This window comes from Pantoea phytobeneficialis (assembly GCF_009728735.1).
Taxonomy (GTDB): domain Bacteria; phylum Pseudomonadota; class Gammaproteobacteria; order Enterobacterales; family Enterobacteriaceae; genus Pantoea; species Pantoea phytobeneficialis.
This window is the reverse complement of the sequence record NZ_CP024636.1, coordinates 2,688,659-2,804,001: the sequence shown is the minus strand read 5'-3', so window position 1 is coordinate 2,804,001 and position 115,343 is coordinate 2,688,659. Positions and strand designations below refer to the sequence as shown.

The window sequence follows — 115,343 nt, the reverse complement described above, 5'->3', positions numbered from 1 at the left end:
ACCTACGGCCAGGTCAGCGATGGTTGCATCTTCGGTTTCACCTGAACGGTGAGAGATCACCGCGGTGTAGCCTGCGTCTTTTGCCATCTTGATAGCAGCCAGAGTTTCGGTCAGAGAACCGATCTGGTTGAATTTGATCAGGATGGAGTTAGCGATGCCTTTCTCGATACCTTCTTTCAGGATCTTGGTGTTGGTTACGAACAGGTCGTCACCAACCAGCTGGATTTTGTCGCCCAGTACTTTGGTCTGGTAAGCAAAGCCCGCCCAGTCAGACTCGTCCAGACCGTCTTCGATAGAGACGATCGGGTACTGTTTGGTCAGATCTTCCAGGAAGTGAGTGAACTCTTCAGAGGTAAATGCTTTACCACCTTCACCGGCCAGCACGTATTTACCGTCTTTGTAGAATTCAGATGCCGCGCAGTCCATCGCCAGGGTGATGTCTTTGCCCAGCTCATAGCCTGCTGCTTTTACCGCTTCCGCGATAACAGCCAGGGCTTCGGCGTTAGAACCCAGGTTCGGCGCGTAGCCACCTTCGTCACCCACTGCGGTGTTCATGCCTTTGCTTTTCAGCACTTTCGCCAGGTGATGGAAAACTTCAGAACCCATACGGATGGCTTCTTTTACAGTCTTCGCGCCAACCGGCTGAATCATGAATTCCTGGATGTCGACGTTGTTGTCAGCGTGCTCACCACCGTTGATGATGTTCATCATTGGCAGCGGCATAGAGTATTTGCCCGGGGTGCCGTTCAGTTCAGCGATGTGCTCATACAGCGGCTGACCTTTAGAAGCCGCAGCCGCTTTTGCCGCAGCCAGAGAAACGGCCAGAATGGCGTTTGCACCGAAGTTGGATTTGTTCTCAGTACCGTCCAGCTCGATCATGATCTTATCGATGTTCGCCTGGTCTTTGGCATCTTTGCCTTTTACCGCGTCAGCGATCGGACCGTTAACCGCCGCAACCGCTTTGGTCACGCCTTTGCCCAGGAAACGAGATTTGTCACCGTCACGCAGCTCCAGCGCTTCGCGAGAACCGGTTGATGCACCTGACGGGGCAGCAGCCAGACCAACGAAACCACCTTCCAGATGCACTTCTGCTTCTACAGTCGGGTTGCCACGGGAGTCGATAATTTCGCGACCGATGACTTTTACGATTTTGGACATTCGATTTTCCTCAGTACAAGTTAGTCAATCCTAAGACAAACAACGCGCGAAAACTTCGCGCGCTGCTCGTGAAACTTACTTCGCTAACCGCTTCTGGTATTCCTGCGCCGCTTTAACAAAGCCAGCAAACAGTGGATGACCATCGCGCGGGGTCGACGTGAATTCCGGGTGGAACTGACAGGCCACAAACCACGGGTGGTTTGGAATCTCAATGATTTCGACCAGTTGATCGTCACCGGAACGGCCCGCAATGCGCAGACCCGCCGCTTCAATCTGCTTCAACAGCATATTGTTTACTTCATAACGGTGGCGGTGACGTTCAGTGATCACGTCTGAGCCGTACAGCTGGCGTACTTTGCTTTCCGGCGTAAGCTGACACTGCTGGCTACCCAGACGCATGGTGCCGCCCAGATCGCTCTGCTCGCTACGCACTTCGACGTTGCCTTCTTCGTCACGCCATTCGGTGATCAGCGCAACCACCGGGTACTTACAGTCTGGCACAAATTCAGTTGAGTTGGCGCCAGCCATACCCGCCACATTGCGGGCAAATTCCATCAGTGCAACCTGCATTCCCAGGCAGATACCGAGGTAAGGCACGTTGTTTTCACGCGCGTATTGCGCGGTCATCAGTTTGCCTTCCACCCCACGGTAGCCAAAGCCACCCGGAATCAGGATAGCATCCAGATCTTTCAGTAATTCGACACCACGCGTTTCAACATCCTGCGAATCGATCAGCTTGATGTTAACGGTGACGCGGTTTTTCAGGCCGCCGTGTTTCAGCGCTTCAATCACGGATTTGTAGGCATCCGGCAGTTCGACATATTTGCCGACCATACCGATGGTCACTTCGCCGCCCGGATTAGCTTCTTCGTAAATCACCTGCTCCCACTCGGCCAGGTTGGCTTCCGGGGCATTCAGGTTGAAGCGTTTGCAGATGTAGTCATCCAGACCCTGTGATTTCAACAAACCCGGGATCTTGTAGATGGAGTCGACATCTTTCAGTGAAATAACCGCTTTTTCCGGAACGTTACAGAACAGCGCGATTTTGGCGCGTTCGTTAGCCGGTACGGCGCGGTCAGAACGGCAGATCAACACATCCGGCTGAATCCCGATGGAGAGCAGTTCTTTTACCGAGTGCTGCGTTGGCTTGGTTTTTACTTCGCCTGCGGCAGCCATGTACGGCACCAGCGTCAGGTGCATATACATGGTGTGTTCACGGCCCACATCGACCGCCATCTGGCGAATCGCTTCGAGGAACGGCAGTGACTCGATATCCCCCACGGTGCCGCCGATTTCCACCAGAACGACGTCGTGACCTTCGCCACCTTCAATGATGCGTTCTTTGATGGCGTTGGTGATGTGTGGGATAACCTGAATGGTCGCGCCCAGATAGTCGCCACGACGCTCTTTGCGCAGCACTTCTGAGTAGATACGACCGGTCGTAAAGTTGTTGCGACGCGTCATTTTGGTACGAATGAAGCGCTCATAGTGACCCAAATCCAGATCGGTTTCGGCCCCGTCATCGGTGACAAAAACTTCACCGTGCTGAGTTGGGCTCATGGTACCCGGATCGACGTTGATGTACGGATCGAGTTTCATGATGGTCACATTCAGACCACGCGCTTCAAGGATGGCTGCGAGGGAGGCTGCGGCAATGCCTTTCCCCAGAGAGGAAACGACCCCGCCGGTCACAAAAATATAGTTCGTTGTCATGCTGAACCTGAGAGTTTAGGTTTAAAGACGGTGGAATAACCAGGACGGGAAAACAGTATACCTGAAGTCGTCACCTGCCACAATTGATCAATCACCACCCTCTCCTCCTACGCAGTGCAGCGGGTAACATAGCGGATAGCCAGGGTTGAAATGTTGACGCACGTCACAAAGTCACCGCATGGCTGAATCGAGTAAGCTCAAGCGGCGATTTTATGCACAACGCTGGAATAATCAACAAATCGCAGCGGATCACGTTACTCCTTGTTCTCACTGAGTTTCACCTGTTGCCAGGCTTCTTCCATCTGCTCCAGCGTGGCGTCACTCATCGCCATCCCCTGCGCGCCAATCAACGTTTCCACCTGGCGAAAACGGCGTTCAAATTTGTCGTTGGCCTTCTGTAGCGCCACTTCCGCTTTGCTGCCAAGATGGCGAGAAAGATTTACCGTAGCGAATAATAAATCGCCGATTTCTTCCTCAAGTTTGTCACTGTCGACCACCGCCTGCTGCGCTTCATGCATCACTTCGTCAATCTCTTCATGCACTTTATCCAGCACCGGCCCCAGGCTATTCCAGTCGAAACCGACGTTGCTGCAACGTTTCTGGATTTTGTGCGCACGCATCAACGCGGGCAGCGCTTTAGGGATATCATCCAGCGCCGAATGCTGTGCTTTTTCCGCACGCTCGCTATGTTTGATGGCTTCCCAGTTTTTCAGCACCTCCTGCGCGTCCTCCGCTTTGACATCGCCAAAGATGTGCGGATGACGGCGTTCGAGTTTATCGCTGATAGCGTTGCAGATATCTTCAAAATCAAAGCGCTGCTGCTCGTTGGCCATTTGCGCGTAAAACACCACCTGGAACAGCAGGTCGCCTAATTCTCCACGCAGATCATCAAAATCTTCACGCTGGATGGCATCGAGTACTTCGTAGGTTTCTTCCAGCGTATAAGGCGCGATAGAGGCGAACGTTTGCTGACGATCCCACGGGCAGCCTTGCTGCGGATCGCGCAGGGTTTGCATGATGGTGAGCAGGCGTTGGAGGGCATTCATGGGCGGATCCTTTAAGAATAAGTTGGGTGCGGTCGGTTACCCTCACCCCGGCCCTCTCCCATAAGGGAGAGGGAGATATGCGGCTGATCGGTTCCCTCTTCCATAAGGGAAAGGGAGATATGCGGCTGATCGGTTCCCTCTCCCATAAGGGAGAGGGAGATGTGCGGCTCGATCAGTTCCCTCTCCCGCTTGCGGGAGAGGGTTAGGGTGAGGGTTAAGGTGAGGAGAAAAATTAGTGTAACCGCCGTGCGTCGATAATATCCGGCACCTGGTTCAGTCGAGCCAGTACGCGGCCCAGCACCTGCTGGTTATAGATCTCGATATCCATATCAATGGTTGCCAGTTGCTTGCGGGTATCGCTGCGGCTGGAGACGCCCAGCACGTTCACCTTCTCATTCGCCAGAATCGTGGTGATATCACGCAGCAGACCGCTACGGTCGTTCGCTGTGACGCGCACCACCAGCGAATAACCACTGGAATAACTTTCGCCCCACACCGCATCGACAATGCGCTCCGGCGCATGGGAGATCAGCTCAGCCAACTGGTCACAATCGGCACGGTGGATCGAGATGCCACGTCCCTGAGTAATAAAGCCGACGATATCGTCGCCCGGAATGGGCTGACAGCAACGAGCGATGTGGTGCAGCAGGTTGCCGACCCCTTCCACCACCACGCGGCCGCTCTCTTTACGCGCTGACGGCGTATACGATTTCTGCGTCAGTTGGCGCAGTGCTTCGCGATCTTCCTCTTCCGCGCTCGGCTTATTCAGCTTGCCTTGCAGGAAGTTAACCATCTGATTAAGGCGAATATCGCCACCGCCAATCGCCGCCAGCAACTCATCCAACGAGGTGACGTTATAGCGCGGCAGCAGCAGTTTCTCCGCCTCACGCAGGCTGATATCCAGCTGCGTCAACTCCGTATCCAGTATCTGGCGACCAGCAATAATATTCTTGTCGCGATCCTGCTTACGGAACCAGTTGTGAATCTTCGAACGACCACGGCTGGTCGTGATATAGCCGAGGTTCGGGTTAAGCCAGTCGCGACTCGGGTTTGGCTGCTTCTGGGTGATCACCTCAACCTGGTCGCCCATCTGCAACTGATAGGTGAACGGCACGATGCGCCCACCAATTTTCGCGCCGATGCAGCGGTGGCCGATATCGCTGTGGATGTGGTAGGCGAAATCGAGCGGGGTTGAACCGGCAGGCAAGTCCACCACATCCCCTTTCGGGGTAAAGACATAAACGCGATCGTCAAACACCTGACTGCGCACTTCTTCCAGCATCTCGCCAGAGTCCGCCATCTCTTCCTGCCAGGTGATTAACTTACGCAGCCAGGCGATACGTTCTTCATGGCCCGCCGCACCGCGTGTATTGCTGCTGGTCGGCCCTTCTTTGTATTTCCAGTGCGCCGCTACACCCAGCTCGGCATCTTCATGCATCTGACGGGTACGAATCTGGATTTCTACCGTTTTGCCCTGCGGCCCCAGCACCACGGTGTGGATGGACTGATAACCATTAGGCTTCGGGTTGGCGACGTAGTCGTCAAACTCGCTGGGCAGGTGACGATACAGGGTATGCACCGTACCCAGCGCACCGTAGCAGTCCTGCAAACGTTCCGCGACGATACGCACCGCGCGCACGTCGAACAACTCATCAAACGCCAGCGATTTTTTCTGCATCTTGCGCCAGATGCTATAGATGTGTTTCGGACGGCCATACACCTCAGCACGCACGCCCTCTTTCTGCATCTCTTTACGCAGGTTATCGACAAAGTTTTCGATGTACTGTTCACGATCGATACGCCGCTCATGCAGCAGCTTAGCAATACGTTTGTATTCATCGGGATGGAGATAGCGGAAGCAGTAATCTTCCAGCTCCCATTTGAGCTGGCCGATACCGAGGCGGTTAGCCAGCGGCGCATAGATATTGGTGCTTTCTTTCGCGGCGAGGACGCGCTCATCTTCCGGCGCGTCTTTCATTTCACGCAGGTGAGCGATACGTTCCGCCAGCTTGATGACGACGCAGCGGAAATCTTCCACCATCGCCAGCAGCATACGGCGCACGTTATCGACCTGTTCAGAGGCCATCGAGTCGTTATGGATCGCTTTCAGCTGACGGATTGCATCCATATCGCGCACGCCATGCACCAGCGAAACAATGCCTTTGCCGACGGTTTGCTCCAGCTCTTCTTCGCTGACCACGTCGGCATTCGCCAGCGGGAAAATCAGCGCGGCACGCAGGCTGTCGATATCCATACTCAGCATCGAGAGAATTTCCACCATCTCGATACCGCGCCACAACAGCAGAGCTTGATCAGGATGGTCGTGCGTTTCGGCTTCACAGTAGCGCCAGGTGTCAGCCAGACGCTGACAGGATTGCGGGTTAGCAATACCCAAACTGGCAATCCACTGGTCGAGGGCAAACTCCCCCGCCGTATTTAAATGCGCACTTCTAACCGCAACCATATCCTCTCCTGCCACAGCGACTTAGGTGTCGCTTATGTTTTGCTGAACAGCACCATGGATTCGAGATGGCTGGTATGAGGGAACATATCCAGCATCGCGACCCTTTCCAAATGGTAACCCGCTGACAGTAATGTCTGACTGTCGCGGGCAAGTGTTGTCGGGTTACAAGAAACATAGACCACGCGTTCCGGCGCAAGTTTAACAATGTGCGACATCACACCCGCCGCCCCGGCACGCGCCGGGTCCAGTAACACCTTATTAAATCCCTGCGCAGCCCATGCCTGGCGCGCAACGTCTTCCTCCAGGTTATGCTGGAAAAAACGGACATTTTTCAGATTATTCAGGTCTGCATTATACGCTGCCTGCCGTACTAATGCTGCAACGCCCTCCACACCAACGGCATTTTCTACGAACTTTCCTATAGGCAATGTGAAGTTGCCCATGCCGCAAAACAGATCCAGCACCCGGTCCTGTGGCTTCAGGTCGAGCCAGTCGATGGCTTTCGCTACCATTTGCTGATTCACCCCATCATTCACCTGAATAAAATCCTGTGGGCTGAAGGTCAGTTGCAGGTTGAATGAGCGATAAAACGGCGTATCAGGCTTCAGGGCTGTCAGATCATCGCTACCATCAGCGAGATACAGCATCAAATCATGTTCATGCGAAAAGCGTTCCAGTTTTGCACGATCGTCTGAGGACAATGCATCAAGATGGCGCAGCACCATCAGCGGGCCATTATCCGCCAGCACCAGTTCAACATGGCCCAGACGTTTCACCGCATTTAAGCCACTGAGGCAGTGGTGCAGAGGCCGCAATAACGCTTCAAGTTCGGGCGCCAGAATGGGGCATTGCGTCAACTCCACCAAATCATTGCTGGCCGCCTGGCGAAACCCCATCTGCAAACGCTGCTGTTTTGGGTGCCACTGCAACCCCAAGCGCGCGCGACGACGATAACCCCAGGCGTGGCCGCTGATAATTTCATCGACGCGCACCGGCAAAGGGGCGTCACGACTCAGCATCCTTGCCAGCGCCTTGGCTTTGCTTTGTTCCTGCAACGCCACCGAGACATGCTGTTGCTGGCAACCGCCACACACGCCAAAGTGCGGGCAGCGCGGTGCCACTCGCTCTGCACTGGGATTGGTGATACGCGTAGCTTTTGCGCGCGCGTACTGGCGTTTATCTTCCAACAGCGTCACTTCAGCCTGCTCGCCGGGTAGCGCACCGCTGACAAACATCGCTTTGCCATTATGGCGCGCAACACCTTGTCCAAAGGGATCAAGGTCTTCGATAGTGACGGTAATACGTTGCCTGGTCGTCACCCGCTGTTTTGCGGAGTAAAATTGCGCCATAGTGTTGTAAATTCTCTATTCTGATTGGGTTGTGCAGTTTGCACAGGGATAAACTTGCCAGGAGTCGCCAGGCCTTAATTATGACCAAATACAGCCTGCGGGCGCGAATGATGATCCTGATACTGGCGCCAACGCTGATGATTGGCCTGTTGCTCAGTACTTTTTTCGTGGTTCACCGCTATAACGAATTGCAGCATCAGGTCCAGGATGCGGGTGCGAACATTATCGAGCCGCTGGCGGTTTCCGCCGAATATGGCATGACATGGCACAACCGCGATGCGATACGCGAACTGGTCAGCCTGCTGCATCGCCGACATTCCGATATTGTCCGTGCGATTACCGTTTTCGACAACAACAATCACATCTACGTCACCTCAAATAACAACCAGAACCTCAGTCTGGTGCAGAAAGAGGATATCTCCACGCTGGAAGATGGCGTCTCGGTTGAACGTCGTGGCAACCTGATGGTGCTCCGCACGCCGATCGTGTCGGAGCGCTATTCCGTCGATGAACTGCCGCGCGAAGATGCAAAGCCCACCGGCAATCCGCTGGGTTATGTGGCGATCGAGCTGGATCTGCAATCAGTACGTCTTGAGCAATACAAAGAGGTGTTTGTCGCCACCCTGCTGCTGCTGTTTTGCCTGTGTATCGCCATGCTGTTCGCCTACCGCCTGATGCGCGACGTCACTGGTCCGATTCGTAATATGGTCACCACCGTGGACCGCATTCGCCGGGGACAGCTCGACAGCCGTGTCGAAGGCTACATGCTGGGCGAGCTGAGCATTCTGAAGAACGGTATCAACGCGATGGCGATGTCGCTGACCGCCTACCATGAAGAGATGCAGCAGAATATTGACCAGGCAACGTACGACCTGCGGGAGACGCTGGAGCAGTTGGAGATCCAAAACGTCGAGCTGGATCTGGCGAAAAAACGCGCCCAGGAAGCGGCGCGCATCAAATCCGAATTCCTGGCTAATATGTCGCATGAACTCCGCACGCCGTTGAACGGGGTGATTGGCTTCACCCGCCAGATGCTGAAAACCGGCCTTAGCACCAACCAGCGCGATTATATGAGCACCATTGAGCGCTCCGCCGCCAACCTGTTGAGCATCATCAATGACGTTCTTGATTTCTCCAAGCTGGAAGCGGGCAAACTGGTGCTGGAGTCGATCCCCTTCCCCCTGCGCGCCACGCTGGATGAAACCCTGGTGTTGCTGGCGCCTTCTGCTCACGAGAAAGGGCTGGAAATCACCGTTTGCCTGGAACAACAGGTGCCGGACAATGTCATTGGCGATCCCCTGCGCCTGCAACAGATTCTGATTAACCTGATCGGCAACGCCATCAAGTTTACCGAACAAGGGCATATCGACCTGCGCGTTGAACTGCGCAATACCAACACCACGCGTGTCGCACTGGAAATTCAGGTGCACGACACCGGCATTGGTATTTCCGATCAACAACAAACGCAGCTATTCCAGGCATTCCGTCAGGCGGATGCCAGTATCTCGCGCCGTCACGGCGGCACCGGACTGGGTCTGGTGATCACCCAGAAGTTGGTACATGAAATGGGTGGCGAAATCGCTTTCCACAGCCGCCAGGGCGAAGGGTCGACCTTTTGGGTTCATATCCAACTGGATCTCAATCCGAATGCGCCCCCGCATCCGCGAGCGCTGGAGGATTTGCGTCCCTCCCTGTTGGCCTACATCGAGCCGCATCCGGCGGTGGCAAAAGCGGTACTGGAGATGCTGAGCGGCACCCCGTTGCAGGTACATCATGCCGCCACGCTGGAAGAATTGGGCGATGCCCACTTCCCGCTCTTGTTGATGGGGCTTCCGGTTGACGGCAAAACCACATCGGCCTTACCGGATGACCTGATCACGCACCTGTTAAGCCGCGCCGATTCGGTGTTGCTGGCGCTCCCCAGTGAAATGATGTTGCATGCCGATGAACTGCGTGCCCGCGGCATTGCCGGTTGCCTGACCAAACCGGTATCGCTGACACGCCTGTTACCGATGCTGCTCGACTTCCACAGCCGACAACGCGAAGCCCTGCCGCGTGGGGCACGCCAACCGTTGACGGTGATGGCGGTAGATGACAATCCGGCCAACCTGAAGTTGATCGGTGCCCTGCTGGAGGAACAGGTCGAACACATCATTCTGTGCGACAACGCCGAACAGGCGATTCGCCAGGCACGTCTGCGCCCGCTGGATGTGATTCTCATGGACATTCAAATGCCGGAGATTGACGGTATCCGCGCCAGTGAGATTATCCGCAGCCTGCCGTTGCATGCAGCAACGCCGATTGTGGCGGTCACTGCCCATGCGCTGGATGGCGAACGCGAGCAGTTGATCAATGCCGGGATGAACGATTATCTGGCGAAGCCGATTGATGAGGATAAACTCAGCCAACTGCTGCAACGTTATGCGCCGCGTAACGTCGCTCTCAGCTCACCCGCCCCGGCGGTGGCCCCTTCACTGGATTGGGCGTTGGCATTACGCCAGGCAGCACATAAAGAGGATCTCGCACGCGATCTGTTGCAGATGCTGCTGGATTTCCTGCCAGAAGTGGCGCAGCGCGTGGAAGAGTGTATGGAAAATAACGATGTGACCGGGCTGCGCGAAATCATTCACAAGCTACATGGCAGCGCCAGCTACAGTGGCGTACCGCGTTTGAAGGAACTGTGTCGGCAACTGGAAAAGAGTCTGCATCAGGAAAGTGATATTGCTGCGCTGGAGCCGGAATTGCTGGAGTTGAGCGACGAGATGGAAAACGTGGCACGCGAAGCGCGCACGTTGTTGCAGGTATAATTCCCCCGTATCACGCAATTTCATGCGCGATACGGGAAAAACCGGCGCGATAAATCGCGCCGCTACAGGCTGTTGCCAACCTTAATCGTTGCCGCCACGTTACGAGCCGTCAGACGCACATTCTGCGCGGCATTCGTCAGCGCTTCTTCCAGCGAGCAGATACCAAACAACACGCTGAACACGGCATCCAGCCCATGTTCATGTACTACGCCCACATCGGCCGTCAAACTGCCCGCAATGCCGATGACCGGCTTATTAAATCGTTTTGCCACCTGCGCCACACCAATCGGCACTTTGCCGTTGATGGTCTGGCTGTCGATGCGACCTTCACCGGTAATCACCAGATCGGCATCATGCACCTGCTCGGCAAGGCCCAGCGCTTCGGTAACAATCTCGATACCGCGACGCAGGTCAGCCTGGCAAAACGCATGCAGCGCCGCACCCATGCCGCCTGCCGCACCGCCCCCCGCAATATGCAGTACATCAATATCCAGGTCGCGATGAATAATATCGGCGTAATGCGCCAACGCCCGATCCAATTGCTGTACCAGCTCAGGTGTCGCCCCCTTCTGCGGGCCAAACACCGCCGAAGCCCCTTGTTCTCCGGTGAGCGGATTGGTCACATCACATGCGACTTCGAAACGACACTGCCGAATGCGCGCATCGAGGCCAGCGATTTCAATGCGGGCTAACTGTGGCAAGGCCCCGCCGCCGTAGGCAATCTCGTTGCCCTGCTGATCCAGCAAACGCGCGCCAAGCGCCTGCATCATGCCCGAGCCGCCATCGTTGGTGGCGCTACCGCCAATACCAATGATGATATGTCCCACCCCACGATCCAGCGCGTTCTTGATCAGTTCGCCAGTACCAAAGGAGGTGGTAATCAGTGGGTCACGATGTGAGGTTGGCACCAGTTCCAGGCCGCTGGCCGCCGCCATTTCGATAAACGCGGTGCGGGCATCACCCGACAAACCGTAAAACGCATCAACAGGCTCACCCAGCGGTCCGGTGACCGTCAGCCTGACAATGCTTCCCTGCGTTGCCGCCACCATCGCTTCTACCGTGCCTTCACCACCGTCGGCGACCGGTATTTTTACGTAGTCAGCTTCAGGGAAGATGTCGCGGAATCCCGCTTCTATCGCTGAAGCCACTTCCAGGGCGGATAAACTCTCTTTATACGAATCCGGTGCGATAACGATTTTCATAGGCAATCCGAGCGCGGTTGATGACGGAAATCCGTCCTGCTAAGGCAACCTGGCTGTCCGGTATCAGCGATACCGGACGCGCGAGCTACCGGGTAATCTCAACTTTCGCTAATTTTTCATAATAGCAGGCCAGCGCACTGTGGTCGGCGGTACCCAGACCGTCGGCCTTCAGCGCCTGCATCATCTCCATCACCGCAGCGGTCAGCGGCAATTGCGCACCCACGCCATGCGAGGTGTCCAGCGCATTAGCCAGATCCTTGATGTGCAGATCGATGCGGAAGCCCGGCTTGAAGTTGCGGTCCAGCACCATCGGCGCTTTGGCATCCAGCACCGTGCTGCCTGCCAGACCACCACGAATCGCCTGATAGACCAGTTCCGGGTTTACACCCGCTTTGGTCGCCAGCGACAGCGCTTCAGACATTGCGGCAATATTCAGCGCCACAATCACCTGGTTTGCCAGCTTGGTAACGTTGCCCGCACCGATATCACCGGTGTGGACCACCGAACCCGCCATCGCTTTCATGATGTCGTAGCACTGATCAAACACCGCTTTATCGCCGCCAACCATCACCGACAGCGTGCCTTCAATTGCTTTCGGCTCACCGCCGCTGACCGGCGCATCCAGCATCTTGATGCCTTTCACTGCCAGTGCGTCGTGGACTTCACGGCTGGCCAGTGGCGCAATGGAGCTCATATCAATCACGATCAGGCCGGGTTTCGCACCATCAATGATGCCGTTCTCGCCCAGACACACTTCTTTCACCTGCGGTGAGTTTGGCACCATGGTGATCACCACATCTACCAGCTGCGCCACCTCTTTCGCGCTTTTCGCGACTGTAGCCCCCAGCTCAACCAGCTCGGCTTCACTTGCTGCGTTGTTGTCACGTACCACCAGCGAATAGCCCGCTTTCAGCAGGTTTTTACTCATCGGTTTGCCCATGATGCCCAGGCCGATAAATCCAATTTTCATTACGTTGCCCCTTGGTCAGTTACTTCTTAAATTTGTCGCACAGCGCCTGTGTGGCGTTGCGGAAAACACCCAGATCGCTGCCAACGGCAACAAAACTGGCTCCCCATTCCAGATAACGACGGGCGTCGGCTTCTACCGGAGCCAGAATGCCGCTCGGCTTACCCGCCGCTTTGGCGCGTTCAAAAATGTATTTAATGACTTTCAGTACTTCCGGATGAGCAGGCTGGCCGAGATAACCCAGCGCAGCAGAGAGATCGCCCGGTCCCACGAAAATGCCATCCACACCTTCCACCGCAGCAATGGCGTCAATGTTGTCCACCGCCAACTGGGATTCGATCTGCACCAGCACCGTGATGTTGTCGTTGATGGTGGCGTTGTAATCCGGCAGCGTGCCGTACATGTTGCTACGGTGCGATACCGACACACCGCGAATACCGGCTCCCGGATAGCGGGTGGAGGCGACGGCGCGCGTTGCTTCTTCCGCCGTCTCAACAAACGGAATCAGGAAGTTATAGAAACCGATATCCAACAGACGCTTGATGATGATCGGTTCGTTGCAGGGTGGACGAACCACCGGTGCGCTGTGGCTGCCTTTCAGCGCCATCAGTTGCGGAATAAAAGTGGTGATGTCATTCGGCGCGTGTTCGCCATCCAGCACCAGCCAGTCAAAACCCGCCAGCCCCAGGACTTCGGTGGTGATTGGGTTGGCCAGCGCACACCAGCTACCAATCAGGGTTTCTCCTGCCAGCAAACGGCGACGAAACGCATTCGGCCAGGCTGTATTGCTCATTATCTTGACTCCTGTAACGGAAAAAATTAGCGCACCAGGCACGGACGTTTGTTATCAAAAGTCCAGTTGGGCACAAGGAATTGCATCGCCTGAGCGTCATCGCGCGCGCCCAGCCCGTGTTTCTGATACAGCGCATTGGCCTGCATCACCTGATCCATATCCAGCTCAACACCCAGACCTGGTTTCTGCGGCACCTGAACCATGCCGCCTTTGATCTGGAACGGTTCTTTGGTCAGGCGTTGGTTACCTTCCTGCCAAATCCAATGGGTATCGATGGCGGTAATCGCGCCCGGCGCCGCCGCCGCGACATGCGTAAACATCGCCAGCGACACATCGAAATGGTTGTTGGAGTGCGAGCCCCAGGTCAGGCCAAAGTCGTGGCACATTTGCGCCACGCGCACCGAGCCTTGCATGGTCCAGAAGTGAGGATCGGCCAGCGGGATATCGACGGATTGCAGTGACAGGGTGTGGCCCATCTGACGCCAGTCGGTGGCGATCATATTGGTGGCGGTAGGCAGCCCGGTGGCACGACGGAATTCCGCCATCACCTCGCGTCCGGAATAGCCCTGTTCAGCCCCACACGGGTCTTCAGCATAGGCCAACACGCCCTTCAGCTGTTTCCCCAGCAGGATCGCTTCATTCAGCGACCAGGCACCGTTCGGATCGAGGGTGACGCGCGCCTGTGGGAAACGCTTCGCCAGTGCGGTGACCGCCTCGGCCTCTTCACCACCACGCAGCACACCCCCTTTCAGTTTGAAATCATTGAAGCCGTATTTTTCATACGCCGCTTCCGCGAGACGCACCACGGTATCCGGCGTCAGCGCTTCTTCATGGCGCAGGCGATACCAGTCGCATTTGTCATTTTCCTGGCTCTGGTACGGCAGCGAGGTTTTCTTGCGATCGCCGACGTAGAACAGATAACCCAGCATTTCTACCCGGTCGCGTTGCTGACCATCACCCAGCAACGACGCCACATTGACGCCCAGATGCTGGCCGAGCAGATCGAGCAGAGCCGCTTCAATCCCGGTCACCACATGGATGGTGGTGCGCAGGTCAAACGTCTGGGTGCCACGCCCGCCAGCATCACGGTCGGCAAAGGTACTGCGCACCAGGTTAAGAATGTTTTTGTACTCGCCAACGGTTTTATGTACTACCAGCGCTGCCGCATCTTCCAACGTCTGACGAATCTTCTCGCCGCCCGGAATCTCCCCAACTCCGGTATGGCCCGCATTGTCTTTAATGATGACGATGTTACGGGTGAAGAAAGGGGCATGTGCGCCGCTCAGGTTGAGCAACATGCTGTCATAACCGGCCACCGGGATGACCTGCATGGATGTAATTTTCGGTGTCTGACTCATTTCCTGCTCCTTAAACTTTGCTGCGACCGAAGGCCGGACGCTTACGGTCGAACGACCAACCGGGAACCAGATATTGCATCGCCGTGGCGTCGTTGCGCGCGCCTGCCGGCAGAGATTTGTACAGCGCATTGGCTTGTTGCAGACGATCCCAGTCCAGTTCAATGCCGAGGCCGGGTTTGTCCGGTACGGCGATTTTGCCGTTGCGGATTTGCAGCGGCTCTTTGGTCAGACGCTGGTCGCCTTCCTGCCAGATCCAGTGGGTATCAATGGCGGTGGGTTTACCGGGTACGGCCGCGCCAACATGGGTGAACATCGCCAGCGAAATGTCGAAATGGTTGTTGGAGTGGCAACCCCAGGTCAGGCCCCAATCGTCACACAACTGCGCCACGCGCACCGCGCCACTCAGCGTCCAGAAATGCGGGTCAGCCAACGGGATATCGACAGCATTCAACATCACCGCATGGTTCATTTCACGCCAGTTGGTGGCGATCATGTTGGTGGCCACCGGCAGGCCGGTGGCGCGACGGAACTCCGCCATCACTTCGCGACCAGAGTAGCCTTGCTCAGCCCCACAAGGGTCTTCCGCATAGGTCAGGACATCCCCCATGCCTTTACACAGGCTGATGGCCTCATCAAGCAACCAGGCCCCGTTGGGATCGACGGTGATACGCGCATCCGGGAAACGTTTTTTCAACGCCACCGCAGAAGCAATTTCCTGCTCACCCGGCAGCACGCCGCCTTTCAGTTTGAAATCTTTGAAACCGTATTTGTCCTGCGCTGCCTCCGCCAGACGCACTACCGCGTCCGGCGTTAATGCTTCCTGATGGCGCAGGTGATACCAGTCATGGCTGGCAGCTTCGCCGCCCAGATACGGCAGATCAGTTTTACGTCGATCACCAATGTAGAACAGATAACCGAGGACCACGACTTCATCACGCTGTTGACCCGGGCCAAGCAGCTCCGCCACCGGAACCCCCAGGCACTGACCAAGCAAATCCAGCAGCGCGGCTTCCAGCGCAGCCACCGCGTTGACGCGCAGTTCAAACGTCCACGCACCTTTACCGAAGGTATCGAAATCCGCCGACTGGTTGCCTTTGTGCACCTGCTGCACCAGGCGATTCATACGCGCCACCTGCTGGCCTTTCACCTGCGGAATCGCATCCACCAACGTCTGATAAATGGTTTCGCCACCCGGCGCCTCACCGACACCGGTATGCCCGGCGCTATCGGTCAGCACCACAATGTTGCGGGTAAAACAAGCGCTGTGTGCGCCGCCGATGTTGAGCAGCATGCTGTCGTAACCGGCAACCGGAATCACCTGCATATCGGTGATAACCGGGGTACTTTGCGTATTCATGCTCTGTCCTTATGCCCGATGTTTCAATTCGACACGTTTGATGTCCCCGGCAATCACCAGGAAGCTGAACGCTGCGACGAAGGCGTGGATACCGACATAAATCAGTGCACCTTCAAAAGAACCGCTGGTGGCAATGATGTAGCCAATGGCGATCGGGGTGACAATGCCGGAGAAGTTACCGAACATGTTGAACAGACCGCCGCTCAGGCCGCTGATCTCTTTCGGCGCGGTATCCGCCATCACTGCCCAGCCCAGTGCCCCGATGCCTTTACCAAAGAACGCCAGTGCCATAAAGAACACCACCACCCACTCAGTTTGGGTGTAGTTACACATCACCATACTGATGGACATCAGCATGCCGACCACAATCGGGGTTTTACGCGCAATGTTCAAAGAACCGGTTTTACGCATCAGGTAATCGGAGATCACCCCGCCCAATACGCCACCAAGGAAGCCGCATATCGCTGGAACGGAGGCGATAAACCCGGCTTTCAGAATCGACATACCACGCGCCTGCACCAGATATACCGGGAACCAGGTGATAAAGAAGTAGGTCAAGGCGTTGATACAGTACTGGCCGAGATAGATACCCAACATCATGCGAGAGGAGAGCAGCTGTTTGATTTGATAGAACTTCTCTCCCCAGCTGACTTTGTGCTCGGACTTCTTGCTGTCCATATTGATCAGCGCACCGCCCTGCTCCATATACTCCAGCTCAGCCTTGTTGACGCCAGGATGATCGTTAGGATCATGAATCACTTTCAGCCAGATAAAGCTGATGATGATGCCCAGTCCACCCATAAACCAGAACACATGCGCCCAGCCCACTTCCGAGGTCAGCCAACCCATAATCGGCGCGAAAATTACCGTGGCGAAGTATTGGGCGGAGTTAAAGATAGCCACGGCAGTGCCGCGCTCTTGCGCAGGGAACCAGGCAGCAACGATACGGCTGTTACCAGGGAACGACGGTGCTTCAGCCAGCCCCACGAGGAAGCGCAACATAAACAACGAAGCCACAATGCCGAAGCCGCTGAACAGGTCGACGAATCCTTGCAGGAAGGTAAACAGCGACCAGGTGAAGATGCTCCAGAAGTAAACGCGTTTGGAGCCGAAGCGGTCGAGCAGCCAACCGCCGGGTATTTGGCCGATAACATAAGCCCATGAGAATGCTGAGAAAATATATCCTAAACCGACCGAGTCAAGGCCGATATCCTTGGACATAGCAGAACCGGCAATCGAAATCGTTGCACGGTCCCCGTAGTTGAAAGAGGTGACGATAAACAACATCACCACAATCCAGTAACGGGCGTTGGTGCGCTTTTGCACCGCTTCCGCTGTCTGGCTAAAACTATTCATGATGCACTCCTGAAATATAGCGGTAGCTACATTCACTCTGACTGCATACACATCGCGTTGGGTATCAGAATGATGTTTGGTTAAACACGGCGATTTTTATATTGGCAATACGATGATGCGTCGTGACGAATAACCTAACGTTGGATAACGAGAGCCAGTATAGGAACAGGCGGAGAGCGAAACACTGGAAGAAAGCCCGATGATTTCATCACCTGGATACATATTTTATGGCGTTTGCACATAACGCTGCGGCATGGCTCACGGAACCATCAAAATCAACCCAACAATGGTTAATTAACGTACAGCCTTATGACGCTTTGTGAGTCCCTTCACTTGTGTTTGGTGAAACGTCTCAAACTGACGCAATAAAATCGCTAAAAGCCAGTCAGTTGCACAATGTATTGGGTAATACCCCTGCATATACTAAGGCTGGCAAAAAAAAGATGGCGTGACGGAAGCAATCAATGACACCGCGTTGCCATGTACAGCGCGGCAGAATGGAAGGTGAGCAATGAACCGACCTCTAAGCGAGAAACCGCTTTATATTAAAGTGCACGATAGCGATAACGTCGCCATCGTGGTGAATAACCAGGGGCTGCCTGCGGGCACCCGCTTTGACGATGGGCTGCAACTGACTGAGCATGTGCCGCAGGGCCACAAAGTCGCGCTGGCTGATATTCCTGAGCAGGGCGCGATTGTGCGCTACGGCGAAGTGATCGGCTATGCGCTACGTCCGATTGCTCAGGGCAGTTGGATTGAAGAGTCGCTGGTGGCGCTGCCCGAAGCGCCCCCTCTCGCCAGCCTGCCGCTGGCGAATAATGTCCCACCGGATTTACCGCCACTTGAGGGTTATACCTTCGAAGGCTACCGCAATGCCGATGGCAGCGTGGGAACCCGTAATCTTCTCGGCATCACCACCAGCGTGCATTGTGTCGCGGGCGTGGTGGATTACGTGGTGAAAATTATCGAGCGGGATCTGTTGCCGCGTTATCCCAATGTTGATGGCGTAGTGGCGCTGAATCACCTGTATGGTTGTGGTGTGGCGATCAACGCGCCGGCGGCAGTGGTACCGATTCGCACCATTCATAACCTGGCGCTGAACCCCAATTTTGGCGGCGAAGTGATGGTGGTTAGCCTCGGTTGCGAGAAATTACAGCCGGAACGCCTGCTCACCGGCACGCCCGATGTACAGGCCATTTCGCTGGACGATAACGACATTGTGCGTTTGCAGGATGAGCGTCTGGTCGGCTTCGGCGCGATGGTGGATGAGATTTTGCAGGTCGCTGAGCGCCACCTGAAGCGACTGAATCAACGCAAGCGCGAAACCTGCCCGGCTTCTGAGTTAGTCATCGGCATGCAATGTGGCGGCAGCGATGCGTTTTCCGGTGTCACCGCTAACCCGGCGGTGGGTTTTGCTTCTGATTTGCTGGTACGTTGCGGCGCGACAGTGATGTTTTCTGAAGTGACTGAAGTGCGCGATGCAATCCATCTGCTGACGCCGCGCGTGGTCGATGAGGCGACCGGCAAACGTCTGCTGGAAGAGATGGCATGGTATGACGACTACCTCAGCCTCGGTCAAACCGACCGGAGCGCCAACCCCTCGCCCGGCAACAAAAAAGGCGGCCTGGCAAATGTGGTAGAAAAAGCGCTGGGATCGATTGCCAAATCAGGCCGCAGCCCGATCGTTGAAGTGCTGTCTCCAGGACAGCGACCTACCAGGCGCGGTTTGATCTATGCGGCGACCCCCGCCAGCGATTTTGTCTGCGGTACACAGCAGATGGCATCCGGCATTACGTTGCAGGTATTTACCACCGGTCGCGGTACGCCGTATGGTCTGGCGGCAATTCCGGTGATCAAGATGGCTACGCGCAGCGCACTGGCTGAACGCTGGCATGATCTGATGGACATCAATGCGGGCACCATCGCCACCGGCGAGGAGAGTATCGAGCAGGTGGGTTGGCGGTTGTTTGAACTGATTCTGGATATTGCCAGCGCACGTAAGCAGACATGGTCAGATCGCTGGGGCATTCGCAATCAGTTGGCGGTGTTCAATCCGGCACCCGTGACCTGATAAAATCTGGTACGCATTAACACGTAGCGGCGCGATTTATCGCGCGGATTTTTGGCGATAAATCGCGCCGCTACGGAATTACAACAATTTACCCCAGTTTTCCACCCAGGGTGTCGTCACGGATTCCGGCTCCGGATCTTCTGTCGCATCTACCGTTAACAGGTCACCGACACGTTTGGCGCTCTGCTCCTGCAACAGCGCATCAAAGGTTTTACCCGCGCCGCAAAAGTTATCGTAGCTGCTGTCGCCCAGCGCAATTACGCCGTAACGCAAGTCAGGTTGATAGCCCAGTTGATCTTTCACCGCATGGTACAGCCCGGCGATACTATCGGGAAAATCGCCTTGTCCAGTGGTGGAGGTGATAATCAACACCACATCCTGCTGATAATCCTGCCACTGCGCCAGCGATGGGTCTTCAAAGACTTTCACTTCATGACCCTGCGCCTGCAACACCGGCTCCGCCTCTTCCGCAACCAACAACGCATTGCCGTAAACCGTACCTACAAAAATGCCAATCTTTGCCATCAAGCCGCTCCTTATTCTGTTGGCTTATCCTGGACTGCCTCATCGGCAAACTCAACCCTGGGAACATCAGGGATCTGATCCTGCCAGCCAAACTGATGCAGCATCTGCTGCCAGACGGCATCCAACCCGGCACGAATCACCAACGGCTCCCCTGTCACCGGATGATTCAGACTCAGCGCACTGGCATGCAACATCAGGCGATCAAGACCAAAATTTGCTGCCGCACCACGATTCTGGCGCAGATCGCCGTGCGTGGTATCACCAATAATGGGATGGCGCAGATGCGCCATATGGCGTCGCAGCTGATGCTTACGCCCGGTGCGCGGTTGCATCTCCACCAGACTGTAACGCGCGCTGGCATAGCGGCCAATCGCCACAGGCATCTCGGTGTGGGCCAGCATCTGAAAGTCGGTGACGGCCGGTTGCGGGCCACGCGGTTCGGTGGCGAATTTATCGGCGATTTTGTCGAGTTCCTCGACCAACGGATAATCCAGCGTGCCGCTTTCCGTCAGCCAGCCACGCAGCACGGCATGGTAGGTTTTGCGGATTTGATGTTGCTCAAATTGTTGAGCCAGCAGCCGGCCAACCTCGCTCGACAGTCCCATCAACAATACGCCGGAAGTGGGGCGATCGAGCCGGTGTGCGGTAAAGACGTGCTGACCGATCTGATCGCGCACAGTCTGCATCACCACCACTTTTTCTTTGCGGTCGAGCCAGCTTCGGTGCACCAGCCAACCCGCAGGTTTATTGACCGCGACCAGCCACTCGTCCTGATAAATAATTTCCAACATCAGGCTGTGGGTTCCGAAAATAAGGCATCAAGCTGGCGTAAGGTCAGCAACAGCATGGGATGGCCCGGCGTGCCGGGAGGAAGCGCCATTTCATAATAATGCGCTACGGCGAAGTTTTGCGGCAAGGGTGCACCGGCGTCAATCAGCGCCTGCATACGCGGGATCAACACCCACTGTAACCACTCAAGAGGTGCTAGCGTATCAAGGCAAAAGGGCTGGGTACTGGCAAACGCTGCCGCATCGGGGGATTGCGTCTGCCAGTGGTCGTGCTCGCGCATCACCGCTTCGACCTGCTGTAGCCGCTGCAAAATAAGTTGTTGCGACGACATGCGCCACCTCCAGAGAAAAATCGGGCGGCAAGCATATCACTTGTCGGGCGATGCTCAAAAAACGCATAAAAAAAGGGGAGCACTGTAATTACAGTGCTCCCGGTTCGTTTGCAGCAATCCCGCCACCGCTGTGCTCCCTGCTCATCCGTGACAACTTTTCCTGTGCTGTCCTTCGCTTGTCATCCTGACATTGGTCCTTAGCATCCTGGCCCGCCACATCCCGCGTGGCTCTCATTCTCCGTCCTGGAGGTGTCCCTGACTCACTCCTGAGTGTCCTGCTTCATCATGAAGCCTTCCGTGTGCCGTAAACTCCGTTACGCTCCAGCCCCCTGGCTGACATTCTCCTGAACATCGCTTAATCCGTGGCTTCCTGCCAGTGGTGACTATTCTGGCAGAAACTATCGCGTAAACAAGGTACTAAAAGCCGTTACATCAGTCAGTTATCGAATTATTTTCGGACTGCTGCCATAAACTCATGATTCACAATATTTTTACAAGCCTGGCTTCCTGAATTCTTCAGTACAATTTGCCGATCTCTCACACGCTATGTGAGAGATCTCTTACACAGATACAGGCCAATGTCTGCAATTTACTCGCTAACTGGTTGTAAGTTATTAAGAAACATCTTAATTTCTGGGGATAATACTTCGCGCTTTTTGCTACCAGGATGCTCAAGAATAACTTCACCGGTAAGATTGCACAGGGAGATGACATCCTGTTCGGAATCAGTGGTGGCGATAAATAAAGTGGGGCTTTGCTTCAGGCGACGCTTCATGACCAGATGACCAATCAAATTCTCCTGTAGCCGCGTGAAGTCGTCCTCACTCCATACCTGTAGCAAGGTCATATCCTGCTGCTGAAAACGGGCGGTCATATCACCGGCAAACTGAGTGGTGTAAAACGCGGTGATTTCGGGCCGAAGCTCAATCTCCAGTGCGCGCTCAACCGCAGCCAGCGTGGCAGGCAAGGTAAAAGGCTGTGGCTGCCACAACACACGACCATTCACCGTGCTCTGTATACAAGGGGAAGGTACGCCAAACAGTTCACTGCTTGCAGGTAAATGCCCGGTGCGCTGCTGCCATTCGTCACAATATCGGGCGGTAAAATCGCGCAGAGCATCCACGGTTTGCTGCATCATTCATCTTCTCGCTTCTGATAGGTTACACTTAGCCACTTTGATGGATTTTAGTGGTAACCGTTATGTCTACTGAACAACAGGATCAGGTATTAAGCGGCCTGACCTTGGGTAAACCCACGGCGTATGTCGATCATTACGACCGTTCGCTGTTACAGGCTGTGCCACGCAGTCTCAATCGCGAACCGCTGGGGCTGTTTCCCGACAACCTGCCTTTTCACGGCGCAGATATCTGGACGCTGTACGAACTCTCCTGGCTTAACAGCAAAGGCGTACCACAGGTGGCGGTAGGCGAAGTGGTACTCAACGCTGCGAGCCGCAATCTTATCGAGTCCAAGAGTTTCAAGCTCTATCTTAACAGTTTTAATCAGACGATTTTCGCCGACTGGGGGGAAGTTCGCCAAACGCTGGAGCGTGATCTCAGCGCCTGTGCTGAAGGTGAAGTTAGCGTGGCGCTGTTCCGCCTCGGTGAAATCGAAGGCCAACCGATCGGTCATTTTACCGGTGAACTGATCGATGAACAGGACATTGAGATTCACGACTATGCGTTTAGTGCCGATCACCTGGCGCAGGCCGCTGGCCACGACATTATTGAAGAAACGCTGGTCAGCCATGTTCTGAAATCTAACTGTCTCATCACCCACCAGCCTGACTGGGGTTCGGTGATGATTCGCTATAAAGGCCCACGGATCGATCGTGAAGCACTGCTACGTTATCTGGTGTCTTTCCGTCAGCACAATGAGTTTCATGAACAGTGCGTTGAGCGCATTTTCAATGACATTCAACGCTTTTGCCAACCGGAAGCGCTGACGGTCTATGCCCGTTACACCCGCCGTGGTGGGCTGGATATCAACCCGTGGCGTAGCAATGTGCCCTTCTCACCGGGATTTTCCCGCCTGGTTCGCCAGTAACAGATTGCGAGATACCTCGCAGGCCGCGGCACGGATGCGCGGTTCCACTTGAGCATTGACCGCAGACAAGGCTACTCTGTCCAAGGCGCGGGCGGCTAACCGTGCGCGACCAGGGATATTCGTCACTGTGCTCAGGAAGTTAAGCACAGCGTCATCAGTCACGCGCTTGCGTGTAAAGGAGTTCTCTTGATTACTCATATTAGCCCTCTTGGCTCGATGGATCTGCTCTCCCAGTTGGAAGTCGATATGCTGAAACGCACCGCCAGCAGCGACCTGTACCAACTGTTTCGCAACTGTTCACTCGCGGTGCTCAATTCTGGTAGTCAGACCGACAGTAGTCATGAACTGCTTTCCCGCTTTGAAAGCTTTGATATCAACGTATTACGCCGTGAGCGTGGCGTTAAACTTGAACTGATCAACCCACCGGAAGAAGCCTTTGTCGATGGCCGGATTATCCGCTCATTACAGGCGAACCTGTTTGCCGTACTGCGCGACATTCTGTTTGTGAATGGCCAGCTTTCCGCTGCCGAACGCTTTCAGAATCTGGATGCTGAAGACTCGGCACATATCACCAACCTGGTCTTTTCTATCCTGCGTAACGCCCGTGCGCTGCACGTCGGTGAGTATCCCAATACCGTGGTGTGCTGGGGTGGTCACTCGATTAACGCTGTGGAATATCAGTATTGTCGTAACGTCGGCACACAACTTGGCCTGCGCGAACTCAATATCTGTACCGGCTGTGGTCCGGGGGTGATGGAAGCGCCGATGAAAGGTGCCGCAGTGGGTCATGCACAGCAACGCTATCGCGACAGTCGTTTTATTGGCCTGACTGAGCCTTCAATCATTGCCGCTGAACCACCGAACCCGCTGGTCAATGAATTGATTATCATGCCGGATATCGAAAAACGTCTCGAAGCCTTCGTGCGTATTGCCCACGGCATCGTGATCTTCCCTGGTGGCGTTGGCACCGCGGAAGAATTGCTGTATCTGCTTGGCATTCTGATGAACCCGCAGAATAGCGATCAGGTACTGCCGTTGATTCTGACCGGCCCGCAGGAGAGCGCTGATTACTTCCGCGTTCTGGATGATTTTATTGTCAGCACGCTGGGCGAAAGTGCGCGCAAACATTACAAAATTATTATTGATGATGCTGCCGAAGTGGCCCGCCTGATGAAGCACGCAATGCCGCAGGTGAAAGAGTATCGTCGTGAAACCGGTGATGCATACAGCTTTAACTGGTCAATTCGTATCGTGCCGGACCTGCAACTGCCGTTCCTGCCTACCCACGAAAATATGGCTAACCTGAACCTGTATACCAATCAACCCGCAGAAAAACTGGCGGCAGACCTGCGTCGAGCCTTCTCTGGCATTGTCGCCGGTAACGTGAAAGAAGTGGGTATTCGCGAGATCCGCGAAAAAGGTCCGTACAAACTTCATGGCGATCAGGACATCATGCACCGCATGGATGAACTGCTACAGGGCTTCGTCGCCCAACACCGCATGAAACTGCCGGGCACCGCGTATATCCCCTGCTACGAAATCATCAAATAACTCAGGAAGGCAGCCTGCGGGCTGCCGCTATCATCATGTCTTTCCATCTTCTTATTGTTGATGCCCTGAACCTGATCCGTCGTTTACATGCCGTTCAGGGCTCACCATGCCGCGATGCCTGCGTGGCAGCATTACATCAGTTGTTGGGCCATACCCGCCCGACACATGTGGTTGCGGTGTTTGATAGTGCCACACGCCAGCCTGGCTGGCGTCATACGTTATTGCCGGATTACAAGGCGGGCCGTCCACCGATGCCGGATGATTTGCAGTCGGAAATGCCTGCCATCCAACAAGCGTTTCAGGCGGCAGGGGTCAGTTGCTGGATCGCCGATTTGGACGAAGCCGATGATCTGGCCGCCACACTGGCGGTCAAAATGGCTGATGCCGGACATCAGGCAACCATCGTTTCGACAGACAAAGGTTATTGCCAACTGCTGGCCCCGAATATCCGCATTCGCGATTACTTCCAGAAACGCTGGCTGGACGTCCCCTTTATCGAACAAGAGTTCGGCGTCACACCCGGTCAATTGGCGGATTACTGGGGATTGTGTGGCATCAGCAGCAGCAAGATTCCCGGTGTGGCGGGCATCGGCCCGAAAAGTGCGCGGGAACTGATTGCGCAATTTGGTTCGCTGGAAGCGATTTACCAGCAGTGGGATCAAGTGCCAACAAAGTGGCAGGGGAAATTGCAGGCACAGCGTGATATGGCGGAGATTTGCCGCCAGGTCTCGACATTGAAGCGGGACCTGGTATTGCAGGGCAATCTGAATACGCTGCGGTATAACCACCAATAATGTTGCTCATTAACACGAATTCGTAGCGCCGCGACTTTCAACATCAGCGCGATAATCGCGCCGCTACGTATATAGCAAAATTAGCGTTCGTCGCGGCGACCACCGACGGCGGCCCAGATACGGCGCACATGCACCGTCACTTCTTCGCGATCATGATAGAGCTGACGCGCCTGAATCTGCGCATTGATACCATGCTCTTTCAGGGTGGCATCGATCATTGCCAGATTTTGCGTCACCTCTTCGTAGCGCTTTTTCATCGGCAGCTTGAGGTTAAAGATCGCCTCGCGGCACCAACCATTGACCAGCCATTCGCTCATCAGGCTGGCAACGCGCACTGGTTTTTCCACCATGTCGCACACCAGCCAACTGATGTTGTTACGCGGTGGGCGGAAACGGAAACCATCTTCACGGCAATGCGTAACCTGCCCGGTATCCATCAGGCTCGGAGCCATCGGGCCATTATCAACCGCATACACCATCATGCTGCGTTTCACCAACTGATAAGTCCAGCCGCCGGGGCATGCCCCCAAGTCAACCGCCCACATCCCACTGCCCAAACGTTCATCCCATTCGTCAGCCGGGATAAAGACGTGAAACGCCTCTTCCAGTTTTAAAGTGGAACGGCTCGGCGCATCGGCCGGGAACTTCAGACGCGGAATGCCCATATAGAACGGCGAGTTATTCTGCGGCAATGAGTAGCCGACATAACAGGTGCCGGGCGCAATAAAGAACACATGCACCACTGGACGCTTCGGGCTTTCGTAGTTGAGCAGAATTTTATTTTCACGCAGGCTGGCACGCAGCGGCACGGTAAATTTGCGGCAGAATTTGGTCAGCTCTTTGGCTTCATTCGTGTCCGGCACTTCAACACGCAATTCACCGCCCTTCTCCACCACGCCCGTCAGCATACCGACAATCGGTGAAATACGATCTTCTGGCGGCAAATCACGCAGCAACTCACCCACCACCACCATCTGGCGGGCAAAAATCAGTTCAGCAAACGGCAACTGGCTGATCAGTTTTTCTGCATCTTCCTGTTGGTAGCACTCAAATAACACATAACCGGCATCATCTTTTACGCGCGGGAAACCATAGATCTCACGCACAGCCGCTTTCGCACTGATCTCTGCCGCACACTCTTTCTCAAAGCCGGGACGGCAATAGAGTAAAACTTTATTCATGGCGTTCTGCCTTTCGTTTCAGACGCAGTGCGCCAATCAACATCAAAAACCAGCCAATCAGGAAGCCAAAGCCACCGACTGGCGTTACAAATACCCAAAACTTCAGATGCGACAGCGCCAGGCAATAGAGGCTGCCGCTGAACAACACGGTGCCCAAGGCTAACGCCGCGCTGCTCCAGTAAAACCAGATATTGGCACGGCGCAACATCGCCGATGCAAGACCGATAATCGCCAGCGTATGATAGGCCTGATACTCAAGGCCGGTATGAATCCACGCCATCTCAGCTGGGCCAAGGGATTTACTCAACACATGGGCACCAAAAGCACCAAAAGCCACCAGCGTGAAACCGCTAATGGCTGCAAAAATAAACATCGCACGACTGGACATCAAACAATCCTCAGAGTGAATACGCACGTCACTGTGCAACAATCAACGCGTTAGTGATCGTAACGAAAACGAAATTTCTCTTGTTCGGTTGCGGCTTTGGCCAGGATCCACTGTCGAAAGGCGGCTATTTTACCCAGTTCTGCCTGACTGTCATGACAAACCAGATAAAAAGCATTTTTACTGACCAATACGTCATTAAAAGGACAGACCAGACGACCCGCTTCAATTTCGCTCTGCGCCATCACATTATTCGCCAGCGCCACGCCCTGACCGTGAATCGCCGCCTGCAACACCATCGCGCTGTGACTGAAAATCGGTCCCTGCTGCACGTTAATGTGCTGCAAGCCTAGCTGGCGGATATAGGATTGCCAGTCACGGCGTGAGGCATCGTGCAGCAGTGTGAAGTGCGCCAGATCAGCCGGTGACTTCAGAGGATGGTCCCCGGTCAGCAATAACGGTGAGCAAACCGGCAACAGATATTCCGCGTAGAGTTTCTCCACGCGTAACCCCGGCCAGTTGCCACGACCATAGAAAATCGCCACATCCACATCATCCGCCAGTTTCTCTTCATCGCGGTCAACGGCCTGGATGCGAACATCAATACCCGGATAAGCTGTATTAAAGCTGGAAAGACGTGGCACCAGCCACTGAATGGCAAAGCTCGGCAGCAGGCTAACCGTCAGCGCCCCTTTGGCGCTGCGTGCCTGTAGTTTACGCGTCGCATCGTTTAGCGCGGAGAAAATTTCCTTGATATCCAGATAGTAGCTTTGCCCTTCTTCCGTCAGCAAAAGCGAACGATTCCTCCGGCGAAATAGCTTAAGACCGAGAAAATCTTCCAGAGATTTAATCTGATGGCTGACAGCTGCCTGGGTAACAAACAGCTCCTCAGCAGCTTTGGTAAAGCTTAAATGGCGTGCCGCAGCATCAAAGACGCGTAAAGCATTCAGCGGGGGAAGGCGTTTTGACATGGTTTTCCGTATCCGGATCAACAGAGTAATACTGCAACTTATAACAAGTCATACGGTATTAGTTTTTTTAATCCGAGACATTATAAATTGTCCGTTGAGGAAGCTCCAGCAAATACCTATAGTTGCCGCACTTCCTAAGCCGGAACGAAAAGATTTCTGGAAATGTGCGTTAGTTCGCAGACTTTTGGAGAGCTTTTGGCTTGTGGTCGTGATGTTGTGTTTGCATTTTGATCTGACGATTGCAGATCAAGCTTTTAATTCCTGTAGATTTACCCTGTCTGTCCAAAGTGATTTACATAGCACCGCAAATTGCGGTGCTTTTTTTTATCTGTCGATTACTGCCCCATCTCAACCATCTCTTTGACATCTGAGCGGTTAATCTGCTGCTGGTTGCCATTGGCATCTTTATAGCTGATCATACCGGTATCATCGTCTACTTTAGGTTTGCCAGAAGCAACAATGGTGCGGCCATCATTGGTATGCATCACGTAGTTGCTGGAACAGGCAGCCAGGGTAAAGGCCATGGTACACACGGCCAGCACTGCGGCGAGTTTTTTCATTTTCTATCTCCTTGCAGATTGATTGCATCAAACCACCCGCGAGACGCTGACCAGAGGCAGCTGAAAAAGTGAAATCGACTGGTAAAGGTCGATTTCTAATGCGGGTTTTGGTTTAAACCTTGCAATAATTAGCATAACGCACTTTCCCAGCTTTGCCAGGTTACAGACCGACTTTCAGTCTGGTCCTAAAAACTCATCACAACAGGCCGGATATGACCATTTTTACGCCCACCGCTTTTCGCCAGCAATTCCCCGCGCTGGCTGATGCTGGTGTCTATCTCGACAGCGCCGCCACCGCCCTGAAACCGCTGGCGGTGATTGAGGCCACGCAACAATTCTATTCCCTGAGCGCCGGGACGGTACATCGCAGCCAGTTTGCCGCCGCGCGTGCCTTGACAGAACAATATGAACAGGCACGCGGCCTGGTCGCACGCTGGCTGAATGCTGCCGATGACCGACAAATTATCTGGACGCGTGGGACCACTGAAGCCATCAACCTGGTGGCAAACAGCTGGCTGGCTCCGCGTCTGCAACCTGGCGATGAAATTGTGGTGAGTGAGGCGGAGCACCACGCCAATCTGGTGCCCTGGTTGATGGTGGCGCAAGCAAAAGGCGCAAAAGTGGTGAAATGGCCGCTGGGGGCCAATCGCCTGCCCGATATTCAGCAGTTGCCTCACTTACTGAACTCACGTACCCGTCTGCTGGCTATCGGTCAGATGTCGAATGTCACCGGTGGTTGCCCGGACCTGGCGCAGGCGATTCAGCTGGCACATGCCGTGGGTGCCAAAGTGATGGTCGATGGCGCACAGGGTGTGGTGCATTGCGCACCGGATGTGCAGGCTGAAGATATCGATTTTTATGCGTTCTCCGGCCATAAGTTGTACGGGCCGATGGGTATTGGCGTGCTGTATGGCAAGGCGGAATTACTCGAAGCCATGTCCCCCTGGCAAGGTGGCGGCAAAATGTTGACGCAGGTGGATTTCAGCGGTTTCACCCCACAACCGGTGCCGTGGCGTTTTGAGGCGGGTACACCGAATGTGGCAGGGGTGATTGGCTTAAGCGCTGCGCTGCGGTGGCTCAGCCAGCACAACGCGGAAAAGATGGAGATGTGGAGCCAGCAACTGGCAAGCCTCGCCGAAGAACAGCTGAGCGCCCTGCCCGGTTTCCGCAGTTTCCGCTGCGGCAGCAGCAGCCTGCTGGCGTTCGATATCGCGGGTATCCATCATAGCGATATCGTCACACTGCTGGCAGAACATGGCATCGCGTTGCGCGCCGGTCAACATTGCGCCCAGCCCCTGATGGCGGCACTGGGTGTCAGCGGCACGCTGCGTGTCTCGTTCGCCCCCTATAATAACTTGCAGGACGTGGACGCGCTGGTGCGCGCCATGCATAGCGCCGTGGATTTACTGAGTGAATAATACAATGAGCACAGCCCTTCTCGCCCCGCACCCGTTTGGTGATCTGATTACCGAGGCCAGCCTGACGGAGAAATTCAGCCATTTTTATCAGTGGGAAGACCGTTATCGTCAGTTGATTCAGTTGAGTCGTCAGTTGCCTGCTTTACCGGAGGATTTAAAATCCGCTGAAATCGAACTGACTGGCTGTGAGAATCGCGTCTGGCTGAGTAGCCAGCTACAAAGCAATGGCACCTTACATTTCTATGGCGACAGTGAAGGTCGCATCGTGCGTGGCTTGCTGGCGGTGCTACTCACCGCGGTCGAAGGGAAAACGCCAGCCGCCCTGCTGCAACAGGACCCACTGGCGCTGTTTGATACGCTTGGCCTGCGCGCTCAGCTCAGCGCCTCTCGCAGCAGCGGATTGCAGGCACTGGCCGACGCAGTGCAACGTGCCGCACGCCAGCATATTTAATGTTGCCGCGCTGCTCGCGCGAGGAATTTCTTCAACGCGTGTGAAACCGCGATAAAACCAAAGGTCGCGGTCACCATCGTCGCAGCGCCAAATCCGGCGGCGCAATCCATCCGCTTCGGACCTTCTGCGGTGCTGCGGGATGCACAGACGCTGCCGTCTGGTTGCGGATAGACCAGTGCCTCCGTCGAAAACACGCAATCGATGCCCAGCTTACCTTTGCTGTTCTTCTTCACACCAAAATCGTTTTTCAAACGCTCACGGAGTTTCGCCGCCAGCGGATCCTGAATGGTCTTCGCCAGATCGCTTACCTGGATCTGCGTCGGATCAATCTGTCCACCGGCACCACCGGTGGTGATCAACGGAATCTTGTTGCGCCGACACCAGGCAATCAGCGCCGCTTTGGGCCGTACGCTATCGATCGCATCGATCACATAATCGAAGCCGACCGGCAGCAGTTCTGCGCTGTTTTCCGGCGTGATGAAATCATCGATACAGATGACCTCACATTCCGGGTTAATCGCGCGGATACGCTCCGCCATCACCTCAGTTTTTGCCTGGCCCACTTTGCCCTGCAACGCATGAATCTGCCGGTTAGTATTGGTGATACAGACATCGTCCATATCAATCAGGGTGATTTTACCGATCCCAGTACGCGCCAGTGCCTCTGCCGCCCAGGAACCCACACCGCCAATGCCAATCACGCAAAAATGGGCGTCGGCAAAACGCTGCAACGCATCCTGCCCATACAGACGCGCCGTGCCGCCAAAGCGTTGCCGCCAGGCGTCGCTAACCACTGTCATAACAAACCTTACTGATCGTGCGAGCGATAACGCCCGCAGAGGAAAATTTAATTGGAACCTAACAACAACGAACCATTATTGCCGCTTTGTGCGGTGCTGAACAGCGGTTGACCGGCTCCCGGTGCCGCTTTAAGCACCCAGACACGACCATAATGGTTGTAGAAACCAGCCAAATGAGCGGCATCCGGGCCGACGCCCTGATAGATGTCAAAATGCTGGCCTTTAATCGCACCACCGACATCCAGCGCCACCATCAGACGCATTTCATACTTACCGTTAAACTTGCCCTTCTCGTTTAACTGCGGCACTTCCGCCAGCAGCGCCGTCCCGGCAGGGATCAGCGAACGGTCAGAGGCCACCGAAGCCTTGGCTATCAGCGGCACGGCGCTGGCACCACGTACCGGTACATACTCTTCCGGTTTGAAGAACACGAAAGATTGGTTGGTTTCCAGCAGTGCACGCACCTCTTCTGGTGAATGTGTCTGCGCCCACTGACGAATCGCCTGCATCGACATATCTTCGCGTTTCACTTCACCACGATCGATCAGCTCCTTTCCAATGCTATGGTAAGCCCAGCCGTTTTTACCGCCGTAACCAAAGAAGCGCAGTGGCCGCCCATCGCCGAAGTCGACATAGCCGCTGCCCTGAACATCCATCATAAAGTTGTCGATCAGCGAGTTGCTGTAAGCAATAACATAACGGTCATCGAGGCCGCCGCTATAGATAGAAGCGCGGCTGGGTAATTTTTGCCCACTGCGGCGAGGCGGCATACGATAAATCGGGTACTGGAATTCGCCCTGACGGGTATAACGTGCTTCGACCACCGGGGTGTAGTAACCGGTGAACTGCACGTTGCCGTAGTTATCCGTCCCTTCCATCTGATAAGCGTTAAGGCCGAATTGACGCAACTGACGGGTATCACCGCCTGACATCAGCCAGTTTTCAATCGCGCTGTAGGTACCGGTGTTGCGGCCATACAACCCGGAGGACGCAGACTGAATCTGACGAACCTGATCGCCAAAGTCCCGGCCATTGACCGGACGCCCTTTCGCATTCGGCTGGTTCACCAGGCCCAGCGGCTGATCCAACTTGCCATCTATATATTGCTGGCCACGATCCGTAGGTTTGGAGCTACAACCCGCCAACAGCGCGAGAAATGCGCCAGTAAGTGCATACTTCACACGATTTGCTTTCATGACCTTCTCTTTTTATCGATAGTTTGCATGGCGACGATAGCAAAGGGGCCGACAGAATGAAATCCGCCACCCAGTGCGACCTTGATATACGTACAATAAATAACCTATTGGAGGTTTTATTCACCAACTGGCTGTAAATTTTGTGCTTTCTGTCAAAAAGGGGTTGCATCGCGGCGCGTGCGGAGTATAGTGCGCATCCACGGACGCGGGGTGGAGCAGCCTGGTAGCTCGTCGGGCTCATAACCCGAAGGTCGTCGGTTCAAATCCGGCCCCCGCAACCAACTCTTCTTAGATGAAGAGAGACAATGTGAAAAGTCGCACAGCGACAGACGGACGCGGGGTGGAGCAGCCTGGTAGCTCGTCGGGCTCATAACCCGAAGGTCGTCGGTTCAAATCCGGCCCCCGCAACCAATACAAATAAGCACCTTAACGGGTGTTTTTTTGTTTTTATCGTCTGGAGAATCGCGGCATCCTTGCCACAACCATCAGCGATGCGCCAGCACCGCCCCCTTCTCGAAATACGCTTTGATGCCATGCAGAATAGCTTCCGCTACCTGATGCTGGTAACGCGCTGTACGTAGCTTCCTTTCTTCTTCCACATTACTGATAAACGCCGTCTCTACCAGAATCGACGGGATATCAGGCGCTTTTAACACCGCAAAACCGGCCTGATCCACCGTACGTTTATGCAAATGGTTGATGTGCCCCATGCGCGACAACACCTCTTTACCAAACTTCAGGCTGTCATGGATGGTCTGCCGCTGCACCATGTCGAACATGGTGTGGTCGAGATAACGGTCGCCGCTCATGCTGACGCCACCAATCAAGTCTGATTCATTCTGGGTTTGTGCCAGAAAGCGTGCCGCGGCAGAGGTTGCGCCGCTGGTGGAAAGCGCAAACACCGACGAACCGCGCGCCGCGCGGCTGGTAAAGGCATCGGCGTGAATTGACACAAACAAATCCGCACGCTGCTTGCGCGCTTTTGCCACCCGGACACGCAACGGGATAAATACATCTTCGTTGCGCGTCATATAGGCTTTCATATTGGGTTGTTTGTCGATCAGCGCCTTCAGATAACGCCCCATCTTCAACACAATATCTTTTTCACGCGTTTTGTATTTGCCATGTGCGCCCGGATCTTCCCCGCCATGCCCTGGATCGATCATGATGATAATCGGGCGGTCCCGTCCGGCTTTACCCGGTAACGGGGCCTGCGCAGGTTGATCGCGATCCAGATCGCCCTGATTGTAATCCTGGAGTAACGCCAGTAAGGGATCCTCTTCCGGCTGACGCTGGCTGGGATAAAGATCGACCACCAACCGGTGCTTAATCCCCGCAACCGGATCGAGGGTGAAGCTGCGTGGTGCCACGCTGCGCTTCAGTTCCAGTACAATACGCACCGTATTGGGATCGAACTGCCCCACGCGGGCTGTTTTGATATAGGGATCATCAACGCGCACCAGTTTATCGACGCCTTTCAGCACCGGATTGATATGCAGATTGTTGATGTCGATAACCAGACGGTCGGGATGACTCAGCGTGAATTGTTTGTATTGCAGGGGAACATTGGATTCCAGCGTAACGCGCGAGTACGTCGACGAAGGCCAGATGCGCACGGCCACAATATGCTGGCTGGCCGCCAGCCCGCTGCGCGTCACGCTCAGCAACCATAGCGCGCCCGCTCCCTGCAATAATCGTCGGCGTGAAAAAAAAGGATTTACGTCAAACATGCCTCTCCAGCTACTGCGTAATGTCTAAAATATCGCCAGTTGAGTAAAAGAAGATGAAAACTTTAGCCAGTCCCTGGTGCCTTCCCACTCAGGAAAAGCCAGATAATGCAGGCTGTTAGCACAGGTTGCATCAGAAAATTCGTAAAGTAACGTCAGGCTGGCCGCTTGCATTACGGCGCAATAAAGCATAAAAATACAAAAATTTCGAATAACCATTCACAGAGGGTTTGCCGTGAAGGAACGTAGTACTGAACTGGTTCAGGGTTTTCGCCATACCGTTCCCTATATAAATGCCCACCGTGGCAAGACCTTTGTCATCATGCTGGGTGGCGAGGCCATCGAGCATGATAACTTCTCCAGCATCGTTAACGACATCGGTCTGTTGCATAGCCTTGGCATCCGCCTGGTGGTGGTTTACGGCGCCCGTCCGCAGATTGATGCCAGCATGGCACAGCATCAACTGGAGCCGACTTATCATAAACATACGCGTGTTACCGATGCGCAATCGCTGGAGCTGGTGAAACAGGCGGCAGGTCGTTTACAGCTGGATATCACCGCGCGTCTGTCGATGAGCCTGAACAACACCCCTTTGCAGGGCGCGCATATTAACGTGGTCAGCGGCAACTTCATCATCGCCCAACCTCTTGGCGTCGATGATGGCGTGGATTACTGCCACAGTGGACGCATTCGTCGTATCGACGAAGAGGCAATCCATCGTCAGCTGGATAACGGGGCGATTGTGCTGCTTGGTCCGGTTGCTGTTTCCGTTACCGGTGAGAGTTTTAACCTGACTTCAGAAGAAGTCGCTACCCAACTGGCGATCAAACTGAAAGCGGAAAAAATGATCGGCTTCTGTTCTGAACAGGGCGTGACCAACCGCGATGGCAATATCATTTCCGAACTGTTCCCGAACGACGCCCAGGCGCGTATTGATGAAATGGAAAAGGAAGGTGATTTTCTCTCTGGCACGGTGCGTTTTCTGCGTGGCGCAGTCAAAGCCTGCCGCAGCGGCGTGCGTCGCAGCCATTTAATCAGCTATCAGGAAGATGGCGCGCTGTTGCAGGAGTTGTTCTCGCGTGACGGTATCGGCACACAGATTGTCATGGAGTCTGCCGAACAGATTCGTCGTGCCACCATCAATGATATTGGTGGCATTCTGGAGCTGATTCGCCCGCTGGAACAACAAGGGATTCTGGTACGTCGGTCACGCGAGCAACTGGAAATGGAGATCGACAAGTTCACCATCATCGAACGCGATAACCTGACCATTGCCTGCGCGGCACTCTACCCGTTCCCGGACGAACAAATTGGCGAGATGGCCTGTGTGGCCGTTCATCCGGATTATCGTAGCTCGTCACGCGGCGAAGCACTGCTGCAACGTGTGGCATTGCAGGCACGGCAGATGGGTCTGAAAAAGCTGTTCGTGCTCACCACCCGCAGCATTCATTGGTTCCAGGAACGCGGTTTCACACCGGTGGACATTGAATCGCTGCCGGAGAGCAAGAAAAAGATGTACAACTATCAGCGCCGTTCTAAAGTGTTGATGGCAGATTTGCGCTAACTGTTCCGCCTGCCGTAGCGGCGCGATTCATCGCGCGATTTCGTGCGCGATGCCAATAAAAACCCGCGCGATAAATCCCGCCGCTACGAAACCAATCTCTCCAGCAATCCACTTCTGCGCTGCGTGCGCAGTTGTACCGCACGGCGGAATACCCCTTCATCGCTGAACAACGTCAATTGATGGCGTGCACGGGTAATGGCGGTATAAATCAGTTCACGGGTCAGCACCGGCAGAAACTGCGCCGGCATGACCAGCGCGGTATGATCAAACTCCGATCCCTGGGATTTATGCACCGTCATCACCCAAGCCGTATCATGCGTCGGTAAGCGGCTGGGCTGAACGGCTTTGATGGTGCCATCCGGTAACGGGAAGAAGACTTTCAGCAGTCCCTCTTCGTCCAGTAAGGTAATGCCAATGTCGCCATTGAACAGCCCCAATGCGCTGTCGTTGCGCGTCACCATCACCGGTCGCCCCTGATACCAGCGACTGCCCCCAGTCGGACGACGCAGCAATTGCAACTGAATCAGTTTCTGTTCAATACGCTGATTAAGCCCCTGAACACCAAAAGGCCCTTCACGTAACGCACACAACAGCTGATAACGGCCAAAAGCATGAATAATCGTGGCGGGGTCGGCTCGTTCGGCAACCAGGTTCAGGTAGGGTCGATATCCCTCTGCGACCTGTGTCAGCATCGTCTGATACGCCTCAGTATCGCTCAACGGCTGGCGAGAGATATCGCTGAAGCCCGCACCAAACACCCGTTCGACCGCAACCACATCACCCTGATTAACGGCGGCTGCTAACTGACCGATACCGGATTGTGCGTCGAAGCGGTAACTTTTGCGTAGCAGGCAAATGGCATCACGTACCTGTGGAGCCTGGGGATCTTCCCTGCCCGTCAGATGACATCCGGTCAGTTGACTCAGCAGTGCTGCACGTACCGGACTATAACCCGCCTCCGCACAGCGACAGATATCCCCCAACACCGCCCCGGCCTCTACCGATGCAAGCTGATCGCGATCGCCGAGGAAGATGACGCGAGCCTGTGGCGGCAACGCGGCAATCAGGTTCGCCATCATGCCAAGGTCAACCATTGAGGCCTCATCCACGACCAGCACGTCCAGATGCAGAGGATTACCGGCATGATAGCGCAGGCGTTGTGTCTCCGGCTGCGCCCCCAATAAACGATGTAACGTGGTGGCTTCTGCCGGGAAGCAGAAGCGTTCTTCCTCGCTGACGTCAAGTTGCCGTAACGCCTTACCGAGCGATTCCGTCAGGCGTGCCGCCGCTTTGCCGGTCGGTGCGGCCAGTTGAATGCGCAGTGGGTCCTTACTCAGCCGGATTAGCGCCGCCAACAATTTTGCCACCGTGGTGGTTTTCCCGGTGCCTGGCCCACCAGAAATCACCGCGGTTTTCTGCGTTAACGCCACCGCAGCGGCAATTTTCTGCCAGTCTTCTGCCTGGGTACCAAACAACACATCCAGCACCGAGCGCACCACTTCTGGCGCGAATTGCTGTGGTGCAGCATCCACACGGAAAAAGCGTGCGACCTGACCTTCGTTCTGCCATAAGCGATGCAGGTAGAGCCGCTGTTGCGTCAGTACCATCGGGGTAGCCTGTGAGCCATCACTCAGCGCGGGCCAATCGTGAAACGCCGCTTGCCAGTCTTGCGGGGCACCCGCAGCCTGCCACATCGCCTGGGCCAGCTCAGGATGTCGGCCATTAAATAATTGCTCCGCCGTCAATTGTGTCAAAGGCAGGCAAACGTGCCCCTCACCGGCCTCCGCGCTCAGACAGGCCGCCGCCAGCAAACGTGCCGGTTGAGTGTCATCTGCCAACAGGCAGGCAAACTGGATATCGAGCGGGCGCAACAAACGCAACGCCATCGCCTGAGTCAGCAGCGCAGTCATGCTACTCATGATGTCGCTCCTTCGCCGCGAAACAGGTTATCCAGTTGGGTAATGAATGCGTGGGAGGGGCGGGTATGGAACACCCCATTGGCAGGCGAGCTGCCATCCATGCCGCGCAAAAACAGATAGAATACGCCACCGAAATGCTGTTCATAGTCGTAATCCACCAGGCGATGCTCCAGATAACGGTGTAGTGCCAGGCTGTAGAGTTGGTACTGCAAATCGTAACGGTGGTCGATCATCGCCTGGGCCATCGCCTGCGGCGTGTAAGCGTCATGACTGTCACCCAACCAGTTAGATTTGTAATCCAGCAAATAATATTTCCCCTGCCAGCGAAACACTAAATCGATAAAGCCTTTCAGCATGCCCTGCACCTGACGAAAATCGAGAGCTGGCGCCTGGCGGGATAATTCGTCATGGCTTTTGACCAACTTATCCATTTTTTCGGCCAGCAACATGCCCTCAATCGGCAGATAAAACGCCATCTCTACCAGGCGATCTTTTGTCTGCACTCCTGCCAGCTGAATACCCTGCTCATCAAGCGGTGTACTGACGACCCTGGCAATCCATGCGCTCAACATCGGCTGCCAGTGCAGCGGATAACCATTCTGTTGCAGATGCTGCTCCAGCACCGCTTCCGTTGGCGGTTGAGTGAAATCCAGCGACTCAAACAATTCATGCAGAAAGGTGCCGGGGGCGGCACCACGCGGGAAATGGTGGGGCGTCAACGCTGATGGTTGAGGTTCACCCGACTCATCGCCAGATGCTTCCACATCAAACCCAGGCATGACCTCCAGCAAACGACTGCTGCCATGCTGCTGCAAGCCTGAATAGCTGGTAACGCGCCAAGGTTCGGCCAGCACACGCGTGACCTCCCGTGCGCTTAATGTCTCTTCACTGACGGTCTGCGCTTGCCAGCGCGTGGCATCGGACTCCCCGGCCAGCACCACTTCGGTACCGTCAGCGTTCATCTCCGCCAGCAACGCCGCCAACTGCTCCGCTGTTGCCGCCTCACCGCGTTGCAGCAGATAACCCAACGCGCTTTTATGCAGATCGCTGGCTCCCTCTTTCTTTCGCGTGCCACGGAACAGGGGGGCCACGCCAACGCTACAGTGATACACCGAACGCGTCAGCGCCACATATAACAGGCGCAAATCCTCCGCCAGACGCTCCTGTTCTGCCAGCTCAAGGCTGGCCTCATCATTTTGCAGATCAAGCACCGCCCCGAAGTTTTCCCGGTCGTGATACAACGCGCTATCGGCCTCGCGATAACCGGCGGCAAATGGCAGCCAAACAAGGGGATACTGCAACCCTTTCGATTTGTGGATGGTGACTATCTGCACCAGATGGCGATCGCTTTCCAGACGCAATTGCTGACTGGCCGCCTGACTGTCCGGGCGGGCAATCTGCTGCGCCAGATGACGCACCAGGGCATGAGGACTGTCAAGCTGGCTGGCCGCCTCCTGCAACAGCTCGCCAAGATGCAGCAAGTCAGTCAGACGACGCTCACCGTTTTCGGAAGCCAGCAGGTTTTCCGCCAGTTGACGCTCCAGCATCATCTCCCGCAGCATGGGCAATACACCACGTTGCTGCCACACCAACTGCCAGCGGGCAAAAGTATCCACCAGTTGATCCCATCCGCGCGCATCCTGGTCAAGCGCATCCAGTTGCGCCGCATCAAAGGCAAACAATGAGGTTGCCAGGGCGGTACGCAGCATACGCTCCTGTTCCGGTGCCAAAACCGCCTGTAGCAGCCACAGCAGTTCACGCGCTTCCGGCGTGGTATACACGCTATCGCGGTTCGACAGGTATACCGACGGGATCGCCAGCTGATTCAATGCCTCACGAATAAGATTGGCTTCGTTGCGGCTACGGACCAGCACGGTGATGTCGGATGCCTGCACCGGTCGCAAAGCCGGGGCTTTTCCTAACAACGCACGTTGCTGCTGACCAGCCTGCAACCAGCGGCTGATATCCGCCGCACACTGCTGCGCCATCAACTGTTGATAATCCCCCACGCTGGATCCTTCGCCGGGTTGTAACCAAAAACGCAATGCCGCCTGGGGTTGTTGGTCAAGACTCAGGGTCAACGTCTGGTTCGGTACGGCAAAGTTCACTGGCAGAAAAGGAATATCGGCAAACAGAAACGGGGCTTTGAGCCTGGAGAATAGCTGGTTGACGCTTGTCACCATTGATGGTGAGGAGCGCCAGTTGGTATCGAGCGTATAGTGAGCGCTCACATCATTACGGGCGCGGATATAGGTAAAAATATCAGCCCCACGGAAGGCATAAATTGCCTGCTTGGGATCGCCGATCAACAGCAAAGCATGCTCTGGTTGATTAACATACAGCGTGCTGAAAATACGGTATTGCAGCGGATCGGTATCCTGAAATTCATCAATCAGCGCCACCGGGAAACGCTGGCGGATGGCCTGTGCCAACTGTGCCCCGCCGGGTTGTTGCAGCGCTTCATCCAGACGACTCAACAGGTCATCAAAGCCAAGCAGCGCACGCAGACGTTTCTCTTTACGCACCGCCTCACGAACTTCGCTCAGCGCCCGGGCAATCACCAAATCACGCAGAGAAATCGGCTGCGCCAGGAACTGGTCAATCGCGACAAACAATGCGTGACGCGGGGCCTCCCCTTTTTTGGTTTTCTCGTCCAGCACCTGCTGACCAAAACGGGCCAGTTCCGGGGGCACCTGATAGTCCAGCGTCTCGCTGTGCACCCAGAGCGACACTTTGTTAACCCATACCGGCAGATTTTTACTGCTGTAGCTGCGCTTATCGACCCCGGAATCGCTAATCAGGCTAACAATGTCTTCGCCCACCGCAGCCCAGCGCGCTTTAATATCTGCAATACGTGCCAGATTCTGCGCATGTCGCGTAGCCAAAGTTTCATCAGCCGCCGGGGGAGATTGCAGGGTAGGCGTTTCTCCCTGTAACCAGGGACGCAGGGTTGCCAGCAACTGCTCCGGGCCACTCCACTCCGCCACGATGGCTCGCGCCACGTCCAGCGTCAGCGGATAACAGTGACGTCGCCAGAAATCGGCAGAGGCCTGCTTCAGCAGCTGTTGTTCATCTTCAATCAACTGCTGCTCAAACAACATGCCGGATTCAAAGGCATTAAGGTTGAGCATACGCTGACAGAAGCCGTGGATAGTAAAGATTGCCGCTTCGTCCATCTGCCGTTCCGCTGCCAGCAGCAGGGACGCTGCATCCGCTGGTTGCGGCATCTCCGTCAGCAGTTGAGCCAACATCGGGTTGTTGCTGTGACCACGAATACAAGCCAGCCGCAGTTCGTGGATATTTGCGCGAATGCGCCCACGCAATTCTGCGGTCGCGGCTTCCGTGAAAGTCACCACCAGAATCTCTTCCACCGAGAGTGGGCGGGTATAGGCTCGTTCGCCTCCCAACCCTAACAACAACCGCAGGTAAAGCAGACCGATAGTGAAGGTTTTCCCCGTTCCTGCGGATGCCTCAATTAACCGCTCGCCACGCAACGGCAGCGTTAACGGATTGAGCGATTCTGGCTGCAAACTCATTGGGCGTCACTCTTAACCGGCAGCGACTGTTGCAACTGCGAAAGCTCCTGCCAGGTGGTCCAGCCCGGCAACTGAGCATAATCGTCTTTCACCGTGCCATCGTGGCTGCCGCCGATTTGCGAAATCATTGCCATGCCTTGCTGAGCCAGCACCGCCTGATGGAAGAAATCCGCCAGTCCGACGGGGGTCAGTTGTTGAATCTGAGCAATCACTTTTTCACGCGTATCAAAGGCAAAATTCTGCCGGTTGAAATCACGATTGTAGCGATTTGCTTCCTCATCGAGCGTTTGCGGGCGTTGTTGCAGATCGTTGATCATCGCCTGTTGATACTGGGCAAACTCTTCCGGTTTCATGCTGCGCAAACGCTGCTCCGCCTGTGGATAGAAAGCCTGGAAACGTTGCAGCAGGAAAGCGGGTTGTTTGCTGTTGCTTTGCAACAGGAAGCCGATACCCCACTGGCGGCCTACCGGCATCTGGAAAGCAAACACCGCATAACCCAATTGCTCTACGGTGCGCAGTTGGTTGTAGAACCAGGGCTGCACGATTTGGCTCAGCATTGAGCTGTTTGCCATGCTTTGATATTCGCTGTAACCCAGCGGGACATAGAGCGCTGCCAGTGCCGAATCGGTGCTGCTGCCCGCTTTTTGCAGATTGGCTTTAATCGGTTTCTCAATCGACACATAGTCGCTATGCCAGTAACGATGGCCATCGCTTTGCAACTGCTGTTTCAGGTCCTCCCCCAACTGTTTAACCCGGTCAGCAGGGAGATTCCCGACCACGATCATTTCTGGCGTGGCGTGGTGGATCAGTGCATCACGGTAGTCCGTTACCTGCTTCAGGGTGATCTCTTTCACCAGCTTACGGCGCACCTCGCGTTGGGTATAAGGCAACTGCGACAGCATCTGCATTGGCTGAATCGCCAGCTCAAAGGCTTTGCCTTTGTCGGCGGATTCCAGCTGATCAAGGTACCAGGATTTCGCCTGTTCCAGTTGCTGCTCAGTCGGCGTGAAAGTGGCATAGCCTTCCACCAGCTTTTTCAGCAACTCAGGCAAACGCTGAGTGAAGCCACTGGCGTTGAACTCTAGCCCATCGTTTTCTCCGGTGGAGAAACTGATACCGCCAACCGAGGCCTGAGAGTTCAGCTGATCCAGCGCGAGGCTGGAGAGATAGTCATTGAGGCCAAACAACACTTGTTGCTGAGCATCACTGATCGCCGCTTTGTTACGCAGCGCCAGGGTGATGGCAGCTTTAGGTTCACTGGCGTAGAACTGGCTTGGCATCCAGAAAATACGCATGCTGTCGCCCGTAATCAGCGCCACCGGATGGGTATAGGTTTTGCCATCAGACGGCATAATCGAGAAATCTGACGGGATATAAGGGTTAAGCGTCGGCATTGACAGTTGGATGGCAGCCGCGCGCTGTTGCCAGTCACTGAACTGGGCATCGCTGATTTTATCCACCTGATAGGGCGCATTCACAAAGTAGGCTTCTTTGTTGTGCGGCTCCTGCGGGCTGATATACCAGATGCGCGCATTCTGCGGTGTCATCTCCGCCAGACGCGCTTTGATGGCGGCAGGATCATAATCATCCGCCAGGTATGGGGCATCCAACGCATGCTCAATTGGCACGCGCAGCATGGTATCAACCAGCCATTCGATGTAATCCATATCGCGGGTGATGGAGGGATAACGGAAATCCAACGCCAGCACATGGGAAACTTCATCGAAATAGGCTTTGTCGATGCCTTTATTCCGCAGCATATCGAGGTAACTGAAGATCGCCGCGACCACTTCATCACGCTGCGCCAGACCTTTATCAGTCAGGGACACGGTAATGGCAAACACGCCGCTGCTGCGTTCGGTCATCGGATCGGCTCCGGCGTTAACACCGTCCGCCAGCCCCTGGCGCTGTAGCCAGTCATTCAGGGTGTTTTTGCTGCGATTACCGAGTAAATAGCTGATCAATGTATCCGTTTTGCTACGGAAACGGTCACTATTGTTGGCAATGCGGAACTCAATTTTCAGCTGTTTGCGCGGCTGAGCAGGCACATAATGAATAATGATGCCTTTCTGTGCATCAGTCACCACCGGCACACTGATATCCGGCACTTTAGCCTGATGATTGATCACGCGGCCAAACGTTTTCGCGGCGATATCCGCCATTTCCGGCAACGGTTTGTTGCTGTAAATCACCGCTTTCATCAGGTTAGCCGAGTAGTGGCTGTGATAGAAATCGAGCAATGCCTGATGCAGTTTGCTATCAGGTTTATCCTTAAGCGTATCGAGGTTGCCGCCCGAAAAACGCGCACCGGGATGTGCCGGGTTGAGAGTTTCCGCGCCCACCTGCGCCATGCGCAAACCATCGCGCGATCGCGCCATCGTCAATTCCGCATTAACCGCATGACGCTCACGATCGGCATTGACCGGATCCAGCAACGGCTCAGCAATAGCATCGGCCAGACGATCCACCGCCGGTTGCAGTGCATCATTTTCCACTTCCAGATAGAACGCCGTGCGATAAGACGCGGTGCTGGCATTGTGGCTGCCGCCATGTTTTTTCAGGAATTCTGCGAGGTTATCCGGCTGCGGATACAGCTTCGACCCCATCAGCACCATATGTTCCAGATAGTGCGCCAGCCCCAGCTGTTGATTGGGATCATCGAGGGATCCTATCGGTAAGGTCAGTGCTGCCAGCGACTTCGGTGCGGCGGGATCGGAGACTAACAATACGGTCATACCGTTTGTCAGCGTAATGGCCTGGTAGGCGCGTGGATCATGATCGCTCTTACGAATGGTTTCATTGACTGGCTGCCAGCCACGTTGCTCATCAGCCACAGCAACCAATGCCGTGACGCTCAGCAGCAGCGCCGCTATCCAGCGTGCGTAAATCCGCATTTAAACCCCTTACGTTACCCTTTACCGCTGGCTGTGCACCCGGCGGTCAAAAAATGACTTTTTTATTGTGGTGGGGACGACATCCTGTCACACCGTCACCCGATTGCTATTCATCATCCTGATGCGCCAGACGTACTGGCAAATACCAGCGTCGTGCCGCCTCAGTGATTGCCTGTAATGCCGTGTCATCAAGCACACGGCTCAGACGCTGGAGGTAAGGATCACTGCCCTCACCTTCCAGTTGGAAACCACCCTGCCAGGCCTGTAACAGCCGACTGCGCGCTTTTTTCTGCGTCGCCTCGTCATCCAGTAACTGGCGGGTTTTGGCATCAAAACTCGCTTCCAGCCAGGCTCCGCCGGATTTATTCAACAGCATCAGTGGCTGTGCTAATCCTACCTGATACCCGGCCACATACTCCTGCAACAAACTCAGCGCCTGGTCACAAGGAAGTGCGTTAAAACGCCAGTGGCTCTGTTTACGCCCATACATCCGGCTTTCGCCACTGCCTCCCAGCGCGCAATACACCAGATGCTCCAGCCACAACAGTAAGCCATCATTCATATTGAGTACGCCGGGACGCCAGCGCAGCAGTCCATCAGCTTGCACCTGCGTAAGCCAGCCGGTCAACTGCACATCACCAAGCCGTAGATTCACTTCCCAGCTTTCCGATATCTGACGTTGTCCACTGACCTCAGCGGCCACTTCCTGCATCTCTTCGGTCTGGCTTTGCCAGAAAAGTTCCCCAAAAGCGCCATAAGGCAGGTTACCCGCCGCGCGATGACGGGCATATAACTGTGCAGGATCCTCTCCGGCAACCAGGGTATTCAGCAACTGCGCGTTGATCTGATAACGTTCGAGGCTGTCAGGGGCGAAAGGTTCGCTGTCAGGCAACTCACTCTCCTCCATCCAGAAAGCCACCCCCAGCCGTTGCTGAAACCAGGCACGTACCGGATGACGCCAGAAACGCAAAAGTTGCTCCAGCGACAATGTGGTGAGTGGCAGCGCATCCAATGGCTGGACAAAATCAGGCTGCGCCTCACCCTGCCCTGCAGCGGCAGGTAACCACTCAGCGGCAAAACTTTGCCCATTACGCCCCGGCAAATAGTTTTCAGGGGCAAATGGCATACGGCTGTGCAGCGTCTGCAAATGTTCGCGCACGCGCTGCTCGCTGACATCCGGTTCACAGGCTTCATCCCCCGGCAGACAGAAGCTCTGACCGAGATAGTCAACCAACTCCGTGACCAATACCGAGGGATAGCGCTCGGTATTATCCTGAATGGCACGGCCGATGTAGCTGATATACAGCTGCTGCTGCGCGGAAATTAACGCTTCAAGGAACAGATAGCGGTCATCATCACGGCGGCTACGATCGCCTTTGCGCATCTGCTGTTGCATCAGATCAAAGCCAAGCGGTGCCAGAGTGCGGGGGTAAACACCATCGTTCATCCCTAACAAACACACCACCTTAAACGGGATCGAACGCATCGGCATCAGCGTACAGAAATTAACCGGGCCTGCAAGGAAACGTTGACTGATGCGTTGCTGATCGAGCCGTGAACGTAACTCATCGCGCAGTAACGTCACAGGAATCGCCTGTTGATAAGAGGCCTGCATGCCCTGCTCAATGATCTGTTTCCACTGGGTTTCCACCAGCATTAGCGCCACTTCGCTTTCACTATCACCGCTGAAGAAACTCTCGATCATTTCACGGCATAGCGGCAACCAGTCATTAAGGGTACGCTCCTGCGCCAGTCGCGTACGCCAGTCATCGAGTTTTGCCAGCAACTCCGCCAGATGCCCCGCCAGTTCGGCAATTAATCCGGTGGATTCGTCATAAGGCAGGATGCCTTGCCAGTCGCCGTTGCGACTTTCCAGCGCATAGCCCAGTAGCATACGCTGCAAACCAAAACGCCAGGTGTGCTGCCCGGTGACCGGGAGTGCCAGTGCTTCCACGCTGGCATCATCCAGCCCCCAACGAATCCCGGATTCCATCACCCAACGGCGCAGCAGGCGTAATCCGCTTTCATCCACCGAGAAGCGCTGCGCCAGTGCCGGAACCTCCAACAGCGCCAGCACTTCTTCCGAAGCGAAGCGACTCTCCGGCAGTGCGAGTAAACTCAGCAACGCCAGGATCGCCGGATGTGCCTGGCTGGCACGGCGGTCAGAGATGGCGAACGGCAAATAACGCGATGATGGTGCGCTGGCGAACACCGCCTGGATAAAGGGAGCGTAGCTGTCGATATCTGCCACCATCACGATGATATCGCGCGGCTTCAGGTTTGGATCGGCTTCCATCAGCGCCAATAAATGGTCCTGCAAAATTTCCACTTCACGCTGGGCGCTATGGCACACCTGAATGGTCAGCGAATGATCCTGCGGATCCAGCAAACGCTTCCCCTGGCTGTTTGCCAGTTCCCCGGCGTTGACACCAATTACCGCATTATCTTCCAGGTCAAGTAAATCCGCCTGCAACGCATGCAGCAAAGTATCTGTGGGGATGTCGACAAAAGCATCAATATCGTTTGTAGCCGCGTCCATCTGACTGAGCAGGAAAAGATTATCGCGCCCTAACTTGCCCCACGATGCGAGCAGCGGATTCGTTAATTGTTGTTCACCCGCGTCATTAAACAGCGACGAGGCCAACGCAGGATCGCGAAACAGCGATTGCTGTTCATTGGAATGAAGTCGGCGGCGCTGACGGCTCTGGAGCTTAGCCAGAAATGCGTAATCCTGAATGTCCCCCCAGTAATGACGACAGGGATTGGTGAACAGCAGATGAATATCGATGTGGCGCCCCAACGCCTCCAGCGCCTGCAAATAAACCGGCGGCAGTGCCGAAATCCCGCAAATAAATACGCGCTGCGGCAAGCCTGGCGGCGGGCTGTCTGCCTGCTCCAGTGTCCGGATAAAGCGCGCATATAAATTGGCACGGTGCCAGAGCGGCTGACCAAGGCTTTCGGTGAAGCTGACCAGGTCGCGCCATAATGCTGCCTGCCACTGTTGCGAATCACCCAACCCTTCAATCAGCTCGCCGCGCTCCCAGCTATTGAGCCAGTCCGATCGGTAGACCAGATACTGGTCAAACAGGTCTGCAACGCGAGCACTGAGCTGATACAGCTTACGCTTATCATCGTCGTCGTTCAGGTAGTGACGCAGCGGCAGAAATGCTTCCTGCTCCAACAGGGCGGGCAGGCGATGCATCAGTTTCCAGCTCATGCTGGCTTTCGTGAAGGCGCTTTCCTGCGGAATATCTGGCAGCACCTGCACAAACATGTTCCAGATAAAGCTGGCGGGGAGCGGAAAATCAATGTTGGCCGCAATACCAAAGCTGCTCGCCAGTTCCATTTGTAGCCATTGCGCCATACCGGGGCTTTGTACCAGAACCTGTTCAGCCGCCAGCGGGTCTGTAAGGGGTTCTGATTTAATCAACGTGACCGCCAGATCTTTTAACAGGTCAAGCTGATTGGAGTGGTAAACCCGGAACATGAAGACTCCTGATAAATTAAAAACGACGCAGCCCGGTCACTCTACCCTGTATCATTGGGGATGCCTACCGCAAGGACATAATCAGGGAGATGTGCAATCCAACCTTGCCAGTGACGCAGTGCGCTGCTGTGGACCACGGACGGTTGCGCGTTCCAGTACACAGCCTCCCGGCTGAAGTTGCTGCTGACGCTGAATCTGCCAGCCGGGTACATCGTGTCCAAGCAACGCCTGCCCCGCCACCCGCCATGCCTGACGTTGTTGCCATTGTTGGCTAAAGCTCAACGTTAATGCCCGATGATAATGCAGCAACGCGCTGATGCTCATCGCCAGCAACAGCATCGCGACCAGCGTTTCCGCCAGACTAAATCCCTGTTGCTGCCTGGCATAATGCGGCGTCGGCCAGCGGGCAGTAGTCAATCCAGCCCTGCGCCCGTGGTTTGAGCTGATTCCCCTGAATTGACACCCAATGCCACAGTGCCAGCTCCCGTTCCGTTCCATGTCCCTGCAATAAACCATTGTCACCCTCCATCCGTAGCAGACAACTGCGCCACTTTTCGGCTGCCCAATCCTGACATTGCCAGCCCTGGCTGTGCGGCCAGTGTTGCACTGTCCCCCATTGCAATGCGCCCGCTGCCTGCCAGAAATCCTGATGATAGTGTTGTTCATCCGCAACCAGCACCATGTCCTGTGCCAGCCGGGTACGTGTAGCCTGTAAGGTCAGGCCCCCCATTAGCAACACCATCAGCACCATTCCCAGCGTACTGTTTCCAGCCTGATTCACAGGTTCTCCCCCGTTACCCAGCTCTCCTGCGTAAGTGATTGTTCAGCCACCTTGCCCGTCAGCTGCACCATCAGGCGCCTTGCCTCCCGCTCAACTCTGAACTGTTCCACCGCAAGAAACTCAGGGTCGGTCAAACGTTCCCAGCCATTGCCATTGCAGTCATCCACGCCACGCTGCATTTCAAGCTGACCACTGCGTAATCGGTAACCATAAAAATCACTGTCGCTATGGCCAACGCCTTCCCAGCGGCCATTGCTGTTTTCATCCCAGCGCAACAAGACACAACTGCCGTTTTCCCGGATGGTCAGTGGCGGGCCACTGCATTCCCCATTGCAATAACCCGCTCGCCGCAACGCTTTTTGTAGCGTTTGCGTGATTTGCTGTAGTTCCTGTTGCAGTTGTACACGCTGTAGTAAACGCAGGTTTTCTGCCAGCAACAGCGGTAAAAAACGCCCGGCACTTACCATCAACACCGCCCCTACCGCCATTGCCATCAACATTTCCAACAAGCTAAAACCGGCCTGGTTTATTCGCATCCCTTCTCTCCCGGCTGGCAGGCGCGAATACGTGCTCGCGCTGAAATGATCACCCGCCAGCGGCCGGCGCTGCTTTCAACATCAATACTGCCAGCCCGTGCTACATCGCGGCGGCCATAGAATCCTGGCTCACCGATGATGCTGACCAGCTTCACACCGGCATGTGGTGGGACAAATATCCAACGAGATGTTGACTGACAACCGTCCAACGGACGCGGACCGCTGCCGATACAGCCCGTATTCCCTGGTTGCAGCCACAGGCTGGCCTCGGCATTTTGCCAACTGGCCCAGGCACGCAGCCGTAATAAAAAGCCCTGGAGTTGCAGCACGCTTTCCCGAAGTTGTTGCTGTTGTTGCCAGCGTTGCCATCCCTGCATCGCGCCCAGACTCAGCACGCCCGCAATCACCATCACCACCAACAGTTCCGGCAAGGTAAAGCCGTTTTCATCGTTTCTGTTCATGGTCGTCAGAATGCGTGCCTGGCGTGTTTCGCTCAAGGCGAGAAAATGTACTCTGGAAAAGAGTACGCAGGAAATACCAGGTGAATACAGTGGGTTACAGAATTTTGCGAGGGCGATCTGAAAAGGTACGCGCGGCGCGATAAATAGCGCCGCGACGGGACACACTACGCGGTATTAGATCGCGACCGGCGCTTTGATGGCCGGATGGGGATCGTAACCTTCAATCTCGAAATCTTCGAACTGATAGTCAAAGATAGAGGCAGGTTTACGTTTGATGATCAGCTTCGGCAGAGGGCGCGGTTCACGGGTCAGTTGCAGGCGCGCCTGCTCCAGATGGTTGCTGTACAAATGGGTATCGCCACCGGTCCAGACAAAATCACCCACTTCCAGGTCACACTGCTGCGCCACCATATGCACCAGCAACGCGTAGCTGGCGATGTTGAATGGCAGACCAAGGAAGATATCGCACGAACGCTGATAAAGCTGGCAAGAGAGCTTGCCGTTCGCTACGTAGAACTGGAAAAATGCGTGGCAAGGTGCCAGCGCCATCTGGTCCAGTTCACCTACGTTCCATGCCGAAACAATGATTCGGCGCGAATCCGGGTCACGTTTCAACTGCTCAATCACCCGGCTAATCTGGTCGATTTGTTCGCCATTGGCGCTGCCCCAGCTGCGCCACTGCTTACCATACACCGGACCAAGATCGCCGTTCTCATCCGCCCACTCATCCCAGATGGTGACCTTGTTATCCTTCAGATAACCAATGTTGGTATCACCTTGCAGAAACCACAGCAGCTCATGAATGATCGAGCGCAGATGACACTTCTTGGTGGTGACCAGCGGGAAACCATCCTGCAAATTGAAACGCATCTGGTGGCCAAAAATGGAAAGCGTGCCGGTACCGGTACGGTCGGCCTTTTCTGCGCCTTCATTCAGCACATGTTGCATCAAATCCAGATACTGTTTCATTTTACCTCGCGGGGTTGTTGCTGCGGGCGACGACGATACGCCCAAACCATCATAATCACACCGGCCAGAATCATCGGAGTAGAGAGAATCTGCCCCATGCTGATACCACCGTCGAACAGACCCAACTGGGCATCCGGCTGGCGGAAGAATTCAACGATAATACGGAACGCACCGTAACCAATCAGGAACAGGCCGGAGACGCTACCCATCGGGCGCGGCTTGCGAATAAACAGATTGAGGATGATAAACAGCACCACACCTTCCAGCATCAATTCATACAGCTGCGACGGATGACGCGGCAACACGCCGTAGGTGTTCAGCAATGACTGATACTGCGGGTTAGTGGCAGCCAATGCCACATCCTCGCTGCGCGAACCGGGGAACAGCATGGCGAATTTAAAATCAGGTGCCACACGGCCCCACAGCTCACCGTTGATAAAGTTACCGAGACGGCCCGCACCCAGACCAAACGGGATCAGCGGCGCAATAAAATCAGAAACCTGGAAGAAGGTACGTTTGGTACGACGGGCAAACACCAGCATCACCACGATCACACCAATCAAGCCACCGTGGAATGACATGCCGCCATCCCAGACTTTAAACAGATAGAGCGGATTCTCAAGGAACAGCGGCAGGTTATAGAACAGCACATAACCAATTCGCCCGCCGAGGAAAACGCCAAGGAAACCGGCGTACAGCAGGTTCTCCACTTCCTCTTTCTTCCAGCCGCTACCAGGCTTGTTAGCGCGACGCACCGCCAGCCACATAGCGAACACAAAACCCACCAGATACATTAAACCGTACCAGTGGAGCGAAATCGGACCGACGGAGAAAATCACCGGGTCAAATTGGGGAAAAGCGATATAGCCGTTAGTCATCTTTCACCATGAAATTTTCTGCCCTGAAAACGGGTGTGGCCAAGGGCAATACAATCAAAGCTGCGCATCATAGCACAGCGGGTTTTCATACATATGCCGCAGAAATGTAAACCTTAACGACCACCACGGATCAATCCGCCCAGACCGCGCCGTTCCATAAACGCCGAAACCTGATGACGCACCTCCGACACCGTATTTGCCGCCACGCCCAGCTCGCTGAGCTTCTGTGCGTCCTCTTTATCGAGGTGGCGCAGCAGGTATTTGACGCGCGGAATGTTTTTTCCGTTCATGCTGAGGTGGTAATAACCCAGCCCCACCAGCAGCGCAACACACATCGGATCGCCGGCCATTTCACCACACAGACAGAGCTCAAGCTTGGCCTTGTGGGCTTCCTGAGCAATCAATTGCAACGCACGCAGCATCGCCGGATGCAGCGGATCGTAGAGGTTGGCGACACGGGTATTGTTACGATCCACCGCCAGCAGATACTGGGTAAGATCGTTAGTACCGACAGAGACAAAATCGATACGATCCGCCAGATGCGGGATCAGAAATAGCATCGACGGCACTTCGATCATCACACCAATGCGCGGCTTAGGAATCACGTAGCCCAGCATCTCTTCCACTTCCCGTCCGGCGCGGTCGATCAGGCGACGTGCTTCTTCGATCTCGTCGATATGGCTGATCATCGGCAACAGAATGCTGAGATTGCCAGACGCCGCATTGGCGCGCAGCATGGCGCGGACCTGCACCAGAAAAATTTCTGGCTGATCAAGTGTTAAACGGATACCACGCCAGCCCAGGCTGGGGTTCTCTTCGCTGATTGGCATATACGGCAGCTGCTTATCTGCGCCGATATCCAGGGTACGTAACGTCACCGGTTTGTTGTGGAACAGCTGCAACATGCCCTGATATTGCGCCACCTGCTCCTCTTCTGACGGGAAGCCGTTTTGCAACATAAAGGGAATTTCGGTGCGATACAGGCCAATCCCATCAACCCAACTGTCGAGCGCCTGTTCATGTTCCGGGCTAAGACCGGCGTTCAGCATGACCTGCACCCGTTCGCCGCTTTTCAGTTCGCCCGGCTGCTCCACCACATCTTCGGCCATTTTACTCAGCGCATTTTCTTCGCTGATTAGCCTTTGGTACTCCTGCACCAGCACCGGTTCAGGATCGATCAACAACTCGCCGCGATAACCGTCAACGATCAGTAAGCGTTTGTTGAGCTGGGCTGGCAGGATATCTGCCCCCATCACCGTCGGGATACCCATTGCTCGCGTCAGGATCGCCGCATGGGAGTTCGCAGCGCCGTCACGCACCACCACACCTGCCAGGCGTTCATGAGGCAACTCGGCCAGGGTGGTCGCGGTCAATTCATCGGCCACCAGAACAAAACGTTCTGGCCAGGCATTGGTGCCGACCAGGGTATCATCGAGGTGGAATAACAGGCGCTGACCCAATACCCGCAAATCCCCGGCGCGCTCGCGCAGATATTGATCCTGCAAGCTGGCAAATTGCGCGGCAAACTTCTCGATCACCGTTTTGACTGCCCATTCGGCCACCGATCCTCGTTCGATCTCGGCGAACAGATCTTTTTTCAGTCGGGCATCCGTCAGCAGGTGCGAATAGAGATCGAAGATCGCCGCACTCTCTTTCTGCACGCTGGCGGTAAAACGTTTACTGAAGCGACGAAATTCATTGGCGGCCTCGCTCATGGCGACCGCCAGACGATCGCGTTCGCGCTGCACATCCAGCGTAGAAGCGGCGGAAACCTGATCGAGCAACGGTTGGGTTTCATCCACCCAACCCGGCGCCACCGCCACACCGGGCGCTGCGGCAATGGCTTTTACCCGTGACTGGCGAAATTGGCCGAACAGCTGGCCAAGCTGCGACTGCGACAGCAAAGCCGCCATTTGCGTTGCCAGCGTAACCAGAAAGGATTCTTCGCTTTCGTCAAACTGACGATGTTCACGCTGCTGCACCACCAGCACACCCAGCAGCTGGCGGCGGCTGATAATAGGCACGCCGAGGAAGGAGCGGTAACGCTCCTCTTTCACTGAGGGGATGTATTTGAAGCTGGGATGGCTCTGCGCATCGGCGAGGTTAATCGGCTCGGCGAGACGACCAACCAACCCGACAATACCTTCGTCAAACGCCAGCGTGACCGTGCGGCCACGCGGTTTTTTCAGCCCGCGCGTCGCCATCAGGTAGTAGCAACGCCGATCGTGATCGGCAAGATAGACCGAGCAAACCTCGGTCTCCATCGCAAGGCAAATCTCGTTTACCAGCAGGTCGAGTGCTTCATTCAGACGCGGCGCACTCGCCACTTTTTCAACTATTTCGCGCAACTGAGTGAGCATAAAGGGCGTGGCCTATCCTCTTTTACGTCGATGGGCTGCGGCATTGCGCTGCTGCCCCGCACTCTCCTGCATAGACATCACCACGCCAGCGAATTCCTTCATTACGCGACGGTAGACATCACGTTTGAAGGAGACAACCTGACGCACCGGATACCAGAAGCTGACCCAGCGCCAGCCGTCGAACTCTGGCGTGCTGCTGTGTTGCACATTGATATCCGCGTCACTACACATCAACTGCAGAAGAAACCACTTTTGTTTCTGGCCGATACATACCGGCTTTGTGTCCCAACGCACCAAACGTTTTGGCAATTTGTAACGTAACCAGTTACGGGTTGAAGCAAGTATTCGAACATCTTTACGGTGCAAACCCACTTCTTCAAACAGTTCGCGATACATCGCCTGTTCTGCGGTTTCACCGGGATTGATGCCTCCCTGAGGAAATTGCCAGGAGTGCTGTCCAAAGCGCCTAGCCCATAACACTTGTCCCTGCCTGTTACAGATTACGATACCAACATTCGGGCGGTAGCCATCATCATCGATCACTGGACTACCTCAAAGCTAAATTTGAATAGTCTGATTGTTTCACACTCCTTACAGGCGGTAAACCACTGGATATCAGGGGAGATGACGGAACAATTACAGGATAACTCACAGAGTTTAGCCAAGTTATAAACAGCGATGGGGTTTTTCAGGCGATCTTATGCACCTTTTCTGTGGATAGCTTTGTGCAGAACACGGGAATTAAATGAATAACCGGTTAGGAAAAGTCTTATCAAGACAGGACCAGACAATATTAAAAATCATTATAATCATAATGATAAAATAAAAAACACGAAATTCACATCCAGAAACCGAGGCTTTGTAAAACCGCCCCTTAGCGAACTGGTCAAAGATCGACCTCCGTCGTTTTTATCCACAGAGAATGACCTAAACCTGGTCAGAAATGGGAAAAAAAGCCAACAAATCACTAAAGTCAAGGCTGGAAATCGAAACAGGGGTACAGGAAAGTGGGGGTTATCCCATCTTTCTGTGGATAACTGGGTTTAAGATCCTGTTTATTGTCGATAACAAACCGGGATAACCTGCCACCGCTGCGGTAAAGGCTGGGTGAGGGTGAATAAAAAAGTATGCCGAATCATGCTATTATCTTCAGGCCCGGCGGTTATGAAATGTGGACAACCTTTCTGGCAGCCTGCTGTTTATCATTTAACCAACACGAGCAAAACCATGAGTTCCCCAGCTTTTCCTCCCGCAACGCCGCAAAACGAAGCGGAGTTACTGCAACGTGCACAACAACTGGCAGGCCAGACTTTCGCCGCGCTGGCGGCCCAGCTTAACCTGCCGATGCCCGCCAATCTGAAACGGGATAAGGGCTGGGTGGGGATGCTGCTGGAATTGCATCTCGGTGCCAGCGCGGGCAGTAAAGCGGAGCAGGATTTCGCCCATCTCGGCATCGAGTTGAAAACCATTCCGATCGATGCCCTGGGAAAACCGCTGGAGACCACCTTCGTATGTGTTGCACCGCTCACCGGGAACAGCGGCGTTACCTGGGAAACCAGCCATGTGCGCCATAAGCTGGCACGGGTGTTGTGGATCCCGGTTGAAGGCGATCGCACCTTGCCGCTGGCGGAACGTCGCGTCGGCTCACCGCTGCTATGGCAGCCAAATGCCGAAGAAGAGCAACAACTGCGCGAAGATTGGGAAGAGTTGATGGATATGATCGTGTTGGGCCAGGTGGAACGCATCACCGCTCGTCACGGTGCCTGGCTACAAATCCGCCCCAAAGCGGCAAACAGTAAAGCACTGACCGAAGCCATCGGTGCTCACGGCGAGCCTATCATGACGCTCCCGCGCGGCTTTTATCTGAAGAAAAGTTTTACCGGACCACTGCTGGCGCGCCATTTTTTGCTGCCGTAACCGGGGCGTCAACGATATCGTGTATAATCGCCGTTTAACTTTCGTTTAGGATTAAATCTACACATGTTTGACTGGATTGCAGATCCGAATGCCTGGCTGGCGTTGGGAACGTTAACCATACTGGAAGTGGTGCTGGGCATTGATAACATCATCTTCCTTTCTCTGGTGGTCGCTAAACTCCCCAAACATCAACAAAATCGCGCTCGCCGTCTGGGGCTGATGGGTGCCATGCTGATGCGTATCGGGTTGCTGGCCTCGATTGCCTGGGTGGCCCGCCTGACCAATCCCCTGTTTTCACTGATGGACCACGCCTTCTCGGCGCGTGATTTGATTCTGCTGTTCGGTGGCCTATTTTTGCTGTGGAAATCGAGCATGGAGATTCATGAGACGATCGAAGGTGGAGAAGAGGAACATAAAACCAACGTCCATTCATTCTTCGGGGCCATCGTGCAGATTATGCTGCTGGACATTATTTTCAGCCTCGATTCTGTCATTACTGCTGTCGGTCTGTCGGACCATCTGATCATTATGATGATGGCGGTGGTGATTGCCGTGCTGATGATGATGTTTGCCGCGCGAACCATTGGCGAGTTTGTTGACCGACATCCATCGGTGAAAATGCTGGCGCTGGCGTTTCTGATTTTGGTGGGCTTTACCCTGATTCTGGAGAGTTTTGGCGTCCATGTACCAAAAGGTTACATTTATTTTGCCATGTTCTTCTCGATGGCGGTGGAGTGCCTCAACCTGATGCGCGGCAAGAAAGGCGCGGCCTGACAAAGTCAAGGGCGAGTTATTCTCGCCCACTGATTTTAAGAATCATGCGATTACCTCAAACGCCCAAAACATTTATTACTACACTTTTGCTGTTGAAGCTGTGTAGGGAGTGGCGAATGAAAGGGTTGGTAAGTGTAGTGGGGTTAGTGCTGGCGGCGTTGGTGTTAAGCGGTTGCAGCAGTGATTACGTGATGGCGACCAAAGATGGTCGCATGATTATGACGGAAGGTAAGCCGTCGATTGATAAAGACACCGGCCTGGTGCAGTACACCGACGAAAAAGGCCATGAGATGCAGATCAATGGTGACGAGGTCTCCACCATCATTGAGCGTTAAGTGCCAAATTTCATCGCCTGCGGTATTTTTCCAGTTGTGCAGGCGATTTCCCGAACTTTCCCCCCTTCCTTCCGCGCCGATCAACGCGCTATAGTCCCACAGGACACAACATTCCATTCCATAATGAAAAAAGGAAGCCGGCAATGCACTATCACCGTATCCCCCATAGCACGCTGGAAGTGAGTCAGCTGGGGTTGGGAACCATGACGTTTGGTGAGCAGAACAGCGAAGCCGATGCTCATGCGCAACTGGATTATGCTGTCAGCCAGGGGATCAACCTGATTGATACCGCAGAAATGTATCCGGTGCCGCCGCGCCCGGAAACTCAGGGATTAACTGAACAATATATTGGCAGCTGGCTGAAAAAGCGTGGCAGCCGTGACAAGATCATCCTCGCCAGCAAAGTGGCGGGTCCGGTACGTGGCGCGGATGCCTCCATTCGCCCTAACCAGGCGCTGGACCGTAAAAATATCCGTGAAGCGCTGGAAGCCAGCCTGAAGCGCCTGAATACCGACTATCTCGATCTCTATCAGCTCCACTGGCCGCAGCGCCAGACCAATTTCTTTGGCAAGCTGGGTTATCAATATACGGAATCGACCGTACCGGTGACGTTGCTGGAAACGCTGGAAGCGCTGACCGAGCAGGTCCGTGCCGGCAAGATTCGCTATATCGGCGTCTCGAACGAAACCGCCTGGGGCGTGATGCGTTATCTGCAACTGGCGGAAAAACATGAACTGCCGCGCATCGTCACCATTCAGAATCCCTACAGCCTGCTGAATCGCAGCTTCGAAGTGGGTCTGGCGGAGATCAGCCAGCATGAAGGCGTAGAGCTGCTGGCATACTCCAGCCTGGCATTTGGTACCCTGAGTGGTAAGTATCTGAACGGTGCCAAACCTGCTGGTGCGCGTAACACCCTGTTCAGTCGCTTTACCCGCTATAGCGGCGAGCAGTCGCAACAAGCGGTAGCGGCCTATGTTGCGCTGGCGAAGCAGCACAATCTCGATCCTGCGCAGATGGCACTGGCTTATGTCCGTCAACAACCCTTCGTTGCCAGCACCCTGTTAGGGGCGACCACGCTGGAACAGCTGAAGACCGATGTTGAGAGTTTTAATCTGACGTTAAATGCGGACGTGCTGGAAGGCATTGAAGCGATTCACCGCCAGTTTACTTACCCGGCGCCTTGATACGCACACTCAACATCCCAAGCGTACCATCATCCGTAGCGGCGCGATTTATCGCGCAGCTACGTTCGAACCCATCGCTGCTAGCGCCGCCCTTTCCACCATAAAACTGCGATAGCCACAGCGAATATCGCGCCGAAACCAACCCCGGTCGCCACTGCCGGTGCCCCCAGCTTAATCGCCAGCGTATACAGCCCCAGCATCAGCAACATCGCGGTGTTTTCACCGAGGTTCTGCACGGCAATTGCATTGCCCGCCCCGACAGTGGCTTTACCGCGCTCCTGCAACAGCGCGTTGAGCGGCACCACGAAGAACCCGCCCAGCGCACCAATCAGCATCAGAATCAGGTACGCATGCAACAAGCTGTGCTGCAAGGAAAACACCACCACCATCACGCCAATCAGCACCCCGGCAGGCATGCAGCGGCGTACGGTTTGCAGCGTCACCAGCTTTGCTGCCGCAGCCGCGCCAATCACGATACCTATCGCCACCATCGCATTCAGCGTGGTCGGGGTTTTGTTATCGCTGATACCCAGCGCCACGGGCACCCACAGCACCAGCAGAAAACGCAGTGTTACCCCTGCGCCCCAGAACAGGCTGGTACCCATCAATGAAAAACGGGTTTCGCCATTACGCCACAGCAACAACGTTGCCTGAGTAAAATTGCGCAGCATCATGCCAAAGTGCCAGCTCTGGCCGGGACGTGCTGCCAGCAAACGCGGGATAAACAGGTTTGCGACGACCGCCAGGCCGTAAGTAAGTGCACACACCGCCAGCGCTGCCAGCAGATGCCAGTCCGCCAGAATGCCACCCGCAACCGACCCCAGCAGGATCGCCGCAATGGTCGAGCCCTCCATCAGTCCGTTGGCTTTGACCAACTTATCACCCTGCGTGATTTCACCCAGAATGCCATATTTGGCCGGAGAATAGGCCGCCGCGCCCACCCCTACCAGGGTGTATCCAAGGAACGGATTGAAACCAAAACAGATAATCAACGCCCCTAACAGCTTCAGGCTGTTAGCAAACATCATCACACGACCTTTGGCGAAGCTGTCGGCCATCTGCCCAACAAAAGGCGCGAGCAGAATGTAAGTGGCTACAAACAACATTTGCAGAATCGGCTGACTCCAGTCGGGATAGAACTGGTTTTTCAGCACCGCGAGGGTGGCAAATAACAACGCATTATCGCCAAACGCCGAGAGAAACTGCGCCACAATCACCGCCATCATGCCACGCGACAACAGCGGCGTATCCGGATTTACCGCCTGGCTCATGCCTGCTCCTCTTCGGCCAGTTTTTTCAGGCTGACATAGTCAGGTTTACCGCTGCCGAGTATCGGCAAAGGTTTCAGCACACGGATATCACGCGGCAACGCCAGTTCTGGCGCCCCCAACTCACGGGCCGCATGTTTGAGCATCTCGCGATCCAGCTCGCTGTCAGTGGTGAACAGCACCAGCGCCTCTCCACGGTTGCCATCGGGTCGCAACGATGCGGCATGTTGTTTTTCTGGTGAGGCTTTCAACGCAATCTGCTCGACAATTTCCAGCGAAACCATCTCTCCGGCAATTTTCGCGAAGCGTTTGGCGCGGCCCTGAATCTGGCAGAACCCTCCCTCATCAAAGCTGACGATGTCGCCGGTATCATACCAACCCGGCTCCATCTCACCTTCACCGTTATCGGCTACTGGCGGCTCCAGCACACCGGGATTTTCCACGCGCAGATAACCGTTCATCACGTTTGGCCCACGCAGTTGCAGGCGACCGCCCTGCTCAATACCCGGCACCGAAATCAGACGCGAGTCCATCCCCGGCAGAATTCGGCCTACAGTGTGCGATTTTGCCGCCATCGGCACGTTAATCGCCACCACCGGTGCGCACTCGGTCACACCATAGCCTTCGAGAATACGGATGCCGTATTTCTCCATATAAATCTGACGTGTGCCTTCCTGCAATTTTTCCGCCCCCGCCACTACGTAGCGCAGACGGGCAAAATCGTACGGGCTGGCAAAGCGTGCATAGTTGCCGAGGAAGGTGGAGGTGCCGAACAGCACGGTACAGTTGCGGTCATATACCAGCTCCGGCACCACGCGATAATGCAGCGGGCTGGGGTAAAGGAACACCTGCGCACCGGTCAGCAGCGGCGTGAAAAGCCCCACGGTCAGACCAAAGGCGTGGAACAGTGGCAACGCTGACATAAAACGGTCACGCGGGGTGAAATCGGCAACGGTGCGAATCTGCTCAACATTCGCCAGCAGGCTTTTATGCGAATGCACCACTCCTTTGGGATTGCCTTCCGAGCCGGAGGTAAACAGCACCATCGCGGCCTCTTCAGGCTTTTGCGCCACCAGCGCACGACGTGGCATCAGCAGATGGCTGAGGATCCACAGTTTATCTTTGGTGGTGACGGTCGATCGCAGATCTTCGAGGAAGATCCACTGCACGTCCGTCAAACCTTCGGGCAGATGCCACAGGTTGCCTTTATCAAGGAACTGACGCGAGGTGAAGACCGTTTTCACCTGTGAGGCGGTCAACGCTGCGCGCATCCCGTTAACCCCGGCGGTGTAATTGAGCATGGCCGGGATGCGTCCACGCAGCGAAGCCCCCAGAATGGCCGCAGCGGTCACGGTGGCATTCGGCAGCAGCAGGCCGACATATTCGCCCTGACGACTGTAGCGCTCGAGGATACGGCCCACGCCGAGCGCTTTTTTCAGCAATCCGGTGTAGCTGTCGGTTTTGAAGTTGATGTCCTCGATGCACGGCTTAAACAGACCGTAGCGGGTACGCGCATTGAGGAATGCCTCAAACAGCGTTTCCCGTGGCCGCACCGCCATACGCGCTTCCATCATCACATGATGTAAATGCTCGCCAGCCAGGATACGCCGCTCACGCGCGCGTTTGGCTTCCGGCATCGGGATAACCGTCGCAGGTAACACACTCAGGGTAATACGCGGAAACAGACGGCGCTTAAATACGCCGGCAAGGCGACCAAACGGGGTATATTCTGCGCCTTCGATGCGCATTGGCACCACGGTGGCACCCGATTTCGCTGCCACAAAGCCAGCGCCACTGTAGATTTTCATCAGCGAAGCGGTGACGGTAATACGCCCTTCCGGAAATATCACCACCGGGCGGCCTTCGTTGATCAGACGCACCAGATGTTTAATCGACATCGGTTTGGTGGGGTCAAGCGGCACGAAGTCGATGAGCGGCTTGAGGATACGCATAAACCATTGATCGCTGATCGATGAATAGACGGCGAACACCGGTTTGATCGGCAGAAAAAGTGCCACCAGCACGCCATCGAGAAATGACATGTGGTTAGGGGTGATTAACACCTTGGGTTTGTTCAGTACCGTCAGATCACCGCGCAGCTCGACGCGCCATAACAGGCGGCAGAGGAAACGCAGACAGGTGAATAACATGCCAGCTCCTTAGCAGTCGTTAAAAATGGCCCCTACGATGCAGGATTCAGGGATTTTCGACAAGTAGCGGCGCGATTTATCGCGCGGGGCTGCACGATAAATCGTGTTACGTGTCAGGCAGCGGTTTGGCACTGAGAGGGTTCCGCCCGCCAGGCATTAGGCAGTTTCAGCCGCAACGTGCAGGCGGACGGGCAAAGGTCCGAGGGCGCGGACCTTTGCAATCCGCGCCTTGCGCCGTCCTCGCGCAGCGCATAGCGCTGTGCCCTCGCTTATCACTCAGGCCATACGGCACGCGCGGATTCGCCATCCCTGGCTCATTCCGCTCTCTCGCCGCATCCATGCGGCTCGTCCTGGCCTTCCCTCTGCGCTCGGCGCTGCGGATGCCGCCCACCCCATCGCCTGAAAGCCAGGTGCTCTCTTAATTGCGCGATAAATCGCGCCGCTACAAATGGCAGCACGTTACCCGTAGCGGCGCGATTTATCGCGCAAAAAAAGAGGCTGGCGCAGGGCCGGGGAGTGCAAAGGGTGCGGCCAGTCACCCTTTGCTCGGTCGCCGCACCGGCGAGCTGCAACTACATCAGCCTATGGCGAACGAAACCCGCACCAGCCGTTATTGCGATTTATCCGCCTGCCAACCCCCACCCAGCGCGGCTATCAACTCTACGCTGGTCACCCATTGGGTGCTTTGCGTTGACAGCAGGGTCTGCTGCTCACTCAGGCTGCTGTTTTCAGTGGTGGCAACGTCGAGATAATCGATCATCCCCGCCTCATACTGATTCCGCGTCACGCGTGCCGATTCCTGCGCAGCAGCAGTAGACAGTTGCAGTGAAACCAGTTCGCCTTTCAGCGTGTTCAGCTCCACCAGGTAATCCTCCACTTCCTGCATCCCTTCCAGCACCGCCTGGCGATAGCTGGCGACACTGGCGTCGTAAGAAGCCCTCGCCTGTTCCACTTTCGCCGAGGTGGCACCAAAGTCCAGCAGCGTGCCGCTCAGTTCCGGGCCAAGCGACCAGACACGGTTCGGCAGCGAGAACAGATTACTGAAGGTTGATGAACTGACGCCGCCACTGGCGCTCAGGGTCAGATCCGGGTAGTAACCGGCAATCGCTACCCCCACCGCCGCATTGGCTGCCGCGACGTTACGTTCGGCATAGGCGATATCAGGGCGGCGTTGCAACAACTGCGACGGAATGCTGTTGGGGATCTCCGGTAAGGTCGCTTCCAGCTTCGCCACCGGCAGTGAGAAATCCGCCGGGGCACGGCCAATCAGCAACGCAATGGCGTGCTCCAGTTGGGCGCGCTGCCACTGGTAATCCTGCGCCGAGGCACGGGCGCTCTCCAGTTGCATCTGAGCCTGCGCCAGGGTGGCGCGTGATTCGCTGCCTGCCTGATATTTGTTCTGAATCACCGTCAGGTAACGCTGATAGGCATCAACACTGCGCTGATACAGGGCGATCTTTTCGTCCATGATGCGCAACTGGAAATAGTCCTGCGCCAGTTCGGACTGGGCGCTGAGGGTGATATTCGCCAGTTCCGCCGCACTCGCCTGAGCGCTGGCTTTGTTCTCTTCCAGCGTGCGGCGCAGTTTGCCCCACAGATCCAGTTCCCAACTGGCGCTCAGCTCAGCCTGATGGCTGTTGCTGACGCTGCGCTGCCCGGTGGTACTGGCACGGCTGCCACTGCGGGTGCTGCTGGCGTCATAGCTGACCGATGGGAACAACTCGGCGCGTGACTGCCCCGCCAGTGCCTGGGCTTCACGATATTGCGCCGCATAGTTGGCAACGTTCTGGTTGGAGATGCTGACCTGACGCAGCAAGCTGTCGAGCGTGGCATCGTGGTAGACCGACCACCATTCACCTTTGCTCTTATCATCCTGCGGCATGGCCTGAGTCCAGCCTTTGGCCTCTTTAAAATGGGTCGGCATCGCCATCGTCGGACGCTGATAATCAGGGCCAACGGTACAGCCTGCCAGCAACAGCGCCATAACGATCGGGGTAACAGATAACGACATTTTCATGGATCAGGATTCCGCATGACGCAACCGCCGCCACTGACGTTTCGTGGCGCGGCTCAGACTATCGAGCCAGAGATAAACAACCGGCGTGGTAAACAGGGTAAGAAGTTGGCTGAGCGCCAGACCACCGGCAATCGCCATACCAAGCGGGCTACGCAGATCGGCGTCACCACCGCTGCCCAGCGCCAGTGGCAAGGCACCAAAGAACGCCGCTAGCGTGGTCATCATGATTGGACGGAAGCGCATCAGACAGGCCTGCGTAATCGCCTGTTGTGGCGTCAGGCCAAGGCGGCGCTCCGCATCGATGGCGAAGTCGATCATCATAATGGCGTTCTTTTTCACGATACCGATCAACAAGATGATGCCAATGAGCGCAATCACCGTCAGTTGCGTATTGGTCAGCAACAGCAGCAACAGCGCCCCCACCCCTGCCGAGGGCAGCGTCGACAGGATGGTGATCGGGTGGATATAGCTTTCATACAACACGCCCAGCACGATATACACCGCCGCCAGCGCTGCCAGAATCAACCACGGCATGGTGGCCGTCAGTTGGGCAAAGGCCGCCGCCGTCCCGGCAAAGCCCGCCTGAATCGTCGAAGGCAGGCCCAGTTTCGCCATCGCCTGCTTAATCAGCGCCTGCGCCTGTTCCAGCGACACGCCGTCATTCAGGTTAAAGGCAATGGTGCTGGTCGCTGACTGGCCCTGATGCGCCACCGACAACGGCGCGTTGCCGCCCTTAAAGGTGGCGAATGCCGAAAGCGGCACGCGATCGCCGCTGTCATTCACCACAAACAACTGTTGCAAAATGTCCGGGTCACGGGTGTAGCTATCCTGCAACGACATCACCACATGGTATTGGTTGAGCGTGTGGTACAGCGTGGCAATTTGTCGCTGGCTGAAGGAGTTATTCAGCATGGTGTCGATCATCTGCACGTTAACGCCCAGCATCTTCGCCCGATCGCGATCGATGTTGATCACCACTTCCTGACCGCCGGTTTGCGAGTCGGAATCGACGCTGTTTAGCTGCGGGATCGCTGCCAGCGCCGCCTGCACTTTGGGTGTCCAGGTACGCAGCAGGTCAAGATCGTCGGCTTGTAAGCTGTATTGATAGGTGGCGTTGGCGCTACGGCCACCAATATGCAGATCCTGCGCCGCCATCAGGAACATCTGCCCACCGGCAATATGGCTGGTTTTCATGCTCAGGCGGTTAGCCACTTCGGTCGCGGTCGCGCTGCGCTGATCAAAATCCTTCAGACGCACAAAGAAGTTGGCGCTGTTACGCGAACCAAACATGCCGCTCCCCATTGATGACATCACGCTCTCCACCGCCGGGTCGGACTGGATGATTTTGGTGAACTCCAGCATCTTCGGCTTCATTGCCTGGAACGAGATGTTCTGGTCGGCGCGCAACGCGCCCATCAGCAGGCCGGTATCCTGGTTGGGGAAGAAGCCCTTCTGTACCACCGAATAGAGGAACAGGTTGAGCAACACGGTCAGCACCAGGCTAAACATGGTGATTTTCTGGTGTGTCATCACCCACGCCAGACCGCGCGAGTAGGCGGCCAGCAGCGCATTGAGCTGGTTTTCAATGAACTGATACACCGGGTGCGGGCGTTGGGTGACTTTCGGTTTGGCCTTCAGCAGGCGCGCGCACAACATCGGCGTCAGGCTGAGCGAGACAAACATCGAGATCAGCAGCGAGATGGTCAGTGTTACCGCAAACTCACGGAACAGACGCCCGACAATGCTGCCCATCAACAAGATAGGAATAAACACCGCAATCAACGACATGGTCATCGACAGCACGGTGAAACTCACCTCCTGCGCACCCCGTAAGGCGGCACGCAGCGGGCTAAGCCCTTCTTCGATATGGCGGGTGATATTTTCCAGCACCACAATCGCATCATCAACCACAAAACCGGTGGAGATGATCAGCGCCATCAGTGACAGGTTATCGAGGCTATAGCCAAGTAAATACATCACCGCACAGGTGCCAATCAGCGACACCGGCAGCGCCAGCGCCGGGATTACTACCGCCTGCACGTTACGCAGGAAGATAAACACCACCGCAATCACCAGCATCACGGCAATCAACAGCGTCTCTTCGGTGTCGTACAGAGATTCGCGCACCGTCGGCGAACGGTCTACCACCACCTTCAACTGGGTATCGGCGGGCAGATCTTTTTCCAGCTCCGGCAACTGGGCTTTGATGGCGTCGATGGTATCGAGCATGTTAGCCCCCGCCTGGCGCTTAATCCCCACCATCACCGACGGGGTAGCGTTAAGGAAACCGGCCTGGTACTTGTCTTCTATCGAGTCATAGACGGTGGCGACATCATGCAGGCGTACCGCTTTGCCGTCTTTATAGGTGATGATCAGATTGCGGTACTGCGCCGCTTTATCCAGTTGGCCGTTGCTGTCCACCACCCAGGATTGGCTGTCACCTTGCAGGATGCCTTTCGGTAAGTTGGTGGTGCTGTCGGCAATGGCGGTACGCACCGTGTCCAGCGAGATTCCGTACTGCGTCAGTTTCTGCGGTTGCAGGTCGATACGCACCGCAGGCAGCGCACTGCCCATCAGCGACACTTCACCCACCCCTTGCACCTGGCTTACCGCCTGCTCAATCTTGCTCTCCGCCAGATCGTAGAGTTCACCTGGGGTACGGGTCGCCGATACCAGCGCCAGCATCACAATCGGCGCATCCGACGGGTTGGCTTTGCGATAGGTCGGTAGCGATTCCATTGAACTGGGCAGCAAACTGCGTGCCGCGTTAATCGCCGCCTGCACATCACGCGCTGCGCCGTTGATATCGCGGTCCAGTTCAAACTGCAAAATAATGGTACTGGAACCCTGCGAGCTGCTGGAGGTCATCTCGGTGATACCGGCGATTTGGCCGAGCGAGCGCTCCAGCGGTGTCGCCACCGTGGCGGCCATGGTTTCCGGGCTGGCACCAGACAGACTGGCGCTGACCATAATGGTCGGGAAATCCACCTGCGGCAGCGGCGCTACCGGCAACAACCGGTAGCCCAGCAGGCCGAGCAGCATGATCGACAGCGTCAGCAGTAAGGTGGTAACCGGGCGGAAGATAAACAGCCGCGTCAAATTCATTGCTCGCCTCGCGCCTGCTGTTGTTTGCGTTGCACGAAACGCTTGCCGCGCTGCGCCCAACCATCAAACCACAGGTAGATCACCGGGGTGGAGAACAGCGTCAGCACCTGGCTGACGATCAATCCGCCGACAATCACCAGGCCGAGCGGCTGACGCAGTTCTGCGCCAGAGCCGGAGGCCAGCATCAGCGGCAACGCACCGAGCAGCGCCGCCATCGTGGTCATCAGAATCGGGCGGAAACGCAATAAACACGCCTGATGAATAGCATCGCGTGGACTCATCCCCTGTTTGTTTTCCGCTTCCAGCGCAAAGTCGATCATCATAATCGCGTTCTTCTTCACGATACCGATCAGCAGGATCACCCCGATCAACGCAATCAGGCTGAACTCGCTGCCAGCCAGCAGCAGCGTCAACAGCGCTCCGACCGCCGCCGATGGCAGCGTGGAGAGGATGGTCACCGGATGGATAAAGCTTTCGTACAGAATGCCCAGCACCACATACATGGTGATCAGCGCCGCCAGAATCAGCCACAGCGTGTTACTGGTGGCGCTCTGGAAGGCGGAAGTCTCACCTTGATAACGCAAGGTGATGCTCGAAGGCAGATTCAGTTGTTGCGTCACGTCGGCAATCGCTTTCTGCGCATCCTCCAACGAATAGTCGCTGTTGAGGTTGAACGACACCATCACCGCCGGGAACTGGTTCAGACGCATATGCATCAGTGAACCGGTGCGTTGATGAATGGTGGCGATCGAGGTCAGTTTCACCATACCGGTGGTGGTGCTGCTGCTCGAATCAGAACTGCTGGAGGTCGAGCTGCTCGTGGTGCTGCTGGACGATGATGTCGTGGTGCTGCTGCTGGAGCTGCTATCGCTGGTGCTGGTGGTCGAGGGCAGCCAGACATCGTCGAACGAGGCTGGCGACTGCTGGAAACGCGGCGCCACCTCCAGCACCACGCGATACTGGTTCGCCTGGGTAAAGATGGTGGAAACCAGACGCTGACCAAAGCTGTTATACAGCGCAGTATCGACATCGGCAGCGGTAATGCCATAGCGCGCAGCTTTGTCGCGGTTCAGCTCCACGTACGCCACGCGCCCCTGATCCTGCAAATTGCTCACCACGCCGTTAAATTCCGGGCGTTTCTGTAACGCAGCAACCAGTTGTGGCGTCCATTTCACCAGGTTTTCGCTGTCGGCATCGTCGAGGGTGAACTGATACTGATTCGGTGTGACCTGGTCGTTGACCGTCAGATCCTGCGCCGGTTGCAGATAAAGCTGAATACCCGTCACCTGCGCGGCGGCTTGTTGCAGCTGCTTAATGACCACGTCGGCTTTATCATCACGCTCGCCAAACGGTTTGAGGTTGATCTGAATGCTGCCGCTGTTAAGGCTGGTATTGGTGCCGTCGATGCCGATGGTGGAGGAGAGGCTTTCCACCGAAGGATTCTTCAGAATCACCTGCGCCAGCGCCTGCTGACGTTTCGACATCTCATTAAAGGACACATCTTGCGACGCGATGGTCACACCCTGAATCAGGCCAGTATCTTGCGTCGGGAAAAAGCCTTTCGGGATAGCGATGTACAGCAACGCGGTAAGTGCGAAGGTTGCCAGCGCCACCAGCAACGTCAGCTTCTGGTGGTTAAGGACGATGGTCAGCATGCGGTCGTAACCGCGAATCAGCTTGTCAAAGAACTCGCCGCCCTTGCGCGAGAAGCGCGATTGTTTCTCCGGCGGGATATGCTGCAACAAATAAGCACACAGCATTGGGGTGAGCGTCAGCGACACTATCATCGACACCAGAATCGATACCGCAAGGGTGATAGCAAATTCGCGGAACAGACGCCCCACCACATCGCCCATAAACAGCAGCGGGATCAGCACCGCAATCAGCGAGAAGGTCAGCGAGATAATGGTAAAACCAATCTGCTGTGATCCTTTCAACGCCGCCTGCATTGGCGTTTCGCCCTCCTCCAGTCGCCGCGAGATGTTTTCCACCACCACGATGGCATCGTCAATTACGAAGCCGGTGGCGATGGTCAGCGCCATCAGCGACAGGTTATTCAGGCTAAAGTCGGCCAGATACATCACGCCAAAGGTGCCAATCAACGACAGCGGCACCGCCACGCTGGGGATCAGCGTCGCCGCGATATTGCGCAGGAACAGGAAGGTCACCATCACCACCAGCGCCACCGACAGCATCAACTCAAACTGTACGTCGCTGATCGAAGCGCGAATGGTTTGCGTACGATCCGACAGGATGCTCATCTTCACGCCATCCGGCAGTGCGGCCTGCAAGGTCGGCAATTTGGCTTTGATCGCATCCACCACCTGAATCACATTCGCCCCAGGCTGACGCTGCACGCTGATCACAATCGCCGGGCTGTTGTTGGCCCAGGCCGACTGGAAGCTGTTTTCCGGCCCTTGTTCGATATGGGCGATATCCTTCAGGCGCAGCGCAGCACCGTTTTGGTAGGTGATAATCAGGTTGCCGTACTCTTCGGCGGTGCGAAGCTGGTCGTTAGCATCGATGGTGACGGAGTGATATTTGCCGTCGAAGCCCCCTTTCGAACCGTTAACGTTGCCGTTACTGATCAGGGTGTTGACGTCTTCCAGCGTCAGGTTGTGCGCCGCCAGCGCTCTTGGATCCATCTGCACGCGGATGGCCGGTTGATGGCCGCCCGCCAGCGTCACCATACCGACGCCGGAGATCTGCGACAGCTTCAGTGCCACGCGGGTATTCACCAGATCCTGAACCTGGGTAAGCGGCAGCGTATCGGAGCTTGCCGCCAGAGTGATCACCGCGCTGTCTGCCGGGTTGACCTTTTTATAGGTCGGCGGATTAGGCAAATCACTCGGCAACAGGTTGTTGGCAGCGTTAATTGCCGCCTGCACTTCCTGCTCGGCCACGTCCAGCGACAGATCGAGGCTGAACTTCAGGGTAATGATCGACGAACCGCCGGAGCTGGTGGAGGTCATCTGGCTCAGCCCCGCCATCTGTCCGAGCTGGCGCTCCAGCGGCGAGGTGACGGAAGAAGCCATCACATCCGGGCTGGCACCGGGATACAAGGTGGTCACCTGGATGGTGGGATAATCCACCTGCGGCAGCGCCGAGGTGGAAAGAAACTTATAAGCGAAGATGCCAGAGATCAGCACGCCGACCATCAACAGGATGGTAGCGACCGGACGCTGGATAAACAGGCGTGACGGGTTCATTTGGCCTCGGCGGTCGCAGTCGGTTTGCTCTCATCGGCCAGCGTCACTTTACTGCCGTCGGTCAGGCGATCGATACCTTCCGTCACCAGACGATCGCCCGGTTCAACCCCTTTCAGGATCGCCTGCTGATCCTCACCGAAGGCAGGGCCGGTGGTGACCGCTTTGCGCGTCACGGTGTTGTCTTTGTTGATGATGAACACAAAGCTGCCGTCGCTACTCAACTGCAATGCCTGCGCCGGGATCACCGTGGCATTTTTCAGCGTATCGGTTTGCAGACGCAGGTTGACGAACTGGTTAGCAAACAGCGACTCGTCTTCGTTCGGGAAGCTGGCTTTCAGTTCGATGGTGCCGGTGCTGGTGTCGATCTGGTTACCGATATAGCGCACGTCACCCTGCGCCAGCACCGTGGTGTTGTCCTGATCAAATGCCGTCGCTGGCAGGCTCTGATTGTTGTGCAGCGCTTTGGTCAGCTGCGGGATATTGCTTTGCGGCACGCTAAAGGTCACCGCCGCCGGTTGCATCTGTGTCACCACCACAATGCCGGTGGTGTCGGTGGTCTGGATCATATTACCGGGATCGACCAGGCGTAAGCCGACGCGACCGCTGACCGGCGAGGTGATACGCGAATATTCGATATCCAGTTTGGCGCTGGCGATCTGCGCTTCATCGGCAGCCACCGCACCCCGATACTGGCCGACCGTGGCGGTTTGCGTGTCGAGATCCTGACGCGCCAGCGAGTCCTGCGCATAGAGTTTTTTATAGCGTGTCAGCGTCAGCTCTGCGCTTTTCAGTAACGCCTGGTTCTGTGCCAGATCGCCCTGATATTGCGCCAGCGTCGCCTGATAACTGCGCGGATCGATCTGCGCCAGCAACTGGCCCGCTGCCACTTTTTGTCCTTCGGTGAAGTAGACTTTTTCCAGCTGGCCCGCCACCCGACTGGTGACGGTCACGCTGGCGTTGGGGATCACCGTACCCAATGCATTAAGGTAGACCGGCACATCCGCCGTACTGGCCACACCGCTATGCACCAGGGTTGCACCGCCCATCATCATCGCCATGCCCGGAGGACCACCGGCCGGACGATGACCACTGCGACCGCCACGTTCACCACCCGATGGCATACCACCCGGCGCATGCCCCCCGACTACGCGCCAGATCACGCCAGCGACAATTAACAGCACAACTAACAGCAGCAGCCATTTCAGCCAGCGAGAGAAAGCGGAGCGAGGTACGTTGGTCTTCATTAGGTTCTTCAGGTCATCAGATAAATGGAAAATCCCCTGAAAAGCAGGGGATTATTTCAAAGGTAAATCATTACCGGGCGTATTATCGGCGGAAGAGCAGGATTTTTTCCATGCTCAAACCGTAAGGATTCCGTTAAGAAGCTCAGGATTTCCAGCCGCCACCCAATGCCTTGTACAGCGTGATTTTCTGGCTTAACTGGCCCAGATGCGCGCTGATCAACGACTGTTGCGCACTGTAAAGCGAACGTTGGGCGACTAACACATTGAGATAATTATCAACGCCCTGCTTATAACGCAATTCAGAATAGTCGTAGTCGCGCTGGTTCGCACCTACCTCTTTTTGCAGGGCCGACATTTGATCCTGCCAGGTGTCCTGCCCCGCCAGCGCATCGTTCACTTCTTTGAACGCGGTCTGGATCGCTTTCTCATAGTTGGCGATCTCGATGCGTTTCTCGATATGCGCGATGTTCAGGTTGGCTTCGTTTTTGCCACCGTCAAAAATCGGCAGATTAATTGACGGCACAAACGACCAGGCTCCGGTGCCACCACCCAGCAAACTGCCCAACGAGCTACTGGTTGATCCGCCGGAGGCGGTCAGCGTGATACTCGGGAAGAAGGCGGCACGCGCCGCGCCAATATTGGCGTTAGCCGCTTTCAGGGTATGCTCAGCCGCCATCACATCCGGGCGACGCGTCAGCAAATCTGACGGCAACCCGGCAGGCGTAGCCGGGAACTGCCAGTTTGCGTCCAGCGTGGCATGTGACAACAGCGATACCGGTAAATCGGTGCCGACCAACAGCCGCAGCGCATCGACATCCTGACGCGCCTGACGTGTGTAGCTGGCAACGTCGGCTTCGGCGGCGCGCACCGTGCTTTCCGCTTCCGCCAGATCCTGATCGCTGCTGACGCCGCCGTCGTAACTCATTTTGGTCAGACGGTACGAGTCCTGCTGGCTCTGCGCGGTGTTCTGTGCCAGATGCAGCAGATCATTATCCGAACACAAGGTCAGCCATGCAGTCGCGACTTCGGAGATCAGCGAGATGCGGGTGGCGCGTTCCGTGGCCGCCGTGGAGAGATACGTTTCCTGAGCCTGATCACGCAGGCTGCGCAAACGACCAAAGAAATCCAGCTCCCACGAGGTAACGCCCAGACCGGCGTTCAGCTCGTGATAGGTCACCGGACCGGTGGTTTTAGTGTTGTACAGATTACCCGGCTCATGCGCCGAGGTCTGACTGGCGGTGGCGTCAATCGATGGCATCAATGCCGCACGCTGCACCGTCACATCGTTACGCGCTTCTTCCACGTTTAATGCCGCCACACGCAGATCGCGGTTGTTGTCGAGCGAGAGCTGAATCAGGTTGCGCATCGTCGCGTCATTAAAGAAGTTCTGCCACGGCAAATCCGCGACGTTGCCCACCGCCGTGGGTTGATCGTAGCGCGCATCCACTGGCATGGATGGCCGCTGGTAATGCGGCTCCATAGTACAACCGGTTAAGCCCAGTGCGGCGGCCAGCGGCAGCAACGCCCAATTGAAGGTTTTAGTTATCATGCTGCACCCCCTCTACGGATGCTTTTTTCTTACGCGCAAAGAATTGCGACACCACCACGTAGAACATCGGCACAAAGAAGATGGCGAGGAAGGTTGCGGTAATCATCCCGCCCGCTACCGCCGTACCGATGGAGTGCTGACTGCCCGCGCCGGCACCGTTAGAGATGGTGAGCGGCAGGACTCCGAGGATAAAGGCCATCGAGGTCATGATAATCGGGCGGATACGCAGGCGTGCTGCTTCCACCGCCGCCTCAATCAGGCTCTTACCTTCCCGTTCGTGCAGCTCCTTGGCAAATTCAACAATCAATATGGCGTTCTTCGCCGCCAGTCCGACGGTGGTTAATAACCCAACCTGGAAGAACACGTCGTTCTGCAAGCCGCGCAGCAACACGGCGCAAATGGTACCCAGCACGCCGAGTGGCACCACCAGAATCACCGAGAACGGAATCGACCAGCTTTCATACAGCGCGGCGAGACACAGGAATACCACCAGAATCGAGATGGCATACAACTGCGTGGTCTGGTTACCGGAAGCCTGTTCCTCATAGGAGATGCCGTACCACTGCACACGGAAGCCGCTCGGCAACTGTTTTGCCAGATCTTCTACGGCTTTCATCGCTTCACCGGTACTCTTACCCGGTGCCGGGGAACCAAGAATCTCTTCCGCCGTCAGGCCATTGAAACGTTCGAAGTGGGGCGAACCATATACCCATTTACCCGAGGCAAATGCGGAGAACGGAACCATGGTGCCGCTGGAGTTACGGAAGTACCATTTATTGAGGTCGGACGGCGTGACACGCGAATCCGCTTTCCCCATCAGATAGACCTCTTTCACGCGGCCGTTATACATAAACTGGTCGATATAGCTCGAACCCCAGGCCACCGACAGGGTGTTATTAATGTCGGTCATGCTCAGGCCCAGCGCGCTGGCTTTCTCGTCATTGATCTCCAGTTGATACTGCGGTTCATCTTCCAGGCCATTCATACGCACCTGAGCCAGACGTGGATCTTTGTTTGCCAGATCAATCAGCTGATGCGTGGCATCCATCATCTGCTGGTGGGTGTGCGCGCCCGTATCCTGCAAGTAGAGGTCAAAACCGGTGGCGTTCCCCAGTTCCATCACCGCGGGCGGTACCATGGCGAAGATTTTGGCGTTTTTGTAGTTGGCGAAGTGAGCCATGACCCGGTTCGCCAAATCCTGCACGCTCTGGCCGCTGTGGGTACGTTCTCCCCAGTCCTTCAGGCGCACAAACGCCATAGCGTTACTCTGCCCGCGACCGGCGAAGTTAAACCCTGCCACGCCAAAGGTGGTGGTCACCACCGAGGCTTCATTTTTCTGAAGATAATCATTCAGATCGTTGATGACCTGCTGGGTACGCTGCGACGACGAGTTTACCGGCAAGGTCATCTGCACCATCATCAGACCCTGGTCTTCGTTCGGCAGGAAGGTGGTCGGCACTCGGGTAAACAGGAAGCCGGTCACGCCCACAATCACCAGATACACCACCAAAAACAGGCCACGACGCGAGATCACTTTATTCACCCCACGGGTGTAGTGCATCGCGCCGCTGTCGAATTTACGGTTAAACCAACCGGCAAACCCGGTAGTTTTGTGTTCTGCCGAACTGGCTTTCAGGAAGGTGGCACAGAGCGCCGGGGTAAAGATCAACGCCATAATCACCGACAGCGCCATTGCGGACACAATGGTGATCGAGAACTGACGATAAATAACCCCGGTCGAACCAGAGAAGAAGGCCATCGGCAGCAGTACCGCCGACAGCACCAGTGCGATACCGAACAACGCCCCCTGAATCTGCTGCATCGATTTAATGGTGGCGGTTTTCGGATCGAGCTTTTCTTCGTGCATCACACGCTCGACGTTCTCCACCACCACGATGGCATCATCCACCAATAGCCCTATCGCCAGCACCATCCCGAACATCGTCAGGGTGTTAATGCTGTAACCAAAGGCGGCGAGGATACCGAATGTCCCCAGCAGCACCACCGGCACCACCAGGGTGGTGATCAGGGTCGCGCGCAGGTTTTGCAGGAACACCAACATCACGAAGAACACCAGGATGACCGCTTCGATCAGGGTTTTCACCACTTCTTCGATGGAGGCGCTCACTACCGGCGAGGTGTCGTAGGGATAGGTGACTTCCACGTTATCCGGCAAGGCGTCTTTCAGGTCAGCAATGGTCTGACGTACTGCTTTGGCGGTGTTCAGTTCGTTAGCACCGGTCGCCAGACGCAGCGCGATACCGGCCGCAGGCTTACCGTTCAGGGTGGCATCAATGCCGTAGCTCTGTGGACCAAGGGCCACGGACGCCACATCTTTCAGGCGCACTTGCGAGCCGTCGCTGTTCACTTTCAGCAGCACGTTTTCAAACTGTTTCACCGTGGTGAAACGGGTTTTGCCCAGCACGGTCGCCTGGGTTTTGGCGCCCTGAATCGTTGGCAGCCCGCCCAACGAACCGGAAGAAACCTGCACGTTCTGGTTATCGATAGCCGTACTGACATCGCTTGGCATCAGGTTGTACTTATACAACTTGGCCGGATCGAGCCAGATACGCATGGCGTATTCTGAACCCAGCACCATAAAGTCGCCGACACCGGGAGTACGTGAAATCGGATCTTCCAGCTTCGACACCAGCATATCGGCCAGGTCGCCGTTGGTCAGCTTGCCGTCTTTCGAGATCAACCCCACCACCATCATGAAGTTTTTCTGGTACTTACGGATACGGATGCCCTGCTGTGTCACATCAGTCGGTAGCTGAGATTCGGCCAGGGACACACGGTCCTGCACCTGTACCTGGGCGATATCCGGGTTAATGCCCTGATTAAAGGTAGCGATGATCTGCGCACTACCGTCCGACGCACTGCTCGACTCCAGATAGCGTAAGCCGTCCAGACCGTTGAGCTGCTGCTCAATCACCTGTACCACGGTGTTTTGCGTGGTTTCGGCACTGGCACCGGGATAGGTAACGGAGATGGAAACCGCCGGAGGCGAGATATTCGGATACTGGTTAACCGGCAGATTGAGCGTCGCAATCGCCCCTACCAGCATCACAATGATCGCGATAACCCATGCAAATATCGGGCGTTCAATAAAAAACTTAGACATGACGCCCCCTTATTGTGCCGCAGCATCAGTCATGGAGAGGCTGACGGCATTAGCGGATGGCGTGTCATTGGTATTGGCGGCGGTGGTGGTCACTTTAACGCCGCTGCGAACACTTTGCAGGTTGTTCACCACCACATTTTCCCCCTCTTGCAGACCGCCGGTAACCAGCCACTCGCCGTGGATCATTTCACCGGTGCTGATGCTGCGCTGTGCGATGGTGTTGTCGCTTTTCACCACATAGACATAAGGCTGCCCTTTGGTGTCATGCATGATGGATTCCTGCGGCACCAAAATGCCCTGTTGCTGGATACCCTGCGGGAAGCTGGCATGAACATACATACCTGGCAGCAATTCGTTACTGGGGTTCGGGAACACGGCACGCAGCACCACGGTGCCGGTGGCGGTATCAACGTTGACTTCCGAGAAGGCCAGTTTGCCTTGTTCGCTATATTTGCTGCCATCTTCCAGCGTCAGCCCCACCGCCGCGGTGTTGTCACCCACTTTGGCAATTTTGCCTTCCGCCAGTGCCCGGCGCAGACGCAGCAGATCGGTGGCGGACTCATTCACATCGACATAGATCGGGTTGAGCTGCGTAATGGTGGCAAGGTAGTCCGTCTGCCCGCTAGTCACCAGCGCACCGGCAGTGTAGAGCGAACGGCTGATATGCCCGGAGATCGGCGCTTTTACCAGGGTGTAGTCGAGGTTGACCTTGGCGGTTTCCACATCAGCTTTAGCTTCACGCTCCGCAGCTACCGCGTCATCGTAGGTCTGCTGGCTGATGGCATGGGCGGCAGCCAGCGGCTGATAGCGTTTCGCAACCATCGCGTCGTTTTGCCAGGTCGCCATCGCTTTGTCATAAGACGCTTTATAGGTCGCCGGATCAATCTGATACAACGGCTGCCCCTCTTTGACTTCCCCACCTTCGGTGAAGAGGATTTTTTGGATCACACCACTGACCTGCGGGCGCACCTGAGCGGTACGAACCGCATTGGTACGGCCAGGCAATTGCGTGACCAGCGTTACGGGTTCGGTTTTCAGAGTAACAACGCCGACTTGCGGTGTCGCAGACGCGGCGGGTGTCGCTCCACCCTGATCACAGGCTGCCAGTAAAAACACCACGCTGGCAGAAAGAAGTTTCAGGCGCATAGTTTTTCTCAACAAGATTGGGGAAAGTAATGAGAATGATTACTCTCAAGGAAAGTCATTGTAGGCAGGAGGCAATGGCGCAGCTGTTAAGGTTGCGTAAAACATATTTTCGAAACGAAAATGGTAAACCTTTCGTGCGATAAATCGCTGTGTTTTTTAGCTTTTCGCGGGTTTTCGGGTATGCATAGAAGTTATCGCGCGATAAATCGCGCCGCTACGGGATCGTCGACTTTTAGCGCCACTGCTAAACTTTGTCCCCTGATGTAGCGGCGCGATTTATCGCGCTAATTACCCTTTCGGCTCAATGCCACGACGACGTAATTCACGTCGTGCCAGATCCTTTAACCAACAGGACAAGGTGACATTGTCGTCATCGGTCAGTTCGCGTAGCTGATTATGCAATTCGGGATGAATACGCAGCTGAAAAGCCGCTGAGCGGCCCTCGCCTTTCGGCGTTCTGTCTTTGAGTTTTGGCATAGGGTTGTCGACTCAACAAAGGCAATAAATACGCCCCTTACCTGCGCTACCAACACAGTAAGGGGCTGGCGGACCTTGATGGAATGCGACATCGCGGTGCGTTAGGTAATACGTTACACGACGAGATATTTTTTTGTTGGCGGCGGAACGTTAAGAGATAGATAAGAGGTGTGAACGATTAAGCAGGACGATAACAAGCAGTTTGGCCTGGTATCGCAGATAAAAAAAACCCACGCATCTGCGTGGGTCGGTGCAACTGAACAGGGTGAGCAGCATCGGCTGCCATTCTTCACACCAATCAATACCTCTGGGACTTTCATCCTCGCATCATCGGTGTGATGACGACAGCCGGAAAACGCAACCGAATTCTGGGAAATGCAACGAGGTGTGAAAACTCCGCAATCTCGTTTACATCCTGATTTCATTAAGATTTATCTGGTGTCGGTTTACTGTAGATCGCATCCGGCGCAATGTTCATATGCTTCAGCACCGGCCCCATAATGTTGCCGAATACCGGTGCGGCTACCGAACCACCAAAGTGATCCCCGGCGGTTGGATGGTTGATCATCACCACCAGCGCTACTTCAGGATGGCTGGCAGGCGCAATGCCGGCGGTGTAGTTGACGTAACCGCCATCGTACTTGCCGCTGCTACCCATTTTCTCTGCGGTACCGGTTTTGGTCGCCAGGCGATAGCCCGGCACCGCCGCTTTCACCCCGGTGCCGCCCGGCAGGACGTCGCTCTCCAGCATATGCACCACGGTTTGTACCATTTGTGCATCGGCCACCTGGGTGCCCAACACTGGCGGCGTCACCTTGGTTATTGATAACGGTCGGTAGATGCCATAGGAGCCGAGAGTGGCGTATTCACGCGCAATTTGCAGTGGCGTAACGCGCAGGCCGTAGCCGAAGGCAAAGGTGGCGCGTTCAATATCCGCCCAACGTTCACGATGCAGCGGGAAGTAACCGACACTTTCACCGGTCAGCCCCAGCCCGGTAGGTTTACCGAGGCCAAAGGCCTGATAGGTATTGACCAGCGCTTCCGCAGGCATCGCCAGCGCGATATGGGAAACACCGATATCACTCGATTTCTGCAAAATCCCGGTCATGGTCAGACGCGGCCAGTGGCCGACGTCGCGGATCAGATGGCCGTTGACCGAATAAGGCGAGGTATCAATCACCGAGTCAGGGCGCACCAGATGACGCTCCAGACCTTCCAGCACCACCAACGGCTTCACGGTGGAACCGGGTTCGTAACTGTCGTTAATCGCCGAGTTACGCATCTGCGCCGGGGTAGCATCGTCATAGTTGTTGGGGTTGAACGACGGATAGGAGGCCATCGCCAGAATTTCCCCGGTATCGATTTTCACCAACACCGCAGCACCGGAATCGGCCTTGTTGAGCAACACGCCATCGCGCAACTTGCTAAACAGCGTGTACTGGTCAAATTTGTCGATACTCAGTTGCACCGTCGGCGGCTGCTGCGGTGGTTGGTAATCAATCATCGAGATGATGTCGCCATTTTTATCCTGGCGATAAACCTCTTTACCCTCTTCGCCATGTAACAGGCGATCAAAGCCTTTTTCCAGGCCGTTCAGACCGTTGTTATCCGCGCCAACGATACCAATCAACGGTGCTGCGGCTTCACTCATCGGGTAGAAACGACTGTCGTCATACACCGAGCTGATGCCTTTCAGGCGCAGCGCGGCAATATCTTTGGCGATACTCAGTTCAATTTTTCGCCCGAGATAGAGGAAGCGTTTTTTCGGGTTGGCCACAATCTGCTGCGCCAGTTGGTCCGGGCGCATATTCAGCGCATTCGCCAGGTAGGCCCATTTGGCGCTGGTAAAGTCCGGGTTACTCTCCAGCACCCGCATCGGGTCAGCGATGATGTCGCGCGATGGCACGCTCAGTGCCAGCGCTTCACCATCGCGGTCGAGTAAGGTGCCACGGTTAGTCGGCAACGTCACGGTACGCAGTGAACGCTGATCCGCTTCGTGTTCCAGCATCGGGTGGTTAATCAGCTGCAAATCGCCGACGCGTGCCAGCAACAGGCCCAGACAGGAGAGCACACCCAGACAGATCAGGCGAAAACGAAAGGGATTAAATGGAGCTTGAATCTGGTCTTTTCCCAGAAATTTTTTTATTCGGGGCATGATATTACCGCGGCGGAATAGATAAACAGGCTATACGCAGCAGTTATAAAGAAACGCGAGGCGGGATAACAGGAAAACTGTGTTTCAGTTCGTTAGCGAAATGTGCGGGCAAAAAAAACCTGCGCATCTGCGCAGGTCGGTGTAATCAAGAAAACTTTTTGATGTTCACCCATCAATACCTCTGGGACCCTGACTGTAGCAAGGCGCAGAGACGGGATGCCATCTCTCAAACGCAACAGTTACCCGCAAAATGTAACCAGCGATGAGATTCTTACTGGATTGTGCAAACCTCATGTTTTTTGATTTCCACCAGGCAACTCATGGCGTTTGGCCCCTGGGTTAACGACGAAGTGCCAATATCCAGCGTCAATACATTCGGGTTACCGGCGCGGTCCCACGGCTGCCAGGCGCGGCCAAAGCCGGGGTCAAACCAGGCCCCGGTCGAGATAATCACCACGCCCGGTGTCAGGCCATCGGTTACACGCACGCCTGCCAACATGCGGCCACGCGCGTTGCTGACTTCAATCTCGTCGCCATCGTTAATTGCACGCGCCGCCGCATCCTGCGGATGCATATACAGGGTTTCACGCCCGGCGGTTTTGTTGGCCTGCACTGTCGCGGTAGCGTCGAGCTGGCTGTGCAGGCGATCGGAGGGTTGAATCGAGATCATATGCAGCGGGAACTGCTCGCTCAGTCTTGCCCCCAGCCACTCCTGCGGCTCACGCCATTCCGGGTGACCGGCGAAATCCTCCAGTTGGTAATCCGCGATGGTCTGGCAAAACAGTTCAATTTTGCCGCTGGCGGTCTGAATCGGATTCGCCACCGGGTTGGCACGAAACGCATCCATAAACACGTAAGGCGCGCCTCCCTGCGGGATTTCGACAAAACCACGCTGCCAGAACTCACCAAACTCCGGGAAGTGGATCCCTTTGCGCGCATGCGCCACTGCGCACTGCTGATAGAGATGCTCAATCCATTGCATCTCATTGCGCCCTTCGGTGAACACCTCGCGATAACCAAGACGATCGGCTAAATCGGCAAAGATATCAAAGTCATGGCGCGCCTGATGCTGCGGTTTAATCGCCTGATGCATCGCCAGCACAAAGCGATCACGCGAGGAGCCGCCAATATCGTTGCGTTCCAGCGTGGTAGTGGCAGGTAGCACGATATCCGCCATCTGCGCCGCTGGCGTCCAGACGATATCCTGCACCACCACGGTATCCGGGCGCTGCCAGCCTTCGACCAGACGATTCAGTTGCTGATGATGATGGAACGGGTTGCCACCCGCCCAATGCACCAGATGGATATCCGGGTAATGCAACGTCTCGCCCTGGAAGCTGTAGGGCTGGCCGGGGTTGAGCAACATATCACTGATGCGCGCCACCGGAATCGACAGACCAGACGGATTGGGTCCGGTACTCATCAGCGGAGCCGGGCCTTCCTGACGCGGGTTGCCGACGCTGTTCATCGAACCATGACCAAAGGAGAAACCGCCGCCAGGCAAACCGGGCTGACCCAGCATCGACGACAGCGCAATCATCATCCAGTAGGGCTGTTCACCGCGATGGGCGCGCTGTACCGAATAAGAACAGGTGATAAAGCTGCGTTTGCCAATCAGTTGTTGCGCCAGTAACGCAATGCGCGCGGCTGGGATACCGGTGATCTGGCTGGCCCATTCCGGCGTTTTGGCAATACCATCATTCTCGCCCAGCAGATAGGCGCGTAGCTGCGGCCAACCGGTGCAGTGGCTGGCGAGAAACGCCTCATCCACCGCCTGACGCCGGGTAATTTCGAAGCCCAGCGCCAGCATCAATGCCACATCGGTATTGGGACGAATTGGAATCCACTCGGCATTGACGAACGCCGGGCAGTCATCACGCATCGGGCTGATGTTAATGATCGGCGTGCCCTTGGCGGTCAGTTGCTCCAGCGCCGGTTTCAGGCTGTGCTGCCCCGCGCCACCGGACGCTACCTGAGCATTTTTCAGCGCCAGGCCACCAAAGGCGATAAAGATCTCGGCATGTTCCACCACATCCGGCCAGTCGGTGACTCGGCCGGTCAGCGGCATGTAAGTGCCAATCACATAAGGTAAAAAGAACTGCGCCGCCCCCCAACTGTAGTTGCCCTGCTGGTCAACCCCGCCGCCGCCCTGAAAATAGAAGCGACGGATCAGCGTGCGTGCGTGGTTTACGCGTCCGGCTGAGGACCAGCCATAGGAACCGTTAAAAATGCCTGATGCACCGTAACGGTCGCGCACCCGGCGATTTTCCTCCGCCACCAGATCCAGCGCGGTGTCCCAGTCCACTGCGACAAAATCTTCGCGACCACGCAGCGTGCGATCGCTGTTCTCACGGGATTTTAGCCACGAACGACGCACCATCGGCTGGCGAATACGTTTGTCCGAATAAACCAGCTCAGGGATGGTATTCAGCATCGGTGAAGGATCGGCATCGGCGAAGAACGGTTCGCAACCGGTGAGACGGCCATTTTCCGTCACCGCGGTAAAAGCGCCCCAGTGCGCCAGATGTGGCACGCGTGTTTTCATGATTAGGGTCCGGCAGGCAGGTGTGATTCGTTCCGCCAGCATAACATAGGGGCTGCGCCGGGCTAAAGCCTGCCGCGAGCGTCTGATTTTCCGCACTTTTGCGACAGCGCTGGCATTCTGCCGGGTTGCGACGCTGGGGGATTTCCGTAACACTGGAGGCATGTGTAAACGTTTTCCCGGAAGCAGGCTAACGCATGGCTACCATTAAGGATGTCGCCAGAATGGCTGGGGTCTCGGTCGCGACCGTATCCCGCGTGATTAATAATTCCCCCAAGGCCAGCGAGAGTTCACGCCTCGCCGTGACTCAGGCAATGGAGCAGTTGCAATACCACCCAAACGCCAACGCACGCGCGCTGGCACAGCAATCCACCGAAACACTCGGCCTGGTAGTCGGTGATGTTTCCGACCCGTTCTTTGGCGCGATGGTTAAAGCCGTTGATGAAGTGGCGGGCCAGACCGGCAACTTTTTGCTGATTGGTAACGGTTACCATAACGAACAAAAAGAGCGTCAGGCGATTGAGCAACTGATGCGCCATCGCTGCGCGGCGCTGGTGGTGCACGCCAAGAAGATCCCGGACGATGATCTGGAGCAACTGATGAAGCAAGTCCCCGGTATGGTGTTGCTGAATCGGTTACTGAAAGGGTTTGAGTCACGCTGCATTGCGCTGGATGACCGCTACGGTGCCTGGCTGGCGACACGCCATTTGATCCAACAGGGCCATACCCAGATTGCTTTCATCTGTTCCACCCACACCATTTCTGACGCCGAAGACCGCCTCCAGGGTTATTACGATGCGCTGAAAGAACATGGTCTGCCGAGTAATGATCGTCTGGTTGCCTGGGGCGAACCGGATGAAGTAGGCGGCGAACAGGCGATGACCGAACTCCTCGGTCGCGGCAAGCAGTTCACCGCAGTGGCCTGTTACAACGATTCTATGGCCGCTGGCGCGCTGGCGGTGTTGAGCGATAACGGTATCCGCGTGCCGGAAGAGATGTCGCTGATTGGTTTCGACGATGTGCTGGTATCACGCTACGTGCGCCCGCGTCTGACCACGGTACGTTACCCGATTGTGACCATGGCGCAGCAAGCCGCCCAACTGGCGTTAGCACTGGCAAACGATTTGCCGATGCCGGAAGTGACCAATATGTTCAGTCCGACGCTGGTACGTCGCCATTCCGTTAGCGGGCCGGGTTAAATTTTATCGTGACCCGTAAGGGCGATGAAAATCGCCCTGGGCATTCATCACAAAATTGGAATACGACTGTTAAATATCCCTCATCTTCTTAACGTTTCTGCCGATACCTGTGCCGGACTTTTCTGGCCTTGCCAGCAAGGATCGATAGAAATTTAAGGAGGAAAGATGAGCATTTCCAGACGTTTACTTCTGGCTCTGGGTTTTATCACCGCGGTTATCATCGCGCAGGGGACGCTGGCTATCAGCTTTATCAGCGGGTTTCAGGATCGCTTCGAGAATGTACAAAGCCGCGCCATTCCCTCAATCAAACTGCTGAGTGACCTCACTGACCGTAGCCAACAACTGTGGCTCAGTTTGTATCAATATCAAAACAGCCCGACAGATTCGCTTGAATCACAGCTGACGCAACAGATCGCCGGCATTCGCGACCAACAGCAGGCTTACCAGAACAACCATATCGCCGATGATAAAGACGCCCAACTGGCGCAACAGGCGACAGACACCCTTAACCTGATGAGCCAGCGTCTGCCCGCGTTTCTCGACGCGGTAAAAGCTAATCAACCGAACGTGCTGGCAAATGCTAACGGTGTCGGCGGCACACTGCAAAAGCTGATTGCCGGTTATCGCCAACAGATGACGCTGAATATGGCGATGGGAGATCAACTCCGTACCACCAACCGCACCATTTTCCATTTTGTCAGTTGGGCGACGGTGGCGGGTATCACCGTGGCGGTGTTGATGATTGTGGTGTTTGCTTTGCTGACCATTAAGCAAATCCGTCGCAGCCTGAATAACATCTCCTCCATCATGGCGCAGGCCATGCAACATCTCGATCTCACGCTCGAAGCGGATGAGAGCCGCAATGATGAAGTGAGCAAAATGGCGGGTTCCTTTAACAAGCTGATGCGCCATATTTCGCAGGCCCTGACGGCGGTGAACAGCGCCGCCAGCTCAGTGAGCAGCGCCTCAACGCAAATTGCTGCCGGTAATGAAGACCTCTCTGCCCGCACCGAACAACAGGCGGCCTCGCTGGAGCAGACCGCGTCCAGCATGACCGAGCTGAGCGAAACGGTACGTCAGACCGCCGATCACACTCGCGATGCTACCCAACTGGCGGATAACGCCAGCAGCCTGTCGCAGCAAAGTACCGAGTCGCTGAATACCATGCTCAGCACTATGAATGACATTCATCTGAGCGCCCTGAAAGTGAAAGACATTACCGGGCTGATTGAGGGTATTGCGTTTCAAACCAATATCCTGGCGCTGAACGCCGCAGTAGAAGCCGCACGCGCCGGGGAGCACGGTAAAGGGTTTGCCGTGGTGGCCGGGGAAGTGCGGAATCTCTCACATCGTTCCACCACTGCCGCGCGCGAAATTAAAACGCTGATTGAAGCCTCAACCAATTTGATTGAGTCCGGTGCCCAGCAGGCAGCGCAGGTGGGCGATAGCATCCAATCCGTCAACGAGGTGATATCAAAGGTCAACAGCCTGGTCAGTGAAATCTCTACCGCGGCAGCAGAGCAAAGCCAGGGGATCAGCCAGGTGCATCGGGCGATTGATCAAATGGATGATGTGACGCAGCAGAACGCCGCACTGGTGGAGCAGGCGTCGGCGGCGTCACAGTCGTTGCAGGAACAGGCGGAGCATGTCTCACGGCTGGTGGGGGCGTTCCGCCTAAATCGCGCTTAACCCCCTCCCGTAGCGGCGCGATTTATCGCGCGGATTTTTCCTACACCGTGCACCGAATTGCGCGATAAATCGCGCCGCTACGACAGTTTTTTCTGGTACAGACGTACCCGTGTGTGCGGATACTCCAGCGCCTCGCCCGCAAACTGCCAGCCGAAACGCTCGTAATAACCGGCGAAGGTTGACCATAGCCACAGCCGGTTATAGCCACGCTGCCGGGCGTAGTGGATAACATGTTGTTGCAGCGCCTGGCTGACACCCTGCCCGCGGGCATTTTCATCGATATACAACGCCGCCAGCCACGGATAGAGATCCTGGCGGCTGATCAAATCACAACGCCAGAAACCCACGGTGCCAACCGCCCGCCCCGCATCAAGCGCGACAAAAGTGACAGGAAAATCAGCGCCGTTCAGGCTGCTCTGCACAATGCTGGCGTAGAACTCGCGCGTGGTCCCGGCACCAAACGCCTGCCACAACCAGTCGGTTATCTGTTCGGCAAATTGCGGCACTTCATTCAATGGCAGGATCTGCATTACATCAATTTTCCCTGAAAGATCGGCACCGATTCAAACAAATAGCCGTCAAAATCCGGCGCATCGGCATCGGACAACTCCAGCAGGGTATTTTTCACATTTTCCAGGTGCTGCCACATCGCCTGCCACGAACCCATCACATCCCGGCGGCGTAACGCAGCAAGGATCGTTTGATGATCGCCCAGCCACTTCAGACGATAAGCGCGGGTTTCGAACTGCGGGCGCAACTGCTGCCACAGCGGGCTGGCCTCATGATGTCGCCAGACGCTGGTCACGGTGTCCAGCAGCATCTGGTTTTGTGTCGCCCCGGCCAGCAGCAGATGGAATAACTTATCGTTGTCCTGGCTGCTGTCATTAAGCGCAATAGCCCGCTGCTCTTGCTCAAGGGTGCGGCGCAGGTTTTCAATGTCGGCTTTGGTCGCCATTTTGGCGGCAAACGCGGCAATGTTGCTTTCCAGCAACTGACGTGCCTGCAACATCTCAAACGGGCCAACATCGCTGCGGAAAAACGCCTCTTCCGCGTCATCGCTGTCGGAAGGTATGCGCATCACATACACGCCAGAGCTTTGACGGATATCCACCGTTCCTTCCAGCTCCAGCATCAATAAGGCTTCACGCACGATGGTACGGCTGACGCCCCAGGTCTCGGCCAACTGACGCTCCGGCGGCAGACGTGAGCCAACCGGGTAATGCCCATCAATGATTTGCTGGCGCAGATGCTGACCAATTTCCTGATACTGCTTTTTCTCTTGTGGCGCTTCGGCTTTTTCCACGCTTTCACCTTTTTGCATCATGGCGCGCAAGGTTGCAGCCGCCTCCCTGGCAGGCTGCAGCCTGTCTGCAATCTGGCCGCTAGTGTACCAAAGCCAGCGCCTGATCGAGTACCTTTGCACCATTCAGCGTACCGTAAGCAACGGTGTCGATCACCGCAATCGGCAGCTGATAGCTGTCGGTGAGCTTTTTGTTCTCCTCCAGCTTGAAGCGCACCTGTGGGCCGAGCAGCACCACCGCCACCTCGTTGCCGTAGTTTTGTAACTCTTCCCGCAGGTTTTGCTCCGGGATGGCATAGATTTGATACTCAAGACCGCGTGCCGCTGCCTCTTTTTCCATGCGGGTCACCACCATCGAGGTTGACATACCCGCAGCGCAGGCCAGTACGATTCGTTTCATCTTCGCGTCCTTATTTCATTTCATCATCAATGTTGACCGTCAGCTGTTGGTTGTCGCGCAGCTGACGAAACCAGTGCGCCGACTTTTTCATTCGCCGCTGGCGTTGGTTATCCAGGTCAATTTCAATTAATCCGTAGCGATTTTTAAACGCATTCATTGGCGAGACGTTATCGGTGAAGGCCCACAGCATATAACCCTGACAATTGCTGCCCGCCTCCCTGGCGCGCACCGCCTGATACAGATGCTCGGCAATAAAGGCGATACGGTAGTCGTCCTGAATTTCCCCCTGCGCATCTTTAAAACGGGCTTCGTTTTCAATACCCATACCACTTTCCGCTACAAACCACGGCAGGTTGCCGTACTCCTCCTTCATGCGTTGCGCCATGTCATAGATGATGCACGGCTGAATTTCCCAACCCCGCGAGGTATTCATGCGGCGGCCTGGTAGCTCGAAATGTTCGTAGTAATAAGCGGGATGGAATGGCGTTTCCGGATGCCAGGCGCGCGACGGGGCTTTTACCCGGTGCGGATAGTAGAGATTTAACCCGACCTCATCGACGGTGTTGGCCGCGATAATCGCCAGTTCCTCGGACGTTACCTCCCATTGCACCTGGTGCTTTTCCAGCAACTGCACCAGCTCGACGGGATACTCCCCTTTGATCGCCGGGTCGAGAAACACCCGGTTGTAGAACAGGTCATAGATCTTCGCCGCTTTAACATCATGCGCCGCCGACGAGCGCGGATAAGTGACTTCCGGGTTGAGGATGGTGCCTACCGTCCCGGCATAGCCCTGTTGGCGGAACAGTTGTACCACTTTCGCTGTCGCGAGATTTTTATGGTGATTCCACTGCATCCATTTGTGGGTGTTCTGCTCATACGGCCAGCGCAACGCATCCAGATAGACACGGGTCTGCACCACAATCGGTTCGTTGAAGACAAACCAGCGCGTCACTTTTCCGGCATAGCGGGCAAAAACCTGCGCTGCATAGCGGATAAACAGCTCCACCACATGCTTTGACTGCCAGCCGCCGTACTGCTCCAGCAACTGTGCCGGGAGTTCGTAATGTTCAAGGCACAACATCGGTTCAATACCGTTGCGCTGCATTTCATCAATCAGTTGGTCGTAATAGGCCGCGTATTCCTCATCCACCACCGCGTTTTCATAATCGGTGAGAAAGCGTGACCAGTTGATCGAAGTACGATAGTGCGTCAAACCTGCCGCTTTCATCAGCGCGACATCTTCGCGGAAACGGTTGATAAAATCCGTCGCCACCGCCGGACCGTAACCGTTATGCCAGACATGACGATCGTTGGTATACCAGGCATCCAGATACGAATCCTGCCCCGGCTTCTTGCCGCTCCAACCCTCGGTTTGCCACGCCGATGCTGCCGCACCCAAAATAAAGCCGTCCGGCAGTGGGATGTTGTAAGTACTCATGCTTGCTCCTTAGTTTTGCGCCAGTTCCGGTTGCAGATTTTTCGCTTCTGCCGCCTCGGCACGACGCGCCGCCACCTTCACAAACGGCAGGTAAATCAATACGGACACGCAGATACAGATGATTTGCGTCACCACCGCGCCCATTGAACCGGCGGTGGAGAGCCAGGCGTTGATGATCGGCGGGGTGGTCCAGGGCACCATCACCACCGCTTTTCCGGCAAAGCCCATCACCGTGGCGAAATAACCAATCGAACCGGTTACCAGCGGGGTGATGATGAAGGGAATGGCAAGGATCGGGTTGAGCATAATCGGCATACCAAAGATCACCGGTTCGTTGATGTTGAACAGCCCCGGCCCGAGCGACAGCTTGGCAATTTCGCGCATCTCTTTGCGTTTGGTCGCCAGCATCACGGCGGTCAGTAAACCAATGGTTAAGCCAGAACCGCCGATGCTCATATACACATCCCAGAACGGCATGGTGATGATATTTGGCACCTCTTTGCCCTGCTCGAAGGCGTTCATATTGACCAAAATCGCCCCCAGCAACAGCGGTTCGCGAATCGGCTTAATCATCTGGTTGCCGTGGATGCCAATCACCCAAAACAGTTGCGCGACAAACATCAGCAACAGAATGCCCCACAGGCTCTGCACCACCGACTCCAGTGGCTGCTGCACCACCTTGTAGACCGCGTCGTACAGGTACATGCCGGTAACCTGATGGAAGATAAAGCCAAAGGTAGCAACCAGCGTGACGGTGATGATCGACGGGATGAGCGCGGAGAAAGAGGCCGAGACATTGGGTGGCACGGTATCCGGCATTTTGATTTTCAGCCGTTCCACATTTTCCAGGCGGCAATAAATCTCCACCGACAGGATGGCGATAAACATGCCGAGGAACAGGCTTTTGGTGTCGGAGAACTGTTTCGCCAGCACATCGGTGACCAGATGCATCTGACCATCCACCAGCATCTGCAAGGTGGTTGGGGTAACTGAGACGAAGCAGATAATTGCCAGCAAGCCGGGGAACAGCGTTTTGATGCCGTTGATACGCCCCAGCTCGATACCAATCAGGAACACCGCGCCAATGTTAAGAAAACTCAGCGTGGCGTAGTTGATGCTGCTGGTGATCGGTTTCAGATCGGCGAGAAACGCCAGCGCCTGGAAACTGGCGAGGCCGTTCTTCGCATCCAACACCATGTTGGAGATCAATACCGAAAACGCGCCGACGATGATCACCGGCATCAGCGTAATAAACGAGGCTTTGATCGCCATGATATAGCGGTAGCTATTGAAACGCGTGGCAAAGCTACCCAGAGAATCGATAAGACGGTCCTGTAGAGACATTGGTTCAACCCTCAGCGTTTTGAATGGAGCATTCCTGTGTTGTGCATCAGCTTCCGTGCTGTGGCATACCAAAATGGCGATCATTGTGTTTTCTTTCTGTGATCTTGCTCGCGGAACTTATTTTTGGTATTCCGGTAGCATCAAAAATATGAATTTGGCATACCAATAAGCGAGGCGAGGATGGATTTTGAACAAACGATGATGGAGTTGCTGATAAATGCCGGTGAAGCACGATCGCAGGCGATGATGGCGATCCAGCAGGCGCGCAAAGGGGACTGGGAAGGTGCCGATGCCGCGCTGGCCGCGTCAGATGAGGCTGCGAAAGCGGCGCATAAGATCCAGACCGCGCTGATTGGGGCGGATGAAGGCTGCGGCAAAGTGCCGGTGACGTTGATTCTGGTGCATGCGCAGGACCATCTGATGACCGCGATGCTGTGCCGGGATTTGGCGGGGGAATTAGTCTTATTGCGCAAAGAACTGCTTAGTCCGTAGCGGCGCGATCGATCGCGCCGCTACGGAAGGGGCGGGACTTACAGCTCCAGCGCCAGCAACTCCTGGATAGTCTGCGCACGGCGGATCTCACGCGCGGTGCCGTTTTCAAACAGAACTTCCGGGATCAGCGGGCGGCTGTTGTAGTTCGATGACATCGACGCACCATAGGCCCCGGTGTCATGGAACACCAGATAATCACCGATCTGCACCGCAGGCAGCGCGCGGGTTTCCACTTTGCCACCTTCGAGCTGGGTAAACACATCACCCGACTCGCACAGTGGACCGGCAATCACGCTCTCCACTTTCTGGCTGTCATTCACCGTACGGCCATCGGCAGGCAGCAAGGAAATATGGTGATAGCTACCGTACATCGCCGGACGCATCAGATCGCTGAATCCGGCATCCACCAGCACAAAGTGGCGGCTGCCCATCTCTTTCACCGCACGAACCTGAGACACCAATACGCCGGACTCCGCCACCAGGAAACGACCCGGTTCAATTTCCAGTTTCACCGGATGACCAAGGTGCGCCGCGATACGTTCGCGCGCGCCGTTCCACAGGCCATAGTAGTGATCGGTATCAATCGCCTCTTCACCCACACGGTAAGGGATCGACAAACCGCCACCGGCAGAGATCGCCTCCAGGTCCTGACCAAAGCTCACCACCTGATCCACCATCGCATCACATACCTGTTGCAGATGGCCGTAATCGACACCGGAACCGATATGCATATGCAGGCCGACGAGGCGCAGACCGTGCTGCTGAATCGCCTCCAGTGCCTGTGGCAGGTCGCTGTGCCAGATGCCGTGTTTGCTGTTCTCACCGCCGGTGTTGGTTTTCTGGCTGTGGCCGTGGCCAAAGCCAGGGTTGATACGCAGCCATATCGCATGGCCTGTCGACACGGCACCGAGTTGATGCAGCATATCCACTGAACCGGCGTTAACCGGAACTTTCAGTTCGGCGATGCGCGCCAGCGTGGGCTGGTCCAGCACATCGGCGGTGAACACGATATCTTCGCCGCCCGGCTGATAACCCGCCGCCAGCGCACGCTCGATTTCGCCCAGCGAGACGGAGTCAACCTTCACTCCTGCCGCGCGCATCAGGCGCAGAATATGAATATTTGAACACGCCTTTTGGGCGAAACGCACCACGTCGAACTGGTTCAACTGGGCAATGCGCTGCTGAATGACGCTGGCATCATAGGCCCAGAACGGGCCGCTGTAGTGCTGCGCCAGCGGCAGCAAATTGGCGGCGGTCAACGCGGTTTCGGTGTTATTCAGTGGACGTGGCATAGCAATTCTCCTGTGACGTTAACGTTATTTAGCCACAGCCATACCATGCAGAAAAATATCTGTTTTAGCATCAGCTATGCAAATATGATATGGACTGAACGGAGGGCGTGATGGCAAAGATTAACTGGCGACATATCGAAATTTTCCATGCGGTGATGACCAGCGGCAACCTGACACAGGCGGCCACGCTGCTGCATACCTCGCAGCCTACCGTCAGCCGAGAGCTGGCGCGGCTGGAACAGCAGCTTGGCCTGAAACTGTTTGAACGTGTGCGTGGTCGGTTACAACCCACGGTGCAGGGATTGCGTCTGTTTGAAGAGGTGCAACGCTCGTGGTACGGGCTGGATCGCATCATGGATGCCGCCGACGGCCTGCGTCAGTTCCGTCAGGGCGAACTCTCCATCGCCTGTCTGCCGGTGTTTTCCCAGTCGCTGCTGCCGCCACTGTGCCAACCGTTTTTGCAACGCTATCCTCAGGTCAGTATGAACATCATCCCGCAGGAGTCACCGTTGCTGGAGGAGTGGCTGTCGGCGCAGCGTTACGATCTGGGCCTGACGGAAACCCAGCACGCTCCGGCTGGCACCGAACGCGTTGCACTGCTGACCTGCGATGAGGTATGCGTACTGCCGCCGCAGCATCCACTGTGTCAGCGCGCGGTGCTGACGCCGCAAGATTTCCAGGGCGAGAACTATGTCAGCCTGTCGCGTAGCGATAGTTATCGTCAGTTACTGGATTCGTTGTTTCATGAGCAGGGGGTTGAACGGCGGTTGGTGCTGGAGACGCATAGCGCCGCATCGGTGTGCGCGATGGTACGCGCGGGCGTGGGGGTTTCGATTGTTAACCCGCTGACGGCGCTGGATTACGCCGACAGCGGAGTGGTGATGCGACGCTTCAGCATTGCGGTGCCATTCACCATCAGCCTGGTACGGCCGCAGCATCGCCCGGCTTCTGCGCTGGTGGACCACTTCTGCGACCATTTGCAACAACAGGTCGCGGCGTTCCCCCAGCGCATTGCCGAGCGTCTGGTTTAAGCGCGCACCGCCTCGCCCTGCCCGCCGGATTTACGGAAGGTGATCAGGCAAACAATCAGACCAATCGCCGCCAGCGCCGCTGCCGCGACCGGCACTGCCGTCAGGCCGTAGCCTTTGTCGATCACCGCACCGCCAACCCAGGCACCGAGCGCATTGCCAACGTTAAACGCGGAGATGTTCAGCGTCGACACCAGGTTGGGGGCATCTTTGCCATGACGTACCACGTTAATTTGCAGACCCGGTACGGTGGCGAAGGTCGCCATCGCCCACAGGAACAGCGTAATCTCGGCCAGCCACAGCGCATGGCTGGTCCAGCTAAACAGCAGTGAAAACAGCGCAATCAGTGAGAAGCTGAGGACCAGGCTGAAAGAGACTTTCCAGTCGGCCAGCTTGCCGCCGAGGATGTTACCGACCGTCAGGCCCGCGCCAATCAGGAACAAAGTCCAGCTCACGCCACGATCGCTGATGCCGGTGACCTGCAACAGCAGCGGCGCAATGTAGCTGAACAACGCGAACATGGCAGCGGCAAAGCACACCGTCATCAGCAGCGACAACCACAGCTTGCCATTCGCCAGCGCACTGACTTCACTTGCCAGATGCACCGGCTTCTCTTCTTTATTGGTTGGCAGGCTGACAATTAACGCGGCAAACGCAAGGATACCGATAATCGCCACGCCCCAGAAGGTGGCGCGCCAACCAAACATCTGACCAAACCAGGTGCCTAACGGTACGCCCAGTACGTTTGCCAGCGTCAGGCCGGTGAACATCAGGGCGACAGCCGATGCCTGACGACTCGGCGCAACCAGGCTGGCCGCCACCACTGAACCGATACCAAAAAATGCACCGTGGCACAGCGCGGTGACGATACGCGCCATCATCAGCAGATCGTAACTGTAGGCCAGCGCACACAATACGTTGCCGATGATAAAGATGCTCATCAGCAGTACCAGAGTCCGTTTACGCGGCAGTTTGGCGGTCAGCAGCGCCATAATTGGCGCGCCAATGGCGACACCCAGCGCATAGCCACTGATCAGCCATCCCGCAGAGGGAATCGACACCTGGAGATCGCCCGCCACTTCCGGTAGCAATCCCATGATGACAAATTCCGTGGTGCCGATGGCGAACGCACTCAGCGCCAGCGCCAGTAATGCAACAGGCATAACACACTCTCCCAATAACGATAATTTTGCAGGCGGGCCACCCCACGAACGTGGAATGGTTACAGCGGACGCTTATAAATTTTTGAACTGCGTCACATTGAGTATTAAAGCATAGCCACCTTCGGGCATACACCCCGGTTGCAGCAAGGATATTTTGCCGCCACCGCAACAATTGTTCACATCTGTTAATGGACCTTTTGCAATTAGGCCTTTTCCCATTTCTCTCACGAAGCTGATTTTTCACGCTATTCTTGAACACTGGTTGTGATCACCCTCTCATTTTGACGGCGATCCACTCCTTAAAGGAAATTTACGCGTTGCCGATACCCCAATGGATTGCCTGGTAATGTCTCGTCATTCTTCAAAGGGGGGAGCGTATGCGATGGCTCATGGCCTTAACGATCGGCTGCCTGAGTGGCTGTTCTGTCGGACACTACGAGTACAGTAAAGAAGCAGAAAAACGGGTCGATATGACCTTCACCGGTATCCCGACAGTGCTGGGTGTCGGTTCGCTGGGCAGCGTTATCCCGCTCACCCCTGAGTACAGCCTGACGGCTGCCCATGTGGCGAAATATTCATTGTATCGGGTGAAGGCATGGCACCCGGAATGCGATCTCGCCGTGGTATATCACAAAAATGATGAGGCGAATTTGCCTCCGCATTTTCGCAATGGCCGGATTGGCGACGACGTCAATCTCTACGGCTACAGCTTTATTACCGCGCTGCCGGTGGCGTCCAACGGGCAGAATCTGATCAATACCACGCTGGTAAATGACTGGAATAAAGCCAGTTGCGTGGTGGTTGCCGCCAATGCTGGCGTGGTGAAAGGCATGTCTGGCGGTGCGGTGTACAACGCCAGCGACAATACCCTGGCCGGGGTTATCGTGGGCTACAGTAGCCGGATTAACGACAACCACAGTGGGAAGACGTTGTATAAGGATGTGGCGCTGTACGTGCCTTATGGACGCTTCCAGAAGTGGCTGGATGGGGTGATGAAGTCGTAAAGTCGTGAAGTGCGGCCTGTTACCCTCACCCCGTCCCTCTCCCATGAGGGAGAGGGAGATGTGCAATATAGTAAACCGTGCACAATGCAGTCCCCTCTCCCGCTGGCGGGAGAGGGTTAGGGTGAGGGTCAGGGCACCCACGGCCCCTGTAATTTCACCTGCGGGAAACCGCTGGTCAGAATGCGCAACTCCGCGTCGCGCGGCGTGTTATCGCCCTGCCCCTGAATACTGACGATATCCTGCGGGCAGGCCGAGAACGCCACAAAACAATCCATTTCGGCGCGCAGCACAATGTAATCGCCCGGTTTGGTCACCACCGGTAGCGTCTTCAGGGTGATGCCATCAGGTTGTACCTGAATATTCATAAAGATATTGAACGACGCCAGATTGCCGTGCGGCAGTGTCACCCCCAGCTCTGCCAGCCCTTCATGCAGGTTATCGTGACAGTTGCGGTGTGGTTCGGTGCAGCCCAGCAGTTCATAACGGCGGGCATCACAGGCAGCCATAAAGGTGTCGTGCACGCCTGGCGAGGTGTCAGCCACCAGCGTCAGAATCGGGTGGCGCTGGCTGGTGATAAAGCTATCGCCCACCTTTGGGTTGAGGCGCTGGTTCCAGACACGCGTCGCCTCCATACACATATACTCGCTCACGTCTTCCGCGTTATAAGCCCAGCAATCCACCACCTGGGTGCCGTGCAGGTTGATCACCTGTACCGCTTCGCCCTTGTTGAGACGAACGGCTTTACCGTAGCGCGCCGGGATAGTGACGATAGCGCGTTGCTGAAATTCAGCTGACATGTTGTTCTCCAGATTAATGCTGCAAGCCGCGACGATAGCGCGTCATGCGGGATTCAAGACAACGCGCCAGCCAGTCAATCAAGCTGTTCAGCAGCCAGTAGCAGAGTGCTACCGTCAGGTAGATCTCCAGCGGCGCGTAGGTATCAGAAATCGCCTGTTTGGCGGCGTACATAAACTCCTGCACCGAAACAATCGATAAGAGCGCAGAGTCTTTAATCAAACCAATGGTTAACCCGACCAGCGGCGATAACATTTGCGGCAGCGTCTGCGGCAGTACCACATCACGCAGTTGCTCGCTGCGGCTAAGACCGAGTACGCGGCACGCCTCCCACTGGCCTTGCGGCAGCGCGGCAATCGCGGCGCGGATGACCTGCGCGATGTAAGGCGCGTAATAGAGCGTTAACGCCAGCACCCCAACTACCGGTGAAGAGAGGGTGATGTCATACTCCGGCAGCACGAAATAGAGCAGATAGATCACCACCAGCAAGGGCAGCGCCAGGGTTAACCCGCTGTAGAGGTTGAGAATTTTTAGCCAGAACGGCGAGGCGCGCATCAGCATCCACGCCATCAATCCGCCCCACAGTAAGGAACAGAGGGCCGCCACCGCACACAGTTGCAGGGTGGCAATCAGGCCGTCACCTAACGACGGCAATGAGGTCGCAATCGCCTGCCAATCCATTATGCCAGCCTCCGTTTCGCTTCCAGCCGCCGTGCCGCGCTAATCAGCGGCAAGGCAATTAACAGATACCCCGCTGCCACCAGCAACAACACCTGAGTCGCATCATAAGTGCGGGCGATAACGATCTGACCGGCATAGGTCAACTCCGTCAGCGCCACCACCGAGGCCAGTGGAGTGGTTTTCAGCAAAATGGTGAATTCATTCACCAGCATTGGCAGGCTGGCGCGCATGACCTGGGGATTGATGACATACCACCAGGTCAGCGCGCGGCTTAACCCCAACGTCCGGGCGGCCTCCAACTGACCGCGCGTCACCAGACTGCGGTTAACGCGCAGAATTTCCGCCACGTACGCACCACTGTTCAGACCAATCGCCACCACAGCTGCAAGCATCGGCTGACCACCCAGCCCCAGGCGCGGTAGAGTAAAAAACACCACAAACAGCTGAACAATGGCCGGGGTGCCACGCATCATGCTCACGTAGAGACGGCCAATAAAGCGCCAGATCCAGGCACGGCGCAGTTGCAGGAAACAGCCAAGCTGCCCCATCACTACGCTCACCATTGACGCCAGTACCGTCAGCACCAGCGTCATCAGCAGACCGTGCCCCAGTTCCGGCAGCGCGGCTATTACCTGTTGATCCAGCCCCATTGCTTACTCCGCGTTAAAATCCGTCAGGTTTTCCGCCACTGACAACCGCAGCGGTGCGGGCTTGTCATTCCCCTCGATGCCGGTATTGCAGGCGGAAACGATGAAACGCGTGTCCATCACCACGCGACAGGTAATGCTGTCACCTGGCTGGGTAAGGTTTTGTTCCGGCAGGATGTCGCCTTCACGCGTCAGTTTGACATGCATAAACAGGTTGATCGGGTCCGGCAGTTTCGGCACCGTCATGCCCAGACGAGCCAGTTCGCCGCTGACCGCTTCGATACAGCCTTCGCCGCCGTAGCCTCGCTCTGCCAGAAACGCCGTAGTGGAACCGGGCAGCAGCAGGTCGTGACGTTTGACGCTATCTTTGCCCAACACCATCATCGGACGACGACGGTTGTTGACCAGGCGCATCCCGGAACCCAACAGGTAGCTGTTGCTGAATACGCGGGTATGATGCACCGACAGCCACACCGCCGGGTCTTGCAGGCTAAAACCGAACAACGACGCGACCGCCCCTTCGCCCAGCGCGGTGATACGCAGCAGTTGACCACGCAGCACACGAATCGATGCTACACCTCCCGCGGTGACCTCAATCGGTGCTGCGAGGGTGCGCACCGCGGTTTCTTCATAACTCTCACGCATTAACAGCATGCGACTTCTCCTCGGCGTGGTAGTGATCGCTGACGCGAATATCGATGGGCGTCACCTGTAAACCATTGCCCGGAATGATGTCCTGCGGGCAGGAAGAGACGGAGCAAATCAGGTCGCACAGTGCTTCAAAGGTGATGCTGTCGCCCGCTTTGCTGTGGGGGTCAGTCACCTCCATACGGCCATCGGCAGTGACCGGACCGTTCTGGAACAGGTTGAACGGCTCCGGCAGGCTGAAATAGGTCACGCCATAGGCCTTCATGCCTTCCAGCAGATTATCCACGCAGTTGCGATGACCTTCGACGCCGAAATCCACGCTGAAGCGGGTGCGATCGCAGGCCGGCACGTTGGCATCGTGAATGCCGATGGTGTCGGCAACGATGCGCAACAGGGGACGGTTCTCGCTCGACCACAACGCATCACCCGGTTTGAAAAACAGCGAACGCAGATGCTGACGGGTATGGACCGGCGACAGCTTTTCGTTCAGGTCGTCGGCATTGACCGCGACAAAATCCGCGGCCTGCTGCCCTTCGCTATCAATGACGGTAATAAACTGCCCTTTGCGCACACGGAAGGTTTTGCCGTGGCCCGCCGGGACCGTCAGGGTTGACTGACACATAATTACTCCTGGGGAATGAAATCGCTGGCCGGAACGGTAAAGGTGGTGCCGAGATACTGCTGTTGCAGCCTGGTCAGCTCGCCATCTTTCTGCATCGCCAGAATGTGGTCGCTCAGGGCTTTGTTCAGGCTGCCGTCTTCTTTACGCGTTGCCCAACCCATCCATTGTGACGGACCGACTTCTCCGACCTGCGCCACTTTGCTCGGGTACTTCTTCACCACCGGCGCCAGCACGGAGATATCGTCGTAGACGAAATCCGCGCGTTTGGTCATCAGGGTGCTGACGGTTTGATCCAGCGAATCGACGCTGATGATGGTGATCGGTTTCTTACCGGCTTTTTTCAGTTCGTCGTTAAAGCCTTTCAACAATTGTTCTGGCACGCTGGCGCTTTTCACGGCACCGCGCAGGCCGGACAGACTTTCCGGGCTGAGGGTTTTGCCGCTAAAGGTTTTGGCTTCATCTTCGCGCACCAGCACACCGTTGACGGTTTTGCTGTAAGGCACGGTGAACAGCACTTTTTTCGCCCGTTCGGCGGTGACGTTGAGGGAGGAACCTTCGGCGTTAAACGAGCCGGAAATCAGGCCCGGCAAAATGCCGCTGAAGGCGGTTTTCTGAAACTCCAGTTTCACGCCGAGATCTTTGGCGAAGGATTGCATGATCGCCACGCTGTAGCCAGTGATCGCGCCGCTGTCGTCGGTGTACTCATACGGAGGAAATGTCGGGTCGATACCGACGGTGATTTTGCCGCTGCTTTTGATATCGGCCAGCGTATCGGCTTGCGCCTGTGCCAGCGATCCAACAGATAAAAGTGCGGCGATGAGCCAAGCGGTTTTTTTCATTATGGTGTTTCCCTGGTGTTGGTGAAATGTCTTTTTCTTCTGAGCATATTTTGTGCCAGATTTTTCACACACCACGCATACCAGGGTCGGGGATATCATTTTTCCCTGTACAATCATAAAGAAACATTTGTTTCTTAGTTCATATTTGTCGTTTCTGTGATTTCATACATTGGAAACAGGGATGCCCGCCAGCGCACCATTTCGGTGCAATGGCGGGTGCAATATGCGCCAGCGCGGGGCGTTATTCGAGTTCGTCTAGGGATTGGTGCAGCGCTTCAACCTGGGCGAGGTAATCGTTGCTGGCTTTGCCCATCTCGCGCGCCACCAGGGAGCACAGCAAGTTGCAGATGCCGGAGAGTGCAGCGGTGCTGTCAAAAATCAGGCTACTGTCGGTGTGGCAGCGTACCACCCATTGCGCATGGCGGGCCGGTTTGCCGGACAGCACATCGGCCAGATACAGCATCGGTACCTGGCGCTCGGCCAACGCATTCATCGCGGCCTCTAACGCTGGCATACGACGACGCAGGCCAACGCAAATCACCACATCCTGTTCATTCAGTGATGCCAGATGCTCCGCCAGCGAATCGCCGGGGCGAGGCAGCAGGCGTATATCGGGGTGAACGTGGATCAGATCGCGATAGATCAGTTGCGCAATGGTCTGGCTATGACGCCAGCCCATCACCACCACGCGCCGTGCGCGGGCGATGGCGCTGACCGCATCCTGCAACTGGCTGCTCTCCAGCGTGCGATAGCTGTTCACCAGATTGGCGATCTCTTTTTCCAGATGTTGCTGCATGATGCTGTCGAGCGGTGAAGCGCTGGGTGCGGCTTGCAGATAAAGCGGTGAACCGCTGCTCTGCATATCACGCGCCTGACGGCGAGCGGCTTCGTAGCTTTCATAACCGAGGTGGCGGAAAAAACGCGTGGTGGTGGCTTTGGAAACCCCGGCGCTGTGCGCCAGTTCAGTGGCGGTATTCATGGCGAGCTGGCCTGGGGCTGCCAGCAGTACGTCGGCCAGCCGCTGTTCGTGGCTGGAGAGTTGCTCCCAGTGCTGACGAATCCGGCCTTCCAGTGATGCCGTTTTTGCACTCATGGTGGATCCCTGAAAATAAAAAAACCATCCTGCACAGAGCGTGCCGGGTTGTCATCTGGATTTTTTAATGGAGAAAAAAGGTCGGCATCAATGCCGACCTTTTCCGGATGTAGCGGCGCGATTTATCGCGCCGCTACGGATGGTGTGATTATTTACCTGAAGGGCGCAGTGCCGGGAACAGGATTACGTCGCGAATGGTGTGGCTGTTGGTAAACAACATCACCATACGGTCGATACCAATACCCAGACCGGCAGTTGGCGGCAGACCATGTTCCAGCGCGGTGACATAGTCTTCGTCATAGAACATCGCTTCGTCATCACCGGCATCTTTAGCGTTCACCTGTTGCAGGAAACGCTCAGCCTGATCTTCCGCATCATTCAGCTCGGAGAAGCCGTTACCGATTTCACGACCACCGATGAAGAATTCAAAGCGATCGGTGATTTCCGGGTTCTCGTCGTTACGACGTGCCAGCGGTGACACTTCTGCCGGATATTCGGTGATGAAGGTCGGCTGGATCAGATGCGCTTCGGCGGTTTCTTCGAAGATCTCGGTAACCACGCGGCCCAGACCCCAGCTCTTCTCGACTTTGATGTGCAGTGAGTTGGCAATCGCCACGGCTTTGTCGAAATCATCCAGATCCGCCAGATCAGTTTCCGGACGGTACTTTTTGATCGCTTCGCGCATGGTGAGTTTTTCGAACGGCTTGCCGAAATCGAAGGTGTTCTCACCGTACGGGACTTCCGTGGTGCCGAGGACGTCCTGCGCCAGAGTACGGAACAGGCTTTCGGTCAGCTCGATCAGATCTTTGTAATCCGCATACGCCATGTAGAGTTCCATCATGGTGAACTCTGGGTTGTGGCGCGGAGAGATGCCTTCGTTACGGAAGTTACGGTTGATCTCAAACACGCGATCAAAACCGCCAACCACCAGACGCTTCAGATACAGTTCCGGCGCAATACGCAGGTACATATCGATGTCGAGCGCATTGTGATGGGTGATAAACGGACGGGCTGACGCACCACCCGGGATCACCTGCATCATCGGGGTTTCCACTTCCATAAAGTCGCGACCAACCATGAACTGACGAATGCCCGCCATGATTTTTGAACGCACCTGGAAGGTGTGACGCGATTCGTCGTTGGCAATCAGGTCCAGGTAACGCTGACGATAACGGGTTTCCTGATCGGCCAGGCCGTGGAATTTGTCCGGCAAAGGACGCAGCGCTTTGGTCAGCAGACGCAGTTCTGAGCAGTGGATTGACAGCTCACCGGTTTTGGTTTTGAACAGCTTACCGCGTGCGCCGAGGATATCGCCGAGATCCCACTTCTTGAATTGCTCGTTGTAGACGCCTTCCGCCAGATCATCGCGCGCCACGTACAACTGAATGCGGCCACCGACGTCCTGCAACGTGATGAATGACGCTTTGCCCATGATACGGCGGGTCATCATACGACCGGCAACACTGACCTCGATGCCAAGGTCTTCCAGCTCTTCGTTGCTCTTTTCGTCATAGCTGGCGTGCAGCTGATCGGAGGTGGTGTCACGGCGAAAATCGTTAGGAAACGCCACGCCGGTTTCACGCAGCGCGCTGAGTTTTTCGCGACGCGTTTTCAGTTCGTTATTTAACTCAAGTGCGGCATCAGCGCTCTGCGGTTGTTGTTCAGACATGTCGGTTCCTTATAGCCCTGCTTTTAAACTTGCTTCAATAAAACGATCGAGATCGCCATCCAACACCGCCTGGGTGTTACGCGTTTCTACGCCAGTACGCAGATCTTTGATGCGCGAATCATCGAGAACGTATGAACGGATCTGGCTGCCCCAGCCGATGTCAGATTTGTTATCTTCCGCCGCCTGTTTCTCAGCATTTTTCTTTTGCATCTCAAGCTCATACAGCTTCGCTTTCATCTGCTTCATGGCCTGATCTTTGTTCTTATGCTGCGAACGATCGTTCTGACACTGGGTCACGGTGCCGGTCGGAATGTGGGTGATACGTACCGCAGATTCCGTACGGTTAACGTGCTGACCACCCGCGCCCGAAGCACGGTAAACGTCAATACGCAGATCTGCCGGGTTGATTTCGATATCAATATCGTCATCCACTTCCGGATAGATAAAGGCAGAACTGAAGGAGGTGTGACGACGGCCACCCGAGTCAAACGGACTCTTACGCACCAGGCGATGGACGCCGGTTTCGGTACGCAGCCAGCCGAAAGCATATTCGCCAGAAACACGAATGGTGGCGGATTTCAGACCGGCCACTTCACCTTCTGACTCTTCAATAATCTCGGTTTTGAAGCCTTTGGCTTCTGCCCAGCGCAGGTACATGCGCATCAGCATGCTGGCCCAGTCCTGCGCTTCGGTGCCGCCGGAACCGGCTTGCAGGTCGATGTAGCAGTCGGCGCTGTCGTATTCACCGGAGAACATACGACGGAATTCCAGTTCACCCAGCTTGGTTTCCAACACGTCCAGCTCGGCAATGGTGTCGTTGAAGGTTTCTTCGTCATCGGCTTCAACCGCCAGCTCCAGCAGGCCCTGCACATCTTCCAGCCCCTGATACATCTGGTCCAGGGTGCCGACGATGATTTCTAACGACGAACGTTCTTTACCCAGCGCTTGCGCACGCTCAGGTTCGTTCCAGACGTCAGGTTGTTCCAGCTCGGCGTTTACTTCTTCGAGGCGTTCTTTCTTGGCATCGTAGTCAAAGATACCCCCTAAGAACGTCGCTGCGCTCGGTGAGGTCCTGAATACGGTTTTTGACCGGGTTGATTTCAAACATGGCTTTTCAGTCTTTTTTGACGATTCGTGAGAGGAGAAAAATCTAACGCGCTAGTTTAACCGAAAGCGCGTTCACTTTATAGCTTTGCTGGCCGCTTATGCCAGCGGCCACAGATGGTCGATAATCAGCTGCACCGAACGGTTGCCACGATACTCGTTAATGTCCAGTTTGTAGGCCAGTTCGACCTGGCGCACGCTGCTGTCCGGCCACAAAGTCGTATCAACGTTAAAGGCGATGCCATCCAGCAACGGACCTCCGCCAATCGGCTCCACCATCACTTTCAGATGACGTTCACCCACCAGCCGTTGTTGCAGCAGTTTAAACCGGCCATCAAATACCGGTTCAGGGAATGCCTGGCCCCAGGGTCCCGCTTCCCGCAGTAGCTCAGCGGTTTGCAGCGAAAACTCCTGCGCGCGCAATTCACCATCTGACCAGATTACCCCCTGCAACGCTTCGCCATCCAGCCATTCGTCAATCAACGCGGCAAAGCGCTGACGAAACTCTTCGTAGCGAGCTTCTTGCAGCGATAATCCCGCGGCCATCGCATGACCGCCGAATTTGATCATCAGGCCAGGATGCAGGGTATCGAGACGTTCCAGCGCGTCACGCAGATGGAGCCCGGCAATCGAGCGGCCAGAGCCCTTCAGCGTGCCGTCCCCTGCCGGAGCGAAAGCGATCACCGGACGGTGGAAACGCTCCTTGAGGCGCGAAGCCAAAATCCCTACCACTCCCTGATGCCACTCGGGATGGTAGAACGCCAGACCGAGCGGCAAGTCGGTGTGTTGTCGCTCCAGCGCATCACACAACGCCAGCGCTTCGCTTTTCATGCCCTGCTCAATCTCTTTACGCGTCTGATTCAACGCGTCCAGCTCGTTGGCCAGCATGCGCGCTTCGCTGATGTCTTCGGTCAGCAACAAGGCAACGCCCACCGACATATCATCCAGACGCCCCGCCGCATTGAGACGGGGACCGATGGCGAAACCGAGATCGCTCGCCACCAGTTGTCGCGCATCGCGATTGGCGATTTCCAGCAACGCACGAATACCGGCGCGGCATTTCCCGGCGCGGATGCGGCTTAAGCCTTGCCACACCAGAATGCGGTTGTTGGCATCCAACGGTACCACGTCAGCCACGGTGCCCAGCGCTACCAGATCAAGCCATTCCGCCAGATTGGGTTCCGCCCGGCCCTCGCTAAACCAGTTTTGCGTACGCAGGTACGCGCGCAACGCCAGCATCAGATAGAAGGCGACGCCCACGCCCGCCAGCGCCCGTGAGGGGAAATCGCTGTCGTTCAGATTTGGATTAACAATGGCTTCGGCAGCAGGCAGCGTTTCACCCGGCAGGTGGTGATCGGTGACCAGCACCGGGATGCCATGCTGATGCGCCGTATCGACGCCCGCATGCGACGAAATGCCGTTATCTACCGTGAGGATCATCTCGGCACCGCGCGCCCGCGCCTGCTCCACCACTTCCGGGCTGAGGCCGTAGCCATCTTCAAAACGGTTGGGGACAAGGTAGTCGATGTTGCCACCGAGACTGCGCAGCGCCAGCACCGTTAACGCGGTGCTGGTGGCACCATCGGCGTCAAAATCGCCCACCACCACAATGCGGCGACCGTCGCGCAGCATCTGATGCAGCAGCGTCACCGCAGCATCGATGCCACCAAGCGTTTGCCACGGCAGCAGATGTTTAGCACCGCGTTCGAGTTCAGCGGCATCACGCACGCCACGTTGCAGGTAGAGCCGCCGCAGCAGCGGCGGCAAATCGGCAGGCAAGGTATCGTCGGCATGGGGTTCACGCCGACGCAGTTCAACAGAATGGATCACTGTGGATTAACCGCCACTTTTCTGGCCGTCGAGCACTTGCTTCAGCTCCTGTGGCCCCTGATAACCCGGGATCATCATGCCGCTGTCGGTCAGGATGGCAGGCGTGCCCTGAATACCAAACAGGATGCCCAGTTTATATTGCTGGTCGAGATCGATTTTGCAGGTCGCCGGTGCGTCCATCTGCGGCGCATTACCTTTCATCGCCTCATCAAACTGTTTGTTACGATCGGCACTGCACCAGATGGCTTTCATCGCTTTTTCGACCTGACCATGCAGACCTTCACGCGGGAATGCCAGGTAACGCACGGTGATGCCCAACGCGTTGTAGTCAGCCATTTGCTCATGCAGCTTACGGCAATAACCACAGGTAATGTCGGTAAACACGGTGATAACGTGTTGTTGTTTCGGCGCTTTGTAGATAATCATTTGCGGTTCCAGCGCCGTGACTTTCTTCTCCAGCAGCTGGTTCGTCACGTTCACCGGTTGTGCGCCGCTGACATCGTACAACGGCCCCTGAATCATGTGCTTACCATCGTCGGTGACGTACAACACGCCACTCTCCGTCAGCACAGTTTTGATGCCTGGCAGCGGTGACGGCTGAATTTCCGTCTGTTGCAGTCCCAACTTTTTCAAAGCCTGCTGGATGGCGCTGTCATCGGCATGAACCAGCCCGGAGAAGGTGCTGACCAGCAGAGCCAGCATCGTTAACTGTTTTTTCATCTCATTTCCTTGTTGCCGCGTTTCAGGCGCGCGGATGATGCTGTTGATGTAACAATCGCAAGCGCTCAGTGGCAACGTGCGTATAAATTTGGGTAGTGGAAAGGTCGCTGTGACCTAACAACATCTGTACGACGCGCAAATCGGCACCGTGGTTCAATAGATGTGTCGCAAAAGCGTGGCGCAACACATGCGGCGACAGTTTTTCGCTGTCGATTCCGGCCAGCAAAGCGTAGTGCTTAATCCGGTGCCAGAACGTCTGACGGGTCATCTTTTGCGCGCGATTGCTGGGGAATAGCACATCCAGCGTCTGGCCATTGAGCAACCACGGACGACCATGCGTCATATAATGCTCAATCCAGTAAATCGCTTCTTCACCCATTGGCACAAGGCGCTCTTTGTTGCCTTTACCAATCACCCGCACCACCCCCTGACGCAGGCTGACATCGCTCAGGGTTAACCCCACCAGCTCAGAAACGCGCAGACCGGTGGCGTAGAGTAGCTCCAGCATCGCTTTGTCGCGCAGTTCGAGCGGAATCTCAATCGAGGGTGCCTGCAACAGGCGTTCTACCTGGCTTTCACTCAGATCCTTGGGCAAGCGCTGCGGGAGTTTCGGGGCGGAAAGCAGTGCGCTGGGATCGTCGCTACGCAGCTTTTCACGGTAAAGATATTGAAACAACCGCCGGATGGCGCTCAGGGTACGTGCTGAGCTGGTGGCTTTATAACCGCCCTCCACCCGTTCCGCCAGAAACTGCTGCAAGTCGAGTGCTTCCAGCGTCAGCAGCGTGCGCTCATGATGATGCAGCCAGCCGGTGAGAGTTTGCAGATCCTGGCGATAGGATGCGAGGGTATTTTGTGCCAGATTGCGCTCAATCCAGAGCGTATCCAGAAACTGTTCAATCAGGTCGCTGTCTGCCACTTTCTCCCTCCAACCGGTGTGAAATCGTGCTCATTATGCCTGAAAAGCGCCTGCTTCTGGTACAATTGCGCCAGAGTGAGTCTCAGACAGAGCATTAATTGCATGAATATCGGCCTGTTTTACGGTTCAAGTACCTGCTACACCGAAATGACCGCGGAGAAGATTCGCGACTTTATTGGTGAAGAATTAGTCACCCTGCACAACCTGAAAGATGACGATCCGGCGTTGATGGAGCAGTACGATTTGCTGATCCTCGGTATCCCAACCTGGGACTTCGGTGAGTTGCAGGAGGATTGGGAAGCGATTTGGCCGCAAATCCCGGCGCTGAACCTGCGCGGAAAAATTGTCGCCCTGTATGGCATGGGTGACATGATTGGCTACAGTGAATGGTTTCTCGACGCGCTGGGTATGCTGCATGAACTGTTGCAGCCGATGGGCGTGCAGTTTGTCGGCTACTGGCCGCTGGAAGGCTACGAATTTACCAGCCCGAAACCGTTAACCGCCGATGGCAAACAATTTGTCGGTCTGGCGCTTGATGATGTGAACCAGTTTGAACTGAGTGATGAACGCATCGAACAATGGTGTGAACAGATTCTGACGGAAACCGCCGCGCTACTTTAACGCGTGATTCCTACGATGTAGCGGCGCGATTTATCGCGCGGTTTTTTCCACATTACGCACGAAACCGCGCGATAAATCGCGCCGCTACGGGCTTAAACAGCAGGCGCGCAATCTGCGCCAGTTGCCTTCTGGCATGTTGTCATGCATCAGCCACAACCGCCTGCATTGCCCCTGGTCGTTACGTAGCACCAGCAAGACGCCAATCGGCAACCAGCCTGGTGCGCACGCGTTGTGCCAGCGCATATCATCCCAGTGCCAGATACCCTGATGATCCAACGAAAGTGGCCCGCAGCATCGTTGCAACTGCCGTTGGTGACGCCATCCCTCCACCAGCAATACCAACAACAACGGCGCTTTACTCCAGCGCCATGTTTCCGGCCAGGGCAGGCAAACCACCAGTGAACAACAAAGCAGCAGCATCAGCGCCTGCAATATCCGGGCGCTGTGCGATGGATGCAGCTTACATCGCCACCGGACCGCGTTCACGATTGCGCTGCTGAATCAGTTTCACCATACGCTGAAACTCGGGATCGACCGGTTCACCGTGGTTCATCATCCAGTTGAATAAATCCGGGTCGTCGCTTTTCAATAAGGCCACGAACACCTGCTTGTCGGTGTCAGTCAGCGAATCGTACTCATATTTGAAAAACGGCATGATAGCGATGTCCAGCTCCAGCATGCCCCGACGGCACGCCCATTGGACGCGGGCTTTGTCATGAATATCCATGTCTCTTTTCCACAGCGGCAAACAATGGCACTCAGTGTACCTGCTTTTTTTCGCGGGTGCAGGCGTCACTGCACTGGCTGTGCAGTGACGCGCAAAACCCTTTCACACAATGCAGGGTTATCACGCGATTTGTGCGTCAGGTTCCGCAAACTGGTTGCAAAGCCGCGCTGCTCTTTTAACATGGAAAGATTGTCTACGGATGAACCCATTAATCAGGAAAAACCCATGCCCATATTTACCCTTCCCCCTCGTCAGCCGACTGCATCATCTCGTCTGCCTTTAACCCTGATGTCACTCGATGAGTGGGCGCTGGTTGCGGTGCAGGGCAAAGACAGCACCTCGTATTTGCAAGGCCAACTGACGCTGGATGTAGCCGCGCTGGATGCGACACAGCATCGTCCGGCCGCGCATTGCGATGCCAAAGGGAAAATGTGGAGCAGCCTGCGTCTGTTTCATCGTGGCGAAGGTTATGGCTACCTGGTACGCCGTAATCTGCGTGATACCCAGCTTACGGAGCTGAAAAAATATGCGGTGTTCGCCAAGGTGGCCATTGCCGCCGATGATGATGCCGTACTGCTGGGCCTGGCTGGCTTCCAGGCACGCACGGCACTGGCAGGTCTGTTCCCGGTGCTGCCGGATGCCACAACCCCGGTGGTGGAGCAGGGCGACACGACTCTGCTGTGGTTTGAGCAACCGGCGGAACGCTTCCTGTTGGTTACTACGCTGGCCCAGGCTGAAGCGCTGAAGGATAAACTGACGGGTGATGCGCAATTCAATGACAGCACGCAGTGGCTGGCACTGGATATTGAAGCAGGCATTCCGGTGATTGACAGCGCCACCAGCGCACAGTTGATCCCACAAGCCACTAACCTGCAAGCGCTGGATGCCATCAGCTTTAAAAAAGGCTGCTACACCGGGCAGGAGATGGTAGCACGCGCGAAATTCCGTGGCGCCAACAAACGCGCGCTGTACTGGCTGGCTGGCCAGGCCAGCCATCTGCCACCGGCCGATGGGTCGCTGGAATTACAGATGGGTGACAGGTGGCGTCGCACCGGCACCGTGCTCACCGCCGTTCAACTGGATGACGGTGAAGCATGGATTCAGGTGGTGATGAATAACGATCTGGAACCGGATAGCGTGCTGCGGGTGGAGGGTGATGAAGGGGGCAAGCTGACTATTCAGCCATTGCCCTATTCTCTCGAAGATTAAATTTCTCAGGCTTCCTTTTCCCTCACCCCGCCCCTCTCCCGCAAGACGGGAGAGGGAGATATGTCATATGCAAGACCGGGAGGATGGATTTTACATCACATAGAAATAAATAGCGCAGAAGTGGCACACACTGCCACCCAACACAAACGCGTGCCAGATTGCATGGTTATAGGGGATGCGGCGCGCGACATAGAAAATCACGCCTAACGAGTACACGATCCCGCCCGCCGCCAGCAGCCATACGCCACCCGCTGACAATTTTGTTGCCAGTTGATAAATCACCACCAGCGACAGCCAGCCCATACTGAGATAGGTGACCAGCGATAGCACCTTAAAACGGTGGGCAATGGTGAGTTTAAAGATGATTCCCGCCAGCGCGAGGCTCCAGATGACAATCATCAGCCCTTTAGCCAGCGACGATTTCAGTCCCACCAGCAGGAATGGCGTATACGTCCCCGCAATCAGCAAATAGATGGCACAGTGGTCAAATTTTTTCAGCCAGTATTTGGCTTTCTGGTGTGGAATGGCGTGATAAAGGGTCGACGCCAGAAACAGCAGGATCATGCTGCCACCATACAAACTGTAGCTGGTGATCGCGGTGGCATCCGCCTGCATTTCAACGGCTTGCGTTAAAAGCAATACCAGGCCAATAATGCCAAACAGGCAGCCTAATCCGTGGCTGATACTGTTAGCAATCTCCTCTGCCAGCGAATAGCCCTGAGCGATAAGACGGTTCTGTACCATGAGAGTGCATCCCGAAAAACGAAGAAACTGACTGTGCTTTTTCTGTGCATCAGAGTAACCAGAATTAATTTCAGTGTACACATGTACGCTAAAATTAATCTGTGAATCAGTGTTTCAGCCAGTATGATCAGACGTAGCGGCGCGATTTATCGCGCGGTTTTTCCGGCACAGCACGCGAAATTGCGCGATAAATCCGCGCCGCTACGGATCGGAGAGATATTTTGTTTACCGCCCACCTGCGGCATCAATGATAGTGCCGGTGATATAGGATGCGGCATCACTGGTGAGCCAGAGGATAGCCTCGGCGATCTCTTGCGGCTGACCGCCACGCCCCATTGGGATAACGCTGGCAAGCCGATCTACCCTGCCAGGTTCACCACCGTCAGCATGCATTTCGGTGTAAATAAATCCCGGACGTACGCCGTTCACGCGAATCCCCTGCGCGGCAACTTCCAGCGATAAGCCTTTAGTAAGTGTATCCATCGCGCCTTTGGAGGCGGCGTAATCCACATATTCTCCTGGCGCTCCGGTTCTGGCCGCGGCGGATGACACGTTGACGATCGCGCCACCGCTGCCGCCGTGTTGGGTTCCCATGCGCTTCACCGCTTCGCGGCAGCATAAGAACGTACCGGTGACATTGGTAGCAAAGACACGCTGGAGGCGTTCTGCGGTCAGGTCTTCAGTGCGGCACTGCTGAAACAGAATGCCCGCATTGTTGACCAACACCTTCAGCGGCGCTTCGTAGCGGTCAAGCTGCTGAAACATCCGTACCACCTGCGCTTCATCGGCGATATCCGCCTGCACCGTAAACGCCTTGCCACCCTGTGCTTCGATGGCGGCGACCACCTGTTGCGCTTCAGCTTCACGCTGGCGGTAATTCACCGCCACGCAATAACCTGCCTGCGCCAGTAATAACGCCGTAGCACGACCGATACCGCGACTTGCGCCAGTGACTAATGCCAGTTCCATTTTGCCTCCAAAGAAAAAGGCCGGTTTCCCGGCCTTCGATAACGTGTGGTTCAGTGTAGCTTACGCATACTCACTCATCGGTACGCAGCTACAGAACAGGTTGCGATCGCCAAACACATCATCCAGACGTTTTACCGTCGGCCAGTATTTGTTAGCGCTGCCTGCCGGGAACACGGCCAGCTCACGGCTGTACGGATGCGCCCACTCACCAACGATCTCCATCTGAGTGTGCGGCGCATTGACCAGCGGGTTGTCCTCTGCCGGCCATTCACCATCTGCCACACGATCGATTTCCATACGGATTGCCAACATCGCATCAATAAAGCGATCCAGCTCGATTTTGCTCTCTGATTCCGTCGGCTCGACCATCAGCGTCCCCGCAACCGGGAATGACATGGTTGGCGCATGGAACCCGTAATCGATCAGACGTTTGGCGATATCCATTTCGCTGATGCCGGTTTGTTCTTTCAGCGGGCGAATATCAAGAATACATTCATGCGCCACGCGATCATCGCGACCGGTATAGAGAATCGGATAGGCTGACTGCAAACGGCTGGCGATGTAGTTGGCATTGAGGATTGCCACCGAACTCGCCTGCTTCAATCCTTCAGCACCCATCATGCGGATATACATCCAGCTGATCGGCAGAATCGAGGCACTGCCAAAGGGGGCTGCGGATACCGCGCCCTGCTGCGTCAGTACACCATCAATCTGCACTACGCTATGGCCCGGTACAAACGGTGCCAGATGCGCTTTCACGCCGATCGGTCCCATACCTGGGCCGCCACCGCCGTGTGGAATACAGAAAGTTTTATGCAGGTTAAGGTGAGAGACATCCGCGCCGATATAACCTGGCGTGGTGATCCCCACCTGTGCGTTCATGTTGGCGCCATCCAGATAAACCTGACCGCCGTACTGATGCACGATCTGGCACACTTCACGGATAGTCTCTTCATACACGCCGTGCGTTGACGGGTAGGTCACCATGATGCAGGAGAGTTTATCGCCTGACTGCGCCGCTTTCTCACGCAGATCGCCGAGGTCGATGTTGCCCTGTTTGTCACAGGCCACCACCACCACCGACATTCCCGCCATCTGTGCCGACGCCGGGTTGGTGCCATGCGCAGAGCTGGGGATCAAACAAATATGACGATCGCCTTCGTTACGGCTTTCGTGGTAGCGACGGATAGCCAGCAAGCCAGCATATTCACCCTGCGCACCAGAGTTCGGCTGCATACACAGCGCGTCGTAACCGGTCAGCTGTACCAACCACTGCGACAGTTGGCCGATCATTTGCAGATAACCGGACGCCTGTTCTGCCGGGCAGAACGGGTGCAGTTCAGCGAATTCCGGCCAGGTAATTGGGATCATCTCTGCGGCGGCGTTCAGTTTCATGGTGCAGGAACCGAGCGGGATCATCGCCTGGTTCAGCGCCAGATCCTTTTTCTCCAGGCTGTGCATATAACGCATCATCTCAGTTTCGCTGTGATGACGGTTAAATACCGGGTGCTCGAGAATCGCACTCTGGCGCTGCTGCGCTGCCGGGATTCCGCTGTTTTCAGCAGCCACGGCGCTGTCCAGCGCATCAATGTCCTGGCCATGTTCATCACCCAGCAAAATGGCGAACAGCGCCTGCACGTCTTCACGACGGGTAGTTTCATCCAGCGTGATGCCCACGGCGTGATGAATGTCGCTACGCAGGTTAACACCGAAACTCAGAGCACGGTTTAGCACTGCCGCTTTGTCAGCCACTTCGACGGTCAGGGTATCGAACCAGCTATTGTGGCGCAGTTTCAGTCCGCCATTTTTCAGTCCGGCCGCCAGGATGCTGGTCAGACGGTGGATACGCGAAGCAATACGTTTCAGGCCAGCCGGTCCATGATAAACCGCATAGAAACCAGCGATGTTTGCCAGCAGCACCTGTGAAGTACAGATGTTGGAGTTGGCCTTCTCACGGCGGATATGCTGTTCACGGGTTTGCATCGCCATACGCAGCGCGGTGTTACCGGCGGCATCGCGCGACACACCGATGATACGCCCCGGCATAGAACGCTTGTGCTCGTCACGGCTGGCAAAAAATGCCGCGTGAGGACCACCGTAGCCCATTGGCACACCGAAACGTTGCGCAGAACCAAATACAATGTCTGCGCCCTGCTTGCCCGGTGCTTCCAGTTGCACCAACGCCATAAAGTCAGAGGCGACACTCACCACCACTTTGCGGCTTTTCAGCTCGGCAATCAGCGAACGGTAGTCATGCACTTCACCGGTGGTACCCGCCTGTTGCAGCAGCACACCAAACAGGTCGTCATGATCGAGCGCTTTTGCTGCGCTATCGATAATCAGTTCAAAACCAAAGGTTTCGGCACGCGTACGCACCACATCCAGTGTTTGCGGATGGATGTCGTCAGCGATAAAGAATTTGTTGGCATTTTTTAGCTTGCTGACGCGTTTTGCCATCGCCATCGCTTCAGCGGCGGCGGTGGCTTCGTCAAGCAGTGAAGCCGATGCGATATCAAGGCCGGTCAGGTCCAGCGTCAGGGTCTGGAAGTTGAGCAGCGCTTCCAGACGGCCCTGCGACACTTCCGGCTGGTACGGGGTATAGGCGGTGTACCAGCCCGGATTTTCCAGCATGTTGCGCAGAATCACCGGGGGGGTGATCACCGCAGTGTAGCCCATACCAATCCAGGATTTATAACGCTGGTTCTGACTGGCAATTGCTTTCAGCTCTGCCAGCGCCTGCTGCTCGGTGGCTGCATCACCCACAGCGGGCGGTCCCGGCAATTGGATGTCGGCAGGCACAATGGAACCAATCAGGGATTCCAAAGAGCTGGCACCAATCGCTTCCAGCATGGTGGCCTGTTGCTCCGGCGTTGGTCCGATATGGCGCTCAATAAAAGCACCGTTATGTTCAAGCTGGCTGAGAGTCTGAGTCATTAGCAGTAAATCCTGAATCGGGCTGGGTATTAATACAGACAAAAAAGAAAGGTGCCGCCACGCGACACCTTCTGATACTGGCGCTTAATCTTCGATGGTTTTTTTATAACCTTCGGCATCCATCAACGACTCGAGTTCAGACTCATCGCTGGCCTTGATTTTGAACAGCCAACCGTCGGTGTAGGGGTCGCTGTTGATCAGTTCCGGTGAGCTTTCCAGCTCTTCGTTGACCGCCAAAATTTCGCCACTGATGGGAGCGTAAATATCAGAAGCCGCTTTTACCGATTCGGCAACTGCGCAATCTTCACCGCTCTCAACCACGCGGCCCACTTCCGGCAGATCGACAAACACCATGTCACCCAACAGCTCCTGAGCATGTTCGGTAATCCCTACGGTGTAGGTGCCATCGGCTTCCTGACGCACCCACTCGTGGCTATCTTTGTACTTCAATTCGTTTGGTACATTGCTCATCGCCAAATCTCCTGAAAAAGTTACTGTGCGACCGGTTTACCGGCGCGAACAAAAATTGGTTTGGTGACCTTTACCGGCATTTCACGATTGCGGATTTCCACAATCGCCTGCTCGCCAATTCCGGCTGGCACGCGTGCCAGCGCAATGCTGTATCCCAGCGTCGGTGAGAAGGATCCACTGGTAATAATACCCTGCTGCGGCTGACCTTGTTCATCGGTGAAACGTACCGGCAGGCCGTTACGCAACACCCCTTTTTCGGTCATGATCAGACCGACCAGTTTTTCTGTTCCGGCAGCGCGCTGAGCTTCCAACGCCTCGCGGCCAATAAAATCACGGTCGGTGGGTTCCCAAACAATGGTCCAGCCCATATTCGCCGCCAGCGGTGAAACGCCCTCGTCCATCTCCTGGCCGTAGAGGTTCATCCCCGCTTCCAGACGCAACGTATCACGCGCACCCAAACCAGCCGGTTTAACCCCTGCCGCCAACAGGCGCTGCCAGAAATCCGCGGCGGCGTTAGCCGGCATGGCAATTTCGTAGCCCGCTTCACCGGTATAACCGGTGGTAGCGATAAACAGATCATCCGCCTGCACACCGAAGAACGGTTTCATGCCCGCGACGGCATCACGTTGCGCGGCACTGAACAGCGACTGCGCTTTCTGTTGCGCATGCGGTCCCTGCACCGCGATCAGTGCTAAATCGTCACGTTCAGTCAGGGTAATGCCATACGGCTGTGCGTGTTCACCAATCCATGCAAGGTCTTTCTCACGCGTGGCTGAGTTCACCACCAGACGGAAGAAGTCCTCGGTCATAAAGTAAACAATCAAATCATCAATGACGCCACCTGATGCATTTAGCATGCCGGTGTAAAGCGCTTTGCCTGGCTGGGTCAGTTTGGCGACGTCGTTCGCCAGCAGGTAACGCAGAAATTCGCGGGTGCGGGCACCGTGCAGGTCAACGATGGTCATGTGGGAAACATCAAACATGCCGGCATCAGTGCGTACCACATGATGCTCATCCATTTGCGAGCCGTAGTGGAGCGGCATCATCCAGCCGTGAAAATCCACCATACGTGCGCCGCAGGCCTGATGCTGTTCGAATAGAGGCGTTTGCTGAGTCATAACCATCCTGTAGAAACAAGTGAGCGTGACGCGCCTGCGTAGCCGATTGCGGCTGACGCAAACGTTCTCTTTGCGCTGACGTTACCACCGAACGAGGCAATTAACCATAAGCAAAACGAGGGCGAACTTGCGTTGGGCGTCAGCAAAACGCCGCACAGGATGCAGGATAATTCACTGGTTTTATGTGATTAACCACGCACAAAATACAACAAGTTAACTTTTATACAGAAAAATAATGTAATCCAGCACTCCGTATGGGCCAATGGCACCGCATAAAAAAATCTTTTGCATGAGAAAATGTAATGCGAATTACGACGTAAAATTAGAATAAATCAAACGAGGCGCAAAAAGGGTGCGGGAATGCCTCAGGATGGTGCAAAGGAGGCAATGATCGTAGCTACCGTCTTGAACGTCAAGCGGTAGCTGCGTAATTTTCATCCCACTTCATCCGCGTTTTCAGCACCCCGAAGCACTGATGAACCAGCTTGCGCATCACCGCTCCAAGCGCGGCCTTGCTGGCTTTGCCCTTCGCGATTAGCCTCTGGTACAGCGCCTTCGCCGGGGCATTCCACCTGATCGCTACGATCGCCGCCATATACAGTTTCGCCCTTACGTCTGCCGGGCCTGTTTTTGACATCCGCGCACGCCCCCTGACTGAGCTCCCGGACGTTTTTTCCACCGGTACCACAC

At 55.7% G+C, this 115,343-nt stretch carries 92 protein-coding genes and 2 tRNA genes (1 of these 94 cut by a window edge); 21 read left to right on the top strand and 73 right to left on the bottom strand.

Annotated elements, in window-relative coordinates; translation table 11 throughout:
• The 5 genes from eno to rlmD all read right to left on the bottom strand — a co-directional run.
• A protein-coding gene (gene eno, locus CTZ24_RS12945) for a phosphopyruvate hydratase (protein WP_013510243.1) crosses the window boundary here: on the bottom strand, nucleotides 1–1,158 show its 5' portion. 141 nt of this gene lie to the left of the window's left edge; only the first 1,158 of its 1,299 coding nucleotides appear in the window; it begins with the start codon at nucleotides 1,156–1,158; its stop codon lies off the left edge, out of view.
• Between the two features lie 75 nt (nucleotides 1,159–1,233).
• Nucleotides 1,234–2,871 carry a glutamine hydrolyzing CTP synthase gene (gene pyrG, locus CTZ24_RS12940; protein WP_036626558.1) on the bottom strand — a complete coding sequence of 546 codons (1,638 nt, stop codon included), beginning with the start codon at nucleotides 2,869–2,871 and terminating at the stop codon, nucleotides 1,234–1,236.
• A 254-nt stretch (nucleotides 2,872–3,125) separates the two neighbouring features.
• Nucleotides 3,126–3,917: a nucleoside triphosphate pyrophosphohydrolase gene (mazG, locus tag CTZ24_RS12935; protein WP_208723728.1), complete on the bottom strand. Its 792-nt coding sequence runs from the start codon at nucleotides 3,915–3,917 to the stop codon at nucleotides 3,126–3,128.
• A 232-nt stretch (nucleotides 3,918–4,149) separates the two neighbouring features.
• Nucleotides 4,150–6,381: a GTP diphosphokinase gene (gene relA / locus CTZ24_RS12930; protein ID WP_021184537.1), complete on the bottom strand. Its 2,232-nt coding sequence runs from the start codon at nucleotides 6,379–6,381 to the stop codon at nucleotides 4,150–4,152.
• A gap of 32 nt (nucleotides 6,382–6,413) precedes the next feature.
• Nucleotides 6,414–7,730, bottom strand: a complete 1,317-nt coding sequence (rlmD, locus tag CTZ24_RS12925; RefSeq protein ID WP_208723727.1) for a 23S rRNA (uracil(1939)-C(5))-methyltransferase RlmD — start codon at nucleotides 7,728–7,730, stop codon at nucleotides 6,414–6,416.
• 80 nt (nucleotides 7,731–7,810) lie between these two features.
• On the opposite strand from rlmD, the gene barA reads away from it, so the two are divergent.
• Nucleotides 7,811–10,537 carry a two-component sensor histidine kinase BarA gene (gene barA / locus CTZ24_RS12920; RefSeq protein ID WP_208723726.1) on the top strand — a complete coding sequence of 909 codons (2,727 nt, stop codon included), beginning with the start codon at nucleotides 7,811–7,813 and terminating at the stop codon, nucleotides 10,535–10,537.
• A 62-nt stretch (nucleotides 10,538–10,599) separates the two neighbouring features.
• On the opposite strand, the gene CTZ24_RS12915 is transcribed toward barA, so the two are convergent.
• The 6 genes from CTZ24_RS12915 to CTZ24_RS12890 all read right to left on the bottom strand — a co-directional run bounded on the left by CTZ24_RS12915 (nucleotide 10,600) and on the right by CTZ24_RS12890 (nucleotide 17,570).
• A complete protein-coding gene (locus CTZ24_RS12915; protein ID WP_208723725.1) occupies nucleotides 10,600–11,739 on the bottom strand; it encodes a glycerate kinase in 1,140 nt (379 codons plus the stop codon).
• An 85-nt stretch (nucleotides 11,740–11,824) separates the two neighbouring features.
• The gene (gene garR, locus CTZ24_RS12910; RefSeq protein ID WP_021184541.1) at nucleotides 11,825–12,709 is read right to left on the bottom strand and encodes a 2-hydroxy-3-oxopropionate reductase; all 885 of its coding nucleotides are present in this window, start codon (nucleotides 12,707–12,709) and stop codon (nucleotides 11,825–11,827) included.
• A 19-nt stretch (nucleotides 12,710–12,728) separates the two neighbouring features.
• Complete coding sequence (gene garL / locus CTZ24_RS12905; protein ID WP_021184542.1) at nucleotides 12,729–13,499, bottom strand: 2-dehydro-3-deoxyglucarate aldolase; 771 nt, start codon at nucleotides 13,497–13,499, stop codon at nucleotides 12,729–12,731.
• 26 nt (nucleotides 13,500–13,525) lie between these two features.
• Nucleotides 13,526–14,857: a glucarate dehydratase gene (gene gudD, locus CTZ24_RS12900; protein ID WP_021184543.1), complete on the bottom strand. Its 1,332-nt coding sequence runs from the start codon at nucleotides 14,855–14,857 to the stop codon at nucleotides 13,526–13,528.
• Nucleotides 14,858–14,867: 10 nt separating this feature from the next.
• Nucleotides 14,868–16,214 carry an enolase C-terminal domain-like protein gene (locus tag CTZ24_RS12895; RefSeq protein ID WP_208723724.1) on the bottom strand — a complete coding sequence of 449 codons (1,347 nt, stop codon included), beginning with the start codon at nucleotides 16,212–16,214 and terminating at the stop codon, nucleotides 14,868–14,870.
• Nucleotides 16,215–16,223: 9 nt separating this feature from the next.
• A complete protein-coding gene (locus tag CTZ24_RS12890; protein WP_021184545.1) occupies nucleotides 16,224–17,570 on the bottom strand; it encodes an MFS transporter in 1,347 nt (448 codons plus the stop codon).
• 511 nt (nucleotides 17,571–18,081) lie between these two features.
• Here CTZ24_RS12890 and garD point away from each other — a divergent pair.
• Nucleotides 18,082–19,641, top strand: coding sequence for a galactarate dehydratase (gene garD, locus CTZ24_RS12885; protein WP_021184547.1), 1,560 nt, complete (start codon nucleotides 18,082–18,084; stop codon nucleotides 19,639–19,641).
• Between the two features lie 78 nt (nucleotides 19,642–19,719).
• On the opposite strand, the gene CTZ24_RS12880 is transcribed toward garD, so the two are convergent.
• From CTZ24_RS12880 to syd, 4 genes are all read right to left on the bottom strand, one after another.
• Complete coding sequence (locus CTZ24_RS12880; RefSeq protein ID WP_208723723.1) at nucleotides 19,720–20,166, bottom strand: flavodoxin; 447 nt, start codon at nucleotides 20,164–20,166, stop codon at nucleotides 19,720–19,722.
• An 11-nt stretch (nucleotides 20,167–20,177) separates the two neighbouring features.
• Nucleotides 20,178–20,957: a tRNA pseudouridine(65) synthase TruC gene (truC, locus tag CTZ24_RS12875; RefSeq protein WP_021184549.1), complete on the bottom strand. Its 780-nt coding sequence runs from the start codon at nucleotides 20,955–20,957 to the stop codon at nucleotides 20,178–20,180.
• Nucleotides 20,957–21,286, bottom strand: coding sequence for a YqcC family protein (locus CTZ24_RS12870; protein ID WP_208723722.1), 330 nt, complete (start codon nucleotides 21,284–21,286; stop codon nucleotides 20,957–20,959). The genes truC and CTZ24_RS12870 overlap by 1 nt, the downstream gene beginning before the upstream one ends.
• A 589-nt stretch (nucleotides 21,287–21,875) precedes the next feature.
• Nucleotides 21,876–22,424: a SecY-interacting protein gene (gene syd / locus CTZ24_RS12865; protein WP_208723721.1), complete on the bottom strand. Its 549-nt coding sequence runs from the start codon at nucleotides 22,422–22,424 to the stop codon at nucleotides 21,876–21,878.
• Nucleotides 22,425–22,486: 62 nt separating this feature from the next.
• Here syd and queF point away from each other — a divergent pair, with 62 nt between their 5' ends.
• The 3 genes from queF to xni all read left to right on the top strand — a co-directional run bounded on the left by queF (nucleotide 22,487) and on the right by xni (nucleotide 25,677).
• On the top strand, nucleotides 22,487–23,332 hold the full coding sequence (gene queF / locus CTZ24_RS12860; protein ID WP_208723720.1) for an NADPH-dependent 7-cyano-7-deazaguanine reductase QueF: 846 nt from the start codon (nucleotides 22,487–22,489) through the stop codon (nucleotides 23,330–23,332).
• A 186-nt stretch (nucleotides 23,333–23,518) separates the two neighbouring features.
• Nucleotides 23,519–24,883, top strand: a complete 1,365-nt coding sequence (gene ppnN / locus CTZ24_RS12855) for a nucleotide 5'-monophosphate nucleosidase PpnN (RefSeq protein ID WP_021184552.1) — start codon at nucleotides 23,519–23,521, stop codon at nucleotides 24,881–24,883.
• A 35-nt stretch (nucleotides 24,884–24,918) separates the two neighbouring features.
• A complete protein-coding gene (gene xni, locus CTZ24_RS12850; RefSeq protein WP_208723719.1) occupies nucleotides 24,919–25,677 on the top strand; it encodes a flap endonuclease Xni in 759 nt (252 codons plus the stop codon).
• Between the two features lie 80 nt (nucleotides 25,678–25,757).
• Here xni and rlmM read toward each other — a convergent pair whose 3' ends face one another.
• The 4 genes from rlmM to CTZ24_RS12830 all read right to left on the bottom strand — a co-directional run bounded on the left by rlmM (nucleotide 25,758) and on the right by CTZ24_RS12830 (nucleotide 28,774).
• Nucleotides 25,758–26,858 (bottom strand): 23S rRNA (cytidine(2498)-2'-O)-methyltransferase RlmM, encoded by a 1,101-nt coding sequence (gene rlmM / locus CTZ24_RS12845; RefSeq protein WP_208723718.1) that lies wholly within the window; start codon nucleotides 26,856–26,858, stop codon nucleotides 25,758–25,760.
• Entirely contained in the window at nucleotides 26,851–27,246 is a 396-nt protein-coding gene (locus tag CTZ24_RS12840; RefSeq protein WP_021184555.1) for a DUF423 domain-containing protein, read from the bottom strand. Before CTZ24_RS12840 ends, rlmM begins: the two co-directional genes overlap by 8 nt.
• Nucleotides 27,247–27,296: 50 nt before the next feature.
• A complete protein-coding gene (locus CTZ24_RS12835; RefSeq protein WP_013510265.1) occupies nucleotides 27,297–28,214 on the bottom strand; it encodes a transcriptional regulator GcvA in 918 nt (305 codons plus the stop codon).
• 335 nt (nucleotides 28,215–28,549) lie between these two features.
• Nucleotides 28,550–28,774, bottom strand: coding sequence for a YgdI/YgdR family lipoprotein (locus tag CTZ24_RS12830; protein WP_013510266.1), 225 nt, complete (start codon nucleotides 28,772–28,774; stop codon nucleotides 28,550–28,552).
• A 212-nt stretch (nucleotides 28,775–28,986) separates the two neighbouring features.
• Here CTZ24_RS12830 and csdA point away from each other — a divergent pair, with 212 nt between their 5' ends.
• Nucleotides 28,987–30,192, top strand: a complete 1,206-nt coding sequence (gene csdA, locus CTZ24_RS12825) for a cysteine desulfurase CsdA (protein WP_208723717.1) — start codon at nucleotides 28,987–28,989, stop codon at nucleotides 30,190–30,192.
• A 4-nt stretch (nucleotides 30,193–30,196) separates the two neighbouring features.
• The gene (csdE, locus tag CTZ24_RS12820) at nucleotides 30,197–30,643 is read left to right on the top strand and encodes a cysteine desulfurase sulfur acceptor subunit CsdE (protein WP_208723716.1); all 447 of its coding nucleotides are present in this window, start codon (nucleotides 30,197–30,199) and stop codon (nucleotides 30,641–30,643) included.
• Here the strand turns inward: csdE and tcdA are convergent.
• Both tcdA and mltA read right to left on the bottom strand, forming a co-directional pair.
• The gene (gene tcdA / locus CTZ24_RS12815) at nucleotides 30,640–31,443 is read right to left on the bottom strand and encodes a tRNA cyclic N6-threonylcarbamoyladenosine(37) synthase TcdA (protein WP_208723715.1); all 804 of its coding nucleotides are present in this window, start codon (nucleotides 31,441–31,443) and stop codon (nucleotides 30,640–30,642) included. The genes csdE and tcdA overlap by 4 nt on opposite strands.
• A gap of 47 nt (nucleotides 31,444–31,490) precedes the next feature.
• Nucleotides 31,491–32,639 carry a murein transglycosylase A gene (gene mltA / locus CTZ24_RS12810; RefSeq protein WP_021184559.1) on the bottom strand — a complete coding sequence of 383 codons (1,149 nt, stop codon included), beginning with the start codon at nucleotides 32,637–32,639 and terminating at the stop codon, nucleotides 31,491–31,493.
• A 204-nt stretch (nucleotides 32,640–32,843) separates the two neighbouring features.
• On the opposite strand from mltA, the gene CTZ24_RS12805 reads away from it, so the two are divergent.
• Nucleotides 32,844–32,920 (top strand) — tRNA-Met (locus tag CTZ24_RS12805).
• Nucleotides 32,921–32,973: 53 nt separating this feature from the next.
• Nucleotides 32,974–33,050 (top strand) — tRNA-Met (locus tag CTZ24_RS12800).
• A 74-nt stretch (nucleotides 33,051–33,124) separates the two neighbouring features.
• On the opposite strand, the gene amiC is transcribed toward CTZ24_RS12800, so the two are convergent.
• Nucleotides 33,125–34,369, bottom strand: coding sequence for an N-acetylmuramoyl-L-alanine amidase AmiC (gene amiC / locus CTZ24_RS12795; RefSeq protein ID WP_021184560.1), 1,245 nt, complete (start codon nucleotides 34,367–34,369; stop codon nucleotides 33,125–33,127).
• Between the two features lie 232 nt (nucleotides 34,370–34,601).
• On the opposite strand from amiC, the gene argA reads away from it, so the two are divergent.
• Complete coding sequence (gene argA, locus CTZ24_RS12790; RefSeq protein WP_208723714.1) at nucleotides 34,602–35,930, top strand: amino-acid N-acetyltransferase; 1,329 nt, start codon at nucleotides 34,602–34,604, stop codon at nucleotides 35,928–35,930.
• Nucleotides 35,931–36,013: 83 nt separating this feature from the next.
• Here the strand turns inward: argA and recD are convergent, their stop codons facing one another.
• The 12 genes from recD to rppH all read right to left on the bottom strand — a co-directional run bounded on the left by recD (nucleotide 36,014) and on the right by rppH (nucleotide 54,294).
• The gene (gene recD, locus CTZ24_RS12785) at nucleotides 36,014–37,849 is read right to left on the bottom strand and encodes an exodeoxyribonuclease V subunit alpha (protein ID WP_208723713.1); all 1,836 of its coding nucleotides are present in this window, start codon (nucleotides 37,847–37,849) and stop codon (nucleotides 36,014–36,016) included.
• Entirely contained in the window at nucleotides 37,846–41,385 is a 3,540-nt protein-coding gene (recB, locus tag CTZ24_RS12780; RefSeq protein ID WP_208723712.1) for an exodeoxyribonuclease V subunit beta, read from the bottom strand. Before recB ends, recD begins: the two co-directional genes overlap by 4 nt.
• Nucleotides 41,382–44,279 carry a pitrilysin gene (gene ptrA, locus CTZ24_RS12775; protein WP_208723711.1) on the bottom strand — a complete coding sequence of 966 codons (2,898 nt, stop codon included), beginning with the start codon at nucleotides 44,277–44,279 and terminating at the stop codon, nucleotides 41,382–41,384. Before ptrA ends, recB begins: the two co-directional genes overlap by 4 nt.
• 106 nt (nucleotides 44,280–44,385) lie before the next feature.
• On the bottom strand, nucleotides 44,386–47,766 hold the full coding sequence (gene recC, locus CTZ24_RS12770; RefSeq protein ID WP_208723710.1) for an exodeoxyribonuclease V subunit gamma: 3,381 nt from the start codon (nucleotides 47,764–47,766) through the stop codon (nucleotides 44,386–44,388).
• 81 nt (nucleotides 47,767–47,847) lie between these two features.
• The gene (locus tag CTZ24_RS12765; protein ID WP_244633977.1) at nucleotides 47,848–48,183 is read right to left on the bottom strand and encodes a prepilin-type N-terminal cleavage/methylation domain-containing protein; all 336 of its coding nucleotides are present in this window, start codon (nucleotides 48,181–48,183) and stop codon (nucleotides 47,848–47,850) included.
• Nucleotides 48,128–48,547, bottom strand: a complete 420-nt coding sequence (locus CTZ24_RS12760; RefSeq protein ID WP_244633976.1) for a DUF2509 family protein — start codon at nucleotides 48,545–48,547, stop codon at nucleotides 48,128–48,130. The genes CTZ24_RS12765 and CTZ24_RS12760 overlap by 56 nt, the downstream gene beginning before the upstream one ends.
• Entirely contained in the window at nucleotides 48,544–49,083 is a 540-nt protein-coding gene (locus CTZ24_RS12755; protein ID WP_208723709.1) for a prepilin peptidase-dependent protein, read from the bottom strand. Before CTZ24_RS12755 ends, CTZ24_RS12760 begins: the two co-directional genes overlap by 4 nt.
• Nucleotides 49,074–49,544, bottom strand: coding sequence for a prepilin-type N-terminal cleavage/methylation domain-containing protein (locus tag CTZ24_RS12750; protein WP_208723708.1), 471 nt, complete (start codon nucleotides 49,542–49,544; stop codon nucleotides 49,074–49,076). The genes CTZ24_RS12755 and CTZ24_RS12750 overlap by 10 nt, the downstream gene beginning before the upstream one ends.
• 174 nt (nucleotides 49,545–49,718) lie before the next feature.
• Entirely contained in the window at nucleotides 49,719–50,513 is a 795-nt protein-coding gene (thyA, locus tag CTZ24_RS12745; protein ID WP_208723707.1) for a thymidylate synthase, read from the bottom strand.
• The gene (lgt, locus tag CTZ24_RS12740; protein ID WP_021184572.1) at nucleotides 50,510–51,391 is read right to left on the bottom strand and encodes a prolipoprotein diacylglyceryl transferase; all 882 of its coding nucleotides are present in this window, start codon (nucleotides 51,389–51,391) and stop codon (nucleotides 50,510–50,512) included. Before lgt ends, thyA begins: the two co-directional genes overlap by 4 nt.
• Before the next feature lie 113 nt (nucleotides 51,392–51,504).
• A complete protein-coding gene (ptsP, locus tag CTZ24_RS12735; RefSeq protein WP_021184573.1) occupies nucleotides 51,505–53,751 on the bottom strand; it encodes a phosphoenolpyruvate--protein phosphotransferase in 2,247 nt (748 codons plus the stop codon).
• 12 nt (nucleotides 53,752–53,763) lie between these two features.
• Nucleotides 53,764–54,294: an RNA pyrophosphohydrolase gene (rppH, locus tag CTZ24_RS12730; RefSeq protein WP_021184574.1), complete on the bottom strand. Its 531-nt coding sequence runs from the start codon at nucleotides 54,292–54,294 to the stop codon at nucleotides 53,764–53,766.
• Between the two features lie 684 nt (nucleotides 54,295–54,978).
• Between rppH and mutH the strand changes: the two genes are divergently transcribed.
• The 4 genes from mutH (at nucleotide 54,979) to CTZ24_RS12710 (ending at nucleotide 57,961) form a co-directional block, all read left to right on the top strand.
• Nucleotides 54,979–55,668: a DNA mismatch repair endonuclease MutH gene (gene mutH, locus CTZ24_RS12725; RefSeq protein ID WP_208723706.1), complete on the top strand. Its 690-nt coding sequence runs from the start codon at nucleotides 54,979–54,981 to the stop codon at nucleotides 55,666–55,668.
• A 63-nt stretch (nucleotides 55,669–55,731) separates the two neighbouring features.
• Nucleotides 55,732–56,442, top strand: a complete 711-nt coding sequence (locus CTZ24_RS12720) for a TerC family protein (protein WP_021184577.1) — start codon at nucleotides 55,732–55,734, stop codon at nucleotides 56,440–56,442.
• 116 nt (nucleotides 56,443–56,558) lie between these two features.
• On the top strand, nucleotides 56,559–56,777 hold the full coding sequence (locus CTZ24_RS12715; RefSeq protein WP_021184578.1) for a YgdI/YgdR family lipoprotein: 219 nt from the start codon (nucleotides 56,559–56,561) through the stop codon (nucleotides 56,775–56,777).
• Nucleotides 56,778–56,920: 143 nt separating this feature from the next.
• Nucleotides 56,921–57,961 carry an NADP(H)-dependent aldo-keto reductase gene (locus CTZ24_RS12710; RefSeq protein ID WP_208723705.1) on the top strand — a complete coding sequence of 347 codons (1,041 nt, stop codon included), beginning with the start codon at nucleotides 56,921–56,923 and terminating at the stop codon, nucleotides 57,959–57,961.
• A gap of 80 nt (nucleotides 57,962–58,041) precedes the next feature.
• On the opposite strand, the gene lplT is transcribed toward CTZ24_RS12710, so the two are convergent.
• The 12 genes from lplT to CTZ24_RS12650 form a co-directional block, all read right to left on the bottom strand.
• Complete coding sequence (lplT, locus tag CTZ24_RS12705; RefSeq protein WP_208723704.1) at nucleotides 58,042–59,232, bottom strand: lysophospholipid transporter LplT; 1,191 nt, start codon at nucleotides 59,230–59,232, stop codon at nucleotides 58,042–58,044.
• On the bottom strand, nucleotides 59,229–61,379 hold the full coding sequence (gene aas / locus CTZ24_RS12700) for a bifunctional acyl-ACP--phospholipid O-acyltransferase/long-chain-fatty-acid--ACP ligase (RefSeq protein WP_208723703.1): 2,151 nt from the start codon (nucleotides 61,377–61,379) through the stop codon (nucleotides 59,229–59,231). Before aas ends, lplT begins: the two co-directional genes overlap by 4 nt.
• 610 nt (nucleotides 61,380–61,989) lie before the next feature.
• Nucleotides 61,990–63,396, bottom strand: coding sequence for an efflux transporter outer membrane subunit (locus CTZ24_RS12695; RefSeq protein WP_208723702.1), 1,407 nt, complete (start codon nucleotides 63,394–63,396; stop codon nucleotides 61,990–61,992).
• Between the two features lie 3 nt (nucleotides 63,397–63,399).
• Entirely contained in the window at nucleotides 63,400–66,501 is a 3,102-nt protein-coding gene (locus CTZ24_RS12690; protein ID WP_208723701.1) for an efflux RND transporter permease subunit, read from the bottom strand.
• Entirely contained in the window at nucleotides 66,498–69,710 is a 3,213-nt protein-coding gene (locus tag CTZ24_RS12685; RefSeq protein WP_208723700.1) for an efflux RND transporter permease subunit, read from the bottom strand. The genes CTZ24_RS12690 and CTZ24_RS12685 overlap by 4 nt, the downstream gene beginning before the upstream one ends.
• Nucleotides 69,707–70,954, bottom strand: a complete 1,248-nt coding sequence (locus CTZ24_RS12680; protein WP_208723699.1) for an MdtA/MuxA family multidrug efflux RND transporter periplasmic adaptor subunit — start codon at nucleotides 70,952–70,954, stop codon at nucleotides 69,707–69,709. The genes CTZ24_RS12685 and CTZ24_RS12680 overlap by 4 nt, the downstream gene beginning before the upstream one ends.
• 142 nt (nucleotides 70,955–71,096) lie before the next feature.
• On the bottom strand, nucleotides 71,097–72,503 hold the full coding sequence (locus tag CTZ24_RS12675) for an efflux transporter outer membrane subunit (protein WP_208723698.1): 1,407 nt from the start codon (nucleotides 72,501–72,503) through the stop codon (nucleotides 71,097–71,099).
• Complete coding sequence (locus tag CTZ24_RS12670) at nucleotides 72,493–75,627, bottom strand: efflux RND transporter permease subunit (protein WP_021184588.1); 3,135 nt, start codon at nucleotides 75,625–75,627, stop codon at nucleotides 72,493–72,495. Before CTZ24_RS12670 ends, CTZ24_RS12675 begins: the two co-directional genes overlap by 11 nt.
• Before the next feature lie 9 nt (nucleotides 75,628–75,636).
• Complete coding sequence (locus tag CTZ24_RS12665) at nucleotides 75,637–76,773, bottom strand: efflux RND transporter periplasmic adaptor subunit (protein ID WP_208723697.1); 1,137 nt, start codon at nucleotides 76,771–76,773, stop codon at nucleotides 75,637–75,639.
• Between the two features lie 288 nt (nucleotides 76,774–77,061).
• On the bottom strand, nucleotides 77,062–77,250 hold the full coding sequence (locus CTZ24_RS12660) for a hypothetical protein (protein WP_021184590.1): 189 nt from the start codon (nucleotides 77,248–77,250) through the stop codon (nucleotides 77,062–77,064).
• Between the two features lie 424 nt (nucleotides 77,251–77,674).
• Nucleotides 77,675–79,405, bottom strand: coding sequence for a penicillin-binding transpeptidase domain-containing protein (locus CTZ24_RS12655; protein ID WP_208723696.1), 1,731 nt, complete (start codon nucleotides 79,403–79,405; stop codon nucleotides 77,675–77,677).
• Nucleotides 79,406–79,676: 271 nt separating this feature from the next.
• The gene (locus tag CTZ24_RS12650) at nucleotides 79,677–81,950 is read right to left on the bottom strand and encodes a molybdopterin-dependent oxidoreductase (RefSeq protein WP_208723695.1); all 2,274 of its coding nucleotides are present in this window, start codon (nucleotides 81,948–81,950) and stop codon (nucleotides 79,677–79,679) included.
• 194 nt (nucleotides 81,951–82,144) lie between these two features.
• Between CTZ24_RS12650 and galR the strand changes: the two genes are divergently transcribed.
• Complete coding sequence (gene galR, locus CTZ24_RS12645) at nucleotides 82,145–83,146, top strand: HTH-type transcriptional regulator GalR (protein ID WP_036626566.1); 1,002 nt, start codon at nucleotides 82,145–82,147, stop codon at nucleotides 83,144–83,146.
• Between the two features lie 165 nt (nucleotides 83,147–83,311).
• Nucleotides 83,312–84,835 carry a methyl-accepting chemotaxis protein gene (locus CTZ24_RS12640; RefSeq protein WP_021184594.1) on the top strand — a complete coding sequence of 508 codons (1,524 nt, stop codon included), beginning with the start codon at nucleotides 83,312–83,314 and terminating at the stop codon, nucleotides 84,833–84,835.
• A gap of 77 nt (nucleotides 84,836–84,912) precedes the next feature.
• Here CTZ24_RS12640 and CTZ24_RS12635 read toward each other — a convergent pair whose 3' ends face one another.
• The 5 genes from CTZ24_RS12635 to CTZ24_RS12615 form a co-directional block, all read right to left on the bottom strand.
• Nucleotides 84,913–85,365: a GNAT family N-acetyltransferase gene (locus CTZ24_RS12635; protein ID WP_208723694.1), complete on the bottom strand. Its 453-nt coding sequence runs from the start codon at nucleotides 85,363–85,365 to the stop codon at nucleotides 84,913–84,915.
• On the bottom strand, nucleotides 85,365–86,138 hold the full coding sequence (locus CTZ24_RS12630) for an FCD domain-containing protein (protein ID WP_208725551.1): 774 nt from the start codon (nucleotides 86,136–86,138) through the stop codon (nucleotides 85,365–85,367). The genes CTZ24_RS12635 and CTZ24_RS12630 overlap by 1 nt, the downstream gene beginning before the upstream one ends.
• Before the next feature lie 79 nt (nucleotides 86,139–86,217).
• On the bottom strand, nucleotides 86,218–86,535 hold the full coding sequence (locus tag CTZ24_RS12625) for a PTS sugar transporter subunit IIB (protein WP_021184597.1): 318 nt from the start codon (nucleotides 86,533–86,535) through the stop codon (nucleotides 86,218–86,220).
• Between the two features lie 10 nt (nucleotides 86,536–86,545).
• Nucleotides 86,546–87,973, bottom strand: a complete 1,428-nt coding sequence (locus CTZ24_RS12620) for a glycoside hydrolase family 1 protein (RefSeq protein WP_208723693.1) — start codon at nucleotides 87,971–87,973, stop codon at nucleotides 86,546–86,548.
• A gap of 9 nt (nucleotides 87,974–87,982) precedes the next feature.
• Nucleotides 87,983–89,317 (bottom strand): PTS sugar transporter subunit IIC, encoded by a 1,335-nt coding sequence (locus tag CTZ24_RS12615; protein ID WP_021184599.1) that lies wholly within the window; start codon nucleotides 89,315–89,317, stop codon nucleotides 87,983–87,985.
• Nucleotides 89,318–89,497: 180 nt separating this feature from the next.
• On the opposite strand from CTZ24_RS12615, the gene CTZ24_RS12610 reads away from it, so the two are divergent.
• Complete coding sequence (locus CTZ24_RS12610; protein ID WP_208723692.1) at nucleotides 89,498–89,809, top strand: PTS lactose/cellobiose transporter subunit IIA; 312 nt, start codon at nucleotides 89,498–89,500, stop codon at nucleotides 89,807–89,809.
• A 38-nt stretch (nucleotides 89,810–89,847) separates the two neighbouring features.
• On the opposite strand, the gene lysA is transcribed toward CTZ24_RS12610, so the two are convergent.
• On the bottom strand, nucleotides 89,848–91,101 hold the full coding sequence (lysA, locus tag CTZ24_RS12605; RefSeq protein ID WP_208723691.1) for a diaminopimelate decarboxylase: 1,254 nt from the start codon (nucleotides 91,099–91,101) through the stop codon (nucleotides 89,848–89,850).
• 110 nt (nucleotides 91,102–91,211) lie between these two features.
• On the opposite strand from lysA, the gene CTZ24_RS12600 reads away from it, so the two are divergent.
• Nucleotides 91,212–92,132 (top strand): LysR family transcriptional regulator, encoded by a 921-nt coding sequence (locus tag CTZ24_RS12600; protein WP_208723690.1) that lies wholly within the window; start codon nucleotides 91,212–91,214, stop codon nucleotides 92,130–92,132.
• Here the strand turns inward: CTZ24_RS12600 and CTZ24_RS12595 are convergent.
• The gene (locus CTZ24_RS12595; protein WP_021184603.1) at nucleotides 92,129–93,292 is read right to left on the bottom strand and encodes an MFS transporter; all 1,164 of its coding nucleotides are present in this window, start codon (nucleotides 93,290–93,292) and stop codon (nucleotides 92,129–92,131) included. The two genes, CTZ24_RS12600 and CTZ24_RS12595, sit on opposite strands and share 4 nt — an antisense overlap.
• A 377-nt stretch (nucleotides 93,293–93,669) precedes the next feature.
• Here CTZ24_RS12595 and CTZ24_RS12590 point away from each other — a divergent pair, with 377 nt between their 5' ends.
• Complete coding sequence (locus CTZ24_RS12590) at nucleotides 93,670–94,296, top strand: hypothetical protein (RefSeq protein ID WP_036626568.1); 627 nt, start codon at nucleotides 93,670–93,672, stop codon at nucleotides 94,294–94,296.
• Between the two features lie 128 nt (nucleotides 94,297–94,424).
• Here CTZ24_RS12590 and CTZ24_RS12585 read toward each other — a convergent pair whose 3' ends face one another.
• The 12 genes from CTZ24_RS12585 to xerD form a co-directional block, all read right to left on the bottom strand.
• Entirely contained in the window at nucleotides 94,425–95,093 is a 669-nt protein-coding gene (locus CTZ24_RS12585) for a DUF1989 domain-containing protein (protein WP_208723689.1), read from the bottom strand.
• Between the two features lie 13 nt (nucleotides 95,094–95,106).
• Complete coding sequence (locus CTZ24_RS12580; protein ID WP_208723688.1) at nucleotides 95,107–95,772, bottom strand: amino acid ABC transporter permease; 666 nt, start codon at nucleotides 95,770–95,772, stop codon at nucleotides 95,107–95,109.
• A complete protein-coding gene (locus CTZ24_RS12575) occupies nucleotides 95,772–96,422 on the bottom strand; it encodes an amino acid ABC transporter permease (protein WP_208723687.1) in 651 nt (216 codons plus the stop codon). The genes CTZ24_RS12580 and CTZ24_RS12575 overlap by 1 nt, the downstream gene beginning before the upstream one ends.
• A 3-nt stretch (nucleotides 96,423–96,425) precedes the next feature.
• Complete coding sequence (locus CTZ24_RS12570; RefSeq protein WP_021184608.1) at nucleotides 96,426–97,073, bottom strand: urea carboxylase-associated family protein; 648 nt, start codon at nucleotides 97,071–97,073, stop codon at nucleotides 96,426–96,428.
• Nucleotides 97,057–97,689, bottom strand: coding sequence for a DUF1989 domain-containing protein (locus tag CTZ24_RS12565; protein WP_021184609.1), 633 nt, complete (start codon nucleotides 97,687–97,689; stop codon nucleotides 97,057–97,059). The genes CTZ24_RS12570 and CTZ24_RS12565 overlap by 17 nt, the downstream gene beginning before the upstream one ends.
• A gap of 2 nt (nucleotides 97,690–97,691) precedes the next feature.
• A complete protein-coding gene (locus CTZ24_RS12560) occupies nucleotides 97,692–98,528 on the bottom strand; it encodes a transporter substrate-binding domain-containing protein (protein WP_208723686.1) in 837 nt (278 codons plus the stop codon).
• Nucleotides 98,529–98,769: 241 nt separating this feature from the next.
• Entirely contained in the window at nucleotides 98,770–99,621 is an 852-nt protein-coding gene (locus CTZ24_RS12555; RefSeq protein ID WP_208723685.1) for a MurR/RpiR family transcriptional regulator, read from the bottom strand.
• 148 nt (nucleotides 99,622–99,769) lie between these two features.
• Nucleotides 99,770–101,290, bottom strand: a complete 1,521-nt coding sequence (gene lysS / locus CTZ24_RS12550) for a lysine--tRNA ligase (protein WP_208723684.1) — start codon at nucleotides 101,288–101,290, stop codon at nucleotides 99,770–99,772.
• Nucleotides 101,291–101,299: 9 nt separating this feature from the next.
• A protein-coding gene (prfB, locus tag CTZ24_RS12545) for a peptide chain release factor 2 (protein ID WP_152521887.1) occupies nucleotides 101,300–102,398 on the bottom strand; the annotation gives its coding sequence in 2 pieces (ribosomal slippage) (nucleotides 101,300–102,322 and nucleotides 102,324–102,398; 1,098 coding nt in all).
• A 95-nt stretch (nucleotides 102,399–102,493) separates the two neighbouring features.
• Nucleotides 102,494–104,224, bottom strand: a complete 1,731-nt coding sequence (gene recJ, locus CTZ24_RS12540; RefSeq protein ID WP_021184614.1) for a single-stranded-DNA-specific exonuclease RecJ — start codon at nucleotides 104,222–104,224, stop codon at nucleotides 102,494–102,496.
• Between the two features lie 6 nt (nucleotides 104,225–104,230).
• Complete coding sequence (gene dsbC / locus CTZ24_RS12535; RefSeq protein ID WP_021184615.1) at nucleotides 104,231–104,944, bottom strand: bifunctional protein-disulfide isomerase/oxidoreductase DsbC; 714 nt, start codon at nucleotides 104,942–104,944, stop codon at nucleotides 104,231–104,233.
• A 22-nt stretch (nucleotides 104,945–104,966) separates the two neighbouring features.
• The gene (gene xerD / locus CTZ24_RS12530; protein ID WP_021184616.1) at nucleotides 104,967–105,860 is read right to left on the bottom strand and encodes a site-specific tyrosine recombinase XerD; all 894 of its coding nucleotides are present in this window, start codon (nucleotides 105,858–105,860) and stop codon (nucleotides 104,967–104,969) included.
• Nucleotides 105,861–105,962: 102 nt separating this feature from the next.
• Between xerD and fldB the strand changes: the two genes are divergently transcribed.
• On the top strand, nucleotides 105,963–106,481 hold the full coding sequence (fldB, locus tag CTZ24_RS12525) for a flavodoxin FldB (protein ID WP_021184617.1): 519 nt from the start codon (nucleotides 105,963–105,965) through the stop codon (nucleotides 106,479–106,481).
• An 84-nt stretch (nucleotides 106,482–106,565) separates the two neighbouring features.
• Here the strand turns inward: fldB and CTZ24_RS12520 are convergent, their stop codons facing one another.
• Nucleotides 106,566–106,901: a protein YgfX gene (locus CTZ24_RS12520; protein WP_244633973.1), complete on the bottom strand. Its 336-nt coding sequence runs from the start codon at nucleotides 106,899–106,901 to the stop codon at nucleotides 106,566–106,568.
• Between the two features lie 40 nt (nucleotides 106,902–106,941).
• A complete protein-coding gene (gene sdhE, locus CTZ24_RS12515) occupies nucleotides 106,942–107,208 on the bottom strand; it encodes an FAD assembly factor SdhE (RefSeq protein WP_021184619.1) in 267 nt (88 codons plus the stop codon).
• A gap of 225 nt (nucleotides 107,209–107,433) precedes the next feature.
• Between sdhE and ygfZ the strand changes: the two genes are divergently transcribed.
• The gene (gene ygfZ / locus CTZ24_RS12510; RefSeq protein WP_208723682.1) at nucleotides 107,434–108,417 is read left to right on the top strand and encodes a tRNA-modifying protein YgfZ; all 984 of its coding nucleotides are present in this window, start codon (nucleotides 107,434–107,436) and stop codon (nucleotides 108,415–108,417) included.
• Nucleotides 108,418–108,507: 90 nt separating this feature from the next.
• On the opposite strand, the gene trhA is transcribed toward ygfZ, so the two are convergent.
• The 6 genes from trhA to CTZ24_RS12480 all read right to left on the bottom strand — a co-directional run.
• Entirely contained in the window at nucleotides 108,508–109,161 is a 654-nt protein-coding gene (gene trhA / locus CTZ24_RS12505; RefSeq protein ID WP_021184622.1) for a PAQR family membrane homeostasis protein TrhA, read from the bottom strand.
• Between the two features lie 225 nt (nucleotides 109,162–109,386).
• Nucleotides 109,387–110,130: an SDR family oxidoreductase gene (locus CTZ24_RS12500; RefSeq protein ID WP_021184623.1), complete on the bottom strand. Its 744-nt coding sequence runs from the start codon at nucleotides 110,128–110,130 to the stop codon at nucleotides 109,387–109,389.
• Nucleotides 110,131–110,190: 60 nt separating this feature from the next.
• On the bottom strand, nucleotides 110,191–113,064 hold the full coding sequence (gene gcvP, locus CTZ24_RS12495; protein WP_208723681.1) for an aminomethyl-transferring glycine dehydrogenase: 2,874 nt from the start codon (nucleotides 113,062–113,064) through the stop codon (nucleotides 110,191–110,193).
• 84 nt (nucleotides 113,065–113,148) lie between these two features.
• Nucleotides 113,149–113,535: a glycine cleavage system protein GcvH gene (gene gcvH, locus CTZ24_RS12490; RefSeq protein WP_208723680.1), complete on the bottom strand. Its 387-nt coding sequence runs from the start codon at nucleotides 113,533–113,535 to the stop codon at nucleotides 113,149–113,151.
• A gap of 20 nt (nucleotides 113,536–113,555) precedes the next feature.
• On the bottom strand, nucleotides 113,556–114,653 hold the full coding sequence (gene gcvT / locus CTZ24_RS12485; RefSeq protein ID WP_208723679.1) for a glycine cleavage system aminomethyltransferase GcvT: 1,098 nt from the start codon (nucleotides 114,651–114,653) through the stop codon (nucleotides 113,556–113,558).
• Nucleotides 114,654–115,065: 412 nt separating this feature from the next.
• Nucleotides 115,066–115,343: transposase (locus CTZ24_RS12480; protein ID WP_208723593.1), on the bottom strand; the 278-nt coding region annotated here is incomplete at its 5' end.

What these genes read in the sequence shown, in the direction of transcription:
- pyrG (WP_036626558.1), bottom strand. Translation starts at nt 2,871, where the DNA reads ATGACAACGAACTATATTTTTGTGACCGGCGGGGTCGTTTCCTCTCTG.
- mazG (WP_208723728.1), bottom strand. Translation starts at nt 3,917, where the DNA reads ATGAATGCCCTCCAACGCCTGCTCACCATCATGCAAACCCTGCGCGAT.
- relA (WP_021184537.1), bottom strand. Translation starts at nt 6,381, where the DNA reads ATGGTTGCGGTTAGAAGTGCGCATTTAAATACGGCGGGGGAGTTTGCC.
- rlmD (WP_208723727.1), bottom strand. Translation starts at nt 7,730, where the DNA reads ATGGCGCAATTTTACTCCGCAAAACAGCGGGTGACGACCAGGCAACGT.
- barA (WP_208723726.1), top strand. Translation starts at nt 7,811, where the DNA reads ATGACCAAATACAGCCTGCGGGCGCGAATGATGATCCTGATACTGGCG.
- CTZ24_RS12915 (WP_208723725.1), bottom strand. Translation starts at nt 11,739, where the DNA reads ATGAAAATCGTTATCGCACCGGATTCGTATAAAGAGAGTTTATCCGCC.
- garR (WP_021184541.1), bottom strand. Translation starts at nt 12,709, where the DNA reads ATGAAAATTGGATTTATCGGCCTGGGCATCATGGGCAAACCGATGAGT.
- garL (WP_021184542.1), bottom strand. Translation starts at nt 13,499, where the DNA reads ATGAGCAATACAGCCTGGCCGAATGCGTTTCGTCGCCGTTTGCTGGCA.
- gudD (WP_021184543.1), bottom strand. Translation starts at nt 14,857, where the DNA reads ATGAGTCAGACACCGAAAATTACATCCATGCAGGTCATCCCGGTGGCC.
- CTZ24_RS12895 (WP_208723724.1), bottom strand. Translation starts at nt 16,214, where the DNA reads ATGAATACGCAAAGTACCCCGGTTATCACCGATATGCAGGTGATTCCG.
- CTZ24_RS12890 (WP_021184545.1), bottom strand. Translation starts at nt 17,570, where the DNA reads ATGAATAGTTTTAGCCAGACAGCGGAAGCGGTGCAAAAGCGCACCAAC.
- garD (WP_021184547.1), top strand. Translation starts at nt 18,082, where the DNA reads ATGAACCGACCTCTAAGCGAGAAACCGCTTTATATTAAAGTGCACGAT.
- CTZ24_RS12880 (WP_208723723.1), bottom strand. Translation starts at nt 20,166, where the DNA reads ATGGCAAAGATTGGCATTTTTGTAGGTACGGTTTACGGCAATGCGTTG.
- truC (WP_021184549.1), bottom strand. Translation starts at nt 20,957, where the DNA reads ATGTTGGAAATTATTTATCAGGACGAGTGGCTGGTCGCGGTCAATAAA.
- CTZ24_RS12870 (WP_208723722.1), bottom strand. Translation starts at nt 21,286, where the DNA reads ATGTCGTCGCAACAACTTATTTTGCAGCGGCTACAGCAGGTCGAAGCG.
- syd (WP_208723721.1), bottom strand. Translation starts at nt 22,424, where the DNA reads ATGATGCAGCAAACCGTGGATGCTCTGCGCGATTTTACCGCCCGATAT.
- queF (WP_208723720.1), top strand. Translation starts at nt 22,487, where the DNA reads ATGTCTACTGAACAACAGGATCAGGTATTAAGCGGCCTGACCTTGGGT.
- xni (WP_208723719.1), top strand. Translation starts at nt 24,919, where the DNA reads ATGTCTTTCCATCTTCTTATTGTTGATGCCCTGAACCTGATCCGTCGT.
- rlmM (WP_208723718.1), bottom strand. Translation starts at nt 26,858, where the DNA reads ATGAATAAAGTTTTACTCTATTGCCGTCCCGGCTTTGAGAAAGAGTGT.
- CTZ24_RS12840 (WP_021184555.1), bottom strand. Translation starts at nt 27,246, where the DNA reads ATGTCCAGTCGTGCGATGTTTATTTTTGCAGCCATTAGCGGTTTCACG.
- CTZ24_RS12835 (WP_013510265.1), bottom strand. Translation starts at nt 28,214, where the DNA reads ATGTCAAAACGCCTTCCCCCGCTGAATGCTTTACGCGTCTTTGATGCT.
- CTZ24_RS12830 (WP_013510266.1), bottom strand. Translation starts at nt 28,774, where the DNA reads ATGAAAAAACTCGCCGCAGTGCTGGCCGTGTGTACCATGGCCTTTACC.
- csdA (WP_208723717.1), top strand. Translation starts at nt 28,987, where the DNA reads ATGACCATTTTTACGCCCACCGCTTTTCGCCAGCAATTCCCCGCGCTG.
- csdE (WP_208723716.1), top strand. Translation starts at nt 30,197, where the DNA reads ATGAGCACAGCCCTTCTCGCCCCGCACCCGTTTGGTGATCTGATTACC.
- tcdA (WP_208723715.1), bottom strand. Translation starts at nt 31,443, where the DNA reads ATGACAGTGGTTAGCGACGCCTGGCGGCAACGCTTTGGCGGCACGGCG.
- mltA (WP_021184559.1), bottom strand. Translation starts at nt 32,639, where the DNA reads ATGAAAGCAAATCGTGTGAAGTATGCACTTACTGGCGCATTTCTCGCG.
- amiC (WP_021184560.1), bottom strand. Translation starts at nt 34,369, where the DNA reads ATGTTTGACGTAAATCCTTTTTTTTCACGCCGACGATTATTGCAGGGA.
- recD (WP_208723713.1), bottom strand. Translation starts at nt 37,849, where the DNA reads ATGAGTAGCATGACTGCGCTGCTGACTCAGGCGATGGCGTTGCGTTTG.
- recB (WP_208723712.1), bottom strand. Translation starts at nt 41,385, where the DNA reads ATGAGTTTGCAGCCAGAATCGCTCAATCCGTTAACGCTGCCGTTGCGT.
- ptrA (WP_208723711.1), bottom strand. Translation starts at nt 44,279, where the DNA reads ATGCGGATTTACGCACGCTGGATAGCGGCGCTGCTGCTGAGCGTCACG.
- recC (WP_208723710.1), bottom strand. Translation starts at nt 47,766, where the DNA reads ATGTTCCGGGTTTACCACTCCAATCAGCTTGACCTGTTAAAAGATCTG.
- CTZ24_RS12755 (WP_208723709.1), bottom strand. Translation starts at nt 49,083, where the DNA reads ATGCGAATAAACCAGGCCGGTTTTAGCTTGTTGGAAATGTTGATGGCA.
- CTZ24_RS12750 (WP_208723708.1), bottom strand. Translation starts at nt 49,544, where the DNA reads ATGAACAGAAACGATGAAAACGGCTTTACCTTGCCGGAACTGTTGGTG.
- thyA (WP_208723707.1), bottom strand. Translation starts at nt 50,513, where the DNA reads ATGAAACAGTATCTGGATTTGATGCAACATGTGCTGAATGAAGGCGCA.
- lgt (WP_021184572.1), bottom strand. Translation starts at nt 51,391, where the DNA reads ATGACTAACGGCTATATCGCTTTTCCCCAATTTGACCCGGTGATTTTC.
- ptsP (WP_021184573.1), bottom strand. Translation starts at nt 53,751, where the DNA reads ATGCTCACTCAGTTGCGCGAAATAGTTGAAAAAGTGGCGAGTGCGCCG.
- mutH (WP_208723706.1), top strand. Translation starts at nt 54,979, where the DNA reads ATGAGTTCCCCAGCTTTTCCTCCCGCAACGCCGCAAAACGAAGCGGAG.
- CTZ24_RS12720 (WP_021184577.1), top strand. Translation starts at nt 55,732, where the DNA reads ATGTTTGACTGGATTGCAGATCCGAATGCCTGGCTGGCGTTGGGAACG.
- CTZ24_RS12715 (WP_021184578.1), top strand. Translation starts at nt 56,559, where the DNA reads ATGAAAGGGTTGGTAAGTGTAGTGGGGTTAGTGCTGGCGGCGTTGGTG.
- CTZ24_RS12710 (WP_208723705.1), top strand. Translation starts at nt 56,921, where the DNA reads ATGCACTATCACCGTATCCCCCATAGCACGCTGGAAGTGAGTCAGCTG.
- lplT (WP_208723704.1), bottom strand. Translation starts at nt 59,232, where the DNA reads ATGAGCCAGGCGGTAAATCCGGATACGCCGCTGTTGTCGCGTGGCATG.
- aas (WP_208723703.1), bottom strand. Translation starts at nt 61,379, where the DNA reads ATGTTATTCACCTGTCTGCGTTTCCTCTGCCGCCTGTTATGGCGCGTC.
- CTZ24_RS12695 (WP_208723702.1), bottom strand. Translation starts at nt 63,396, where the DNA reads ATGAAAATGTCGTTATCTGTTACCCCGATCGTTATGGCGCTGTTGCTG.
- CTZ24_RS12690 (WP_208723701.1), bottom strand. Translation starts at nt 66,501, where the DNA reads ATGAATTTGACGCGGCTGTTTATCTTCCGCCCGGTTACCACCTTACTG.
- CTZ24_RS12685 (WP_208723700.1), bottom strand. Translation starts at nt 69,710, where the DNA reads ATGAACCCGTCACGCCTGTTTATCCAGCGTCCGGTCGCTACCATCCTG.
- CTZ24_RS12680 (WP_208723699.1), bottom strand. Translation starts at nt 70,954, where the DNA reads ATGAAGACCAACGTACCTCGCTCCGCTTTCTCTCGCTGGCTGAAATGG.
- CTZ24_RS12675 (WP_208723698.1), bottom strand. Translation starts at nt 72,503, where the DNA reads ATGATAACTAAAACCTTCAATTGGGCGTTGCTGCCGCTGGCCGCCGCA.
- CTZ24_RS12670 (WP_021184588.1), bottom strand. Translation starts at nt 75,627, where the DNA reads ATGTCTAAGTTTTTTATTGAACGCCCGATATTTGCATGGGTTATCGCG.
- CTZ24_RS12665 (WP_208723697.1), bottom strand. Translation starts at nt 76,773, where the DNA reads ATGCGCCTGAAACTTCTTTCTGCCAGCGTGGTGTTTTTACTGGCAGCC.
- CTZ24_RS12660 (WP_021184590.1), bottom strand. Translation starts at nt 77,250, where the DNA reads ATGCCAAAACTCAAAGACAGAACGCCGAAAGGCGAGGGCCGCTCAGCG.
- CTZ24_RS12655 (WP_208723696.1), bottom strand. Translation starts at nt 79,405, where the DNA reads ATGCCCCGAATAAAAAAATTTCTGGGAAAAGACCAGATTCAAGCTCCA.
- CTZ24_RS12650 (WP_208723695.1), bottom strand. Translation starts at nt 81,950, where the DNA reads ATGAAAACACGCGTGCCACATCTGGCGCACTGGGGCGCTTTTACCGCG.
- galR (WP_036626566.1), top strand. Translation starts at nt 82,145, where the DNA reads ATGGCTACCATTAAGGATGTCGCCAGAATGGCTGGGGTCTCGGTCGCG.
- CTZ24_RS12640 (WP_021184594.1), top strand. Translation starts at nt 83,312, where the DNA reads ATGAGCATTTCCAGACGTTTACTTCTGGCTCTGGGTTTTATCACCGCG.
- CTZ24_RS12635 (WP_208723694.1), bottom strand. Translation starts at nt 85,365, where the DNA reads ATGCAGATCCTGCCATTGAATGAAGTGCCGCAATTTGCCGAACAGATA.
- CTZ24_RS12625 (WP_021184597.1), bottom strand. Translation starts at nt 86,535, where the DNA reads ATGAAACGAATCGTACTGGCCTGCGCTGCGGGTATGTCAACCTCGATG.
- CTZ24_RS12620 (WP_208723693.1), bottom strand. Translation starts at nt 87,973, where the DNA reads ATGAGTACTTACAACATCCCACTGCCGGACGGCTTTATTTTGGGTGCG.
- CTZ24_RS12615 (WP_021184599.1), bottom strand. Translation starts at nt 89,317, where the DNA reads ATGTCTCTACAGGACCGTCTTATCGATTCTCTGGGTAGCTTTGCCACG.
- CTZ24_RS12610 (WP_208723692.1), top strand. Translation starts at nt 89,498, where the DNA reads ATGGATTTTGAACAAACGATGATGGAGTTGCTGATAAATGCCGGTGAA.
- lysA (WP_208723691.1), bottom strand. Translation starts at nt 91,101, where the DNA reads ATGCCACGTCCACTGAATAACACCGAAACCGCGTTGACCGCCGCCAAT.
- CTZ24_RS12600 (WP_208723690.1), top strand. Translation starts at nt 91,212, where the DNA reads ATGGCAAAGATTAACTGGCGACATATCGAAATTTTCCATGCGGTGATG.
- CTZ24_RS12595 (WP_021184603.1), bottom strand. Translation starts at nt 93,292, where the DNA reads ATGCCTGTTGCATTACTGGCGCTGGCGCTGAGTGCGTTCGCCATCGGC.
- CTZ24_RS12590 (WP_036626568.1), top strand. Translation starts at nt 93,670, where the DNA reads ATGCGATGGCTCATGGCCTTAACGATCGGCTGCCTGAGTGGCTGTTCT.
- CTZ24_RS12585 (WP_208723689.1), bottom strand. Translation starts at nt 95,093, where the DNA reads ATGTCAGCTGAATTTCAGCAACGCGCTATCGTCACTATCCCGGCGCGC.
- CTZ24_RS12580 (WP_208723688.1), bottom strand. Translation starts at nt 95,772, where the DNA reads ATGGATTGGCAGGCGATTGCGACCTCATTGCCGTCGTTAGGTGACGGC.
- CTZ24_RS12575 (WP_208723687.1), bottom strand. Translation starts at nt 96,422, where the DNA reads ATGGGGCTGGATCAACAGGTAATAGCCGCGCTGCCGGAACTGGGGCAC.
- CTZ24_RS12570 (WP_021184608.1), bottom strand. Translation starts at nt 97,073, where the DNA reads ATGCTGTTAATGCGTGAGAGTTATGAAGAAACCGCGGTGCGCACCCTC.
- CTZ24_RS12565 (WP_021184609.1), bottom strand. Translation starts at nt 97,689, where the DNA reads ATGTGTCAGTCAACCCTGACGGTCCCGGCGGGCCACGGCAAAACCTTC.
- CTZ24_RS12560 (WP_208723686.1), bottom strand. Translation starts at nt 98,528, where the DNA reads ATGAAAAAAACCGCTTGGCTCATCGCCGCACTTTTATCTGTTGGATCG.
- CTZ24_RS12555 (WP_208723685.1), bottom strand. Translation starts at nt 99,621, where the DNA reads ATGAGTGCAAAAACGGCATCACTGGAAGGCCGGATTCGTCAGCACTGG.
- lysS (WP_208723684.1), bottom strand. Translation starts at nt 101,290, where the DNA reads ATGTCTGAACAACAACCGCAGAGCGCTGATGCCGCACTTGAGTTAAAT.
- dsbC (WP_021184615.1), bottom strand. Translation starts at nt 104,944, where the DNA reads ATGAAAAAACAGTTAACGATGCTGGCTCTGCTGGTCAGCACCTTCTCC.
- fldB (WP_021184617.1), top strand. Translation starts at nt 105,963, where the DNA reads ATGAATATCGGCCTGTTTTACGGTTCAAGTACCTGCTACACCGAAATG.
- CTZ24_RS12520 (WP_244633973.1), bottom strand. Translation starts at nt 106,901, where the DNA reads ATGCTGCTGCTTTGTTGTTCACTGGTGGTTTGCCTGCCCTGGCCGGAA.
- sdhE (WP_021184619.1), bottom strand. Translation starts at nt 107,208, where the DNA reads ATGGATATTCATGACAAAGCCCGCGTCCAATGGGCGTGCCGTCGGGGC.
- ygfZ (WP_208723682.1), top strand. Translation starts at nt 107,434, where the DNA reads ATGCCCATATTTACCCTTCCCCCTCGTCAGCCGACTGCATCATCTCGT.
- trhA (WP_021184622.1), bottom strand. Translation starts at nt 109,161, where the DNA reads ATGGTACAGAACCGTCTTATCGCTCAGGGCTATTCGCTGGCAGAGGAG.
- CTZ24_RS12500 (WP_021184623.1), bottom strand. Translation starts at nt 110,130, where the DNA reads ATGGAACTGGCATTAGTCACTGGCGCAAGTCGCGGTATCGGTCGTGCT.
- gcvP (WP_208723681.1), bottom strand. Translation starts at nt 113,064, where the DNA reads ATGACTCAGACTCTCAGCCAGCTTGAACATAACGGTGCTTTTATTGAG.
- gcvH (WP_208723680.1), bottom strand. Translation starts at nt 113,535, where the DNA reads ATGAGCAATGTACCAAACGAATTGAAGTACAAAGATAGCCACGAGTGG.
- gcvT (WP_208723679.1), bottom strand. Translation starts at nt 114,653, where the DNA reads ATGACTCAGCAAACGCCTCTATTCGAACAGCATCAGGCCTGCGGCGCA.